Annotated in this window: 85 protein-coding genes, 2 tRNA genes and 1 pseudogene; 57 read left to right on the plus strand and 31 right to left on the minus strand. The window is 68.5% G+C overall.

Annotated elements, in window-relative coordinates:
* The 3 genes from ACFOYY_RS29910 to ACFOYY_RS29920 all read left to right on the plus strand — a co-directional run.
* Positions 1-263: WD40 repeat domain-containing protein (locus tag ACFOYY_RS29910; RefSeq protein ID WP_386194168.1), on the plus strand; the 263-nt coding region annotated here is incomplete at its 5' end.
* A gap of 209 nt (positions 264-472) precedes the next feature.
* Complete coding sequence (locus ACFOYY_RS29915; RefSeq protein WP_352014821.1) at positions 473-613, plus strand: hypothetical protein; 141 nt, start codon at positions 473-475, stop codon at positions 611-613.
* A gap of 107 nt (positions 614-720) precedes the next feature.
* On the plus strand, positions 721-1,371 hold the full coding sequence (locus ACFOYY_RS29920; RefSeq protein WP_386194171.1) for a hypothetical protein: 651 nt from the start codon (positions 721-723) through the stop codon (positions 1,369-1,371).
* A gap of 89 nt (positions 1,372-1,460) precedes the next feature.
* Here the strand turns inward: ACFOYY_RS29920 and ACFOYY_RS29925 are convergent, their stop codons facing one another.
* Positions 1,461-2,621: a PucR family transcriptional regulator gene (locus tag ACFOYY_RS29925; protein WP_386194174.1), complete on the minus strand. Its 1,161-nt coding sequence runs from the start codon at positions 2,619-2,621 to the stop codon at positions 1,461-1,463.
* 282 nt (positions 2,622-2,903) lie between these two features.
* Between ACFOYY_RS29925 and ACFOYY_RS29930 the strand changes: the two genes are divergently transcribed.
* From ACFOYY_RS29930 to ACFOYY_RS29955, 6 genes are read left to right on the plus strand one after another with little or no spacing between them, the layout of a single operon-like run.
* Complete coding sequence (locus tag ACFOYY_RS29930) at positions 2,904-3,692, plus strand: alpha/beta fold hydrolase (RefSeq protein WP_352014824.1); 789 nt, start codon at positions 2,904-2,906, stop codon at positions 3,690-3,692.
* Positions 3,693-3,717: 25 nt separating this feature from the next.
* Positions 3,718-4,578 carry a VOC family protein gene (locus tag ACFOYY_RS29935; RefSeq protein ID WP_386194177.1) on the plus strand — a complete coding sequence of 287 codons (861 nt, stop codon included), beginning with the start codon at positions 3,718-3,720 and terminating at the stop codon, positions 4,576-4,578.
* Between the two features lie 23 nt (positions 4,579-4,601).
* Positions 4,602-6,371 carry an FAD-dependent oxidoreductase gene (locus tag ACFOYY_RS29940; RefSeq protein ID WP_386194180.1) on the plus strand — a complete coding sequence of 590 codons (1,770 nt, stop codon included), beginning with the start codon at positions 4,602-4,604 and terminating at the stop codon, positions 6,369-6,371.
* A gap of 6 nt (positions 6,372-6,377) precedes the next feature.
* The gene (locus ACFOYY_RS29945) at positions 6,378-7,931 is read left to right on the plus strand and encodes an FAD-dependent monooxygenase (protein WP_386194182.1); all 1,554 of its coding nucleotides are present in this window, start codon (positions 6,378-6,380) and stop codon (positions 7,929-7,931) included.
* Positions 7,928-9,976 (plus strand): acetate--CoA ligase family protein, encoded by a 2,049-nt coding sequence (locus ACFOYY_RS29950; protein WP_386194185.1) that lies wholly within the window; start codon positions 7,928-7,930, stop codon positions 9,974-9,976. Before ACFOYY_RS29945 ends, ACFOYY_RS29950 begins: the two co-directional genes overlap by 4 nt.
* Positions 9,957-11,636 carry a (2,3-dihydroxybenzoyl)adenylate synthase gene (locus ACFOYY_RS29955; protein ID WP_352014829.1) on the plus strand — a complete coding sequence of 560 codons (1,680 nt, stop codon included), beginning with the start codon at positions 9,957-9,959 and terminating at the stop codon, positions 11,634-11,636. The genes ACFOYY_RS29950 and ACFOYY_RS29955 overlap by 20 nt, the downstream gene beginning before the upstream one ends.
* Positions 11,637-11,785: 149 nt before the next feature.
* Here ACFOYY_RS29955 and ACFOYY_RS29960 read toward each other — a convergent pair whose 3' ends face one another.
* A complete protein-coding gene (locus tag ACFOYY_RS29960; RefSeq protein WP_352014830.1) occupies positions 11,786-12,154 on the minus strand; it encodes a VOC family protein in 369 nt (122 codons plus the stop codon).
* A gap of 63 nt (positions 12,155-12,217) precedes the next feature.
* Between ACFOYY_RS29960 and ACFOYY_RS29965 the strand changes: the two genes are divergently transcribed.
* Entirely contained in the window at positions 12,218-12,700 is a 483-nt protein-coding gene (locus tag ACFOYY_RS29965; protein WP_386194190.1) for a MarR family winged helix-turn-helix transcriptional regulator, read from the plus strand.
* A 218-nt stretch (positions 12,701-12,918) separates the two neighbouring features.
* Here the strand turns inward: ACFOYY_RS29965 and ACFOYY_RS29970 are convergent, their stop codons facing one another.
* Positions 12,919-14,049, minus strand: coding sequence for a serine hydrolase domain-containing protein (locus ACFOYY_RS29970; protein ID WP_386194191.1), 1,131 nt, complete (start codon positions 14,047-14,049; stop codon positions 12,919-12,921).
* Positions 14,050-14,845: 796 nt separating this feature from the next.
* Between ACFOYY_RS29970 and ACFOYY_RS29975 the strand changes: the two genes are divergently transcribed.
* The gene (locus tag ACFOYY_RS29975) at positions 14,846-15,484 is read left to right on the plus strand and encodes a hypothetical protein (protein ID WP_386194194.1); all 639 of its coding nucleotides are present in this window, start codon (positions 14,846-14,848) and stop codon (positions 15,482-15,484) included.
* 598 nt (positions 15,485-16,082) lie between these two features.
* Here ACFOYY_RS29975 and ACFOYY_RS29980 read toward each other — a convergent pair.
* Positions 16,083-16,172 (minus strand) — tRNA-Ser (locus ACFOYY_RS29980).
* Positions 16,173-16,660: 488 nt separating this feature from the next.
* The gene (locus ACFOYY_RS29985) at positions 16,661-17,224 is read right to left on the minus strand and encodes a YceI family protein (RefSeq protein WP_352014836.1); all 564 of its coding nucleotides are present in this window, start codon (positions 17,222-17,224) and stop codon (positions 16,661-16,663) included.
* Between the two features lie 101 nt (positions 17,225-17,325).
* Between ACFOYY_RS29985 and ACFOYY_RS29990 the strand changes: the two genes are divergently transcribed.
* Positions 17,326-17,838 (plus strand): MarR family winged helix-turn-helix transcriptional regulator, encoded by a 513-nt coding sequence (locus ACFOYY_RS29990; protein ID WP_352014837.1) that lies wholly within the window; start codon positions 17,326-17,328, stop codon positions 17,836-17,838.
* On the opposite strand, the gene ACFOYY_RS29995 is transcribed toward ACFOYY_RS29990, so the two are convergent.
* The gene (locus ACFOYY_RS29995) at positions 17,798-18,307 is read right to left on the minus strand and encodes a SigE family RNA polymerase sigma factor (RefSeq protein ID WP_386194197.1); all 510 of its coding nucleotides are present in this window, start codon (positions 18,305-18,307) and stop codon (positions 17,798-17,800) included. The two genes, ACFOYY_RS29990 and ACFOYY_RS29995, sit on opposite strands and share 41 nt — an antisense overlap.
* Before the next feature lie 306 nt (positions 18,308-18,613).
* Between ACFOYY_RS29995 and ACFOYY_RS30000 the strand changes: the two genes are divergently transcribed.
* Positions 18,614-19,591, plus strand: a complete 978-nt coding sequence (locus ACFOYY_RS30000; protein WP_386194200.1) for a hypothetical protein — start codon at positions 18,614-18,616, stop codon at positions 19,589-19,591.
* 5 nt (positions 19,592-19,596) lie between these two features.
* Positions 19,597-20,442: a MauE/DoxX family redox-associated membrane protein gene (locus ACFOYY_RS30005; RefSeq protein WP_386194203.1), complete on the plus strand. Its 846-nt coding sequence runs from the start codon at positions 19,597-19,599 to the stop codon at positions 20,440-20,442.
* 124 nt (positions 20,443-20,566) lie between these two features.
* On the opposite strand, the gene ACFOYY_RS30010 is transcribed toward ACFOYY_RS30005, so the two are convergent.
* Positions 20,567-21,748, minus strand: coding sequence for an ATP-binding protein (locus ACFOYY_RS30010; RefSeq protein ID WP_352014841.1), 1,182 nt, complete (start codon positions 21,746-21,748; stop codon positions 20,567-20,569).
* Between the two features lie 380 nt (positions 21,749-22,128).
* On the opposite strand from ACFOYY_RS30010, the gene ACFOYY_RS30015 reads away from it, so the two are divergent.
* Genes ACFOYY_RS30015 through ACFOYY_RS30030 form a run of 4 tightly spaced genes read left to right on the plus strand, consistent with a single transcriptional unit; the run spans position 22,129 to position 25,562 of the window.
* The gene (locus ACFOYY_RS30015) at positions 22,129-22,899 is read left to right on the plus strand and encodes a M15 family metallopeptidase (RefSeq protein ID WP_352014924.1); all 771 of its coding nucleotides are present in this window, start codon (positions 22,129-22,131) and stop codon (positions 22,897-22,899) included.
* A gap of 53 nt (positions 22,900-22,952) precedes the next feature.
* On the plus strand, positions 22,953-23,816 hold the full coding sequence (locus ACFOYY_RS30020; protein WP_362784006.1) for an NUDIX hydrolase: 864 nt from the start codon (positions 22,953-22,955) through the stop codon (positions 23,814-23,816).
* Positions 23,817-23,847: 31 nt separating this feature from the next.
* On the plus strand, positions 23,848-24,855 hold the full coding sequence (locus tag ACFOYY_RS30025) for a permease (RefSeq protein ID WP_362911100.1): 1,008 nt from the start codon (positions 23,848-23,850) through the stop codon (positions 24,853-24,855).
* Positions 24,852-25,562, plus strand: coding sequence for a TIGR03943 family putative permease subunit (locus ACFOYY_RS30030; protein ID WP_386194208.1), 711 nt, complete (start codon positions 24,852-24,854; stop codon positions 25,560-25,562). Before ACFOYY_RS30025 ends, ACFOYY_RS30030 begins: the two co-directional genes overlap by 4 nt.
* 6 nt (positions 25,563-25,568) lie before the next feature.
* Here the strand turns inward: ACFOYY_RS30030 and ACFOYY_RS30035 are convergent, their stop codons facing one another.
* Together ACFOYY_RS30035 and ACFOYY_RS30040 are read right to left on the minus strand one after the other, a co-directional pair.
* Positions 25,569-26,336, minus strand: a complete 768-nt coding sequence (locus ACFOYY_RS30035; RefSeq protein ID WP_386194211.1) for a PrsW family glutamic-type intramembrane protease — start codon at positions 26,334-26,336, stop codon at positions 25,569-25,571.
* A gap of 91 nt (positions 26,337-26,427) precedes the next feature.
* Positions 26,428-26,994, minus strand: coding sequence for a cadmium resistance transporter (locus ACFOYY_RS30040; protein ID WP_386194214.1), 567 nt, complete (start codon positions 26,992-26,994; stop codon positions 26,428-26,430).
* A gap of 115 nt (positions 26,995-27,109) precedes the next feature.
* Between ACFOYY_RS30040 and ACFOYY_RS30045 the strand changes: the two genes are divergently transcribed.
* The 5 genes from ACFOYY_RS30045 (at position 27,110) to ACFOYY_RS30065 (ending at position 29,895) form a co-directional block, all read left to right on the plus strand.
* Positions 27,110-27,841: a hypothetical protein gene (locus ACFOYY_RS30045; RefSeq protein WP_386194217.1), complete on the plus strand. Its 732-nt coding sequence runs from the start codon at positions 27,110-27,112 to the stop codon at positions 27,839-27,841.
* A gap of 269 nt (positions 27,842-28,110) precedes the next feature.
* Entirely contained in the window at positions 28,111-28,392 is a 282-nt protein-coding gene (locus tag ACFOYY_RS30050; RefSeq protein ID WP_352014848.1) for a hypothetical protein, read from the plus strand.
* A 227-nt stretch (positions 28,393-28,619) separates the two neighbouring features.
* The gene (locus ACFOYY_RS30055; protein WP_352014849.1) at positions 28,620-28,973 is read left to right on the plus strand and encodes a hypothetical protein; all 354 of its coding nucleotides are present in this window, start codon (positions 28,620-28,622) and stop codon (positions 28,971-28,973) included.
* Positions 28,974-29,035: 62 nt separating this feature from the next.
* Positions 29,036-29,275 carry a cell division protein SepF gene (locus tag ACFOYY_RS30060; RefSeq protein WP_352014850.1) on the plus strand — a complete coding sequence of 80 codons (240 nt, stop codon included), beginning with the start codon at positions 29,036-29,038 and terminating at the stop codon, positions 29,273-29,275.
* Between the two features lie 53 nt (positions 29,276-29,328).
* Positions 29,329-29,895 carry a hypothetical protein gene (locus ACFOYY_RS30065; RefSeq protein WP_352014851.1) on the plus strand — a complete coding sequence of 189 codons (567 nt, stop codon included), beginning with the start codon at positions 29,329-29,331 and terminating at the stop codon, positions 29,893-29,895.
* A gap of 9 nt (positions 29,896-29,904) precedes the next feature.
* On the opposite strand, the gene ACFOYY_RS30070 is transcribed toward ACFOYY_RS30065, so the two are convergent.
* From ACFOYY_RS30070 to ACFOYY_RS30080, 3 genes are read right to left on the minus strand one after another with little or no spacing between them, the layout of a single operon-like run.
* Positions 29,905-30,297 (minus strand): (R)-mandelonitrile lyase, encoded by a 393-nt coding sequence (locus tag ACFOYY_RS30070; RefSeq protein ID WP_362911094.1) that lies wholly within the window; start codon positions 30,295-30,297, stop codon positions 29,905-29,907.
* Positions 30,298-30,345: 48 nt separating this feature from the next.
* A complete protein-coding gene (locus tag ACFOYY_RS30075) occupies positions 30,346-30,957 on the minus strand; it encodes an HAD family hydrolase (RefSeq protein WP_362783985.1) in 612 nt (203 codons plus the stop codon).
* Positions 30,958-31,000: 43 nt separating this feature from the next.
* On the minus strand, positions 31,001-31,759 hold the full coding sequence (locus ACFOYY_RS30080) for a DeoR/GlpR family DNA-binding transcription regulator (RefSeq protein ID WP_352014854.1): 759 nt from the start codon (positions 31,757-31,759) through the stop codon (positions 31,001-31,003).
* A gap of 842 nt (positions 31,760-32,601) precedes the next feature.
* Here ACFOYY_RS30080 and ACFOYY_RS30085 point away from each other — a divergent pair.
* Positions 32,602-33,843 carry a cytochrome P450 gene (locus ACFOYY_RS30085; RefSeq protein WP_386194225.1) on the plus strand — a complete coding sequence of 414 codons (1,242 nt, stop codon included), beginning with the start codon at positions 32,602-32,604 and terminating at the stop codon, positions 33,841-33,843.
* Between the two features lie 135 nt (positions 33,844-33,978).
* On the opposite strand, the gene ACFOYY_RS30090 is transcribed toward ACFOYY_RS30085, so the two are convergent.
* Complete coding sequence (locus ACFOYY_RS30090) at positions 33,979-34,521, minus strand: hypothetical protein (RefSeq protein WP_362911090.1); 543 nt, start codon at positions 34,519-34,521, stop codon at positions 33,979-33,981.
* 138 nt (positions 34,522-34,659) lie between these two features.
* On the opposite strand from ACFOYY_RS30090, the gene ACFOYY_RS30095 reads away from it, so the two are divergent.
* Genes ACFOYY_RS30095 through ACFOYY_RS30105 form a run of 3 tightly spaced genes read left to right on the plus strand, consistent with a single transcriptional unit; the run spans position 34,660 to position 37,315 of the window.
* Positions 34,660-35,334, plus strand: a complete 675-nt coding sequence (locus ACFOYY_RS30095; protein WP_352014858.1) for a response regulator transcription factor — start codon at positions 34,660-34,662, stop codon at positions 35,332-35,334.
* A complete protein-coding gene (locus ACFOYY_RS30100) occupies positions 35,331-36,710 on the plus strand; it encodes an ATP-binding protein (RefSeq protein ID WP_386194228.1) in 1,380 nt (459 codons plus the stop codon). The genes ACFOYY_RS30095 and ACFOYY_RS30100 overlap by 4 nt, the downstream gene beginning before the upstream one ends.
* The gene (locus ACFOYY_RS30105; protein WP_386194231.1) at positions 36,707-37,315 is read left to right on the plus strand and encodes a hypothetical protein; all 609 of its coding nucleotides are present in this window, start codon (positions 36,707-36,709) and stop codon (positions 37,313-37,315) included. The genes ACFOYY_RS30100 and ACFOYY_RS30105 overlap by 4 nt, the downstream gene beginning before the upstream one ends.
* A gap of 118 nt (positions 37,316-37,433) precedes the next feature.
* Here ACFOYY_RS30105 and ACFOYY_RS30110 read toward each other — a convergent pair whose 3' ends face one another.
* A complete protein-coding gene (locus ACFOYY_RS30110; protein WP_362783966.1) occupies positions 37,434-37,556 on the minus strand; it encodes a hypothetical protein in 123 nt (40 codons plus the stop codon).
* Positions 37,557-37,746: 190 nt separating this feature from the next.
* Between ACFOYY_RS30110 and ACFOYY_RS30115 the strand changes: the two genes are divergently transcribed.
* From ACFOYY_RS30115 to ACFOYY_RS30180, 14 genes are all read left to right on the plus strand, one after another.
* On the plus strand, positions 37,747-39,579 hold the full coding sequence (locus ACFOYY_RS30115; protein WP_362783964.1) for an AfsR/SARP family transcriptional regulator: 1,833 nt from the start codon (positions 37,747-37,749) through the stop codon (positions 39,577-39,579).
* A gap of 33 nt (positions 39,580-39,612) precedes the next feature.
* Positions 39,613-40,767, plus strand: a complete 1,155-nt coding sequence (locus ACFOYY_RS30120; RefSeq protein ID WP_386194235.1) for a sensor histidine kinase — start codon at positions 39,613-39,615, stop codon at positions 40,765-40,767.
* Positions 40,721-41,419, plus strand: a complete 699-nt coding sequence (locus ACFOYY_RS30125) for a response regulator (RefSeq protein WP_386194237.1) — start codon at positions 40,721-40,723, stop codon at positions 41,417-41,419. Before ACFOYY_RS30120 ends, ACFOYY_RS30125 begins: the two co-directional genes overlap by 47 nt.
* A gap of 106 nt (positions 41,420-41,525) precedes the next feature.
* Positions 41,526-42,965: an alpha/beta fold hydrolase gene (locus ACFOYY_RS30130; protein WP_386194240.1), complete on the plus strand. Its 1,440-nt coding sequence runs from the start codon at positions 41,526-41,528 to the stop codon at positions 42,963-42,965.
* 126 nt (positions 42,966-43,091) lie between these two features.
* On the plus strand, positions 43,092-43,217 hold the full coding sequence (locus tag ACFOYY_RS30135) for a lasso RiPP family leader peptide-containing protein (protein ID WP_352002374.1): 126 nt from the start codon (positions 43,092-43,094) through the stop codon (positions 43,215-43,217).
* Positions 43,218-43,296: 79 nt separating this feature from the next.
* On the plus strand, positions 43,297-45,096 hold the full coding sequence (locus ACFOYY_RS30140) for an asparagine synthase-related protein (protein ID WP_386194243.1): 1,800 nt from the start codon (positions 43,297-43,299) through the stop codon (positions 45,094-45,096).
* The gene (locus ACFOYY_RS30145) at positions 45,096-45,353 is read left to right on the plus strand and encodes a lasso peptide biosynthesis PqqD family chaperone (RefSeq protein WP_352014866.1); all 258 of its coding nucleotides are present in this window, start codon (positions 45,096-45,098) and stop codon (positions 45,351-45,353) included. Before ACFOYY_RS30140 ends, ACFOYY_RS30145 begins: the two co-directional genes overlap by 1 nt.
* Positions 45,350-45,772 carry a lasso peptide biosynthesis B2 protein gene (locus ACFOYY_RS30150; RefSeq protein ID WP_352014867.1) on the plus strand — a complete coding sequence of 141 codons (423 nt, stop codon included), beginning with the start codon at positions 45,350-45,352 and terminating at the stop codon, positions 45,770-45,772. Before ACFOYY_RS30145 ends, ACFOYY_RS30150 begins: the two co-directional genes overlap by 4 nt.
* Positions 45,769-46,533: an ABC transporter ATP-binding protein gene (locus ACFOYY_RS30155; RefSeq protein ID WP_352014868.1), complete on the plus strand. Its 765-nt coding sequence runs from the start codon at positions 45,769-45,771 to the stop codon at positions 46,531-46,533. The genes ACFOYY_RS30150 and ACFOYY_RS30155 overlap by 4 nt, the downstream gene beginning before the upstream one ends.
* Positions 46,533-49,097, plus strand: coding sequence for an ABC transporter permease (locus ACFOYY_RS30160; protein ID WP_386194248.1), 2,565 nt, complete (start codon positions 46,533-46,535; stop codon positions 49,095-49,097). The genes ACFOYY_RS30155 and ACFOYY_RS30160 overlap by 1 nt, the downstream gene beginning before the upstream one ends.
* Positions 49,097-50,851 carry an ABC transporter ATP-binding protein gene (locus ACFOYY_RS30165; RefSeq protein WP_352014870.1) on the plus strand — a complete coding sequence of 585 codons (1,755 nt, stop codon included), beginning with the start codon at positions 49,097-49,099 and terminating at the stop codon, positions 50,849-50,851. Before ACFOYY_RS30160 ends, ACFOYY_RS30165 begins: the two co-directional genes overlap by 1 nt.
* Positions 50,852-50,961: 110 nt before the next feature.
* On the plus strand, positions 50,962-53,634 hold the full coding sequence (gene lanM, locus ACFOYY_RS30170) for a type 2 lanthipeptide synthetase LanM (protein ID WP_386194251.1): 2,673 nt from the start codon (positions 50,962-50,964) through the stop codon (positions 53,632-53,634).
* Between the two features lie 13 nt (positions 53,635-53,647).
* The gene (locus tag ACFOYY_RS30175; RefSeq protein WP_386194254.1) at positions 53,648-54,439 is read left to right on the plus strand and encodes a class I SAM-dependent methyltransferase; all 792 of its coding nucleotides are present in this window, start codon (positions 53,648-53,650) and stop codon (positions 54,437-54,439) included.
* Positions 54,440-54,444: 5 nt separating this feature from the next.
* On the plus strand, positions 54,445-54,849 hold the full coding sequence (locus ACFOYY_RS30180; protein ID WP_362783946.1) for a nuclear transport factor 2 family protein: 405 nt from the start codon (positions 54,445-54,447) through the stop codon (positions 54,847-54,849).
* Here ACFOYY_RS30180 and ACFOYY_RS30185 read toward each other — a convergent pair.
* The gene (locus ACFOYY_RS30185; protein WP_386194258.1) at positions 54,797-57,673 is read right to left on the minus strand and encodes an AfsR/SARP family transcriptional regulator; all 2,877 of its coding nucleotides are present in this window, start codon (positions 57,671-57,673) and stop codon (positions 54,797-54,799) included. The genes ACFOYY_RS30180 and ACFOYY_RS30185 overlap by 53 nt on opposite strands.
* Before the next feature lie 1,057 nt (positions 57,674-58,730).
* On the opposite strand from ACFOYY_RS30185, the gene ACFOYY_RS30190 reads away from it, so the two are divergent.
* Positions 58,731-59,177, plus strand: coding sequence for a helix-turn-helix domain-containing protein (locus ACFOYY_RS30190; RefSeq protein WP_352014875.1), 447 nt, complete (start codon positions 58,731-58,733; stop codon positions 59,175-59,177).
* A gap of 201 nt (positions 59,178-59,378) precedes the next feature.
* Here ACFOYY_RS30190 and ACFOYY_RS30195 read toward each other — a convergent pair whose 3' ends face one another.
* Positions 59,379-59,825 carry a nitroreductase/quinone reductase family protein gene (locus ACFOYY_RS30195; RefSeq protein WP_352014876.1) on the minus strand — a complete coding sequence of 149 codons (447 nt, stop codon included), beginning with the start codon at positions 59,823-59,825 and terminating at the stop codon, positions 59,379-59,381.
* Between the two features lie 433 nt (positions 59,826-60,258).
* On the opposite strand from ACFOYY_RS30195, the pseudogene ACFOYY_RS30200 reads away from it, so the two are divergent.
* From ACFOYY_RS30200 to ACFOYY_RS30220, 5 genes and pseudogenes are all read left to right on the plus strand, one after another.
* A pseudogene (locus ACFOYY_RS30200) lies at positions 60,259-60,366 on the plus strand (transposase); the annotation flags it as partial.
* A 329-nt stretch (positions 60,367-60,695) separates the two neighbouring features.
* Positions 60,696-61,232 (plus strand): hypothetical protein, encoded by a 537-nt coding sequence (locus ACFOYY_RS30205; RefSeq protein ID WP_386194335.1) that lies wholly within the window; start codon positions 60,696-60,698, stop codon positions 61,230-61,232.
* A complete protein-coding gene (locus ACFOYY_RS30210) occupies positions 61,223-62,416 on the plus strand; it encodes an MAB_1171c family putative transporter (protein ID WP_386194263.1) in 1,194 nt (397 codons plus the stop codon). Before ACFOYY_RS30205 ends, ACFOYY_RS30210 begins: the two co-directional genes overlap by 10 nt.
* Positions 62,417-62,573: 157 nt before the next feature.
* The gene (locus tag ACFOYY_RS30215) at positions 62,574-63,530 is read left to right on the plus strand and encodes a zinc-binding dehydrogenase (RefSeq protein ID WP_386194266.1); all 957 of its coding nucleotides are present in this window, start codon (positions 62,574-62,576) and stop codon (positions 63,528-63,530) included.
* Between the two features lie 135 nt (positions 63,531-63,665).
* Positions 63,666-64,139: a cell division protein SepF gene (locus ACFOYY_RS30220; RefSeq protein WP_386194269.1), complete on the plus strand. Its 474-nt coding sequence runs from the start codon at positions 63,666-63,668 to the stop codon at positions 64,137-64,139.
* 15 nt (positions 64,140-64,154) lie between these two features.
* On the opposite strand, the gene ACFOYY_RS30225 is transcribed toward ACFOYY_RS30220, so the two are convergent.
* A complete protein-coding gene (locus ACFOYY_RS30225) occupies positions 64,155-64,787 on the minus strand; it encodes a hypothetical protein (protein WP_386194272.1) in 633 nt (210 codons plus the stop codon).
* A 199-nt stretch (positions 64,788-64,986) separates the two neighbouring features.
* On the opposite strand from ACFOYY_RS30225, the gene ACFOYY_RS30230 reads away from it, so the two are divergent.
* Positions 64,987-65,820: a neutral zinc metallopeptidase gene (locus ACFOYY_RS30230; RefSeq protein WP_352014881.1), complete on the plus strand. Its 834-nt coding sequence runs from the start codon at positions 64,987-64,989 to the stop codon at positions 65,818-65,820.
* 596 nt (positions 65,821-66,416) lie between these two features.
* Here ACFOYY_RS30230 and ACFOYY_RS30235 read toward each other — a convergent pair.
* Positions 66,417-66,635 (minus strand): hypothetical protein, encoded by a 219-nt coding sequence (locus ACFOYY_RS30235; protein WP_386194275.1) that lies wholly within the window; start codon positions 66,633-66,635, stop codon positions 66,417-66,419.
* Between the two features lie 283 nt (positions 66,636-66,918).
* On the minus strand, positions 66,919-67,095 hold the full coding sequence (locus ACFOYY_RS30240; protein WP_386194278.1) for a hypothetical protein: 177 nt from the start codon (positions 67,093-67,095) through the stop codon (positions 66,919-66,921).
* A 577-nt stretch (positions 67,096-67,672) separates the two neighbouring features.
* Here ACFOYY_RS30240 and ACFOYY_RS30245 point away from each other — a divergent pair.
* Both ACFOYY_RS30245 and ACFOYY_RS30250 read left to right on the plus strand, forming a co-directional pair.
* Positions 67,673-67,972 carry a hypothetical protein gene (locus ACFOYY_RS30245; protein WP_386194281.1) on the plus strand — a complete coding sequence of 100 codons (300 nt, stop codon included), beginning with the start codon at positions 67,673-67,675 and terminating at the stop codon, positions 67,970-67,972.
* 57 nt (positions 67,973-68,029) lie between these two features.
* Complete coding sequence (locus ACFOYY_RS30250; RefSeq protein WP_386194283.1) at positions 68,030-68,152, plus strand: hypothetical protein; 123 nt, start codon at positions 68,030-68,032, stop codon at positions 68,150-68,152.
* A 404-nt stretch (positions 68,153-68,556) separates the two neighbouring features.
* On the opposite strand, the gene ACFOYY_RS30255 is transcribed toward ACFOYY_RS30250, so the two are convergent.
* Both ACFOYY_RS30255 and ACFOYY_RS30260 read right to left on the minus strand, forming a co-directional pair.
* The gene (locus tag ACFOYY_RS30255) at positions 68,557-69,030 is read right to left on the minus strand and encodes a hypothetical protein (RefSeq protein WP_386194285.1); all 474 of its coding nucleotides are present in this window, start codon (positions 69,028-69,030) and stop codon (positions 68,557-68,559) included.
* A gap of 667 nt (positions 69,031-69,697) precedes the next feature.
* Positions 69,698-70,000 (minus strand): hypothetical protein, encoded by a 303-nt coding sequence (locus ACFOYY_RS30260; protein ID WP_362785027.1) that lies wholly within the window; start codon positions 69,998-70,000, stop codon positions 69,698-69,700.
* A 469-nt stretch (positions 70,001-70,469) separates the two neighbouring features.
* Between ACFOYY_RS30260 and ACFOYY_RS30265 the strand changes: the two genes are divergently transcribed.
* Positions 70,470-70,973: a GNAT family N-acetyltransferase gene (locus tag ACFOYY_RS30265; protein ID WP_386194289.1), complete on the plus strand. Its 504-nt coding sequence runs from the start codon at positions 70,470-70,472 to the stop codon at positions 70,971-70,973.
* A 192-nt stretch (positions 70,974-71,165) separates the two neighbouring features.
* On the opposite strand, the gene ACFOYY_RS30270 is transcribed toward ACFOYY_RS30265, so the two are convergent.
* Positions 71,166-71,254 (minus strand) — tRNA-Ser (locus tag ACFOYY_RS30270).
* A gap of 165 nt (positions 71,255-71,419) precedes the next feature.
* A complete protein-coding gene (locus ACFOYY_RS30275; protein ID WP_386194292.1) occupies positions 71,420-73,762 on the minus strand; it encodes a MinD/ParA family ATP-binding protein in 2,343 nt (780 codons plus the stop codon).
* 118 nt (positions 73,763-73,880) lie between these two features.
* Between ACFOYY_RS30275 and ACFOYY_RS30280 the strand changes: the two genes are divergently transcribed.
* Together ACFOYY_RS30280 and ACFOYY_RS30285 are read left to right on the plus strand one after the other, a co-directional pair.
* A complete protein-coding gene (locus ACFOYY_RS30280; RefSeq protein WP_352014894.1) occupies positions 73,881-74,837 on the plus strand; it encodes an NAD(P)H-quinone oxidoreductase in 957 nt (318 codons plus the stop codon).
* A gap of 5 nt (positions 74,838-74,842) precedes the next feature.
* Positions 74,843-75,358, plus strand: coding sequence for a bacterial proteasome activator family protein (locus tag ACFOYY_RS30285; protein WP_352014895.1), 516 nt, complete (start codon positions 74,843-74,845; stop codon positions 75,356-75,358).
* Here ACFOYY_RS30285 and ACFOYY_RS30290 read toward each other — a convergent pair.
* Entirely contained in the window at positions 75,349-76,155 is an 807-nt protein-coding gene (locus tag ACFOYY_RS30290; RefSeq protein ID WP_352014896.1) for an HAD family hydrolase, read from the minus strand. The genes ACFOYY_RS30285 and ACFOYY_RS30290 overlap by 10 nt on opposite strands.
* 237 nt (positions 76,156-76,392) lie before the next feature.
* Here ACFOYY_RS30290 and ACFOYY_RS30295 point away from each other — a divergent pair, with 237 nt between their 5' ends.
* Positions 76,393-76,596 carry a cold-shock protein gene (locus ACFOYY_RS30295; RefSeq protein WP_179821289.1) on the plus strand — a complete coding sequence of 68 codons (204 nt, stop codon included), beginning with the start codon at positions 76,393-76,395 and terminating at the stop codon, positions 76,594-76,596.
* Positions 76,597-76,815: 219 nt separating this feature from the next.
* Here the strand turns inward: ACFOYY_RS30295 and serS are convergent, their stop codons facing one another.
* From serS to ACFOYY_RS30310, 3 genes are all read right to left on the minus strand, one after another.
* Complete coding sequence (serS, locus tag ACFOYY_RS30300; RefSeq protein ID WP_352014897.1) at positions 76,816-78,078, minus strand: serine--tRNA ligase; 1,263 nt, start codon at positions 78,076-78,078, stop codon at positions 76,816-76,818.
* Positions 78,079-78,141: 63 nt separating this feature from the next.
* Positions 78,142-79,062, minus strand: coding sequence for a prephenate dehydratase (gene pheA / locus ACFOYY_RS30305; protein WP_352014898.1), 921 nt, complete (start codon positions 79,060-79,062; stop codon positions 78,142-78,144).
* 42 nt (positions 79,063-79,104) lie between these two features.
* Positions 79,105-80,397: a glycosyltransferase 87 family protein gene (locus tag ACFOYY_RS30310; RefSeq protein WP_386194296.1), complete on the minus strand. Its 1,293-nt coding sequence runs from the start codon at positions 80,395-80,397 to the stop codon at positions 79,105-79,107.
* Positions 80,398-80,486: 89 nt separating this feature from the next.
* On the opposite strand from ACFOYY_RS30310, the gene ACFOYY_RS30315 reads away from it, so the two are divergent.
* Positions 80,487-82,706, plus strand: a complete 2,220-nt coding sequence (locus ACFOYY_RS30315) for a hypothetical protein (RefSeq protein ID WP_386194299.1) — start codon at positions 80,487-80,489, stop codon at positions 82,704-82,706.
* Here the strand turns inward: ACFOYY_RS30315 and ACFOYY_RS30320 are convergent.
* The 3 genes from ACFOYY_RS30320 to ACFOYY_RS30330 are packed head-to-tail and all read right to left on the minus strand — an operon-like array spanning position 82,588 to position 85,122.
* A complete protein-coding gene (locus tag ACFOYY_RS30320) occupies positions 82,588-84,048 on the minus strand; it encodes a glycosyltransferase 87 family protein (RefSeq protein WP_386194302.1) in 1,461 nt (486 codons plus the stop codon). The genes ACFOYY_RS30315 and ACFOYY_RS30320 overlap by 119 nt on opposite strands.
* Positions 84,049-84,091: 43 nt before the next feature.
* On the minus strand, positions 84,092-84,772 hold the full coding sequence (locus ACFOYY_RS30325; RefSeq protein ID WP_352014902.1) for a glycosyltransferase family 2 protein: 681 nt from the start codon (positions 84,770-84,772) through the stop codon (positions 84,092-84,094).
* Entirely contained in the window at positions 84,769-85,122 is a 354-nt protein-coding gene (locus ACFOYY_RS30330) for an STAS domain-containing protein (protein WP_352014903.1), read from the minus strand. Before ACFOYY_RS30330 ends, ACFOYY_RS30325 begins: the two co-directional genes overlap by 4 nt.
* 226 nt (positions 85,123-85,348) lie before the next feature.
* Between ACFOYY_RS30330 and ACFOYY_RS30335 the strand changes: the two genes are divergently transcribed.
* A complete protein-coding gene (locus ACFOYY_RS30335; protein ID WP_386194306.1) occupies positions 85,349-85,870 on the plus strand; it encodes a hypothetical protein in 522 nt (173 codons plus the stop codon).
* On the opposite strand, the gene ACFOYY_RS30340 is transcribed toward ACFOYY_RS30335, so the two are convergent.
* Positions 85,849-86,541 carry a response regulator transcription factor gene (locus ACFOYY_RS30340; protein ID WP_386194309.1) on the minus strand — a complete coding sequence of 231 codons (693 nt, stop codon included), beginning with the start codon at positions 86,539-86,541 and terminating at the stop codon, positions 85,849-85,851. The genes ACFOYY_RS30335 and ACFOYY_RS30340 overlap by 22 nt on opposite strands.
* Positions 86,542-86,657: 116 nt before the next feature.
* Here ACFOYY_RS30340 and ACFOYY_RS30345 point away from each other — a divergent pair, with 116 nt between their 5' ends.
* On the plus strand, positions 86,658-86,825 hold the full coding sequence (locus tag ACFOYY_RS30345; protein ID WP_352014906.1) for a hypothetical protein: 168 nt from the start codon (positions 86,658-86,660) through the stop codon (positions 86,823-86,825).
* Positions 86,826-86,858 lie beyond the last annotated feature (33 nt).

The raw sequence follows: 86,858 nt of genomic DNA on the forward strand, positions 1-86,858 counted from the left end.
CCCTCACCGGCCACACCGGCGGAGTGAACGCCGTGGCGATCTCCTCAGACGGCTCCTGGCTGGCCAGCGCCTCCGACGACGGGAGCGTGCGGATCTGGGCCATCAGTGATGACCCGTCATGCATCGCCGTCGTACGTGGTGAAACAGCGATGTTCGGCCTGTGCTGGAGCGAGCCGAACATCGTGATCGCCGGTGGAGCACGGGGCATCTCCATATTCAAACTGTCCACCCCGAGCGGCCGAGGAGCCCTGTCCCGTTCCTAGCCCGAGAGAGACCTTTCGCGTACGGAGGCTCGGGGCTTCGAACCCGGATGGGCGGCAAACCCGAACGTGCTCGTTCAAACGTGGTTCCACCGGCCGGTGGTCCGGGTGGTACCGCTTCGGCACCGCGAAGACAGCGCCTGCCACGGAAACGACAGTGGACAGCGTGGGCCGGGGCAGGCAGGCTGATCGCCGACTATGAGGGAGAGACCATGAATCTCGGTGTTTCAGGCATGAGCTTGATCTTCATGCTGTTCGGCGCTTTCATTCAGTTCCTGGTCATCTATTTCGCCGTACGCCTGGCTCTGAAGCATGACCGTGAACGGTCCGGGCGTGATTGGCCGCACAGATAGTTCCCCCGAGAGCGGAACAGCCAACGCCAGGCACAGCACGTGAAACGGCTGGGGCCGCAGGCGGGACGGCCAGACCTACGGCCCCGCACGAGGAAGCCCTGAGAGATATGGATCATGACATCACCGACGTTCCTCAAGGGCTCACTCGTAGGGCCCGCGACTTTGTCAAAATTCATGGCTTCCGGGTGAGACCTTCGAAGGGCGATCGATTTCGGGACAGGTGGATCGCGTTAGGCATCCCGGCACACGAGATCGATCGGGCCGTGGAGTACGAGGCTCGTTGGGGTGGATTCGCGCTCCCGCCGGCTCCGCATTACGAGGGTGGTCCCCGGGTTCTGTCTTCGGATATTCCGGAAGGTTCACCGGCCGAAGGCTGGTGGTTCGACGCGGGCGGACAGCGGACGTCGGTTCCCTACGCCTTCATGATCGGTCCTGGTGATGAGTTCGGTATTCACAGCGAGCTCTGGACCCCTCTGCACGCGACCGTCGAGGGCTGGGTGGAGTCGGTCGCGCTGGCCTACCACGCGTCGATGTGGGCCGCGAAAATCACGAAGATCACAGGCGACGAGGTTGAAGCGATCCAGCTCGAAGGTTATGAGCCCGTACAGGAGGTGGCAGGGCTGGCGGACACCTGGTGGAGGGGACCGGACTCGCTTATGGCGATCTACAGAGGAGAGGCGGAGTGCCTTTCCGCTCCTGCGTGCCGGACCGCGTTCGTCTATACGGGCCTGGATCGCTGGGGTCTCCACGGTGGCTGACCCGCTGATCGAGAAATGCGGGCGTGAGGTGAAGCCGACCCTTCCATCCCTCTGATCTCACAGCCGGTCGCGACGCGGGCGCCGGAGACTCACCTGTGTGGCCACAGGCCGGCGAGGCGGGCGATGCGGAGGCCGGCGTGCAGTTCCAGGCGGGTCGCCCCGTCCGTGATGTCGCAGTCGATGATCTCGCGGATGCGGTCAAGCCGGTAGTAGAGCGTGCTGCGGTGGATGCGCAGACGCCGCGCCGTACCCTGGATCTCGCCGCCGCTGTCGAGGTAGCCCTCCAGGATCGTCGCGAGTTCGGCACCCTGGGGCGCGCCCAGCAGGCGGCGCACTCCGGCGGGGAGCTGGCTCGCTGTCAGCCGGTCGAGCGGCAGTTGCAGGAACAGACGGTCGATGCCGAGGTCCTCCCAGAAGACCCGCCTGCCGTAACGACGCCTGTCCAGCCGGGAGGCGCGGAGGGCGAGCCGGGCCTCGTGGTAGGAGTCGACCGCCTCCGGCAACGACGGTTTCACGCTGCCCACACCTGCCACGACCTCCTCCAGATCGTGGTCGGCGAGGGCGCGTTCAAGCCTGTCGTGGTTGACCGGACGCGGAAAGAGAACGATTCCCTCGGCTCCGAGAACGGCACCGACGATCTTCACGGTCGTCGATCTCATGGTGAATTCGAGGGTCGCCTCGACGGCAAGTCTCGTCACCGACCTTGAGGACGACTCAGGGGCCTGGAGAACGAGAACCGAGTAATTCTCGACGTCATCGATGAGGTTTTCCCGCACGAGGGTCTCCGCCGCCGCCGAACGGGCCTCCGGCGATTCTCCGAGCAATGCCGCAAGCAGGTTCTTCGAATTCTCCTTGTCGTGCCTCCGCTCGGAGATCCGCAGTGAGAGCAGCGCGCCCATTTCCGGCGCGGCGGATTCCAGTACTTCGAGATCGTCGACGCGCGGCGCCTCCCGATCCTCGACGTAGTAGACGTAGCCGAGCAGCTGCTGCTCATGACGCAGCGGCAGGACGACCAGTTCCCCGTCGGCCTGAGGCACCCGCACACCGTGCTTCACGTAGCGTAGCCGATGCCCTTCCACCAGCGAATTCGTCACCGGCGCCGTCGAGCCCGCGAGCAACCGGGCGAGCCGGGCCAGCCGGGCGTCGGTGTCGTGGACGCTGAACGCCGCGATCTTCAGGTCGTGGTCGAGCACCACCAGCGCCACGCCGAGACGGTCAGCCAGGTCCTGGACGGCGTCATCAAGGCTCACAGGGGTTGCTCCTCTCCTGCGACACAACGTCGGATCAACACCGACAACTAACGACACATCGTACGAAGCGCATCAACGTGGTGTCTGTCTACGGTGGTGCGACAACGCACAAGCTAGCAATACCAGGGGCGAAAGAGGCAAGTCCCGCCGTCGCCTGGCAGGCCCGATCCCGGCCGTTCACCGATCAACGCACCATCCTGAGCAATGCCCGTGCGTGACAGGAAGGAGCCCATTCCAGTGACCGAGCGCACCGTCGAAACCAATGGCTATTCCACTTTCTTCTTGGAAAGCGGGGAGGAGAGCCACGAGACCGTAATTCTTCTGCACGGCGGCGGCCCCGGCGCCAACGCGGGGTCGAACTGGAGCAGCTTCATCCCCGCGCTGAGCGACGACTATCACGTGGTCGCCCCCGACCTCGTCGGCTACGGCCGCACCGACCACCCCGAGGACATGCCGGGCAGCCTGACCGGATGGATGCGCATGCGGGTCGAGCAGGTGCTCGCCCTGATGGACGTCCTCGGTGTCGAGCGGGCGCACCTGGTCGGCAACTCGATGGGCGGCGCCCTCGCCATGCACCTGGTGATGACGGCACCGGACCGTTTCGCCCGGATCTCCCTGATGGGCAGCGCGGGCGGGCACTCGCAGCCGACGCCTGAGGTCATGCGGATGGTGTCCTTCTACAAGGACCCGACGATCAGCGCGCTGGAGAACCTCACCAGGTGGTTCGTCTACGACGAGGACGCCCTGGGCACGTCGATCTCGGAGATCACCGAGACGCGTTACAAGGAGGTCATGCGGCCCGAGGTGCGGCGTTCCTTCGAGCGCTTCTTCTCCTCCTCCCCCGCCGAGATGGCCGTACCGCCGTCCGCGCTGCGTCGGATGCCGCATCCGTTCCTCATCGTGCACGGCCGTGAGGACCGCTTCGTCACCCCCGACTCCAGCGTCTTCCTGCAGCAGCACCTGCCCAACGCGCAACTGCACGTCTTCCCGAAGTGCGGTCACTGGGTGCAGATCGAGCGCACCGCCCAGTACGCGGCGCTGCTGCGCGGCTTCCTCACCGACGCGTTCTGACCCCGTACGACTAGGAGAGCACAGCATGGACATCAAGCAGCTCGGCTACCTTGGCCTGTCCGCGCGTGAGCCGGACGCCTTCACCACCTACGCCACCGACATCCTCGGCATGCAACGGGTCGAGGGAGAGGACGGCGCCACCCACTTCCGCATCGACGACATGCACCACCGCATCACCGTCGAGGCCGGAGAGCAGGACGGCGGCGCCTACTACGGCTGGGAGGTCGCCGACGGCGACGCGTTGAGCGCCGCGCTCAACGAGCTGAGCGACCACGGCGTCGTGGCCCACGAGGCGACGCAGCGGGAGCTGGAGATCCGGCGCGTGGCCGACATGGCGCACTTCCTCGACCCCGCGGGCAACCGGGTCGAGCTGTTCCACGGCGCCTCGCTGGGCGAGGGGCGGTTCACCTCGGCACGGGACGTCGAACGGTTCGTCACGGGTGACCTCGGCCTGGGCCATGTCGTACTCGCCAGCCCGGACGTGGCGGCCCAGCAGCGGTTCTACACCGACGTCCTGGGCTTCAAGATCAGCGACACGATGCGGGTGCCGTTCCAGGCGACGTTCCTGCACACGAACCCGCGCCACCACAGCATCGCCTTCGTGGACGGCCCGTTCTTCGGCATCGACCACCCGTTCCTGCACCACTTCATGCTTGAGGTCCCCGACATGGACCAGGTGGGCCGGACCTACGACCTCGTGCTCGACCGCGACGTCCCGGTCACCATGACGCTCGGACGGCACAGCAACGACCAGATGTTCTCCTTCTACGCCGAGTCCCCCGTCGGTGTGCACACCGAGTTCGGCAGCGGCGGCGTCCTCATCGACGACGAGACCTGGCAGGTCACCGAGATCCCCGGCCCCGACCTCTGGGGCCACCGGCACTGACCGCACCTTTTTGGAGCCATGACATGGATACCCTCACCCCCGTCGTGGAGACGGACGTACTGATCGTCGGGTCCGGTCCGGCGGGAGCCACCGCCGCGGCGCTGCTCTCGACGTACGGCATCCCCAACGTGGTGCTCAACAAGTACCCCGGGGTCTCGAACACGCCCCGCGCGCACATCACCAACCAGCGCGGCGTCGAGGTGCTGCGTGACCTCGGGCTGGAAGGGGAGGTGGTCAAGAACGCGACTCCGCAGCACCTGATGGGCGAGCACGTGTACGCCACGAGCCTCGCCGGGCGGGAGCTCGGCCGTCTGCGCACGTGGTACACCCACCCCCACTTCAAGGCCGAGCACGACCTCGCCAGCCCGTGCTCCGTGTGCGACCTGCCGCAGCACGTGCTGGAGCCCATCCTGGTCAACGCCGCCGCCTCACGGGGGTCGTCCGTCCGCTTCAACACCGAGCTGCTGACGTTCACACAGGACGACGACGGCGTGACCGCCCTGGTCAGGGACAGGCTGACCGGCCAGGAGTACGGCATCCGCAGCAAGTACCTGATCGGCGCGGACGGCGGCAACTCGACGGTCGCCGCGCAGGCGGGCCTGCCCCTGGTCGGCAAGATGGGGCTCGGAGGCTCGATCAACGTGGTGTTCGAGGCGGACCTCACCCGCTTCGTCGAGCACCGTCCGGGCGACATGTACTGGTTCGTTCAGCCGGGCGTCGGCCACGACGGCAACGGCATCGGCGTGCTGCGCATGGTGCGCCCGTGGACCAAGTGGATCGGCGTGTGGGGCTACGACGTCAACGCCGGGCACCCCTCGCTCACCGAGGAGGACGGCGTCCGCATCGCGCACCAGCTGATCGGCGACGACCAGGTGCCGGTGAAGATCGAGTCGATCTCCACCTGGGCGGTCAACGACGTCTACGCGACCGACAACATGGCCGGCCGGGTCATCTGCGTCGGCGACGCCGTACACCGGCACTCGCCCATGAACGGCCTCGGTTCGAACACCTCCATCCAGGACAGCTACAACCTGTGCTGGAAGCTCGCGATGGTGTTGCGCGGCGAAGCCGCACCCACGCTGCTCGACAGTTACCGCGACGAGCGGCTGCCGGTCGCCAAGCAGATCGTCCAGCGCGCCAAGCGCAGCGACGGGCTGATGCCGCAGATCTTCATGGCGCTGCGTCTGCCGCCCGCCTCCGGCGCGCAGGAACTGCACGACGCCCTCGACGCCCTGCTGCAGCCGACGGCCGAGGGCGGCCGACTGCGGCAGGAGTTCGACACCGCGCTGCAGAACACGATCATGGGCTTCAACACGCACGGCGTCGAGACCAACCAGCACTACACGTCCGCCGCGATCGTGCCCGACGGCACCCCCGAACAGCCCGCGCCGCGTGACGAGGAGATCTACTACTTCGCCTCGACCCGTCCGGGACGCCACCTGCCGCACGTGTGGCTGACCAGGGACCAGCGGCGCGTCTCCACCTTCGACCTGTGCGGCCGGGGCCGGTTCACCCTGCTCACCGGCATCAACGGCGCCGCCTGGCGGGAGGCGGCCGAGCGCGTCGCCAAGCGTCTGGGCGTGCCCATCCGGGCCTGGTCGATCGGCCGCGGCTGCGACTACGAGGACGGCTACGGCGACTACCGCACCCTTTCCGAGGTCGCGGAGGACGGGGTTCTCCTGGTCCGCCCGGACCACATGGTCGCCTGGCGGTCCGCCTCCGCGGTGGACGATCCGGAGGCGGCGCTGGGCGCCGTGTTCGGCCAGATCCTCGGCCGCACGACCAAGGAGTAGAGGGCCATGCGCATCGCGGTGGTCGGCGGCGGCCCCGGCGGGTTGTTCTTCGCCGCACTGATCCGGCAGGCGGACCCGTCGTACGAGGTAACCGTTTTCGAGCGCAACCGCGCCGACGACACCTTCGGCTTCGGGGTGGTCTTCTCCGACCGGACCCTGGAGGCGATCCACGAGGCGGACCCCGTGCTGCGCGAGGCCCTGGCCGAGCACGGCAGGCACTGGGAGGACATCGAGGTCCGGCTGAAGGGCGAGCGGATCAGGTGCGGCGGCAACGGCATGGCCGCGGTCGTCCGGCGCACGCTGCTCCTGATCCTGCAGGAACGCGCCCGCTCCGTCCGGGCTGACCTCCGCTTCTCCACCGAGGTGACGTTGGACGACCTGGCGGGCTACGACCTGGTGGTCGCCGCCGACGGAGCCTCCTCGCGGATCCGCGAAGCGCTCGGTCCCGGCCTCGGCTCACAGGTGGAGACCGCCTCGGCCAAGTTCATCTGGTTCGGCACCGACCACCTCTTCGACGGGCTCACCTTCGTCCACGAACGCGGCCCTGACGGCGTCTTCGCGGTGCACGGATATCCCATCTCCGACACCATGTCGACGTTCATCGTGGAGACCGACGAGGCCTCCTGGCGGCGTGCCGGTCTCGACGCGTTCGACGTGAACCAACCTCCCGGGGCGAGCGACCTGCGCTCCAAGGAGTACCTGGAGAAACTGTTCGCCGAGCAGATCGAGGGCGGACGGCTGCTCACCAACAACTCCCGATGGGGCAACTTCCGCACGCGCCGTACCCGCCACTGGTACGCGCTGGCCCCACGGCCCGTCATCCTGCTCGGCGACGCCGTACACACCGCGCACTTCTCCGTGGGTTCCGGCACCAAGATGGCCATGGAGGACGCCGTCGCGCTCTCGCGGGCGCTGGTCGGGAACCCGGGCGACCTCGCGGCCGCCCTCGCGAGCTACGAACGGACGGCCAAGCCACCGGTTCTGCGCATCCAGGACTCGGCGCGGCCAAGTCTCGCCTGGTGGGAGAACTTCGGCGACTACCACGACGCCCTTGAGCCGTGGCAGTTCGCCTACCACTTCATGTCCCGCAGCATCTCCGACGCACGGCTGGCCAGGCGTGCGCCGCAGTTCACCGACTCGACCCACCGCCGGTGGCGGGACCTGCACGGCGCCGACCCGCTGGAGACGCGCTTCGAGGTGACCGGCTGGTCGGCGTCCGGCCGGCTGCTCGACGTCGTGGCCGGAGCGGACGGTGCCCCCACGGCCGTCCTGGGGGAGAGTGATCTGCCGCTCTCCACGGTTCCGCTGCCCGGCGCGTGGGGCGCCCTGCTGGAGGCGCCGGACGACGAGGCCGACCTGCCCCACCTGTCCGGCTTCACCACCGGCGCGGTGCTAGTCGCCGTACACGGTGGCACGGCTCTGACCCGCACCCGGCTGTGCGAGGAGGTACGGATGCGCACAGGACTTCCCGCGCTGCTGATCGAGCGGGATCACGACCGGGACCGGGCACTGACCACGGTGCTCTCCGGTCGCGCTGACCTGGTCGGAGTGCTCACGTGAACGATTCCGGCCCGCTGGGCCCGCTGTTCGCCCCCCGGGGCATCGCGGTCGTCGGCGCCTCCCGCGACCCGGGCAAACTCGGCGCCGCCATGGCTCGTTCGCTGTCCGGCTTCGACGGATTCCTGGCACGGGTGAACGCGCGCGACGACACCATGTACCCGTCCGTCGGCGCCGCCGCCGCAGCGGGACCCGTCGACCTCGCCCTGCTCTGCGTCCCCGCCGCGGCCTGCGCCGACGTGCTCGCGGAGGCGGCCGCCGCGGGCGTGCGAGCCGCCGTCGTGTGCGGCGGGGGGTTCGCCGAGGCGGGCGGCGCCGGAGTCGGGCACCAGCGACGGCTCGGCGCCATCGCCCGGGACTCGGGCCTCCGGCTCCTCGGCCCGAACACCAGCGGCTTCCTCGCTCCCCACGCGCGGGTGACCGCCAGCTTCGTCCCCGGCGTCCACCGGGTGGCACCTGGCGCCGTCGCCGTCGTCGCCGCCAGCGGCGGCGTCAACCACGCCCTGGCGTTCGCGCTGACCGAGGCGGGGCACGGCGTCAGCCTCGCCGTCGGCCTCGGGAACGGAGCCGACGTCACGGCTCCCGACGTCCTCGACCACCTCGCCGACGATCCCCGCACCGCCGCCGTCGCACTGCACGTGGAGTCGGTGGCGGACGGTCCCCGGCTGGTCGCGAGCGTGCGCCGCCTCACCGCGACCCGGCCGGTCGTCGCCCTGGTCGTCGGCCGTCACGACGTCGGGGCCTTCGCCGAGTCCCACACCGGGGCGCTCGCGACCTCGTGGCGCACGACGCGCGCGGCCCTGGCCCAGGCGGGTGCGGTCCTCGTCGACGACGAACGCGAACTCGTCGACGCCGTCGGCGCGCTCGCGGTGACCCGGGGCCGTCCCCACGCCGCCCCGGGGGTCGGCGTCGTCACCGCCCAGGCGGGTCCCGGCCTGCTGCTCCTCGACGACCTGCGAGGTCGCGGGGTCCGGGTGCCCGAGCTCACTCCCGGCACCCGCGAGACCCTGGCCGGGCTGCTGCCACCGCTGACCTTCCAGCGCAACCCGGTCGACACCGGCCGTCCCGGACCCGAGCTGGGAGCGGTGTTCGCCGCCGTCGGCGCCGATCCCGGCGTCGACGTCCTCGCGGGCTACGTCCTGCACGAACCGGACGCGGTCGACGTCGTCGCCGCGCTCACCAACGGCATGACCGCGGACGTCCCCGTCGTCCTCGGCCTGGCGGGCGTGGGCGAGGAGGTCGTCCGCGACCGCAGAGCCCTGCGCGAGTCGGGCGTCGCCGTGGTCGACGACGCCCGTGGCGTCGCCGCGGCCACCGCCGCGCTGCTGGCCGACGCCCGAGCGCGTATGGCCCGCCCCGCCGTCTCCACCCCGTGGGCGGCGCCGACCGGCCTGGCCGCCCGATACGACGAAAACGCGGGCAAGGACCTGCTCGAACAGCTGGGTGTGGCGACCATGCCACGCCACGCCTGCGCCGACCGGGCCGCGGCCCACGCCGCGTTCGACCTCGTCGGGGCTCCGGTGGCCGTGAAACTGCTGGACGCGGACGTCCTGCACAAGACCGAGATCGGAGGCGTGCACCTGGGCGTGTCCTCCCACGCCGACCTGGACGCCGCACTCGACGAACTGGACGCGGCGGGAGCGCGCCGCTACCTGGTCGAGGCCATGGCGCCCGCCGGGATCGACCTGATGGTCGGCGCCCGACGCGACGTCGTCTTCGGACCCGTGGTGCTCGTGGGGCTGGGCGGCACCGTGGCCGAAGCCCTGGCCGACGTCGCCATCAGGCTCGCCCCGGTCTCCCCCGGCGAGGCAGCCGGCATGCCGTCCGAACTGGCCGGGCGGGCCCTGCTCTCCGGGTGGCGCGGCGGCCCCGTCCTCGACTCCGACGCCCTCGGCACGATCGTCTCCAGGCTCGGCGACCTGCTCGTCGCCAATCCGCTCATGGAGGAGATCGAGGTCAATCCGCTACGGCTCACGCCACAAGGTCTCATCGCGCTTGACGCCGTCATCCTCACCAGGAAGGCCGACGATGCCTACACCGATCACTGAGCACACCGTGCCCTGGCCCGAGGCCGACGTCACCCGCTTCACCGAGGAGGGCCTCTGGGCCGGGGCCGCGATCGGCACCCTGCTGCGGGAGGTCGCCGACCGCGACCCGGACGCCACGGCGCTGACCGACGGCACCGGGCTCCGCCTCACCTACGGCGAGCTGGCCGACCGCGCCGACGCCGCCGCCGTACGCCTGCGTGGCCTCGGCATCGCCCGGGGCGAGCGGATCGTCATGCAGCTGGGCAACTCGTGGGAGTTCGTCGTCCTCCTCCTGGCGTGCCTGCGCGCGGGCGTCGTGCCCGTGATGGCGCTGCCCGCCCACCGCCGGGCCGAACTCACCTATCTGGCCGTCCATTCCGAGGCCGTGGCGATCGCCGTCCCCGACCGGACCAAGGACTTCGACAACCAACGGCTCGCCCACGACCTCGCGGCCGACGTACGCGCCGCCACCGGGGCCGGATGGCGGGTGCTGGTCGCCGGGGACGACATCGAACCCGGAAGTGTGGACCTGCGGAGCCTGTGCGGCCCGCCGACCGACCGGGCCGGCTTCGACATGCCCTCTCCCTCCTCCCGGGACGTGGCCCTCTTCCTCCTTTCCGGGGGCACGACCGGCATGCCCAAGCTCATCGCCCGCACCCACGACGACTACGCCTACAACGCCCGGGCCAGCGCCGAGGTCGCCGGGGTCACCTCGGAGTCGGTCTACCTGGTCAGCCTGCCCGCCGGGCACAACTTCCCGCTCGCCTGCCCGGGGATCCTGGGTGTACTGCTCGCCGGAGGGCGGGTGGTCATGCTGCCCTCGCCCGAGCCGGTACGGGCCTTCGCCACGATCGCGGCGGAAGGCGTCACGCACACCGCGGTGGTGCCCGCGGTCGCCGGCCGCTGGCTGGAGCGGGCGGCCGAGCACGGTGCCGGACAACTCGCCAGTCTGCGGGTCATCCAGGTGGGCGGCGCCCGCCTCGCGGACGAGCTGGCGTACAAGGTGAAGCCCGTGCTCGGGGCGACGCTGCAGCAGGTGTTCGGCATGGCGGAGGGGCTGCTCAACTTCACCCGCCTTGACGACCCCGCCGAGACGGTGTGCACCACGCAGGGCCGTCCCCTGTCGCCTTTTGACGAGATCAGGATCGTGGACGAGCAGGACCGGGACCTGCCGGACGGTCAGGCCGGGCTCCTGCTCACCCGCGGGCCGTACACGCCTCGCGGGTACTACCGGGCGGCGGAGCACAACGCCCGCTCCTTCACCGACGACGGCTGGTTCCGTACGGGTGACATCTGCCTGCGCACGCCCGAGGGTGACCTCGTGGTGGCCGGTCGCGACAAGGACATGATCAACCGTGGCGGGGAGAAGATCTCCGCCGAGGAGATCGAGAACCTCGTGTACCAGCTCCCCTCGGTGAGCCAGGTCGCCGCCGTGGCCATGCCTGACCCCCTGCTGGGGGAACGCGTGTGCCTGTACGTCGTGCCGCGGGCCGGGGAGACGGTCACTCTGGAGGAGATCCGCGGGCAGATGGAGAGCGCGGAGGTCGCCCGCTTCAAGTTTCCGGAACGGCTCGTCGTCGTCGAGGAACTCGCCTGGACCAAGGTCGGGAAGATCGACAAGAAGGCCCTGAGAGCCGACATCGCCGACCGCCTCAAGGCGGAGCTTCCGGGCGGCGTCTGAGCGTCCGGTCGTCTCCGGGGCTTCTCGGTAACCCCTGAGCGGCCGGCCATCTGCGGAGCTTCTCGGTAACCGTAACCCCTGAGCGGCCGGCCGTCTCCGGCGTGCGGAACCCGGTCCGTGACGACGCGGTCCGGGGCCGGTTCGGCTTGTCAGGCGCGGTCGTGGAGGGTGACGTGGTAACCGTCGGGGTCCGCGAAGGTGAACGTCCGGCCGAAGGGGCCGTCGATCGGCGCGGAGACGACGGTGTGACCGTCGGCGACGAGAGCGTCGTGGATGGCCTGGACGTCGGTGGCGTGGAGCCAGATCGCGGCGCCGATGCCGGGCCGGGCGACGGATGCGAGATCGGTGCCGGGAACGACGTCGCGGAGCGCGAACGCGATCGGCTTCGTCTCGAAGACGACGGCGTGCGGCGGCCCGGCCTGCGAGCGGACGAGGCCGAGGTACCGCTCATAGAACGCCCGTGAAGCGTCGAGGTCGCGCGCCTGGAGCGAGATGAAGTCGGGGCCGGTGACGGGCATGGTGGTGCTCCTTCTCTCCGTGTCAGATTCCTGACACGGAGCAATGTATGTCAGAATTCTGACATGAGTCAAAACGGCCCCGGCGTTGACCTGGACAAATCACTGGGCTACCTGCTGAAAGAGGCTTCGAGCGCCCTGCGCGTGGCCATGGAGGAGGTGCTGCGGCCACTCGGGATGAGCGTGACGCACTACTCCTGTCTCGAACTGCTGGCCCAACGGCCGGGCCTGTCGAACTCCGAGCTCGCGCGGGGCGCGTTCGTGACACGGCAGTCGATGAACGTGCTGCTCCAGGCCCTGGAACGGGACGGCTACGTGACCAGGCCCGCGGAGGCTCCCGTCGGGAAGGTCCTTCCCACACGGCTCACCCCTCGCGGCCGGCGGAGCCTGGAGAAGGCGACCGTGGCGGTCCGGGCCGTCGAGGTCAGAATGCTGGCCGGCCTGACCGAGACCGAGCAGTCAGCCGCGTTCCGGATCCTGCAGAGCATGATCCACTCCCTACGCGACAGCGACGGCGACGCAGGTTGCGCCGACGGACGTGGTGCATGAGTTTCCCCGGCCAGATGACATGGCGCCGCGAATGAGGACGGCCATCGCATGATCCTTCGGGATGGCGCGCCTCGATGTGAGCGAACGCCGGGAAGGGGCCGGGTTCCCCTTCACCACATGAACGGACGGGCGACACGGCACGGAGGCGTCGACGTCAGTCGCTCCTTCCCGGCCCCGGCCTCGTTGATCATTCTCGACCGAGGCCGGGCCGCGCCCCCTCAGGAGCAGAAGGCGGAGTCGATCATCTTGCTGAAAGCAGCCATGTCGGCCGGGGACTGCTTCTGGTTGACGGAGAGGGCCATCTTCGTGCGGCCGTCCAGGGTGGTGAAGGCGCTCGTGAGATAGCCCGGAATGCCTCCGTTGTGACCGATGATCTTCCGCCCGCACGAGGTGGACATGGAGATCAGGCCGAGGCCGTAGTCCCCCGGCTGGACCTTGATGGGAACGGTCTTCCTCATCTCGGTGAACTGGGCGGGCTTGAGGAGCTTGCCGGTGACCAGGCCGTTGAGGAAGGTCGTCAGGTCCGCCGTGGTCGTGATCATCGCTCCCCCGGCGCCGGCGATGCTCGGGTTGAGCCGGGTCACGTCCACGTACTCGCCGTCGCTCTTGTTGAGGTATCCGTGGGCGTGTGGCCCGGGGATGGTCGTGGAGTACGTCGGCGCCGAGGTGCCGCGCAGCCCCAGCGGCTTGATGACGCGCTCGGTGACCTCACTCTGCCAGCTGTGGCCGGTCACCGCCTTGATCAGCATCCCGACCACCACATAGCCGGTGTTGGAGTAGGAGAACTTCGTGCCGGGCTCGAAGTCCAGCGGCCTGGTCAGCGCGGTCCTCACGATGCCCTCGTCGGTGAACCGGTTGAAGCGCAGCTTCAGGTAGGCGTCACCCGATGTCGGGAACTCCTTCATGCTGGTGTAGTCGGGTATCCCGGCGGTGTGCTGGAGGACCATCCGTACGGTGATGTCGTTCTCACGCGGCAACAGGCCGGGCAGATACTTGCCGATGGGGTCGTCCAGTCCGATCCGGCCTTCGCCGACCAGCTGCAGCACGGTCACCGAGGCGAAGGCCTTGGTGACGCTGCCCATACGGAACGACCCGTTGGTCGGTACGGGACGCCCGCCGTCGACCGTGGCCGTTCCCGAGCGCAGGACGCTCTGCCGGTCTCCCTCGCTGAGCCTGGCCTGCACTCCGACCGCGGTACCGGTACGCACCATCGCGTCCATCGACCTCTGGAGCGAGGCCGTGGTGCTCGGGGCGGGCTTCTGCCCGGCGTGCGCCGGGACGGAGAAGAGAGCCAGACCCGTGGTGGCGAGGGCGAGAGCGGCGGCGGCTTTGGACGGGGTGGTGCGCATGAGGAGGTTCTCCCGGTAGGTTCTCGCGCCACGTCGGCGCTGGTCACAACGCTAGGAGGGCAGACCTCGGCGAACGATCCCGCCAGGGAGACAGTAAGGGGGGAGGCGGACCGGTCCGCGACGGTAGGGACGTCCCTACCGTCGCGGACCGGCGGAGCCAGCGCGCCCTGCGGACCGGCAGGAGTGGGGCGGCCTTCTCACCGCCGCGTTCGCTGACCAGACCGCCCACGCCTCGTACGAGATCGCTCAGCGCGCGGTGCCGTACACCCATGGCCATCACCGTGGCGGCATCTCTGTCGATCCCGGTGGGGCGAGGCCCTCGCTTTCTCCTGTCCTTGGGCCGGTCACTCCGGTTTCCGCCGATGGCTGAGTCATCGGCGCCGGCCGTACGGACTCCGAGGATCCAATCTTCACGGTCCCGGCCAGTCCGGTGCGCCAGGAGATGCTGCGACTGCCGCGCGATGAGGGACCCAGCCCGTCCAGCGACTCACCGGTCGGTCCGACATGGCCCGGCCCGGCTTCTCGGAGATCGCCCTCAGGCCATTCCAGACGGTCAACCCAGGTCAGAGGGCATGTGTGGTCCCCTGAACGGCTCTGAACACCCTGTACTGCGATCCGAAATACTGGTGACCATTGATTCCCTGACGCAGCGTGAAGATCAGCGGATGCGTGTCGAACGCCGACCGAGGATTGTGCTCCGGCCGGCGAAAAGGATGACGTCAGAGATCACCGGATATTCAACGGCGATGGGTGAAATCTCGCTTGCCGGGATCTGCGAGGCAGGAGACACTGCGGCATGCATCCCTACGAGCAGGACGATGAGTTCGACCAGGCCGTCGAGGAGTTGAGCGTCCGCTTCTACACGGCGTTGCGCGACGGTGGTCTCGATGCCGGGCCTCTCGTCGAGCTGGCCCGCCTGGTGGAGGAGTGGGACATGCCCACTTCCGTCACCCGGGAGCTCCTCGAACGCCCCGCCGCCGAGCTGACGGACGCCGGCCTGGCTCGGCTGGGCAAGGCCTTCCTCGACGACATCGGCTTCGCGCCGACCTTCGCCCTGGAACCGGACCTGCTGGTGCCGCTGGAGGAGGCGTTGAAGGTCGTGGAGCGCGACGTCCGCGCCGCGGGGATCACCGGGACGCTTCGGATGGTCGTCCCCGACCGGGACGCCATGGGGCTGGCACGGGTGGAGTTCCGGGGCATCTGCCATGGCAGCGGCCTCGGGCCCGGCGGGGACGCCCAACAGGTGCTCCAGTCTGTGGCCGACGCCACCCAGGACGTGGTCGTGGAGGCGACGTGGAAGATGTGGCCCGCCTGTCCGGTGCACGATCGGTGCCTGCTCGCCGAGTTGGAGAACGAGATCGCCGTGTGGCGCTGCACGAGCGGCGGAACGCACACCGCCGCACCGGTGGGCGAACTACCGCCCCAACGCCGTTGACGGCCCGCTGATCCGCTGGCTTTTCCCAACAAAGCATCCCCGTCGTTGCTTGCGGCCGTCGGCGTCGTGAGAGCAGACTGGTGGCTCAGCAGCCTGAGAGGGCTCGCGATCAACCACCCCTCGTGGCCCGGCCTTATTCTCATCACCCCTGAGGGTTCGTGACATGTCGACGGGGGCCAGCAGCACCAGGGTGGCGTCTGAGGTCCTTATCACCCTTGCGAGGGTTCGCAACTAGGCGAACGCAAGCATCTACGCCACCGGGTTGCGTCCTCATCGCCCCAGAAAGGGGCCGCAACCCGGCAAGCGAGGCACCGCCCAGGCAGACCCGCCGAGGCCTCATCACCCTGCGAGGGGTCGCAACCTGGTGCGACCATGATGCCGCTCGCCGCCGACGTTTCCATCAAGGTCATCCCCGATGATCCTCGGCCACGCGACCGCAGCCTTCACGAGCGATGTCCACCCCTCAGTGGCCGAGGAACGCAGGAACAGGCGACATGGGCGGCCGCCGCGTTCGTGCCATCAATGTGGCCGGAGGCCAGTGGTGATCTCTGAAATGACGAAGGGAGCCCGTGATCTCTCACGAACTCCCTTGTCACAGCGGAGGCTCGGGGATTTGAACCCCGGATGGGCGGTAAACCCAAACCGCATTAGCAGTGCGGCGCCATAGACCTGACTAGGCGAAGCCTCCTGGTTGCCGAGTGGCTCAGCATAGAGTACCGGCCATCAGGCGAGGCAGCAAAGCGGTTCCCGCAGACGCCGTGTCGGGGAGGCGTGTACCGGTTATCCACTCCTGTGGATAACTTTGTGCACACCTGTGGACGATCAGCGATTCTCGCAGGCAGACACGGCTGTGAGTCTGGGGATTCCCGCCAGACGAGACGTCCGGTACCACCTGACGGAATATCAACTTCCCGGGAAAGCCGGAGGGTACTGCCCCGACCACACAGGCGGGCGCCGGACCCCAAGCCCAGCCGTGCCCAAAGGCCACAGGAGTGATCTCACCGGAAAATCCACAGGCTCCCTCCCGAACACCGGAAAGGAGCCTGTGGACAACGAATCCCGAACGCCGGGAGGGAACCTGTGGACGACGACTATCGGGCGACGAAGGTCACGACGCCGGGCAGGCGGCGAGGACCACGACACCACGCGGGCCCATCGACCCTCCCATGACGATCGTCAGGCGGCGGGGTTGGCCTCGCCCTCGATCTCGATCTTGATCTTCTTGCCGACCAGGACGCCACCGGTCTCCAGGGTCTGGTTCCAGGTCAGGCCGAACTCCTCGCGGTCGATCTCGGTCGTGATGGAGAAGCCCCACACGGACTGGCCCCAGGGGTTGGTGCCCGCGCCGCCGTACTCGACGGTGAGCTCGACCGGCTTGGTGACGTCGCGGATGGTGAGGTCACCGAGGACGGTGAACTCGTCGCCGGAGTGGCCGACCACGCGCGTGCTGCGGAAGGTGATCTCGGGGAACTTCTCGGCGGCGAGGAAGTCGTCGCCACGCAGGTGGCCGTCGCGGTCGGCGACGCCGGTGCTGATGCTCTCGGCCTTGATCGTCAGCTCGGCGGAGGACTCAAGGGGGTTCTCGGCGACGGTGACGCTTCCGGCGAACTGGTCGAAGTGACCGCGGACCTTGCTCACCATCATGTGCTTGACCATGAAGCCGATCCGGGTGTGGGCGGCGTCGAGGTTGAAGGTACCCGCGGCGGGGAGCTGAAGGTTCTCCCAGGTCCGAGTGGTCATGACTACTCCTGAAGAGGTGCTTGCAGTGCGGATGTTTGCGTCAACAGATTTCTACATGAGGAATATTCCCCACGTCAACCATCATCGGTTAAAGTGGAACGGTGACCTCCTTTGACGACTCCCGGTTAACGGCCATGGGCCTGTTCGCCGAGGCCTTCGGCGGCCTGCTGGCGAAGACCCACACCTCCTTCGCCGAGGCGGGGCTCTCGGACATCGACTTCGAGACCCTCATCCGGTTGGCACGTTCCCCGGGCAGGCGCCTGCGCATGAGCGACCTGGCCGCGCAGACCAGCCTGTCCACCAGTGGGGTGACCCGGGTCGTGGACAGGCTGGAACGTGAGGGACTGGTCGCACGGCAGGCGTGCGCGACCGACCGCAGGGCCTCCTACGCCGTGATCACCCAGGCGGGCACGGACCGGCTCACCGCGGTGCTCCCCCGGCACCTGGCGGACATCGAGGAGTGGTTCACCGGCCTGCTCCCCCCCGAGCAGCTCGATGTCTTCCTCGACATGCTGCGGACGATCCGCGACGCCGTACGGCCGTGCGCGACGGCCGGGGCGGAGTCCGGGGAGTCTAGCGCTGGGGCTGCGGCTGTCGCTGCTCAGGAACCGTGAGATCGCCGCGTAGCCGCGCCATCGCCCTGGAGACCGTGCTCTTGACGGTGCCGACGCTGATGCCCAGCGCCCTGGCGATCTCCGGCTCGGTCATGTCCTCGTAGTAGCGCAGCACGACGGCGGTCCGCATCCTGGTCGGCAGCCGGTCGAGGGCCTGTTCGACCTGCTCGGGCAGATGGCCCGAGCCGCTGACGAGGACGGGCTCGGGGATCTCCTCGGCGGGATACTCCTCCAGCTTGCGCCGCCGCCACCAGGAGATGTTGATGTTGACCATCGCCCGGCGCACGTAGGCGTCGAGCGCCGCGTGGTCGTGGATGCGACCCCAGGCCAGATAGGTCTTGAACAGGGCGGCCTGGAGCAGGTCCTCGGCGTCACTGGGATGCCCGGTGAGCTGACGGGCCGCGCGCAGCAGTGTCGGACCGCGAGCAACGACGTACTCGCGGAACTCCTCATGGATTCCGCCGCTCACCGCGATCACCAGCCTGTGGTCAGGTGTGCCTCGTGGCCAGAATCGCAGCCAGAGCCCCTAAACCGGCTGAACCGGAACCTATATTTCGTCCCGTCAACAGCAAAGAACGCCTCCCCCAGGCAGAGGTGTCCCAAGTCGGAGTCAGGTACTGGTTTGCCCTAGAACGGGGAATGACGCGTTCCACCGGGAGGGGGAATTTTGCTACCCCGCCACCCCACCGACAGGATTATTGGCCGAAGCGAACGGCGAGACTCCCGTGAGCGTGTGACGCTGACCGGGAGACCTTCGCGAAACATGGGAGTGACGATGCCGTATCGCAGCGCCGACCGCCGCCGTGTGCTGGCCGCCGCCGTGCTTGGCAGATCCCTCGACTCCCCCGGCTCCTCCGACGAGCGGGAGCCGGACCCCGAGGCCGACTCGGAGGAGGGGGAGCCCCTGCGTTCGATCACCGGCGAGATCCTGGACGTGAGCCCGCACCTGATCGTCGTGGAGACCCCCGAGGGGGAGGAGGAGCGGCTCGTCATCGCGCCGTGGGCGACCGCATGGCGCGGTGAGAACGTCTCCCCCGCCGACCTGCCGGTCGGTGCCCACGTGATCGTCAGGGCCCTGCAGGGCGGCCGGGTCGTCGACCGGATCTGGGCCGACATCACCCGCATCACCGGCGTGATCCAGTCCGTCGGCAGCGGCCGCAGGGACCTCACGGTCGAGCTGTACTGCGGGCCCCACCGGGGGCGGCGCACGATCGTCATCCCCTACGGCGCCTCGGGACGCCTGCGGGTACGGCACCCGCAGTTCGAGCCCGGCTACCTGTTCGACGCCATCGGAATCCGCGAGGACGGTGTCGCCCACGCCCGTCTGCCCGCGACCTCCCAGCCGCCCTACCGGTGGACCTCCGTGCCGAAACCGCCTCCCGGGTACGGCGCGCAGTCCCGCATCTCGGGCACCTCGACCTGGTCCGACACCTTCGACTGGGGTGAGCGGGGCGTGGCCTATCCCATGCTGGAACACGCCGACAGCGACTGCCAGGACGCCGGCGTGTCCTGTACGGCGCTGCCGTACCTCGCGCTGGGTTCCGCGCTCAGCGTGCGCAACGTGTGCGCCGGGCGGACCTCGGTGCTTCCGATCGTGGCCTGCGGCTGCCTGGCGGGCCGGTTCTGCGACCGCTGCCTGGAATGCGGCACCTCTCCCCGTGGCCGGATCGTGGAACTGTCGCCGGTCTCCTTCGTGGAGCTCGGCGGGGAGCTGACCAAGGGGTGTTTCAACGCCCGGGTCGGATTGGGGTGACACAGATGCTGACGATGATCGCCGCCGCGCAGCTTCCGGTGCTGAGCGCGCTGCTCGTCGCGGGAGCGCTCGCCAAGGTGTGGACGGCCAGAGGCGAGGCGGAGCCGGGCGTGCTGAGCAGGCTCGGTCCCGCGGTGCTGGTGGCCGACCGCTGGCGCGCGCCCGCCATGCTCGGCTGCGCGGCCGGTGAGGTGGTCCTGGTCGCCGGGCTGGTGACGACGGGCCATCCGGTGTTCCGCTGGGGTACGGCCGCGTTCTTCGCCGTGTCGACCTACGTGCTGTGGGAGCTGCGGCGGCGCCGTCCGGACGTGGGGTGCGGCTGTTTCGGCGAGGTCAGCGCGGTGCCGGTCGGGCTGCGCTCGTTGGGGCGCACCATGGTGCTGACCGCCATGTCCCTCGGGCTGGTCTGGACGCCGCGGATTCCGGGCTGGGCGCTGTTGTCCGGTATGAACTGGACGCAGGCGGTCGCCGCCCTGGGCGGGCTGCTGGTCCTCGCCGTACTCTCGCCGGAGATCGAGGAGGCGGCGGCGCGGCTGCGGTATCGCGCGCCGTGTGAGCAGCGCCCGCTCGACCCCGCGCACGCCCTCGGCCGGCTGCGGGCGAGCGCGACCTGGCGCTCACACGTGAGGCTGCTGTCGAGCACCGAGCCCGTGGACAGCTGGCGTGAGCTGTGCTGGCGGTTCTTCGTCTACGAGGGGCGCGGTCACACGGGTGAGCCGGTCGAGGTGGTCTTCGCGGTCTATCTGAGCGGGCGGCACCCGGCGGTGCGGGTGGCGATGGTCGGCTTCGACGGTCAGCCGGTCGAGGAGATGTCTCTGCTGGAATCTATGCCCGTATCGGCTGGACGCTAGAGAGCTCTAGATCTTTCTAGCGGTTCCATACAGCTCTATACGGCTCTCTAGCTTCCCCACTAGAGAGCCGTATAGAGGGCTAGGGCCCCGTGTAGACCGTGACATCACTATATCGAACATGTGTTCAAACGGGCTGGGAACGCAGGAACTTTCCGAAGTGTGGCACCGTGAACGCGATGAACCCGCGCTCGGCGCTGTAGATCAGGCCCTTCTTGATCAGGCTGTCACGGGCCGGGGAGAGGCTTGAGGGCTTACGACCCAGCCCCTCGGCGACCTCCGCGGTGGCCACCGGCTCGTCCCCGATGGCGGCCATCGCGTGCATGTAGTCACGCTCGGCGGGTGTCGCCCGCTCGTATCGGCTGCCGAAGAAGCCGACCGCCAGCTCCTCCTCCGCCTCGGGCGCGGAGACCTTGATGTCGTCGGCGGTGATCGGGCTGCTCAGCGCCAGGTCCCAGGCCACCTTGCCGTAGGCCTGGACGAAGTAGGGGTAGCCGTCGGCCGCCTCGTAGAGGGCGTCGAGGGCCTCCTGGGTGAACTCGACCCCCTCGCTCTCGGCCGGGGCGATGAGCGCCAGGTCTGCCGCCTCTCGGTCGAGCCGGTCGATCCTGGCGTAGCGGAACAGCCGTTCGGAGTAGCTCTTGCTGGCCGACAGCACGCCGGGCAGGTGCGGCAGGCCCGCGCCGACCACGATCAGCGGGCCGCCGCTCTGGGACAGCTCGTGGCAGGCGGCGCAGAGCGCGGAGACGTCCGGCGCCTGCACGTCCTGCATCTCGTCGATGAACAGGGCGATGCCGACCCCCAGGTCGGTGGCGACCCCGGCGGCGTCGACGAACAGCTCGGTGAGGTCGATCTCCAGGTCGCCCGAGTCGGCGCGGCCCCGGCTCGCGGGCACGTCGATGCCCGGCGACCAGTGCGAGGTGCCCTTGGCCGCGCTCGGGTCGCGCATCGCGAAGGCCTTGAGCACGCCGAGGAACTCCTCGATGCGCTCCGGCGCGCGGTGCCGGGGGGCGAGCTCACGGATGGCCAGGTGCAGCGCGGCGGCGACCGGGCGCCGGATCGACTGGTCGGGCCTGGCCTCGATCTTTCCCGTGCCCCACAGCCGCTGCATGGCCATGGACTTGAAGGTGTTCAGCAGGACGGTCTTGCCGACGCCGCGCAGGCCGGTGATGACCATGCTGCGCTCGGGACGACCGCGGGCCACCCGCTCCAGGACGATCTCGAACTGCTGCAGCTCTCGGTCACGCCCGGCGAGCTCGGGAGGGCGCTGCCCCGCGCCGGGGGCGTACGGGTTGCGCACGGGGTCCACGGTCTCGGACTTTATGACGGGATATAGCGGCCGAGGTAGATTTCCGTAGAAAGGGCTACGGCGTGTCGCACGAGGCCGTGCGCAGGGGTGCGTCGCGGGGATACGGGGCGTCTCGGGCACCGCGAGCATCGCCATGACACACCCCCATCTGGGCAGACACCGCCCGAACCCGTGTTCGATCCGGTGCGACCGACTGTAGCGCCCCTTCGAACACCTGCGCGGGATTTTCGCCAAAAACCTCGGCCAAGGAACGTCAGGGCGCGGGCGACCGTACGGGGCGGTGGGGCGCGGCGGCTACCCTTTGTCACGTCAGGTGGCCGGACGACTACCACGGTCCGCCCGGCGTGCGGCGACGACAAGTGAGAGGCTCACGACTCGTGATGCGTAGTATCCAGGCGACGCTCGCGGTGGCCACCGCCTGTCTCACGACCGGTCTCGCGACGGCGTGCGGCACGACCACCGCCCAGCGGCCCGCCTCCGGTTCCCCCGTCTCCCAGACCTCCGCGGCCGACGAGACGGCCCAGAAGACGGTCCAGGAGACGGCACCCCCGGCTCCGGGCTCGACCCCGAGCCGTACGGCCCCGCCGAAGTTCTCGGCCACGGTCTCCAAGGTCACCCGTGAGCAGGTCAAACACTCCTGGCGGCCGGGCTGCCCCGTCCCCCTCGACGGCCTGCGGATGATCACGATGACCTACTGGGGCTTCGACGACAAACCCCACACCGGCAAGCTGGTCGTGAACAAGGACGCGACCGAGGCCATCACCAAGGTCTTCGGCCGTCTGTACGACTGGCGCTGGCCCATCTACAAGATGGAGCCCGTCGACGCCTACAAGGGCGACGACTTCGACTCCATCGACGCGAACAACACCTCGGCGTTCAACTGCCGCGCGGCGACCGGGTCGAGTCACTGGTCCCAGCACGCCTACGGCAGGGCCGTGGACATCAACCCCCGCGAGAACCCCTACGTCTCGGCCGACGGCTCGGTTGCGCACAAGAACGCCAGGAAGTTCGCCAAGCGCCCGGTGGACGCCCCCGGCGTGGTCAACCCCGGCGACCGGGTCGTCAAGGCCTTCGCCCGGGTCGGCTGGGGCTGGGGCGGCGACTGGTCGGGCATCAAGGACTACCAGCACTTCTCCGCGGGCGGAAACTGAGCGCCCGCCCCGCGATCAGAACCGGCCGGAAGAGGCGGTGCGATGATGGGGGCATGGCGGCCAAGGACGGGGACGGGTGGGTCGAGTGCGCGCTCGGCCATCGGCACTGGGGGGTGTACGGCGCGGCCGGACTGCTGGCCGTGCATCATGACGACGCCGGCACCCCGCGTGTGCTGATGCAGGAACGTGCCGGGTGGAGCCATCACGGCGGCACGTGGGGCCTGCCCGGCGGCGCGCTCGACAGTCACGAGAACCCCGTGGCGGGCGCGTTCAGGGAGGCGGGCGAGGAGGCCGGGCTGGACGGCGACGACCTGCGGATCCAGGGCGTCTACGTCGACGATCACGGCGGCTGGTCCTTCCACACGGTGATCGCCGCGACTCCCCGGCTGCTGGACGCCCTGCCGGCCAACGACGAGAGCGTCGACCTGCGCTGGCTCACCCCCGACGAGATCCCCGACAGGCCGCTGCATCCCGGTTTCGCGGGAAGCTGGCCGGTGATCGGGCGAGCGCTCGGTCCCGTGCTGGTCGTGCTCGACGCCGCGAACATCGTCGGCGCCCGTGCCGAACACGGCTGGTGGCGTGACCGCGCGGGGGCCACCGCCAAGTTGGTCTCCGAGGTCGGCGCCCTGGCGGCCAGCGGCGTGCGCGCGCTGCCCGCCAGGACACCCACGCTGACCAGGTGGTTCCCCAGGTTCGCCGTGGTGGTCGAGGGGGCGGCCCGTGACGTCCCCGGGGTTCCCGGGGTCACGATGATCTCCGCGCCCGGCAGCGGTGACGACGCCGTGGTGCGGGCCGTACGGCAGGCGCCGGGGTGGGAGCACGTCCTGGTCGTCACCGCGGACCGGGGGCTGCGTGAGCGGGTCGTCGCGCTGGGCGCGGACGTGACCGGTCCCAGGTGGCTGTTGTCCCAGCTGTGATGGACCGTAGGGATCTGACACGATATGGATCATGTTTGGGTCCCGGAGTGGCTGGGATGACGAGGGGGTTCTGCCGCCTGACTCGTGGGGGCGGGGCACGTCGCGACTGCCGTGGGGGTTCGCGTTCGTCGTCGTCCTGTTGGTCGTGGGCAGGCTCACCCTCACTCCCCACCTGACCTCGCCCGCCCTGCGGACCTGGGCGACGGTGTTCGTCGCCGTGTGCGTGCAGGCGCTGCCGTTCCTGGTCTTCGGGGTGGCGCTGTCCGCGGCGATCACCGCGTTCGTCCCGGCGTCCTTCTGGACCAGGGCGCTGCCGAGGCGTCCTGCCGCCGCGGTGCCGGTCGCGGGCCTGGCGGGCGCGGTGCTGCCGGGGTGCGAGTGCGCCTCGGTGCCGGTGGCGTCCGGCCTGATGGCGCGGGGGGTGACGCCCGCCGCCGCGCTGGCCTTCCTGCTCGCCTCCCCGGCGATCAACCCGGTGGTGCTGGTCTCCACGGCCGTCGCCTTCCCCGGGCAGCCGATGATGGTCCTGTGCCGGTTCGGCGCGTCGCTGGCCGTCGCGGTGCTGACCGGCTGGCTCTGGTTGCGGTACGGCCGTCACGAGTGGCTGCGCGTTCCCTCCCATCCACACGGTGCGGGCGGCAGGCTCGCGAGGTACGGCGAGGCGATGCGGCACGACCTGCTGCACGCGGGCGGATTCCTTGTCGTGGGAGCCCTGGCCGCGGCCACGCTCAACGTCGCCGTCCCCCGGGAGTGGCTGGACGCGGTCGGTGGGGTGCCGTGGCTGGCCGTACCGGTGATGGCCGTGCTCGCGGTGCTGCTGTCGATCTGCTCGGAGGCGGACGCGTTCGTCGCGGCCTCGATGACCGCGTTCCCCGCGACCGCGAAGCTGGCCTTCCTGGTGGTCGGGCCGATGGTCGACCTGAAGCTGATCGCCCTGCAGGCGGGCACGTTCGGCAGGGCGTTCGCGGTCAGGTTCGTCCCGGTGACGTTCGCGCTCGCCGTACTGGTGAGCGCCCTGTTCGGAGAGGTGCTGCTGTGAGCCGCGTGACCCAGAGCCTCGTCCTGGCGCTGCTCGGCGGCGTCGTGTTGTGGATCTCGGGGTTCTCCACGAGCTATCTGAACTACGTCAAACCGGGCTTCCGGCCGTTCCTGGTCGGGGCGGGGGTCGTGCTGGTGGTTCTGGGCGTCGCGGGGCTGTTCACCAAGCGCAAACATGACCATGATCAAGTTCATGATCACGGACATGGGCACGGGCACGGGGTCGCGTGGTTGCTGTGCCTGCCGGTCTTCGCGATCCTCCTGGTGGCGCCGCCCGCGCTCGGTTCCTTCGCCGCGGCCAGGTCGCAGGCGCCCGCGCTGCCCAAGCGGGATCCCGGCGCCTTCGCTCCGCTGGCCGGGGGCGGTCCCGTGGACATGCCGATCGGCGAGTTCATCGGCAGGGCGTGGGACGACGACAAGAAGTCCCTCACCGGCCGTGCCGTCCGGCTGACCGGCTTCGTCGTCCCGGCCAGGCGCGGGGGCGAGTGGTACGTCACCCGGATGCAGATCGCCTGCTGCGCGGCGGACGCCTTCGCGCTGAAGGTCCTGGTCAAGGGGATCAAGGCACCGCCGAGGGACACCTGGGTCGAGGTCACCGGGACGTGGGTCCCGCACACGTTCGGCAAGATGCCCAACGGGTTGATCTACCCCGAGTTGGCGGGGACCGGGCTGGCGAGGGTACCGGCGCCCGCGGAGCCGTACGAGTAGGGCCTCCTAGGCCGAGGACGGTGCCGTCTCCGACAGCGTGGCCTTCTCCAGGTCGCGGGTCGCCCGGTGGAACAGCCAGTAGCTCACCGCGGCGACCACCGGGAAGAAGAGCTTGACGCCGCCGGGCAGGTCGAGGATGAGCAGGCCGTCGTTGAGCGAGTGGAGTACGGCCGCCGCCGCGAAGGCCGCGGTGACCGCGCTGGTCAGCACGACCCGTCTCCTGGTCTGCCACACCCCGAAGGCGACCGCGCAGACCAGGCCGGTCCAGGCCAGGTGGCTGAACGGGGTGGTGAGCCCCCGCATGAACAACACCATCCCCGCCTCAACGGCGCTGTCGTGCCTGATGCTCTTCCAGGCGTACGACATCGACTCCATGATGGCGAAGCCGGTCGCGCAGGACAGGCCGAGCGCGACGCCCGCGGGCTTGGTCAGGTGTGCCCCGGTCAGCGCGACCGCGAGGAGGGGGACGAACTTGGCCGCCTCCTCGATCCAGCCGACGCGCAGGATCGTGGGGTTGTCCTTCTCCGAGATGAGCAGTGCGTCGAAGTAGCCGCCGAGCAGCAGGGCGACACCCCCGCCGAACAGGAACATCCCCACCAGCGTGGTGCCCGGCACGCTGTCGCCGATGCGGGTGCGGTCGTGGATGGCGAGGAGGAGAGCGGCCGGGCCCGCGGCGGCGCCGTAGAAGAAAGCCGCGGGCATCACGGCGCGGTTGCCGACCATTTCCATCATGAAGATCAGGGAGGCGGACAGCGCCATCATTGCGATCCACACTTTGAACCATCTATGGCGATAGAACCGTAAATGTCCTCGCATGTGGAACTATTCCCCATTCGAGGCCGTGCAAATTCGGACGAATGGTGCATTATTCGCTAAAGAGCGTGCCCGCCAGGATGGTCACGCCGATCACCATGAAGATCACGGGAACGAGCCACCGCCCCCACCGGTCGACCAGGTCGATGACCCTTCCGTGGGAGCCGAGCCAGGAGGCCGTGACACACCAGAGCGCCACGAGCACCGCGAAGACCGAGGCCGTGACGAGGCTCGCCGCGGTGCCGGCCGTACGGAACAGCGGGGTGTAGACCGAGATGTTGTCGGCGCCGTTGGCGATGGTCACCCCGGCGATCGAGGCCACCCCGGAGGCGACCGGCCGCTCGTCGTCCGCCTTCGCCAGGAGTCCCCGCACCCCCAGGCCGAACGGCACCAGCCCCAGCAGCCCGACCCACCGGTCCGGAACCACGGTCAGTCCGAGCGCCGCGACGGCGAACACGGCCACCAGCGCCGCGATGCCGGTGTACTGCCCCGCGACGATCTTCCACGGCCTGGGAGTGGCCTTCGCTCTCGCCGCCAGGAACAGTACGGTCAGGATGACGATGTCGTCCACGTTCGTCCCGGCGAAGACGACGGCCGCCGTACCGATCGTTTGCCACACGTGGGCATTATGTCGGCTGGGGTGGCTCCGGATTCGGGGGTTAAGATCGATTTAGTCGCGACTGTGCCGTACCGCCCGTTCCATACCGGTCCCATCGGCCCCCCGGAGGTTTCGCGTGGCCCACCCGCCGCCGCAGTACGGCAGGCCACAGCGGGGCGAGACGGGCCGGGGCGTCGCGGCCATCCTGACCATGGTCATCGGCGTGCTCATCGCGGCGACCATCGCGCTGGTGATGGTGCTCAACCCCGTCTCGACGCCGAAGGACACCTTCCCTACCCAGGAGGCCGAACGCTCCGAGTCGTCGGCGCGACAGGCCGCCCAGCTCGCGCTCGACACCTACTCAAGCGGGTCCTACGGCGACTTCTGGGACCTGTGGAGCACCCAGTCGCAGACGGTGATCAAACGGGAGGACTACGTCAGGCTGTTCCAGCTCTGCCCGCCCCTCGTCCAGGACGGCCAGTTCACCATCTCCAGCGTCGCGGTCGAGGGAGACCACGCCACGGTGCAGGCGACCGGACCCGGGGACCAGAGCGAGTTCGGCTTCGTCTTCGAGGGCGGCGAGTGGCGGTACACACCTCCCGCGCAGCAGGAGACCGACTACCGGACCAAGACCGTGGACCAGCTGGCCCAGGAACGACGGACCGCCGGCGGCTGCGGCAGGGCCTCGGACCCCTCCGCCGCCCCTTCTGCGACCCCTTCGTCCAGCCCCTCCTACGGCGCCCCGACTGATCCGTCCGCGACCCCTTCGTACGGCTCCCCTGCCGATCCGTCCGCCGTTCCCTCGTACGTCCCCTCGACGGCCCCGGACCCCAGCTCCGTGCCGACGTCGTTCCTCATGCAGGGCTGACCGTTCCGCATGGGATCCGTTCTCCTCTTCCCGGCTTTAGCTCTTAAACCCAGAAAAGCCCAGGAAAAGCACCGTAAAGGCTTTCACAGCCTGGGTGGAAAATGGGCAACCATCCCGATAAATCGCTGAAGACGGCCTAGCGCACCCCCATATCGCAAATCATCAGTCAACTCTGTGGCATCGCCGGTATGTCACGAATATCGTGAGATCGTATGCCTTGCCGCGCAGCCGATTCTCATGCCGACGACCAGTGACGGAGGCCGGGCCCGATGAATGTGCACACCGGGATCGCGACGCTGTTCGCCTTCGCGACCGGAGCGCTCGGGCTGTACGTGCTGGCGACCAACCGGCTCCCCCGCTGGATCCGCAGCCGCGACGAGGGCCAGGCCTCCGCGTACGGCTGGGCGAAGCTGCTGATGGCCGTGTTCATCATCATGATCGTCGTCCCGCAGGCGATCGGCCTGCCGTACGGGCTGGTGGTCGGGTCGATCCTGCTGGGCCTGGTGGCCGCGGCGGCGTCCTGGTGGCTGACGCTGCGGCGAATCCGCTGACCGGCCGCTTTCCTGCCGGGCATTCCCCGAAATAGCCGACTCCATGGCAGAGTTTCAATGCGTGGCACAAGTCTCGTTACCATAGAAATACGAAACGGACACACTTTCGTGTTTTCCGCCCGGCCTGTCCCGGGGAAAGCCGTCCACGGGCCGATCAGCCCGGCGAGAAAGGTCACAAAAAATCATCACGCATATGTCAGATGCGGCCGGTTCGATATATTGACGATGTGTCGCCCAGCGAACGTCCTCTGTCCGCCGATGAGCGGGCCGTGATCCTGGCCCTTCTCGCCCGGGACTTCCCCGGTGCGGAAGACCTCAGGAGACAGGTGCCCTCGGTGGTCGTGACCAGAAACTGCGGGTGCGGATGCGCGACGATCGACTTCCGCACCGAGGACGAGCCTCCCACCCTGGGCAAGGAGCTGGTCTCCTCCGCCTACGTGCGTGGGCGCGACGACGGCGTTCTCCTCTTCGTCAGGCACGGGCGCCTGTCCCACCTGGAGGTCTACTCCAGCGACGGCGACCCGGCCCCGCTGCCACGCGTCGAGGACCTGGTCATCGACCCGCCCGACACCTGGGAGTGAGGACTCCGTACCCCCGCAATGTGAAGGCTTGACCATGTCCTGACACGGGAAAAACCAACTCCGTGATCAAACTGTGCCCGAAGGACTACAAAGAGGCCCTCCACGTCGGCCACTACTTCCGCACCGGCAACCCCGTGGTGATGGACCTCACCGGGCTGCCGGACAGCGAGGCCAGGCAGTTCGTGGACTTCGCGGCGGGTCTGGTCTTCGGCAGGGGCGGCGCCCTGGACCGCCTGTCGCACAAGGTCTTCCTCCTGATGCCCCGGGGCATGACCAGGACCCCACCCCCCGAAGGCGCCTGACCCCACGCAAAACCAGCTGAACATCGCTCCGTGAACCACGACAATCCTTGATCATGGCCACACATCAGGCAGTTGAAGGTCTACGGCGCGCGCTGGAATCCGGCAAACCTGTGCGGATCATTCGCGACATCGACGGCGCCGACCGGCTCGACGCCTACGTGGTCGGGCTCGGACGCAAGTGGGTACTGCTCCACACCATCTCCGCCGGGTTCCACCTCGACGGCCACTCGGTCGTACGGCTCCGCGACGTCGAGCACGCGACACGTTCCAACTGGAAGGCCGCGCGGGTCGCCCACCGGGCCCTCCGGCTGCGTGAGGAGCGTCCCCGGACGCCGCCGGGCATCGACCTCGACACGACGACCGGTCTGATCGACACGCTGACCAGGGCGTTTCCCCTGGTGAGCGTATACACCGAGAAGATCGACCCGGACGTCTGTTATATCGGCCGCGCCCACGGGGTCACGAAGCAGAAGAACCTGCGGCTCCAGGAGATCAGCCCCCGGGCGGTCTGGGGGTACGACTGTTGCAAGTACCGGACCACGGACATCACCAGGTTCGACGTCGGGGACGGCTACATCGACGCCCTGCACGCGGTCGGCGGGAATCCACCGGACCTCTGAGCAGGTCGTTCACCCCCGGGAGCCGGTCCGGGGGCCGCTGTACTCGGTGTCGCTGACGTGTTCGCGCCAGGAGACGTCGTCGTCCTCCCACAGCGCGAGATGGGACATGAACCGGTCCGGAGCCGCGCCGTGCCAGTGTTCCTCACCCGGCGGGGTGTGGACGACGTCGCCGGGACGGGCCTCGATGATCCCGCCCTTGCGTGCCTGGATCAGCGCGACCCCCTCGACGATGAGCAGGGTCTGGCCCAGGCCGTGCGAGTGCCACGCCGTACGGGCTCCCGGGGCGAAGCGGACCATGTTGGCCCGCATGTGATCGCCCCGGTAGACCACGTCCGCCCAGGCGTCGCCGGTGAAACACGCGGCGGGCAGCTTCGTGGTCGGTGGTCGCCTCAGGATCTCCATCAGACACCCCCTTGCGCTCTCGGGGGTATGTTCCCCGGTCGCCGGGGTTCAGAGCAGGCCGTACCGCTCCAGCTCACCACGCAGGGCCGCGGCGTCGGTGAAGAGGATCGCGCCCATGCCGACGGCTTCGGCGCCCCTGACGTTCGCCGGGCTGTCGTCGACGAACAGCGCCCGCTCGGGAGAGAGGCCGAAACGATCGAGCGCGTACCGGTAGATCTCCGGATCCGGCTTGATCATCTTCAGCTCTCCTGAGACGACGATGTCCCTGAAGACCTTCAGGACCGGATAGCGGTCCACGGCCAGCGGGTACGTCTCGGCCGACCAGTTCGTGATCGCGTACATCGCCGTCCCCGCCCGCTGGACCTCGGCCAGGATCTCCGACGTGCCCGGGACGAGGCCGTCGAGCATCTCCGGCCACCTGCTCCAGTAGGCCTCGATCAGCTCCCGGTGGTCGGGATGGCGTTCCACGGCCTCCCTGACGCCTTCGGCGAAGGGACGGCCGCGATCCTGCTCGGCGTTCCACGGGCCGTGGCAGACCTCGGTGAGGAACCACTCCATCCGGTCCTGGTCCTCGATGAGCTTGCGGTAGAGATGCCGGGGGTTCCAGTCGACGACCACCCCGCCGAGATCGAACACGACCGCCTCGTAGCGCTGCCCCATCGTTCCCCCTGTCGTGGTCAAACGTCATGGTCAAACGTCGTGGTCAAACCAGGATCACCTCGACCCCGGCGGCTTCGATCTTCCCGATCTCTCCCGGCGGGGCGCCGTCGTCCGTGACGACCGCGTCCAGCTCGCCGATCGGGCAGACATGGCCGAGCCCGGTCATGCCGAACTTCGAGGCGTCGCACACCGCGATCTTCCGCTGCGCCGCGGCGATCGCGGCCTGCTTGACCGGCACCTCGGCCAGGTCGTGGGCCGTCAGCCCGTGCCCTGCGGAAAGCCCGCACACCCCGAGGATCACGGTGTCCACCCGCAGGGCGCGCAGCGACATCTCGGTCAGGTGCCCGGTGAACGACGACGTCCTGGGCAGGACCTGCCCGCCGGGCACCAGCAGTCTCACCTCGGCCGCGCCGCTCAGCGCGTTCACCGAGTGGAGGTCGAGGGGCATCGCGGTGATCCTCCGGCCGGCCAGCGCGCGGGCGACGCGCAGCACGGTCGTCCCGCTGTCCAGCACGACGGACTCCCCGTCGGCAACCAGCTCGTCGATCTTGGCGGCGATCCGCCGCTTGACGTCCACGGCCTCGCGCTCACGCACCGCGAACGGCGGCGCCTCCCCGCGCAGCATCAGGCTCACCGCGCCGCCGCGCACCCGACGCAACACTCCCTGCTCGGCGAGCTGGTCGAGGTCACGGCGGATGGTCATCTCCGAACAGCCGGTCCGCTCGGCCAGCTCGCCGACCGTGACCCGCTCCGCCGTACGCAACCAGGAGATGATCTCCAGCAGCCGATTCGAACCCTCCACATGTGCTAATAAACGTGAATGATGTGCGAAAGTCAACCTTCCGCTCGTTCAGACCGGCTCCTCGCCGACGGTGACCATGTCGAAGGAGTCGTGGACTGGCGCCGTGTACTCCCTCATCGCGGCCCATGTGATCGTCTGGGGACTACTGGATGGTCAGGCGGTGACCGTGGTCCACGGACCGGGGGCACAGGAAGATGGTCAGGGGTGGTGTGGTGTCGCATGGGCGGTTCCGCGAGCACATCGACGAGATCGTCGCTTCGACGCCAGACCAGTAGCGGGGCGGGTCCAACGATGTCTTCCATGTCGTGGTCATTGGGACACCACAGCACCTGGAGCAGGTCTTTGCCCGCCGGAAAAGGGATCTCGGGAATGTCACGCGCGTAGAACTGCGCGACCCCGACCATGGGCACCGGGCTCTCGGGAAGGTGATCGCGCCGATCCAGCCAACCAGGCTGTCCAAAGGGCGCGACCTGTATTTGGACGACCCGGTCACAGGCGGGCCACGGTTCGGCGACCGGCCAGATCAATGGCCCTCCGATGTGACTGTCGTGGATGGTCGGCTTTCCCGGGCGTGGATGAAGCCGGACGGCCGTCCTGGCGTAGGCGTTCATCCAGGGGAACCTTTCGACGAGATCGATCGGAGGGTCAGGGGTCGTGAAGGTCATGGCCGGGAAGCTTAGGCAACGGAACCGACAGACCGCCTCCCAGAAAAGAATGACCGGTTAATCCGGCAAATGAGGAAAAGTCGGTTTTCGGAGGAAGTTAAGCATTGACCGTAAACGGTGGTATGCGTACGTTCCGGGAGGGTCGTCGCTGTGGCGCCCGGAGCCGAGAGGGGCACCATGGCCGCCGATTCCATCCCGAACGACATCTCGAACGACATCGTCCCCGGGCCGCTGGGCACCCCGTCACCCGAGTACGCGCGACGCCACGAGGAGGGGCCGCTCGACCCGGCTGTCATGCCGAGCGGGGACATGGTGCCGGTCGCCGTCAGATACGAGGACGTCCGGACCCTGCTCGGTTCGGCGGCCTCAAGCCGTAACCTGCGCCTTCCCGGCCTGCCCCGGCTGGTGAGCGGCGTGGGCATCGACGACGACCCCGACGCGCTGATCAACCAGGACCCGCCGGAGCACACCCGCTACCGGCGGATCATGTACGGAGCGTTCACGCCCCGCCGTACCGAATCGTGGCGGCCGTGGGTCGCGGCGATCGCCGGTGAGCTGCTCGACGGGGTCGGCGAGGAGTTCGACCTGGTCGAGGCGTTCGCGGTGCGGTTGCCCGGCCGGGTCATCTGCCGGTTGCTGGGTGTCCCCTATGACGACTACGACCGGTTCGTGGCCTGGACGGACATGTTCCTCACCACCTCGACCGCCACCGAACAGGCCCGGTACCAGGGCTACACCGAGTTCATGGCCTACGCCCGGGAGCTGGTGGCCCGCCACCGCGCCGAACCCGGTGACGACCTCATCGACCTGCTCGTGCAGGCTCGTGACGAGGAGGACCGGCTGAGCGAGGGTGAGCTGGTCAACACCGTGTTCGCGCTGATCACGGCGGGGCACGAGACCACCGCCTCGATGGTGTCCAAGGGGGTCTTCCGTCTCATGCTCCATCGTGGGCAGTGGGACGAGCTGGTCGCCCGGCCGGAGCTCGCGGCGACCGCGGCCGAGGAGATCCTGCGTTACGACGGGCCGCCCGCCAGCGCGTTCATGCGCCGGCTGACCGAGGACGTCGAACTCTCCTGCGGCGTGCTGAAGGCGGGAAGCGTCGTGATGCCCGACCTCAACGCCGCCAACCACGACCCCCGCGCCTTTCCCGAACCGGGACGGTTCGACATCCACCGCTTCGAAACGCAGCCGCCGCATCCGCACCTGGCCTTCGGGTACGGCCCGCACCGCTGCCTGGCCGCCGCGCTGGCCAGGGTCGAACTCACCGAGGCCCTCAGGGCGCTGGCGACCCGGCGGCCGGGGTTGCGCCTGGCCGTACCGGCCGAACAGGTCGAGTGGAGTGAGGGGCTGACCCGTCGTCCCGTCGCGCTACCGGTGACCGCGGCCCGCCGTGACAACCGGACAGACCGGGTGGAGTGACCACCCGGTCTGTCGGCTCGCGACGCTGCCGGAGGCGCACGCGTCCTGTCCCCACCCCCGCGAGGACAGGACGCGTCCCCTGGTATCCCTGGCCACGGCGCCGTCACGGACTCCGTCTCACGACGGAGACACGCCCTACTTCTCCTCGTACGGCGCGGGCGGGGCCAGCGGGGCGCACTTCTTCTGGGCCTTCTCCCAGGCGTCCGACTTGGGCTTGACCTCCTGGAAGTCGGCGGGCTTCTGCTCATCCGTTTCGATGGGCTGCCAGACGCCGTTCTCCCGCAGGCACTTGGCCCACGTGGCGAACTTGGCGTCCTCCTCGGGGGTCGTCGGCCCGCCGCCGAGGATCACCCAGTCCCACTCCTTGCACGCCTTCATGGCGGCGGTGAGCTGGGCCTGGGTGCTGTCGGTCACGGCGCTGGTGTCGAGGTCCTGACCCTTGACCGGGTCCGGGATCTTGATCTTGTTCTCGCGCATGCATCCGGCGAACTTCACCGCGGCCTCGTGCCAGCTCAACGTGGCCGGAGCGGCGGAGGGAGCCGTGGCGGGCTCGGCGGAGGTGGCGGCCTTCGCGCCGGAGTTCGCCGTGCTGGCGAAGCTCTGTACCCCGCACGCCGTACTCAGCGCCAGTGTGGGAAGGACGGCCAGTACGGCGAGACGCCGTTTGGTGATCAACACGGTTCTCTCCAATGGGTCGGTTGACTGCCCATCACCTTGGCCCGTCCATATGAGCGACCCGTCCACACCATGTCATGAACGTGTAATAGCTTCCGAGACCGGACAAATCGCAAGTCATGGCCGTCGATACTGGAACGCATGGCACGCGTGTTGCTGGTCGAGGATGACCCGAGCGTCAGAAACGCCCTGACGATCGCCCTCAAGGGCAGGGACCACGAGGTCGAGTCGGCGGCGTCCGGGGAGGAAGGACTGGCGCTGCTGGCGCACTTCGCCGCCGACGTGGTGGTGCTCGACCTCATGCTGCCCGGTATCGATGGGTTCGAGGTCTGCCGCCGCATCCGCGCGACCACCTCGACCTCCATCATCATGCTCAGCGCGCGGGGCGACGACTTCGACGTGGTCGGCGGTCTTGAGGCAGGGGCGGACGACTACGTGATCAAACCGGTGAGACCCCAGGTGCTTGAGGCCCGGATCAGGGCGGTGCTGCGCCGTACGGAGAGTGTGCCCTCTCCGGTCGAGACCTACGACACGCTGCGCATCGACCGCGCCTCCCTGACCGTGAACAGGGACGGGCGGCGGATCGCGCTGCCGCCGATGGAGCTGCGCCTGCTGCTGCACCTGTCGGCCGTGCCCGGGCAGGTCTTCAGCAGGCAACAGCTGCTTGAGTCGGTGTGGGACCACGACTACCTGGGCGACTCACGGCTGGTCGACGCGTGCGTGCAACGGCTGCGTTCCAAGATCGAGGACGTGCCGGGCGAGCCGAGATACGTGCAGACCGTGCGCGGGTTCGGGTACCGCTTCGGGCCGGTATGACCTGGCTGCGAGGACTACGGGCCCGGCTGGTCATCACGTTCGTGCTGGTCGGCGGGCTGAGCGCGGTCGGGGCCGCCGGGCTGACCTACTACAAGGCGCAGAACAACCTGCTGGCCGGAGCGCAGAACCGGCTGCTGAAGGACTTCAGGTACCGGGTGCTGCTGCTCTCGCGTGACGTCGCACTGCCCGCGAACGACGAGGTCCTCGACCAGCTGGCCGAGGACCTGGAGGTCGGCAACCGCGACGTGTACGTGGTCAGGGACGGCGAGGTCCCCTCCGACAACCGCATCACCGGTGAACTGCGTGCGAGAGTCCTGCGGCGGGACGAACTGGTCTGGCAGCGGGTGGTGGACGATGGCGTGCCGTACCTCGTGGGCGGCAGCAGGGTCATGTTCGGCGCGGGCGGCGAACCATCGGGTATCACCGTCTATCTCGTCGAATCGCTCTCGCAGACCGCCACCGACGAGACGGCCGTACTGCGTGCCGCCCAGACCGCCACGCTGCCCGCCGTACTGCTGGCGGTGCTGGCCGGACTGCTGGCCGCGCGTGGCGTGCTGCGCCCGGTCGCCGACCTGGACCGCGCGGCCCGCCGGCTGGGTGAGGGGCGGCTTGAGACCCGCCTGCCGGTACGGGGCGGCGACGAACTGGCCCGGCTGGCCGGGCAGTTCAACGCGACCGCCGCCGCGCTGGAGCACTCCGTCGGCGAGCTGCGTGAGATGGAGGCCAGGTCACGGCGGTTCGTCGCCGACGTCTCCCACGAACTGCGCACCCCGCTGGCCGCCGCGACCGCCGTCACCGACGTCCTGGAGGCCGGAGCCGACCGGCTCGACCCCAACGCCGGAACCGCCGCCCGGCTGGTGAGCGCCGAGATCTTCCGGCTCACCAGGCTCGTCGACGACCTGATGGAGATCTCCCGCTTCGACGCGGGCGCCGCCGTCCTCAACCTCAACGACGTGGACGTCGGCGCCGCCGTGGCCGCCTGCCTGCGCTCACGCGGCTGGGGCTCCGAGGTCGTCGTGGACCTGCCGCCGGACATCGTCGTCCCCCTCGACCCACGCCGTGTGGACGTCATCATCGCCAACCTCGTCGGCAACGCGCTGCGGCACGGCGAACCGCCCGTCACCGTCCGGGTGCGCGCGACCGACGACATCGCGACGGTCGAGGTCTCCGACCATGGCCCCGGCCTTTCCGCCGACGTCCTTCCGTACGTCTTCGAACGCTTCTACAAGGCCGACGCCGCCCGTGCCCGCTCGGAGGGCAGCGGCCTCGGCCTGGCCATCGCCCGCGAGAACGCCCTCCTGCACGGCGGCGACCTGACCGTCGCCCCCGGCCCTGGCGCCGTCTTCACCCTCACCCTGCCGAGGAAACGCACATGAGAACCCCCCTTCTCACGATCTGCGCGGCACTTCTCATGGCCTGTACGGCCTGCGGCATCGGTCCCAGCGAAGTGATCGGCGCCGGAGAACCCGCCCGTGGTTTCATCCAGGGCACTCCCCTGTACTTCGTGCGGGACGGCGATCTCATCCTGGTCAGCCGTCCCGACGCTCCGTTCGGGGCCTCCGAGGCCGTCGAACTGCTGCTCGGAGGGCCGACCGATCGGGAGCGGGAGCTCTCCCTCGGCACCCGGCTGCCCGATGGCCTGGCCGTCAAGGTGAGCGACCACGGGTTCACGCTGGACACGAGCGGTTCGAAGATGAGGAAACGCCTGACACCGACGATCCAGCCACGGAGCAAGGGCGTTCCGGCGATACCGGACCGCCGGTTGTCGACCCTCGACCTCGACCTGGTGGAAAAGCCGGAGGACCGGGCCGGTCTGGAGCCGCAGTCGTTTCCGACGGTCGGCCGCCTCTCGCGGCTGGCCACGGGACAGCTCGTCTGCACGATCGCCACCGCCACGGCAACCAGGAACCACATGAAGGTGAACGACGTGCGGGTGACCGTACCGGGTGGAAAACAGACACGCTGCAAGGACTTCATGTGACTTCCGGCCCGCACCGGCCGGTCGTCGAACGGAAAGCGCTTCCGAAAACCCCGTCCACGGCGAATTCCGAAGCGCCTCTCGAACGCGCCGCCTCGGTCCTCCCGAGCACGGTGGGAGATCAGTCCCAGGGGGTGTCGACCAGGGAAACCGACGGAAGAGGGCCGGCGCAGGCGGCGGTCGCGGCATAAAGCAGGGTGGCGGCGGTGACGATGGTGGTGATGACCAATTTCCTGACCGGCATGGTTACGGCCTTTCGCCTCGGTTGAACTCGCTGACTGCGACAGCAGGAACGTAGAGAGAAAGTCCTTTGCGGCCCTATCCCGCGCCTTACTCGCCCGGACGAGTAACCCGCGATAGAACGGCGATAGAGCCATGACAGCCGCCTGCTCATCATGGAACCTGAAAGGGTTGCCACCGGCAGGAGGCGAGACATGGTGCGAGAGGCGGGCGGTCGGTCAGCGGAGCGGACACGCGCGAGGACGAGCCGGTCCACCGGCAGGGCGACGCGCTTCGGCTTCCTGGGAGCCGTGGCGTTGTGGAAGGAGGACGGGGAGGTCAGGCTCTCCACAAGACGGGCGAGGACGGTCATGGCCCGGCTGCTTCTCTCCCCGGGCCAGTTGGTGAGCATGGACGCCCTGGTGGACGGGCTCTACGGCGAGCGTCCTGTCAAGAGCGCGCGCAACCAGATCCACCGAGGGGTCGGGGAACTCCGGCAACAGGGCGTCCTCATCGTCGAGCAGGACGGTTCCTACCTGCTCAGCACCCCCACCGAGGTGATCGACGCGTGGCGGTTCAAGAGTCTGACCGAGTCCGCCAGGACCGCGGCGCACCCCCGGGACAAGGTCAGGCTCCTGCAGGAGGCGCTGAAGGTCTGGCGTGGCCCGGCTCTGGCCGGGTTGGACAGCCAGGTGTTCAGGGCAGCGGCTGAGGAGTGGGAGGAGCGGCGGCTGACGGCGATCCAGGAGCGCTTCGGAGCCGACCTGGCCCTCGGCAACCACAACGACCTGATCCCCGAGATCCGGCGCCTGACCAGCGAACACCCGATGCGTGAGCACTTCTCCTGGCAGCTCATGACGGCCTGTTACCGGGCCGGTAGGACCGGGGAGGCCATCGCCGCGTTCACCAGGCTCCGTGAGGAGCTCGCCGAACAGCTGGGCATCGACCCCTCTCCCGAGTTGCGGCACCTGTACGAGCAGATCCTCCGCCAGGAACCCGTACCGACAGAGGACGCGCCGGTTCCCCGGCAGCTCCCGCCCCGCCCTCTGAAGATCACCGGCCGGTCCTGGGAGTTGGAGCGGATCCGGACGGCGCTGGAACGGGGCAGCCGTACGGTGGCGATCACCGGAGCCAGTGGCTCGGGCAAGACGACGCTGGCCCTGGAGGCGGCCCACGGTTCGGCGGAGCTCTTTCCCGACGGGCAGCTCTACAACACCGAGCCGGACGACGTGCTGCCCGGCATGCTGCGCGCGCTGGGCGACACGAGGGTGCCGAAACGGCAGGACGAACAGAACGGCCGCCTGCGCACTCTCCTGGCCAGTCGGCGCATCCTCATCGTGGTGGAGAACGTGGCCGGCGCGGCGCAGGTCCGCTCGTTCCTTCCGGCCTGCCGGGAGTGCGCGCTCATCGTCACCAGCCGTTCGTCCCTCTCCTCGCTGCGTGAAGCCGTACAGATCACGCTGGGCGGTCTGTCCGTCGATGACGCGTGGGCGCTTCTCGCCGACGGTGTGGGGGCCCATCGCCTGGCGGCCGAGCCCGAGGCCACCCATCGGGTGATCGAACTGTGTGACGGCCTGCCTCTGGCCGTGGACATCATCGCCGCGAAACTGGCCGCCAGACCGCACTGGGACATCGCCACCCTGGCCGCCCGCCTGGAGGACCCCGGCAGAATCCTGTCCGAGCTGCGCCATGACGACCTCGACATCCGCGCCGCCCTCGACAGCGGTTACCTCTCGCTGTCCCCTGAGGCCAGGACGCTGCTCAGGAAGATCGGCTACTCCGGAAAACAGGATGTCTCGGTCCAGGACGCCTCGTGTTTGGAGAAGATCTCACCGGCCGAGGCGGAATGGCGGATCGAGGCCCTCGTCGATGCGCGGATGCTCACGGTCTCCGGAATGGAAAGCGGTGGGCGGTTCACGTATCACTGTCCTCCGATGGTGCTGGCGCACTCAAGGGAACGGGCCCTGACCGAAGATCAGATCACCGAACTCGACGCGGCCGTCAGCCGCGTTCTCACCGGGATGGAAGACTCGACAGGTCGCCATTGATCTCCAAACCACAGGGGGGCAGAGTGCAGAACTGTGCGGCGTAGGCGTTTCGGCGGATCCCGGACCGCGGACTGCCTGGTCATCCTGTTCGCCTGGATACTGTCCTCCTCCGGCGCGAGCGGGACCGCTCTCATCGTTCAGGCGCTCATCGGCGGGCTGGCCTCGGTCGCCCTGTTCCGGCGACGGACACAACCCGTCCCGGTCCTGGTCGTCAACCTCGTGTGCGCCCTGGCGACACAGCTCCTGGTGTCGCATCCGGTGCTGCCCGGGGCGCTGGCGGTGGCCCTGTACGCCGTCGGCAGGCACGCTCCGCCCCGCGTCTCCTGGACGGCGGCGGTGGTCGCCGGTCTGGTCTACGGCGGCACGCTCGTTGTCCTGCACGCCCTTGGCTCCCCGATCCTCAACCGGGACGCGGACGGACAGCTGTCCGTGGCCTTCCTCGTCGCCGCGCTGCTGCTGTGTCCGCTTTTCCTGCTGGTCGCCTTCGGGTGTCTGGTGCGGCTACGCCACGAGCTGAGAGAACGTGAACGGTCCGAACTGGAGGCGACGGCCGTACGGGCCGAGCGGGCGCGTATCGCGCGGGAGCTCCACGACGTGGTGGCCCACCACATCAGTACGGTGAACGTCCTGCTCGGCGCGGCACGGACGATCCTGCGCAAGGACCCCGACCGGGCGGAGACGGCGCTGGCCACGGCTGAGCGGAACGGCCGCGACGCCATAGCGGAGCTGCGGCACCTGTTACACGTGCTGCGCGCCGAGCAGACGCACAGACCCGAGAGTGAGGACCACGCGACGGGGGTCGCCCTTCTGCCCTCTCTCGTGGAGCGGGCACGGGGCGCCGGGCAGCGGGTCCGGCTTGAGGTGACCGGAGATTCGTTCCCGCTGGGGGCCACCGTGGACAACGCGGTCTACCGGATCGTCCAGGAGGCGCTGACCAACTCCCGCAAACACGCCGCCGGAGCCGCGGCCACCGTCACGGTGGCCTACCTTCCCGGGGCTGTCGAGGTGGAGGTGAGCGACGACGGCCCGGCCGTACAGCACACGTCGGAGACGAACGGCTTCGGCCTGCGTGGAATCACCGAGCGTGTCACCCTTTGTGGCGGGGAACTGCAGATCGGGTCCGTTCCAGAGGGAGGTTTCCGTGTCCGTGCACGCATCCCGGCCGATCAGGGTGCTGATCGTCGATGACCAGGCGCTGATCCGGGCGGGTTTCGGGATGATCCTTGAGGCCCAGGAGGACATCGTCGTGGTGGGCGAGGCCGAGGACGGCGACGCGGCGTGCCGGATGTGCGCGCGGTCGGCTCCGGACGTGGTGCTGATGGACGTCCACATGCCCAAGGGCGTCGACGGCATCACCGCCACCAGGCGCATCACCGCCGAGCATCCCGGCGTCCGGGTGGTCGTGATCAGCACCTTCGACCTCGACGAACATGTCATGGAGGCGCTGTACGCCGGGGCGTCCGGTTTCGTGTCCAAGGAGATCCCCCCCGAGGAGCTGGTGCGAGCGGTACGGATCGCTCACGAGGGCGAGTCCGTGGTGGCCCCCCGGCTGCTGACCAGGCTGATCGAGAGCTTCGTCCGCTCACCGCCGCCACGCCATCGTCCCAGGCTGACGGGCGTCACCGACCGCGAACAGGACGTGCTGGTGTTGATCGCCCGCGGCCACTCGAACGCCGAGATCTCCGCCGCTCTCAAGGTCACCAGATCGACCGTCAAGAACCACGTGACCAGCCTCTTCGCCAAAACCGGGGTACGCGACCGGGCCCAGGCAGTGATTCTGGCCTACGAGGCCGGACTCGTGAAGCCGGGGGACCAGGCCCCCAGAGCGGCCGGCTCGTAGGACTCGGGTCCCAGGGCGAGGACCCTCTTGGAGGGGGAGGAAACCCCGCAGGTCAGCGGCGATCCTGAAGAAGTCCGCAGAACACGGCTTCTTCATGGAGAGCACCATGAAACTGCTGGCCGCCGGTTTCCTCATGACCGCGACGACCCTGTACACGGTGACACCCGCCTCCGCGGCTCCCATGATCGACTGGAGGCCCTGCCCGAACGACGTGGCCGCGCAGTGCGCGAGTCTGCGGGTTCCCGTGGACTGGGCGCGTCCAGAGGGCCGGACGATCGCACTGCGGCTCATGAAGCTGCCGGCCCTCGCGCCGGACAGGCGCATCGGCACCCTGTTCGACATCCCCGGCGGGCCGGGGGAAAGCGGCACGGAGGCGCTGAAGCGCCCCTCTGAGCTGCACAAAGCGCTGCGTCAGCGGTTCGACGTCGTCGGCTACGACCCGCGTACCACCGTGGCCCTGTCGGCTCTTCCCGCCTCGTGCACCCGGACCTGGTCCACGCTCACCGACCCGCGCGACCATGCCGCCTACGCCGGACAGGTCAGGGCCCTGAGCAGAGGGGTCGCCGCCTGCAGGCGCGACGATCGCACCGGCCTGCTCACCCACCTCGACTCGATCTCCGCGGCCAGGGACATGGAGGCGGTCCGCCGAGCCCTCGGCGAGACCCGGCTCACCTTCACCGTCAGGTCGTACGGCGGGGTGCCGATGACGGCCTACGCCCGCCTGTTCCCCGAGCGCGTCCGCGCCGCCTACCTCGACGGGGTTCCCGACCACGTTGACGCGTGGACCGGCAGAGGCAGGGAGTGGCTCACCGGCACCGAGCAGGCCTTCGACCGTTTCGTCTCCTGGTGCGCCGCCACCACCGCGTGCGAACTGCACGGCAGGAACGTCAGGTCGCTTTGGCGCCGGCTGGTCCGCCGGGCCGACGCGTTCCCCGTCCCCGTGCTGAAGGGGGCCTTCGCCGGGCGCGAGCTCACCGGCTGGCACCTCAGGATCTCCGCTCCCGTCCTCCTGCTGCCCGGTGTCGCCGGAGACAGCTCCTGGCGTGCCTTCGCGGCGTCCGTACGGGGAGCCCTGCGGGGGGACGCCTCGGGGTTCGCGATGCCGAGCCTCGGAAACCTGCGGCACTGGACCAGGCCGGTGGTTCTCGCCCTGCAGTGCCCGGACGGCCTCTGGGGCAGGACCGGTTACCCGGCCCTCCGCGGAAACCGTGGGTTTCTCGAACGGCTCTCCCCCGACTTCGGTGCCCTGTCCTATCCCAACCTGGCGTGTACCGGCTGGACCGTCCCCCTTGCCAATCCGCCCCGGCCACTGCCCGCGAGGAGGCTTCCCCCCTTCCTCGGAGCGGGAACCCACCCGGGCGACTACACGCCGACCCGCCGCCTGCTCAGGCACATACCGGGCTCGGCGACCGTGCGCTACGACGGCCCGGGTCACGTCATCTACCTGGGCGGAATGCCGGGCGCCCACTGCGTGGTCGAGCACGCGGTGCGCTACCTGACCGACCTCACCCTGCCCTCGGGTGCCGTCTGCCGGGCGAAGAAGTGACGAGGAAGCGTGCGGGAAACGGGGCCTGCGAGAGTTTCACATGTCAGCAAGGACGGGGCGAAACAAAAAACGCCCCGGCCGTTAAAACTAAAAAACACGCGAAACGCGTTTTCGAAAGGAAGAAACATGAACGAGAAGACCTTCGTCTACGAGGTTCCGGCTCTGGTCGAGGTTGGCGACTTCTCCGAGCTCACCCAGCTCACCAACCGCGGCAAGTGGGCCGACAGCATCTGGGGCTACTACTTCGACTAATTCGAAGAGTAACTAGCCGCGACGGTGTCCGGCGGCGGCGCCGCCGGACACCGTCTCCAACACGGAAAAGGAGGCCGGGATGAAATTCATCATTTTTCCCGACAATCCGGAAGCGGACAGGATCAGGAGTATCCTTCCCACCGCGCTCGGCGAGAAAGTGTTGACGCATCGTTCCGGCCGACCGTGGCTTCTGGGCCAGTGGCCCGACTTCGACATCGTCCAGGCTGAGTCGGCACACGCCAGGGTCGCCCTTCTGGGAACGGTGGACATCACCGAGACCGCCCTGGCCGAACGGCTCCGCCGGGTCCGCTCCATACGTGACCTCGACGCCCTGGCGAGCTCGATCGCGGGGTCGTTCCACCTGATCGGCTCCGTGAACGGCACGGTAAGGGCACAGGGCAGCATCTCGACCGCCCGGCAGATCTTCTACGGCACCGTCATGGGCGTCACCGTCGCCGCGGATCGCCCGCAGAGTCTGGCCGAGCTCACGGGGGCCGGGATCGATGAGGAACGTCTGGCGCTGCACCTGCTCACCCCGTTCGGAGCGCCGTGGCCGTTGAACGAGGTAAGCATGTGGAAGGGCGTCCGCGCCCTGACACCGGGGTGCTACCTGGAGATCTCCGCCAACGGCGCCGATCGCCAGGTGCCCTGGTGGACGCCTCCCGAGCCCACGGTCCCGCTGGCCGAGGGAGCGGTGAAGGTCCGCGAGGCCCTGGACGCCGCGGTCACGGCCAGAAGCCGGGGAACCGGCGTCCTCAGCTCGGACTTCTCCGGCGGAGTGGACTCCACCAGCCTGTGTTTCCTCGCCGCCGGGAAGAGCAGCGAGTTGGTCACCGTCCACTACGAGGCCTCGGGCAGCCTGAACGACGACAAGCACTGGACCGACCTCTGCAGAACCGACCTGCCGCACGCCCGGCATCTGACCGTACCGCGCGGCACGGGCCCCGCCCTGTACTCCCCTTTGGCCGAGGCCCGGCTCGACCTTGAGGGGCCTGCTCCTCTGGCCCGCCCCCGCGCGCGCATCGAGCACGTGCTGCGGCTGGCCGCCGAAACCGGTGCCACCCGACACATGCAGGGAACGGGGGGCGACGAGCTGTTCTTCGCCACCACCACCTGCCTGCACTCTCTGTCACGCCAACAACCGCGACGATCCATGCAACACATCAGGGCCGCCGCGTCACGATATCGCTGGAACCTGGCCACCACGGTGCGCCAGATGTCCGCCATCAAGCCCTACGCCCGCTGGCTGGCCAGGAGCACCGACCAGCTCACCGACCAGCGGGTCTGGGGATACGAGACCGGGTGGGAACCGTCCCTCCGCATGCCACCCTGGGCGACCGAGGAGGCCGTGCTGACCGCGCGCAGGTTGATCCGCGAGGCGGCGGCCGCGGGCCCCGAACCGTTCTCCCCCCTGCCGGTCCAGCACGAGATGATCCGCGCCGTACAGGCGAACGGCTGGATCATCCGCGGAGTCTCCCGGATCGCGGAGCAGTTCGGCATCCTGCTGGAGGCTCCGTACACCGATGACCGTGTTCTTGAGGCTGCGCTCTCCATCCGCCTTGAGGACCGGATCTCGCCCACCCACATGAAACCCGTCCTCGCCACCGCGATGCGAGGGCTGGTCCCCCATGTCCTCGACCGCCAGACCAAGGCCGACGGAAGCACCGACTTCTACGAGGGGTTGCGCCGGCACCGGCACGAGCTCTGGGCCATGTGCGAGGACTCACACCTGGCCAGGATGGGTCTCATCGACCCTGAGGCGATCCGCCCGGTCCTCTTCGGAGAGCACGCGGACGCACGGCCGTTCATGCCGTTCGACTCCACGCTGGGTGTCGAACTCTGGCTTCGATCCACAGCCGACCGTGAAGGAGCACCGTGATGGCCTGGCGTCTGCCCGCGCATGTGACGTTCACCGAAACCGACACCGGGGCGGTCCTTCTGGACAACCGCCGCGGCAGATACTGGCAGACCAACGACACCGCGGCGATCGTGCTGAAGTGCCTCATGGCCGAGGGGGACCTCGAATCGGCGGTCGCGGTGCTGCGTGAACGGTACCCGGACGCGGCGGACCGGGCCGCCGACGACGTCCAGCAGATGATCGAGAAGCTGGCCGCGGCCAAGCTGGTGACCCGGTGAGTCCCAAGATGGTGGCGCTTCAGCAGGCCACCGCGCCCCCCTGGCGGCTACGCCCCGTCGTGCTGGCCGCCATCCTCCTGGCCTGGCCGCTGGCCCGTTGCGCCCCCTACCGGTTGCACGCCGTACTCCGCTCCCTGAGCAAAGGGGCCAGGGCGGCGACCGCGGAGGAGGCGGAGCGGGCCAGAAACGCGATCGTGGGCCTGAGCCTCAGGCACGGTGGCCCGCGCTGCCTCGAACGATCCATCGCGATCGCCCTCATGTGCCGGGCGGCGGGCAGCTGGCCGGACTGGTGCGCGGGTGTGAGCACCCACCCCTTCGAGGCCCACGCGTGGGTCGAGGCGGAGGGGGAGCCCATCGGTGAGAACCCCGACGAGATCATTCATTTCTTCATCACCATGAAAGTGTCGGTCCGCTCATGACTGTGCAGAAGACCTCCGTGGAACAGCGGCTCTCATCCGCCGTGGGTCTGGAGCAGGTGAGTCACGTCTACGGCGCGAACGAGACCACCGTCACCGCGCTGAAGAACGTGACGTGGTCCTTCACGCCGGGCTCCTTCACCGCGGTGATGGGGCCCTCGGGCTCCGGCAAGACGACCTTGCTGCAGTGCGTGGCGGGACTGCTCGAACCCACCGACGGCTCGGTTCTCCTCGGCGAGCACCGCCTCAACGGGATGTCGGAGAAGAAGCTGGCGACCATCCGCCGTGACCTGATCGGCTTCGTCTTCCAGGCCTTCAACCTGATCCCGGCGCTCACCGCCGCCGAGAACATCACGCTCCCCCTCCGGCTGGCGCACCGTGCCACGGACCAGGCCTGGATGAACGAACTCGCCAGTCGCGCCGGCATCGCCAACCGCCTGAGCCACCGGCCGCACGAGCTGTCCGGCGGGCAGCAGCAGCGGGTGGCCATCTGCCGGGCGTTGATCACCAAGCCACGCGTCCTCTGCGCCGACGAACCGACCGGTGCCCTGGACAAGGCCTCAAGCAAGGCGGTGCTGTCGGTGCTGCGCGACGCCGTCACCGAACTCGCCCAGACCGTGATCATGGTGACCCACGATCCGGTCGCCGCCGCCCACGCCGACCAGGTGCTCTTCCTCGTGGACGGAAGGATCGTCGACGTCATGACGGCGCCCACCCCCGAGCGGGTGGCCGCCACCATGACGCGTCTGGCAGGTGAGGACTGATGCTGTCCATCGCATGGAGCACGCTGCGGCGTCAGCCGGGCGTGCTGCTCGGGGCGTTCCTGATGATCGCCATCGGGTCCGGCCTGATCAACGCGTTCGCCGTCATCCAGTACTCGGCGACGCACGCGGAGGCACCGGTCGAACGGTACTCGGCCGTCCCCGTCGTGGCGGGAGGGGGCACGGGGCTGTTCACCCAGGAAGCGGTCAAGCGGGTCCGGGGGCTTTCCTCCGTCCGCGAGGTCGTGCCGGAGCTGACGTTCACCGCGATCGTGCTGGACAGGCACGGGCAGCCGGTGCTTCCGCTCACGAGAATCGCGCAGTTCGGTCACGCCGCGGCGAGCGCGAAACTCACCCCCTTCGCTCTCCGTGAGGGCCGGTGGCCCGCCGGCCCCGACGAGGTGGTGCTGGACCGGGAGCTGGCCGAGGCGGCCGAGGTGTCTCTCGGACAGCCGGTGCCGGTGCTCGTGGCCGGCGCGAGCCGTACCTACCGGCTGGCCGGGACGGCGGAGCCCGGATCCTCAACAGGGCCGCTGCCCTACCAGCGCACGCTCTTCTTCGCCGACGAGCGCGCCGCCGAGCTGGCCGGACGCGGCGCCGGACGGGTGGACGCGCTGGGGATCTCCGTCAACTCCGGGTTCAGCCCCGCGACGGTCGCGGCGGAGGTCGAATCCCTGCTGAGCCAGACGGTCCGGGGTGACGCCCCGGGACCGGCGGGACTGCCGACCCTGCGCGTGGCCGCGGGAGCCGACCGCGGCGTACTGGAGGGAAGCCTGCCCGACGACCGGGCGACCGGACAGACCATGAGCATGCTGACCGCGATCGTCGCCCTCATGGCCATCACCGTGATCAGCGGCGCGCTGATCACGTCGATCCGCCGCCGTTCCCGGCAGCTCGCCCTGCTCAGGGCGGTCGGCGCCACCCCGGGACAGGTCAGGTCCCTCTGCCACGCGGAGGCACTGATCCTCACGCTGGTCGGCGGAGTCGTCGGAGGTGTCCTGGGGCTGGGGATGGCCGAACTGCTCGTCGTCGCCCTGCGTTCCAGGGAGATCTTCAACCCGGCGTTCCGGGTGAGCTACAGCGCGCAGCCGATGGTCCTGGCCCTCGTCGCCACCATCCTGGCCGGCCAGGTGGCCGCCTGGCTGACGGCACGCACCGCGTTGAGAATCAGGCCCGCGGAGGCTCTTGCCGACTCCGTCGCGGTGACCGAGCAGACCGGGAAGAGCACTCTCAAGATCGTGGTGGGTGTCCTGGCGCTGGCCGGCGCGGGCACCGTCCAGGTCCTTGGCATGACCGGTCTGATGCCGCCCGCCCTGCGTGGCGTCTACGGCGTGCTGGCGAGCGGGCTGGTCATGGTCGGCATCGGGTTCATCGGTTCCTGGGTGGTCTACGGACTGGCCCGGGCCAGCCGTGCCCCCATCACCGCGCTCTCCTCGGTCAGCGGCTATCTGGCCGCCGCGAACGTACGGTTCCAGCACCGCCGGTACGCGGGGGTCGTGGCACCGCTCGCTGTGGGAGTGGCGATCGCGGGATGGGCCCTGAGCAGCCTCCCGCTCTACACGCTCAGCACGACGGAGGAGGCGGCGGAGCGGATCAGCGCGGACTACATCCTCAGGACGCCGCTGATCCGCGACGCCTACATCGGGCTCAGTGAGAAGACCCGGCAGGAGGTGGCGGGCATCGCCGGTGTCACGGCCACCGTCGGCCTGTGGGACGCCTGGGCTCAGGCCACGCCCGTACGCACGGGATCGGCCGGGGGGATCCAGGACACCGCCGCCACCTACGCGACCGTGACCACCGGCAAGGTCGACGGGCTGCTCGACCTCCAGATCCAGCAGGGCAGACTCTCCGACGAGGGAGTCGCCGTGGGCCACTCCTACGCGCAGCAGCGTGGCATCTCGCTCGGAGACCGGGTGGAGGTACGCATCACGGGCGCGTCGTCCCCGGTCGTCCTGCCGGTCACGGCCGTCTTCGGCCTGGACAAGGGCGGCCAGGAGGGTCTGCTGCTGCCCGGCCGTGCCCTCTCGGGCCATGTGGCCACGCCCGCCTACAACCGGATCCTGGTCCAGGCCGAACCCGCCGCGCAGTCGCGACTCCACGACGTCGCCGGAGGGAGCGGACTGGTCAAGGTCGAGTCGACAGGGGAGTTCCGTCAGCGGTACGTGGCGGAGCGCGCGGCCGGCACCTCCAGCATCGGCATCCTCGCCGTGGTTCTGGTGGGCGGCTTCCTCCTGTTGGCCGCGGTCAGCGCGCTGGTGCTGAGCGCGGTGGACCGCGCCGGGGAGTTCAACTCCTTCCGCCAGATCAGCGCGGCCCCGCGGCAGATCATCGTGATGGTCGTCTACGAGATGGTGCTGACGGTCGTCCCCGCCTGGTTGCTGGGGGTGATGGCGACCGCGTGGATGGCCTTCCTCATGGCGGGCGGAGACGTCGCGGCGGCCGTACGGGCGATGCCCGTGGGCACCCTCGCCACCTTCGGGCTGGTCGGGCTGGTCACCGCCGTCGCCGGATGCCTGGTGGCCTCGCGTACGGCGATGAGAAGCCTCAACCGATTCGAGATGGGCTGATGAACGCCACGACGGGAGACATCCGGACACGCCTGCCCGCCTGGCGGCTCCTGGCGAGCCACAGCCTTCCACACCGCGGACCGCTCCTGGCGGGCGGTGCCCTGAACCTCGTGGGAACCGCGGCCGGACTCGCCCAGCCACTGGTCGCCAAGCAGGTCATCGATGCGATCGGCGTGGGAGGGACGTCGTGGAGCCCGGTGCTGGCACTCGTCGGGCTCGTCGTCCTCAGCGCGCTCTGCGCCGCGTGGGGCACCTACCTGCTGGAACGGGTGGCGGCGTCCGTCGTGTGCCGCGCCCGTGGCAACCTCATCACGAGGATCATGCGTTTACGGGTCGACGCGCTGGACCGCCCCGGCGACCTGATCTCACGGGTGACCTCCGACACGACGCTTCTGAGCGGCGCCGCCTCGCAAGCCCTGGTGGAGCCGCTCAGCGGCGCCCTCATGCTCGTCGGCGGCATCACGCTGATGGCCCTGCTCGACCTTCCGCTGCTCGCCGTCACCGCGGGCATCCTGATCCTCATTCTGGGAGTGGTCGGCCTGGCCATGCCCAGGATCTCGCGCGCCCAGCAGGGTGTGCAGCAGTCGGTCGGAGAGATCACGACGGCTCTGGAACGGGCGCTTGGCGCCTTCCGCACCGTGAAGGCGAGCGGTATGGAGAGCGCCGAGATATCCCGGCTGGGAACCGCCGTCGACCAGGCGTGGCGGCATACCGTCGGCGCGGCGAAGTGGGCCGCGCTCGCCCGGGTCTCCTCGGGGCTCGCCATCCAGGTGGCCTTCCTCACCGTGCTCGGAGCCGGGGCCGCCCGGGTCGCGTCCGGTGATCTCTCCGTGTCCTCGCTGGTGGCGTTTCTGCTGTACCTGTTCAACCTGGGCCAGCCGATCGCGACCCTCGTGCAGGGCGCCACGGAGATGCAGGTGGGCCTGGCCGCCGTACGTCGCATGCGCGAAGTGGAGGACCTGCCGGTCGAGGCGGAGGGGCGGCCCACGGCCACGGTGGACAAGCCCGTCTACCGGCAGGCCACGGCCGCCTTCCAGAAGGTCTCCTTCGGCTACGGCGAGGAGCCCGTCCTGCGCGAGGTCAGCTTCACCGTCGCCGGCGGCGAGGTCACGGCGGTCGTGGGCGCGTCCGGCGCCGGGAAGACCACCCTCTTCTCCCTGCTGGAGCGCTTCTACGAGCCGTCGTCGGGGATCGTCACGCTCGACGGCAAGGACGTGCGGCAGTGGCCGCTGGCCGAACTGCGTCAGCAGATCGGTTACGTCGAGCAGGACGCCCCCGTTCTGGCCGGCACGCTCAGGGAAAACCTGTGTTACGCCACGCAGGAGGTCTCCGAACAGGAGCTGGAACACGCGCTGGCCAGGACGAGGCTCACCGAGTTCGTCGCGAACCTGCCCGACGGTCTCGAAACGCGGATCGGCCACCGGGGCACGACGCTCTCCGGTGGCCAGCGTCAGCGGATAGCCATCGCACGTGCCCTGCTGCGTCGTCCGCGGATCCTGCTGATGGACGAGGCGACCTCCCAGCTCGACGCGGCCAACGAGCTCGCGCTGCGGGAGACGATGACCGCCGTGGCGAAGACGACCACGGTCGTCATGATCGCCCATCGGCTCTCCACCGTGGTGGGGGCCGACCGCATCGTGGTGTTGGAGGGCGGGCGGGTGCGTGCCAGCGGAACCCACGAGGAACTGCTGGCGGCGGACGGCTTCTATCGGGAACTCGTCGGCAGCCAGCTCCTTTCCGGCCGGCGCGCCTGAGGAATGCCGTGATCGACGAGATACGCTCACGCCCCGCCGGCCCTGTCCGGGTGAAGGTCCCGGTGAGGCTCTACGGAACCCGTTACGACCAGGTCCCTTTCGGTGGGCTGGTGGAAAGGTTCGCCGACCGTCACCGAAGCCTCCTGAGAGCGAAGGCCGCGGCCTTCGAGGACGTCCTCACCGAGGACGCCTGGGACTCCCTGACGGCGAACCTGATCGACGGCCTGGTCTCCGTCAGCCACCAGACTCTGATCTTCGAGCTCAACGAGTCACGGACCGGCGGGCTGCTCACCGGAGAGACGCCCGAGGACAGATATCGCCATTACAACGACCACCTGCTGGGTGACCCGTCCTACCTCGCCACTCTTTCCGGCAGGTACCCCGGGCTCGGCCGGGCTCTGCTGAGCCATGCGGAGAACTGGCTGACGAACTCCCTGGAGCTGCTCTCCCGGCTCACCACCGATCTTCCTCTGCTTCGGCGGCATGGATGGATATCGGAGGGCACGACGACGGTCGACGCGCTCCGCTGCGGCCTCGGGGATCCGCACAACGGCGGCCGATCCGTCACAGAGGTGGCCTTCCACGGCGGAGTCCGGGTCATCTACAAGCCCCGGCCACTCGACGCCGAGGAGCTGTACGGCCAGGCCGTCACGTTGCTCAACGACCTGAACGGTCTCGGCGACCACGGCGACAGGGCCGAACTACGGGCGATGCGGGTCATCAACCGGGGCCGGTACGGCTGGTGCGAGTTCATCGGTCACAGTCCCGCCTCCGGTCGCGAGGCAATCAGCAGGTTCTACCGCCGGATCGGCTCCTGCGCCGCGCTGCTGACCTGTCTGGCCGCCACCGACATCCACATGGAGAACCTCAGGGCGGCGGGCGAGTTCCCCGTTCCGATCGATCTCGAAACCGTTCTCCAGCCCTTGCCCTCCTCCTCGGCCGCCGCGGACTCCGCCGCGGACAGGGCCTTCGCGTCGCTCTCCCGAAGCGTCCTGGCCACCGCGATGGTCCCCGGACGGCAGCTCCCCCTGGAAACCAGTGCGATAGGCGGTGGGCTGGGCGGTCCGAGGTCGCTGAGAAGGCTCGCCCTGGTCGCGCCGTTCACCGACGTGATGCGGACAGGGCTGATACCCGCGACCCTGGAGAAGACCGGGAACCTTCCCTTCCTGAACCACGGGCGGGTTCAGCCCGCGGCCCACGTCCCCGATGTCGTCCGGGGATTCCTGGACGCCTACGACGCCATCGCGGCGAACAAGCCCGCCTTCCTCGCGCTGGTCCGCCGGTTCCGCGACGCCGAGATCCGCTATCTGCCCCGGCCGACCCAGGTCTACGGCGTGCTGTTGGGCGAGCTCCATCATCCTCGTCGTTTTCGAGAGCCCCTGGAGACGGGGGAGCTCTGGCCCGAACCGGCCGAGGCGGAGCGGGACCGGTTGCTGGCCGAGGCGGAGCGAGGCCAGTTGCTGGCCGGGGACGTTCCCCGCTTCTTCACCAGCGCCTCGTCGACCTCGCTCCGTTTCGGGGAGGACGGCGAGATCGACGGCTTCTTCCACGAGACGGGCTGTGAGGCGGTCGAGCGCAGGCTGCGGATGTTCGGCGCCGAGGACCGTGCCGCCCAGCTGGACATCCTGACCTCCGCTCTCAGCACCCTGCCGCACTCCTCGCCCCCCTCCGTCCTCGCCTCCTCCCGCCCGGCTTCCGGGCGGAGGAGCCTGCGGGACAGCACCCGTGAGGCCGTCGACGCGCTGGCCGACGAGGCGATCCTCGGAAGAACGGACTGTACCTGGATCGGTCTGGCCGGAGACAGCGCGAGCGACGAGCCACGCACCTATGGGGCACTTCCCACAAGGCTGTACGACGGGCTGTCCGGTATGGCCCTCATGTTTGGCTACGCGGCGAAGGTGTACGGGGACGATCGTTATCTTGGGCTGGCGTCACGGAGCATGCGTCCGGTTCTCGCCGAACTGCGGAACGAACGGCTGGTCGGCGCGTACACGGGAATGGCGGGTACGTTCTACGTCCTGGCGCACCTGGCGGTGCTGACCGCCGACGAGACCCACCTCGACGTCATCGACCACTGGACCCCGCTCTTCATCAGGAACATCGGTGAGCGGTGGGAACCCGGCCTGGTCTCAGGGCTGGCCGGGGCGGCCGTGGTGGCCTGCGACCTCTACGAACGACATGGCCTCTCCGGGCTGAAGCCGGCGATCGCCCTCTGCGTCGAGCGGCTGACGGGCTCTCCGTGGGATGACGTGGACGACGGCTTCGCCAACGGGAGGGCCGGAATCGGCTGGGCGCTGCTCAGGTCCGGCCGGGCCCTGAAGGATGCCGGAGCAGAGGAGGCGGGACTCCAAGCCCTGGCCTCCGGCCGGGGCATGACGGCCGCTGAGCCTCACTGGTGCAGTGGCGCCGCGGGAACGGGAGTCTCCCGGCTGCTCGCCCACCGCCTGCGGCCCTCCCCGGCGTTCGTCGAAGAGGTGGCCGGAGCCCTGCCCGTGGTCACGAGGAAAAACCCGCCCGCCGACCACGGTCTCTGCCACGGGGGGCTTGGTGGTCTGGAGTTCCTCCAGCTCACAGCCGAACGCCTCCCCCGGCTGGGGCGAGAGCCGTACCGGCGGATGAGGCGGGATCTCGTGGCGAGCGGCGCCGTCGTCGCACACGCGCACGGCGGCCGTTTTCCCGGGCTGCTCACCGGAAGGGCCGGAGCCTGCCTGTCCCTGTTGCGGCTGGTGGCCCCGGAAGAGGTGCCTTCTGTGCTCTCCCTAGAAGGGGCAAAAAAGACATGAGGGATTTTTCATTATGAATACTGATAATCGCGTACGGCGTCGCGAGCTCTTCAACAAGGACGCGGACGGCTACCGTTCATCGCGGCCCGGCTACCCCACCCGCGCCTACCGGCTTCTTGAGGAGGCCGGCGCACTGCGCCCCGGCGCCAAGGTCCTGGAGATCGGCGCGGGCAGCGGGCAGGCCACCCGGGAACTGCTGGACCGGGGCGCCGATGTCTGCGCCGTGGAACTGGGGGCCGACTTCGCGGCCCGGCTCCGTGCCGAGTTCCACGACCGGCCGCTCACCGTGATCGAAGGTGACTTCGACACGCTCCCCGACCTCAGCGGGGACTTCGACCTTGTGGTGTGCGCCTCAAGCCTGCACTGGCTGGACAGGTCCACCGCTCTGCGGAGGATCGCGTGCCTGCTTCGCCCCGGCGGCTGGATCGCGGCGTGGTGGACCGTCTACGGAAACCCGGCAAGGCCCACTCCTTTCCGCAGCGCGCTCAACGCCGTTCTTCGCCACCACCGCCCTGCGGGAGTCCTGGATGTTGTCGGACCGTTCGACCGTGATGTCTGGATCGAAGCGTTGGGCGCCGCCTCCTTCGAGGGCATCCGGACGGAGGTGATCCAGTGGCCGATGACGATGTCGGCCCAGGAGCTCTCCCGGCTGTACGCCACCTTCGCCGCAGTCCGGGAACTCTCCGAACCGGTCAGGGACGCCCTTCTGCGGGACATCGAGGCCACCGCGGAGGCGCTCGGCGGCCGGGTGACGGAACACTGCGTCACCGTTGCCTACCTGGCCCGGCGAAACCTGCTGGGCTGACCCTCGTGCCGCACGACGAACAGCCCCCTGGAAGCGTCCGTAGCGCCCACCTGGCGACCATGGCCGCCGACCACGCCCAGCTGAGCTACGAGTATCTCAATTCCGGTGACATCGACGCCTACACCTCTCTCTTCGAGAAGGACGCCGTGTTGCACCGCCCGGAGCTGACCATCTACGGAAGAGAGGAACTGGAACGCTACCACCAGCGGCACGCCGGTCTCCGCCGTTACTCGGTGAGCAGGATCATGGTCTCGGCCTGCGGGGAGCACGTCGTCGTCATCGGCAGCACGACGGAGACGACCGCCGGCGAGCAGACGGGTTTCGCCGACGTGTTCACCGTTTCGAGCTGCGGCCTGTTCATCTCTCAGCGAGCCTTCCACTTCGCTCTCGGACGACGAGGTCCGCGATGATCCTCCCGGCCTCCCTTGTCCACTGCGTCGCCTCCCGTTCCTGGAACAGCGCCTGAGCCTTCTCCGCCAGCTCCCGCGCCTGGACGACGTCTCCCTGGACGGCCAGGACCCGAGCCAGGTCGAGCCGTATCTGAGCCGCGCCGAGATCGTCCATGACGCTTTCCCGGATCTCAGCCGCGTGACGCAGGGCCCGCTCGCTCAGATCGAACTTCCGGCGATGACCGTAGACGACGCCGAGACTGTGCAGGGCGTAGCTCTCGCCGATGATGTCACTGTTCTCCCGCACCATTCGCAGAACGGCGCTCCCCACCTCTTCGGCCTGCTTGTAGTTCGCGCTCAGAAGATGCGCCTTGCCGAGCTTGTGCATCACCTGGGCCTCCACCCGGAGGCTGCCCGTCTGTCTGGCGATGTTCAGCGCATGGCCCAGCTGCGCCTCCGCCTCCGCGTACCGTCGCCCGTCGAGTTCGATCTGGGCGAGCTTGGCCAGGACGTGGGCCTCCCCGACCAGGTCGCCGACCTGTTGGAAACCGGTGAGCGCCTGCCTGTACAGGTGTTCTGCCCTGTCCGGTGAGCCCTGGCGGTATTCGAGCATCGCGAGGTTCCGCAACGCCAGCGCCATTCCGTGCGTCTCCCCGAGCTCCTGGAACCGGGTGAAGGCCAGCTCCAGCAGGGGCCGTGCCAGGGCCGGCCTCTGCTGGTTGAGGTGCATCGAGCCGAGTGAACACATGAGCGCCGCCATGCCTCGCTCGTTACCGGCCAGCCGAGCGGCGCTGAGGGCGCTCTCGTGAGTGTCCTGCCAGTCCTCGAAGTAGCTGCGTGTCTCGAAGAGGGTGACCAAGGTGACCGTCAGGTCCCAGCACACCTCGACCAGACCGTGTTCTCCGGCCAGGACCACCGCCGCGCAGAGATTGGCCCGTTCCTGCTCCAGCCAGTCGAGGGGACGCGTCAGGAGGCGGTCGAGCTGGTCCTCGGGCAACCTCCAGCGCGGCGCGTCCCCGTGCAGCAGGGTGTAGTCACCGCCGTACAGCCGCCGATGCGCCTCCTCCGCGAGGTGCAGCCAGCAGCCCAGCACGCGTTCGAGAGCGGCCGTCTTGCCTGTGTCGTCCTCGTGCTCGTCCAACCTCTCCCGTGAGAAGGCGCGGATGAGGCCGTGGAACTTGTAGCGCGGGTAACCACCGCCGTCGATGCCCGCCACGTCCAGCAGCCGGGCGTCGACGAGCTCCTCAAGGCGGTCCATGGCCCGATACGTCTCGCCGTCGAGTACGGCCGCGGCGAACCAGTAGGGAATCGTCTCGCCTTCCGCCAGGCCGAGCAGGTCCAGCAGCCGACGGGCCGTCTCACCCATCCCGTCGTAGGTGAGCGACAGGCTCTTCCTGACGACCATCTCACCGTGGGCCAGTTCGTCGAGGCGATACCGTTCGTCGGTCAGCCTTCGCACCATCGAGGCCAGCGACCAGTGGGGGCGGGCGGCCAGCCGGGCCGCCACGATCCGCAGGGCGAGCGGCAACCCTCCGGTCATGTGGGTCAGGGCGGAGGCGGCGTTCGGCTCGGCCGCCACCCGGTCGGCTCCGATGACCTTGGCGATGAGCGCCAGGGAGCTGGCCTCCTCCATGACGTCCACCTCAAGCTGCAGCGCGCCGGGCAGGCCGGTCAGGCGGGCCCGGCTGGTGATGATGACGGCGCAGCCGCCGCTGCCGGGAAGCAGCGGCATCACCTGGGTCTCGCTGACCACGTCCTCAAGGACCACCAGCATCCGCTTGTCGGCCAGCAGACTGCGGTACATGGCGATCCGCTCCTCCACACTCCCGGGTACGGCGGGGCCGTGGATCCCCAGCGAGCGCAGGAAGGTGCCAAGCACGTCCGCCACGGGCGCGTTCTGCTGCTGACTGCCTCGCATGTCCCGGTAGAGCTGGCCCTCGGGGAAGACCTTCGCGAGACGGTGCGCGACGTGTACGGCCAGGCAGCTCTTTCCGGCACCGGCCTTGCCGGTGATCACCACGACCGGCGTCGCGGTGTTGCCACTGACGCGTAGGAACTCCTCGGCCGCGTCCACCAGGTCGTCGTGGCCGGTGAAGTCCTGGATGTCGGCGGGCAGTTGGTGCGGGGGAATCCGCAGGGAGGGCGCCGGCTGATCCGGTGTGAGCGTGACGGCCTCCCTTCCCGCATCGGCGAGCAGCAGCGAGTCGTCGCCCTGGAGGATGGCCGCCTCCAGCCGCTGCAGCTTCTCCCCCGGTTCCAGGCCGAGTTCGCCCACCAGCAGGGCTCGCCCCATGCGGTAGACCTCCAGCGCGTCGGCCTGCCGTCCCGACCTGTGCAGGGCGAGCATGAGCTGACCGCGCAGCCGTTCACGCAGCGGGGTGTGCTCCACCAGATCGGTCAGCTCACCGACCAGTTCACGATGCCTGCCCAGGCTCAGCTCGATGTCTATGCAGCACTCCAGCGCGGCCTGCCGGGCCTCGTCCAGCCGCAGCGCCTTGCCCTCCAGCAGGCGGCTGACGGCACCGCCGAGAGCGGGGCCGCGCCACAGGGAGAGCGCCTGCCGTAATGTGGCCGCCGCCTCGGCGGCATCCACCTGCGCCAGGTGGTCGGCCTCCCTCACCATCGTTTCGAAACGGTAGGAGTCCAGGTCTTCCAGCGATATCTGCAGACAGTATCCGGGCGAACGCCGAATGATTTCCCCCTTGGCCGGGATGAGGGCCAGCAGCCGCCTCAGTGCCGAAATGCAGATCTGTACCTGGCCGCGCGCGCTCGGCGGGGGGTCCTCACCCCAGACGGCGTCGATGAGGTGCTCGGTACTGACGATGTGATTGGCCTGCAGCAGCAAAGCACCGAGGATGATCGGTTGCCTGCCGGGTGAAATGGAAATAGGTACTTCACCGTCGTGCAGATCGATAGGGCCGAGGATACGGAATGGAGCCGTCGCGCCTGTTGCCATAGCTCACCTTTGCATTGCAGCAAACAACCCAAATGGATTAGGAAACTTTGCGCATCCCCAGAACCTCATAGGCTCTCCAGCCGATTACATCAATGTATATCGAGATATAGCGAAGGTCGAGAGAATTCCCCCGGTCACACCGTTTCCCTCACATCCCGGCCACCCGGACAGGGAGTCAGGCACGAGAACCCCCGACCACCTCGTCCGCACATCAGATCCACCGGAAGGCGCACGGAACCGGTACGACGTTCACCGCATCATCGGCAGTGACCGGGCCGACCGTCGGCCGGTCATGCGACCGACACCGTCCCGAGAGATTTCTCCCGCGTTCCCCTGCCCGCGGAACCGATCAATGTCGTCACCGGTTGTTCCCCACCGCCCCCTCCGAGGAAATACGCATCTCCAGCATCGCCTCACAGAGCCGGCAACCGTTCCGGGAGAACCGGAGCCACCCCCAAGATCCACCTTCAAGTCCGTCCGAAGAAAAACGCGGCAACGGTGAGGCGGCCGCCCTGGATCACACACGTCCGCACCCCCTAAAAAACGCCCCTGCGGAGAAACGCCCCATCCGACATGTAGACGACCGGGCACGCAGCGTACATGTGCGGGAACAGTCGCGTTTGATCGATGAAGCGGTCACGGCATCCCACCGAACAATCCCCTCGCCCCGATCTCGTTCGGCCGGACGACGGATCCCCCGATCACAGCCGCCAGGGGGCAGCACGCCGGCCTGAATCAGCAAGCTTCCGGGATGCAGGAACGAACAGCCACGCACCCCAACACGTCAGTTATGCCAATAAATTTCCATATCTGGCACGTTATGAACGTATCGAAAGTTTGCACGGCGGTACATTCGGTGTCAAGCTTGCGTGAGGCATCCGAGGGGGACATCACTTTCCAGTGCTACGAGAAGCCTCACTCTCAAGTACTACGACCGGAGGGAGCCATGTCTGCGAGGGCCTATCGCCAGCCACTGGCGGAGCTAGTTGACCACCTGTTTCTGACCGTCCTTCAGCAAGACGGGACCTCTTACAGCTACGAACAGGTGGCCAGGGAGATCACAGAGCGAGGCACCCCGATCTCACACACGACACTCTGGCGGATACGGACCGGCAAGACCGACGACCTGTCGGTCTCCCATCTGGCCGGTATCGCCGATTTCTTCGGCGTCGACTTGGCGTACTTCTTCGACGAAGCCTATGCCGCCAAAGTCGACGCCGAGTTGGAGCTGCGAATCGCGATGCAGAACGTAGGTATACGCAAGGTCGCGATGCGAGCCGTGGGGCTGTCGTCGATGGGGGTGGAGAGTCTCACCAAGATCGTCAATGTGATCCGTGAGATGGAAGGCCTGCCGCCGTTCGACTCCGAGGCCGAACCCGATGCCCAACCGTAGTCAGCGACACATCCCGTTGTCACAGCAGAAGGCCGTCGCGCCTTCCGCATGGTCGTTGACGGTTGCACCAGGGTTCCGACGGTAAACCGCCGGGAGCGACACCACCACCCACAGCCATCACGCGATCTTCGGATGCCCCCGGGAACTCCGAACGGTCACGTGGTGGCCGTCCACCCGTGGCCCCGGCCGGCGAAGCGCGGTTCAGACCTCCACCGCGGGATCGAACGCCGTCTCCCCCGTTCCTTCGGCGGGTTCGAGGCGGAAGACAGCGGTGCGCACGGTATGAGGAACGATCGTCTCCAGACTGTCGCCCGCGCCGAACGGAAACGCCTCGGTCGCGAAGGGAAGGTCCAGAACGGACAGATACGTTCTGATGACCCGGGCCGCCTCCTCGCCTTCGACAAGAAGAGTTCGCGACGGCCCCCTCTCCTCACCGTGAACGTGACACTCACCAGAGGCGAGGAGATTTTTCACCCACTGTCGTTGCCTGTTCGGCGCGACCAGGTAATGTTCACCGGAAAGCTGGACAACGGCGATAGGCGTCCGGCGGGGCTGCCCGGTGTGACGACCTCGCGTCTGGATGACACGCAACGCGTATGCCGCTTCACGATAAGGCTGAAGGGGCATGTGCAAGATCTTCTCGATCATCGTGGCATTGATGTCACGCGGGTCCGTACTCGGACTGTTCATAATTCCCCGTTTACCTGTGGTCAGCAGCGATTCCCGGACCGGATCTTGGAGGAGTCTAGTGGCTTCCTCCCACACTGTGTAGTTCTGCGTCAATGAGGAAGGCGCCGAGATCCGCATCCAGCGGGATGACCTGGCCCCTGGATCGGCACGGACAAGACCCATGCGAAAAGCAGCGGCCCGCGCCTGCGTGGCTTCGTGAACTCCCGGCCGCCGGAACATTGCAACGGGACGGGACCGGTGGTTCGCCTTGTCGCCACCGCTTGCGGGAAACCAGGAATCCTCACCCTATGACGACGACGCCTGCCATGGCGTTGAACGGGGCAGCGGACGGGTCGGTCACAGGACTCACCTGACCATCGGGATTCGCCGCCGGCGTCAGATGCGCGGCAAAAATTCTCAGGAGCAGTTGAACAAGGAAATCCACCGCCGGACCGATGTCATGGGAGTATTCCCCAACGGGGAGATGATCGTGTGGCTGGTCGGTGCCGTTCCAGCCGAGGCGTGGGAGAGGCCGGGCATTGCTCTCGATCCGAGTTTCGGAAAGGAACAAATCTGCCTTTCGGACGGTGCCACTCACGCCACGGGTGCCCGCGACAATCACCATGGCCGGGAAAGGCCCGGCTTCGTCACCAGGACGCCGCCGGTGGACACGGGCAGGAGACCACCGGTACGCGGACCAGGTTCGGACGGGAGAATCCGCCCCGGCCCCGAACCTCCCGCCCTGGTCAGGGGCGTCGGGAAAACATCTCCGCACTCTCGTGGAAGCCGTCGGAGAACCAACATCAGAACCTACGAGAACGGCACCTCTTATTGGTCACGGGAAACAGGGTGGACACGGGGAGCGATATGCGGGAAAGCACAGTGCGACGAAGGTGCCGCGAACTGCTCCGACAGCTCGACATCCGCCCTCCGCTTGACGTCGCCGACCTGTGCAGAAGATTCGGCGAATGGCGCAACCGACCGGTCAGGCTCGTGCCCCACCCTTTCGAGGTACCGGGCCCCTCGGGATTGTGGGTACAGACCGAATCAGCCGACTACATCTTCTACCAGGAGAGGACCTCCGCACCCCACCAGGACCATATTATTCTGCACGAACTGGGCCACATCTTCGCCGACCACCCAAGCGACGAGCTGAACATCGCCGGCCAGGAACCGCAGACGTCGAGCTCGTTTCCCCCCGCCACGCGAATACTACGGCGGACGTGCTACGACACGGACCACGAAAGGGAAGCCGAACTCATCGCCACCATCATCCTTGAATGGGCCAGCGTCCTCAAAGCCACGCACTCTCTCCTTCTGGACGAGAACGCCCCTCAGGGAGAACAACTGAACACGTCGTTGGTCAACCACCAGGGATGGCTGTGAGCATCTCCTTCGTACTCTCCGTCATCACCCTCGTCGTCTTCGCGATCCTGACCATCAAGGTCATCCAGGTACGCCGCGCCCCGGAGGACCTTCCGCTGCGCGCCGTCACAGCCGGGGTGGGCTGCCTCTTCCTGTCCGTCTTCGTGAACCTCCCGGGCGTCAGGACGGCTCTCGACGGCGTACGGCTCGGGGCTCCGAAGCTGTTCGTCAACCTCATCACACTTCTCGGCACATATTTTGTGCTCGCATTTTTCTTCTATTCGATATACGGGCAGAACGCCATTCGCCGTATGCGCCGTGAACGCGTTCTTCTGCTACTGACGTGCGGCGTACTCGTGACCACCTGGTTCATCGCCTCGCCCACGGTGCGTGAGGCCCCCGCGGATCTCCGGAACGGTTACGACCTCCAGGCCAGAATCTTTCTCATCACCGCTCTGGCCTACATGACGTACACCCTCACGAGGTCGCTGGAGCTGGTGAGGAAGTACACTCGTGCGGCGGCCGGCCGCCACGTGCGCCTCGGGATGAGAATCTTCCACGCCTCGCTCCACCTTCTTATCGCCGGAGCGTTCCTCAAAATCGCCGTCCTGCTGCTTCAGGGCTTGGGAACGACGGTTGACTCGCCTCTGCTGCAGATCCCGAACACCGGTTATCTACTGCTGGTCGGAATCGGAATCGCCGGCTTCGCACTGGGGCTCGGCTACCCTCTGGCCGCAGGAATGATCCTGGAGATACCCGTCCGGGCCCGGCACAGAGGCCTGTACCGACAGCTGGAACCCTTGTGGCTCGTTCTCCACGAGGAGTTCCCCGATCTCTCCCTGACCGCGAGCAAGACGTCACGGTGGCGCGAGGTGCTGCGATGGCAGAGCGTTCACCGCAGCTACTACCGCCGTGTCATCGAAATCCGCGACGGTCTCGTCCTTCTCGCCCCCTACTACGATCACGAGGTCGCGCGGCAGGCGCAGACGGCCGGAGCCGGGAAGGGGCTCTCCGGGTCGGAGCTGGAAAGCTTCGTGCAGGCCAACCTCATCGTGCACGCCCTGAAGGCCAAGGCGTCCGGAAGCCAGTCGAGGCACGCCGACCTGATCTCGCTGAATGGCGGTCACAACCTGGATTCGGACTCGGAGTGGCTGGCCGGACTGTCCGGGTGGGTCCAGCGGCTGACAAGGGAATCCACGTCCTGACCGGCCCCGTTCACCGGGTCCCCACCATGACCGGCCCTGAAATCGCGCGGCGTCCGTCCGACCGCCCACCAGGGTTGACCTCAACTCAAGTCGAGGTTGGAGACTGCTCCGCACCGAGCCGAGTGCGGGGAGAGTGGTCGACATGCGGGTTGTACGGGTGACACGTTTCGGAGGTCCCGAGGCATTGGTCCCGGGTGAGGCGCCGGACCCGGTCGCCGGCCCCGGCCAGGTGGTGGTCGAGGTGTCCGTCGTGGGCGTGACCTTCGTCGAGACCCAGATCCGGCGCGGTGTCGACAGGTGGCACAACAGGCCCGCACTGCCGTACGTGCCGGGAGGTACGGTCGCCGGACGGGTGAGCTCGGTCGGAGAGGGCGTGGATCCGAGCTGGTCCGGGCGGCGTGTCATCTCCGACCTCGGGATGACCGGGGGCTTCGCCGAACGCGCGGTGGCCGACGTGGGGAACCTGATCCCGGTGCCCGAGGAGTTGGGGTTGCCCGAGGCCACCGCCCTGCACACCGACGGCAGCACCGCGTTCGGACTGGTCGAGGGGGCCGGGATCCTCCCCGGGGAGTGGGTGCTCGTCGAGGCGGCGGGCGGCGGTGTCGGCACCCTGCTGACCCAGCTGGCCCGGGCGGCCGGTGCCAGAGTCGTCGGGGCGGCGCGCGGCGCACGGAAACTGGACCTGGTTCGCGAGCTGGGCGCGGACGCCGTGGTCGACTACTCCGTCCCCGGCTGGGCGGAACAGGTGCGCGAGGTGACCGGTGGTGCGGGTCCCGACCTGGTGTTCGACGGGGTCGGCGGGGAGATCGGCCGGACCGCGTTCGAGCTGACGGCGGACGGTGGCCGTTTCTCCATCCACGGCGCCGCCAGCGGCGAGGTCACGGCCATCGACCCCGCCCAGGCGCGACAGCGCCAGATCAAGGTGATCGGCGTCGAGCAGCTCTTCGGCTTCGGCCCGAAGATGCGAGGCTGGGCCCAGCAGGTGATGTCGGCCGCGGTCACGGGCCGGATCAGACCCGTCATCGGCCAGACCTTCCCCCTGGAGCACGCCGCAGACGCACACGCCGCGATCGAGTCCCGCGACGCCCTGGGCAAAACCCTGCTCCTGACCTGACGGCGCGCCTGCGCCGTCACGGCGTCGTTTCAGCCCGTGGCCCCACTTCTGTGAGATGGCACAGGAGGCGAATCCGTCTCCCACCCGTAGACCGTGCGCCCTTGATGTCCCCGCCGGTTCAGGGAGACTGTCCTCGTGATCCTTGAGACAGTTCGTCCCCTCACCTACGACGACGTCCGCCACGTGGGCCGGTACTTCCGTGAGGGCATTCCCGTCGTGATGGACCTCACCGCGGTCGCCGACGATGAGGCGGAACAGTTCGTGGACTTCGCCGCGGGCCTCATCTACGGACGCCGCGGCGACATGGAACGCCTCAGCCCCAAGATCTTCCTGCTGGTCCCCTCGGTCCTGGCCACACCCGGCACCGTGACGAGCGTCGTCAAGAAGGTGCGTCCACGCGACTACGGCGAGGCACTGTACGTGGGGCACTACTTTCGCAAGGGCATTCCGGTCGTGATGGACCTCACCGCGGTGACGGATGACCAGGCGAAACAGTTCGTGGACTTCGCCGCGGGCCTCATCTACGGACGCCGCGGCGACATGGAACGCCTCAGCCCCAAGGTCTTCCTGCTGACCCCTGCCGGGACGGCGGTCACGGCTCCCCGCTGAGGCGGTGCCGCCGGATCACAACCAGTCCAGCGGCGTCTTCCACAGGCCGTACGCGGCGGGAAACAACCCGATCACGACGAACGGACCGAGCAACAGGGCCACCGAGGCCGACCAGTACGGCTTCGCGGGCAATCTCGAAAGTGCCCGGACCGCGAGATTGAGCGCCGCCCACAGGGCGATGAAAATCCCCACACCGCCGAGCAGGATCAGGTGCGGCAGGATTCCGTCATTGTCGGTGGGGTCCCGTTCGGTCAGGCCCAGGGCGGCCAACGGGTAGTTGGCCAGGAAGTACCAGACGAGCCCCAGCGGAAGAGGCGCCAGGTAGCCGAACAGGGCGTTGACAACGAACGGGACCAGCCACACGATCCGCTTCGGAGGTGCGCTGGTGTCGGCCATGGCCTCTTCTATAGCAGCGCGCCGTACCGGACGCACATCGTGGAACCACCGGGCGCCCTCGATCGGTCGGCGCTCGGACCACACCGCCGGACGGTACGGCTTCGCGCCTTCCGGTGGTAGCGGTTCCAACACCACCGATCGACCACCGATAAAACGCACCTGGAGACCCGGCTTCGCCAAGCAGGCCGTACCGAGCCGCTGGACTTCACACACCATCCGCTGTTCCGCCCCTTCGGCGGCCACCTTGGCCAACCGAGGAATTTCAGCAAGAAACGTCGAGGGGCACCCTCATTGTGCGCCATGGGTTTTCGTCACCTCGAAGTCGGTGGATGGACCCTGACCATCAGGATCTGGCGTGACGCACCATGAGGGCATGTTCGGGTCGTACGAAGCACATGCGGCTGATTCGCCACCGCCCTACCACCGGCGAGCCGGCATGGATTAATGCCTTTTGGAGGGCATCACCACTTCTATACAGTTTGGCACTGTGCATATCCCCCGTATCCTCCTGCTGGCCGGGGCTCTGGCCGGCTTACTGCTTACCGGTACCGCCCATGCTGGTACCGGCGCCGCCAGCGTGCCTGTCCCCACCGGCACCGAAGCGCTGACCCGCAACCCGCTGTACCGCAGCGGCAAGCTGACGGTGCCCTGTGGTACCCAACCGGAGGACTCCGGCAGCTTCACCGCCACCAAAAAGCACCTGACCGCGATGCTGAACTGCCTGAACGCCTCATGGTCCGCGCAGCTGAAGAAGGTCGGCTTACCGTTCAGGAATCCAAAAATCCGGTTCATAGCAAAACCCACTCGCGCGTGCGGGTCAGCTTGGGGCGAGAACGTCACCGGCCGCTACTGCGACGACAAGCGACAGTTGGTGGTCCTGATCGGTGAATACGCCATCGAGGATCCGGCCGACCCGGTGGCGCTGCACCTCATCGCACATGAATATGCCCATCACGTTCAGAATCTCACCGGCATGTCGGCCTCTTATTGGAACATGCCGGCCCGCACCAAAGCTCAAGCGCTGGCGCAGAGCCGTCGTTTCGAACTGCAGGCCGACTGTCTGGGAGCGGCGTTCATGCGCAGTATCTGGGCCTCGCAGGAGTACCAGGACGAGGACTGGCAGGAGGTTGTGGACCTTTACCGGGAAAGCGGCGACGAGGCGTTCGACAAGGAGCGCAGCCACGGCAACGGGAAGAATCGGGTCGCCTGGCTGCGGAAGGGGTTCGCCGCCGCCTCCCCGGCCGCGTGCAACACCTGGACCGCGCCGGCAGCCCGCGTTTCCTGATCACCGCCGAAGTGGAAGGCCCGGTTCCGGGACACGGAACCGGGTCTCCTGACCACCGGCGGAGGAACCGGAGATCACAGCGAGTCGAGCGTGAGGCCTGTCGCGGCGACGACCCCGTTGGGCGGCGTCGGGACGGTACACCGTGGGCTTGAGCCGACTTCTGATCAGATGGACGAGCCGGCCGATGTCCCCGACGGTGACCGGTATGGTGCGCCCAACTGCCGGCAAGGTCGTCACCAGGGGAAACCCGACTCGGGAGAGCCGACGACGTCACGCCCGTATTTCCTGGTCGGGAGAAGACAGATCGTTGGGCGTACCGCCAACCGTCGGCTCTCTCCCCTGGATAGGGGTGTCGGGATGCACGGACCGGTTTCGGCGCAGGCGAACCGTGGACATGTCGCTGAAGACGACGCCGACCTTCGCTCTCGCGCCCGAGTAGTTCGTCTCTCCGCCAGCAGCCCTGCGTATGACCTGCGGCACGCGGCCGTGTCGCTCCGGCTCAACGGGCCGAACGGGCGGAGCATGGGATGGACGTGCTGCTCAAGCATGCATGCCCTGGTGCGCCGGCGAAACGGCAAACGCAGCGATCAGGAGCTCTACTTCAGCCACTCGAACACGAAATTATGCTCCGCGCGTTCATTCCCGGACCGAAACCCTCGTCCGCGTTTGAAAAACCGACGGCACAGGGCGAAAAGAACGAGGATAAGCGCGGCGGTGAAACCAACGCTGAAGACGACGAGGACAACGCCCGCGAGCAGGCCGAATATCGCCTCGTAGGAGATACCGAAGAGGATGACCAGCTCGTTGGAGGACACAGCAGCTCCTCGCCATGTGAGATATGCCGAAGATACAGCATCAGGGAGCAATCCGCCTGAGCCTATTCGGCGACATGGCTCGCATGCGGCGAGTCGAATGGACACGTCAGGACGTACTGCGAGGCGTGGAAGGTGGCCCGGCTCCGGCTCCGCCCCCCGAAGTAACAGGTGGCGCCACCGGTACCTGGAGTCCGCGATCCGCACGCTGTTGAACGGGTAGCGCACCCCGCCGCCATATGAGCAGCGGGGCGTTCACCGCCCGGAAGAGCCCCAGACCTCAGGCTCAGAATTCCCATGACCTGTTCGAGGCCCGAGTGATCTCCTGTTCATGTTCATCGGCGTCGTCGTAGCCGACGTGAGCGTCGTCCCACCACTGATTGAGCAGCTTGTTGTTCGCCTCCACATGGGAGACGGGGAACTCGGCGTGGGCACCGCAAGTACGGCAATCAATCTTGACCATTTCTCCATTGCACAGCAATCAAGACAAAGATTACAAACAATATACCAACTACCTTACCTGTGATTCAGATCACATTTTTGCGTGCGAAATCCGCACCTCACCGAGGGGAAAGGACGGCCGCGCCGCGCATCACCGATTCGCCGCCGAAGCCGAACGAGGCACCCTGACCGAGCTCGCCGCGGACTGCCCGAAATCGTCCATCCCAGCCAGACCGACGACACCAACCACCGGCGTCGGCACCAGCGCCCCCGCCCTGACTTCCGTTCCAACGGTCGTCGCAACACCCCGGATGAAGGGGTGCGATGGACTTCGAGATCCACGAGAACCGGCGTGAGGGGGCGGCCTGCTGTCCGCTCACCGGTCGGGCGGGGGTGGGCGGACAGCACATTCACGCCGGATTTCCCGACGCCCAGAACCGCCGTTCCACATTGCCTCTGGTGAGGCGAGTCTTCCCAACGTCCATGGCGCCGGTGAGACACCTCTTGACGCCGATCTCCGGACAAGTATCTTCTGTTTAGGAAACTTTCCTAAACGAGGTTTGTGCGATCGACTTTCGAGAATACCGGAGGAAGTGCACGTGAAATCCAGGAAACGAGCGGCAGCCTTCTCCACCACCGCCCTTCTCTCCCTCGGCCTGCTGCTGACCACCGCCGCACCGGCCCACGCCGTTCCCGACAGCTGCACCGTGAACACATGGGGCGGCTACGGTGCCAGCACCTGCACCACCGGTACCGGAGAACAGCGCATCAACATCGCCTACATCGACCGTCAGAACCAGCGACAGGTGGTGGTGGGCAACTGGGTGCCGGTGGGCGGCACATCCTCCGCCTACTTCAATGGGTCCCTCCACCTCTGGTGGTTGGACAAGCGCGGCTAAGCAACGAGTTGAGACGGCGCCAGAAGATCGAGCGCAACCGAGGCCGACGAGTTCCTCGTGGATGCCGTCGCGAACTTCCCAGCGAACAATGCGCCGTCCTGTGTCGTTCGCTGGAAAGTCGGCGGCCGGGAGAATTCCAAGACCCTGCACACCAAGGCGCTCGCCGAGAGCTTTCTGTGAACCTGCGGAAGGAGACCAAGCGGGGCCAGGCATTCAACATGGAGGCCGGGCCCCCGCTTTCTCTCCTGACTACCAAAACATGGTTTGACTTCGCCCTCTCCTACAGTGGACCTGGGCGGCCTTCGAACTGGCTCCTGAAATCGCCGCGACGTACAGTGTCAGCCCGTTCACTCTGACGCGTGAGAGCCAGGTGCGGGGAACGGGAGTGCTCGCCTTGACACCGGACCCGTCGGCGGGGCCATGGCACGAGTGACCCCGCGCCAACGGGACAGCAGCCCACAGCCTTGTGGCCACGGGCTGTGATCATGTCTCCCCTTTGGATGAGACGAAAAGTCAGGACCTTTGACCACAAGGGCAGAGCCATACCGCCGACCGGCTTTGGTTCTGACCTTGCTTCCCCCGGATCAGCCGACTGCCTCGCTCCAGCCCTTGTTGAGTCGGGCCAGCAGTTCCGCGGCGGGACGATGTCCACCGTCTCCTGACCGATCGTCGGCGACACGACGGAGTATGTCCGTGGCGTCACGGACGTGGCTCATGATCCCTTCAACCAGGCCGACCGATCCGGACAGCGGATTCTCATAGGTCTCGAACCCCGGCTCGGGGAGGCATCCCCACCAGTCCAGTAACGCGTTCAGCGCTTCCTGCCGGGGTGCCCCCGGCCGTTCGTCGATCGCCCACAGAAGCACGCCCGTCGCGGGAACGGCGGCCGGATAGAGGGTTCCGGCGTGGTCGTTCGTGACCGCGTACCGAAGATCGGCCAACGCACGGGCGGCCTGTTGAGCGGACGAGGACCGGCCCAGCGCCTCCACGGCGGCTCGCGCGCTCTCGGGGTGGTACCAGCGCGGCCCTGGTATCCGGCTCCAGTCCACCTGCTCCACCGCTGTCCTCCTACTGCTCCCGGCACGGAATTCTCGCGCGTGACCTGGAGAAACGTGACCGACATCATTCCATGTGTATTCGACGGCCACCGGCCGAGGACCGCTCTCGATGTCGTACGGCTGCGCAGCCCGGAAACGACCAACGGTGCCCCACCAAGCCAAAAGACCTGGCCAGGCGTCGTTCTCCAGCGCAGAAAAGAGCGTGGGATTCGAACCCGCTCTGATCTCGCCGCCCCGATCGGTTCACCTGGATCAACGATTGAAACTGTCCGTGTGCGGGCGGAGCGAGGTGGTGTACGGCCTCCCGAAAGGGCTCCCGTTTTACTTCTCGGTCGCCCCGGCGACCGTTCGTTCGATCATTTCAGGAGAAGGCCACGAATTCCTGCCGCCGGACTCCTCAGCCTCGACGGTTTCACAGACCCCGCGCCTGCGACGCTCTGCCCGGCCCGAATAAGCCTGAAGCCATGGGAATAGCCATCAGATGGCACCTCACGCAGGAAAGTCCTCCGACTTTTCTGCCCCACGAACTTGGCGCACCGGTGCCAGATCTGGCCCTTCTTCTCCTCTCCGTGCTGGACGCGCCGCTTTCCGATGAGTGGTGGTCGAACGCGACGCCCGCCCCTCCTGAAGGGGAAAAGCGGGCGTCGTCATGTCGCCCGGTGTCGCGTCAGTCGTACAAGGTGACGCCTCGGTACTGCACGGTGCCCGGGAAGTTGACCGACGATATCTCACCCACCCCCACCCGAGGGCCGTCCATAGAATATGGGCCCCATACCGGGTTCACGTGCAGGCCGCTCGCGTGAACCGCCTGCGTGCCTGTGCCGCCCGTGCACTTGCTGTAGACCATGTACCCCACCTGCCAGGTGGTGCAGCCCGTCGGGGCGGCGTGGGCGGGGGACGCGGAGCCCACCAGCAGTGACGCGGTGAGCAGGGCGGTGGCGGACACAGCCGCGGCTCGGCTTTTTCTCATGTGCGCTTCCTCCGATTCCGAAGGTAAATGGCGCTTCCATTAAGAAACTTTCCTAAAAGGAAGATACGCCCTGGGTGACGCGAGTCAAGAACATCCCGCTCCCCATCTGCGTCCGATCACCATCCCACTGCCGCAGCGCCAAGGGTCAACGAAGGTGATCGAAGACGACTCGGTCGGTGATGTTGAGCGGGACCGTCATTCGCCAATGGCACCGACCACACGACCTTGTCGTTAACCACGTGTTGATGCCGCCTCTTCGGCCTTCCAGCCGGGACATACGAGAAGAGCGCCTCTTCCCTCATATCGTGGAGGTCTGACCCAAGGGGCATGGGGGAGACCAGCGGCGGCTTCGATCCAGAGTTTCGTGCCGGTGCGGTAGGCACCCCGAGAAATCGATCGTCAAGGATCTGGGGATGAACTCAGGCACACCGGCCAACTGGATGCGACAGCCGTGGGACACCATGGTCCTGTGGAATCGATCACCTTGCGGCGCTTCACCGACGGCGATTCCGTGGAAGAACTGACCAGGCTTCTGCATCGCGCGTACGCCGACCACGCGGCGGCCGGACTCGTCTTCTTCGCCTCCTACCAGACCCCCGAGGACACGCGGCGCCGTCTGCGCAAGGGCGAGTGCTGGATCGCCCTGGAGCAAGGAACGATCGTCGGCAGTGTCACGGTGACGGGGACGTACGACACCCCGCCGGGATACCCGGCTCCCACCGCCGCGGGCTCGTTCTGGCAACTCGCGGTTGACCCGTCCAGGCGAGGCACAGGTCTGGGAAGTCGTCTCCTGACCCTGGCCGAAGCCCGCATCGCCGATCTGGGCTCGTCGAGGGTGGTGATCGACACCTCCTCCCAGGCCGCCGATCTCCTCGCCTGGTACGGGCGGCACGGCTACGCCTCGATCGGGACGTGGAAGTGGGACGTCACCAACTACGACAGCGTCGTCCTGGCCAAGAGCCTTCTTCCCTGAATTCGGCCCGCGGCCGCCCTCCAGCGGGAAACGAGCCTTCCGGCGGCAATGACATGGGAAAACGCGACCAACATCATTCCGCGACCACCGGCCGAAGGCCGCTCACGACGGCGTACGGCTGCGCGCCCCGAAACGACCAACGGCGCCCCACCAAGCCACAAGACCTGGTCAGGCGCCGTTTCTCAAGCAAAGCGGAGAGCGTGGGATTCGAACCCACGAGGACTGTCACCAGCCCTAGCGGTTTTCAAGACCGCCGCCATCGTCCACTAGGCGAGCTCTCCTGGGTGACGCGCGTCAGAACGCGTCAGATTGCACTTTAGTCTCTCACTGGTCCGGGCGTGCCCACGACCGGCGCCCCGACTGGAACCGCCCGCCGAAAGACCACGGTGAAACCACAGCGAGAAGTCCAGGCCCGGCTGAGGAAGCCGGGTCTGGGCAAAACCGCGTCAGGCCTGTTGAGGAATGGCGAAGCCGTCTCCCACCGAGGCCGCCAGGCGGAGGTAGGCGTCGCGGGTTGCGGGTTGGAGCCTGTCCAGTTCGATCTCGGCCCCCTCCTCCAGGTGGGGGTCGTAGGGGACACGGATCACCGCCCGGCAACGGGCCGCGAAGTGAGCCTCAAGGCGGTCGAGGTCCACGGTCGACTTCGACCTGGGACGGACGCTGCACAGCACGACCGTGGCCGACCGGACCAGTTCCTCGTAGTGGTGGGCCTCAAGCCAGTCGAGGGTCGCCGAGGCGGCGCGGGCGCCGTCCACCGACGGGGAGCTCACCAGGACGAGCTGGTCGGCCAGGCCGAGGACACCGGACATGGCCGAGTGGAGCAGGCCCGTACCGCAGTCGGTGATGCAGATCGAGTAGAAGTTCTCCAGGACCTGCGCCACCGCCTGGTAGTCGGAGGCGCTGAACGCCTCGGACACCGACGGGTCACGGTCGGAGGCGAGGATCTCCAGCCGGGACGGCGCCTGCGAGGTGAAGGCCCTGACGTCCACGTAGCGCTTGATCTGCTTCCGTTCGTTGAGCAGGTCACGGACGGTGGCGGCGGTCTCAAGCTTCACCTTGTCCGACAGGGTCCCACGGTCGGGGTTGGCGTCGACCGCGATGACCCTGTCGCCGCGTGACTGGGCGAGGGTGGCGCCGAGGCCGACCGTGGTCGTGGTCTTGCCGACACCGCCCTTCAGGCTCAGTACGGCGACGCGGTGATGGCCGGTGGCCACGGGGGTACGGGCACGGGTGGCGAGTTCGCGACGACGACGGACCTCGGGCGACTCCCCGGGTTTGATCAGCCCGGCCGAGGCCGTGTAGATCAGCCTGCGCCAGCCGCCGGAGGGCGCGTTACGGCGTCCTCTGAGCAGCGAATCAGGGTCGAGGCTGTCGGCCGACGGCCTCGATCCGGACGTCTGCCTGGACGGCACGCTGAAAGCCGGCGGCGGCGCCGAGTGACGGCGTTTCGCCTGGTACGGCTCCCGCACCGGTTCAGCAGCGTCCTTTCCAGGCGCGCCGAGATCACGTTCAGGGACGGCCGAAACCCCCCGAGGCGTCACCGTTTCCCTGGCCGACGTCTCCCGGGACGGGACCTCCTGCACGACCGGAGGCTCCGGATCCGCGGGCTGAGGAGCCGCGGGCCGGGAAGGAGCCGCAGGCTGAGAGGAAGCCGCGGATTGGGGGAAGGGCAGGTCCTTGAGAGTCGGCTCCCCCTGGGCGAACAGCGCCTCCCGGGAGAACGACACGTCCCGGAACAACGCCCCCTCCCGAGCCGGTGGCTCCTCAAGGAAGGAGGAGGACCCCTGGGGAGGCGTCTCGGCGGAGGCGGCGTCAGAGCTGAACGCCCTGCCCCAGTCACGGGCGAAGGCACTGCTCTGGTGGGACTGCCCCAGCGCGCCTCCCCCGGCCGCCTGCCGCAACGCGTCGCTCACCGTGGCCTGAGGCGACCTGTCGTCCTCGGGCGCCTCGTCGGCGGAGTCGGGTACGGCCCGCTCCTCGCTCGCGTGTGGCGGCTCCGCGACAGGGAACGGCTCGCGGTTGACGCCCTCCGAGGAGGAGAGGTCCCCTGAGAGGGGGCCTGAGAGAGGGAAGGCGTCCTGCCTGCCGGCCGAGGGCGTGAAGGGCTGGAGCCCCCCGGGTTCCGAGTCGTCCAGCGGACCGTGACCGACCGGCGGGAAGCCCTGCTCGAACGCGTCCTCCGACGGCTCGGAGGACCCGAAGGAGACCTGGTCGGGTGAGGAACCTTCGAGTTCTTCTGGGCCGGCCTGCGGGTCATCGGCTTCCGCCGGCGGCAGGTGATCACCCTGATCGGCGGAGAGGTCGGCGGAGAGGTCGGCGGCGACCGGCTCGTGATCCGCGGGGGCCGCGAGGAAACCCGGGCCGTCGGAGGGCGCCTCCTGGACGGCCTCTGGGCCGTCGGACGTGTCCTGGCGGGGCAGCGGTTTCAGGGGCGCGAGGAAGGCCTCGTCGTCACGGTTCGGGGACGGCGAGGGCGGGGGCACGCTGAAGGCGCCCGCCTCCATCCACTCGGCCGCGTCCGCGTCCTCGACGGGGGCGGGCGCAGCGGTCGCGGAGAGGCTGTTCACCAGGTGGTTCGAGGGGTCGGCGACCATACGGAACAGCGACGAGGACGCCGTGTCCGGCTCGGCGGGAACCGCGCTCCAGGGGTCTTTGGGGTAGGGCGAGATGACGGTGTCGTCCACCACGCCGCTCTTCACCGTGACGGGGGGCGCCTCCTCCTGTTCCTTGATAGCGTCGAGCCAGGCAAGCTGTTCCTCGAGAGATTCCTCACGATCGTGCCTTGCCACCGTGTTCCCCCTCGGGATGGGTGTAAAGAGGGCAGCAAACACATAGCAGGTTAACGCCCTGTGTTCTTGTCAATGCGGGCAACCACCAAGTTGATCCCCAGCGGATAGCGTTGGAACTATGCACGCCATCGTGATCGACAAACCTGGTGGGCCCGAGGAGCTTGTGTGGCGGGAGGTCCCCGATCCCCGGCTCGGTCCGGACGACGTCCTGGTCGACGTGGCCGCCTCCGCGGTCAACCGGGCCGACATCCTCCAGCGAAAAGGACAGTACTCCCCGCCTCCCGGAGCCTCGCCGTACCCCGGGCTGGAGTGTTCCGGGGTGGTCGCCGAGGTCGGGTCCAACGTCGAGGGGTTCAGGCCCGGTGACCGGGTGTGCGCCCTGCTGAGCGGAGGCGGTTACGCCGAGCGGGTGGCGGTGCCGTGGCAACAGGTGATGCGGGTGCCCGAGGGGGTCGACCTGGTCGAGGCCGCGGCGCTTCCCGAGGTCGCGTGCACGGTGTGGTCGAACGTGTTCATGACCGCGCGGCTGCGCAGGGGCGAGACGCTTCTCGTCCACGGCGGCGCCAGCGGGATCGGCACGCTGGCCGTACAGCTCGCCAAGGCGTTCGGGTCGCGGGTCGTGGTCACCGCGGGGTCGGCGGAGAAGATCGCCCGCTGCCTCGAACTCGGCGCCGACGAGGGGATCGACTACCACGAGGGCGACTTCTCGGAGAAGGTCCAGGCGGACGTCATCCTCGACATCGTCGGCGGACCGTATCTCGCCAAGAACGTCAGGGCACTGAAGACCGGCGGCAGGCTGGTTGTGATAGGGATGCAGGGGGGCTCCAGAGGGGAGCTTGACCTGGGGGCGCTTCTCACCAAGCGAGCCGCGGTGCACGGCACCACGCTACGCGCACGGCCCGTCGACGAGAAGGGCATCATCGTGCGTGGCGTCGTGGAAAACGTCTGGCCCCTGGTTGACGCGGGGGTCGTCCGTCCGGTCGTCCACTCCCGCGTGCCGATGAGCGAGGCCGCCGAGGCTCACCGGCTCCTCGAATCTGGAGAACACGTCGGGAAAATCCTGCTAGTAGGTTGAGAGCTATGAACGCTGAGGAGAGCACTCCCCATGTAGTGGTCGTGGGCCCGCAGGGGCTCCAGACCGAGGAGGAAGGCGAAGGTCGCTCTGTCGCCGATCTGGTCGAGCAGCCCGCGAAGGTGATGCGCATCGGCAGCATGATCCGGCAGCTCCTCGAAGAGGTCAGGGCGGCTCCGCTCGACGAGGCCAGCCGTAAGCGGCTCAAGGAGATCCACCAGAGCTCCATCAAGGAGCTTGAGGACGGTCTGGCGCCCGAACTGGTCGACGAGCTCGAACGGCTGTCGCTTCCCTTCACCGACGACGGCAACGGCACCCCGCCGAGCGAGGCCGAGCTGCGGGTGGCGCACGCGCAGCTGGTCGGCTGGCTCGAAGGCCTGTTCCACGGCATCCAGACCACGCTCTTCGCCCAGCAGATGGCGGCCCGCGCCCAGCTGGAGAACATGCGCAGGGCACTGCCCGGCGGGGTCTCCATGGGGCAGCAGGACAACCACCAGCAGAGCAGCTCCGGCCCCTACCTGTAGGTCCCCCCGTAGAGGTTCTCAAGGATTTCGGCCACTCCGTCGTCGTCGTTGGCCGCGGTCACGTGATCGACCGCGGCCAGCACCTCCGTGTGGGCGTTCGCCACGGCGTACGACCTGCCCGCCCAGCGCAGCATCGGCAGGTCGTTCGGCATGTCCCCGAAGGCGACGACCTCGGCGGCGGTGATGGCGCGTCCCTCGGCGAGGGCGGCCAGGGCGGAGGCCTTCGTCACACCGTGGGCGCTCATCTCGATCATGGCGCGGCCACTGGAATGGGTCGGGGTGACCAGGTGGCCGACCAGTTCGCAGACGGTCTCCTGGAGGGCGTCCGGGTTCATGTCCTGGTGCAGTGCCAGGAGTTTCGCGCAGGGCGTGGTGGTGAGCGTGTCGGTCTCCGCGCCGTTCAGTCCCGCCACCCGGTCCAGGCTGTCGAGAAGGAAGCCGGATTCACGTGCGAACCCGCCTTCGTATTCCACCGAGAACGTGAGCCCGGGAACCTTCTCCCTCAGGCGGCTCACCACCTCTTGAAGGACATCCGGGTCGATAAGGTGAGATTTCACAATCTGTTCGGCGTGGAGGTCGTAGACGAGCGCGCCGTTGGCGCATATGGCCAGCCCGCGATGCCGTACGGCGGCGGCGATCGGGCGCATCCACCTGGGTGGACGCCCCGTCACGAGGACCAGTGTGGCCCCGGCCCTCTCGACGAGGGCGAAGGCCGCTGCGGTGCGGGCTGAGACGGTGCCGTCGGAGCGCAGAGCGGTGCCGTCTAGGTCTGTTGCGACGAGCCTGGGACTTCCCATAACAGGCTCCAGTCTGCACCGTCCTCCGAAGGGCGCCGCCCCCGGGATGCGCCCGCGAGGAATCTTCCTCGTGGCGGGAACACGGGCGCGCCGGATAGTGTTAGATGTGATGGCGTTGTATTAGCTGAATCCCGTTGTGAAAGCCAGTTTGACTGAACCACCCCGGGGCCCGCTGTACGACACAGGGGGTTCATGAGGTGTGAATCCCAAAGTTTCAAATCCTGAGGGAGAGCTTTAATGGCTCAGGGAACCGTCAAGTGGTTCAACGCTGAAAAGGGCTTCGGCTTCATCGCACCGGACGGCGGTGCACCGGACGTGTTCGTGCACTTCTCCGAGATCCAGGGCAGCGGCTACCGCAGCCTTGAGGACGGCCAGCGAGTCGAGTTCGAGATCACGCAGGGCCAGAAGGGTCCGCAGGCCTCGCAGGTCCGCGCCGTCTGACCATAGACCTCTGTAAGGAGGTAAGGCGGAGTTCGCTTAACGCGAACTCCGCCTTTCTCCTTTTCCGGACCTTCCGCCTTTCCCATCACCGTCCGTCAAGGCGCCGTGGGAAGCCCTGAAGGCCCTCCAGAGGCCACGGAAGACCCTGCCTAGGGATCAATGAAGGCCCCCCGCCACAAAGACAGCGAGAGGCCTTCCTGACGACTCCGGTCCGGGTGACTACTTGACCGGTTCGAGGACGTCGAGTCCGACGAAGGGGCGCAGCGCCTTGGGAACCTCGACCGACCCGTCGGCCCGCTGGTGGTTCTCCAGGATGGCGACGATCCACCGGGTGGTGGCCAGGGTGCCGTTCAGCGTGGCCACGTGCTGGGGCTTGCCGTCCTTGTCACGGAACCGTACGGCCAGGCGACGGGCCTGGAACTCGGTGCAGTTGGAGGTCGAGGTGAGCTCGCGGTAGCGGCCCTGGCTCGGCACCCACGCCTCGCAGTCGAACTTGCGCGCCGCGCTCGCCCCGAGGTCGCCCGCCGCGGTGTCGATGATGCGGTAGGGCACCTCGATCTTGGCGAGCATCTCCTTCTCCCAGGCCAGCAGGCGCTGGTGCTCCGCCGCGGCCTCCTCGGGACGGCAGTAGGAGAACATCTCGACCTTGTCGAACTGGTGGACGCGGATGATGCCCCTGGTGTCCTTGCCGTAGGAGCCCGCCTCCCTGCGGAAGCAGGACGACCACCCGGCGTAGCGGTAGGGCAGCTCGGCGCCGTCGAGGATCTCGTCGGCGTGGTAGGCCGCCATCGGCACCTCGCTGGTGCCGACCAGGAACAGGTCCTCCTCCGGCAGGTGGTAGACCTCGCTCGCGTGGGCGCCGAGGAAGCCGGTGCCCTGCATCGACTCGGGCTTGACCAGCACCGGCGGGATCATCGGGACGAATCCCGCCTCGATCGCCTGCTGCATGGCCATGTTGAGCAGGCCGAGCTGCAGGCGGGCGCCGACGCCCTTCAGGAAGAAGAACCTCGACCCCGAGACCTTCGCTCCGCGCTCCATGTCGATCGCGCCGAGCAGTTCGCCCAGTTCGAGGTGGTCACGCGGCTCGAAGTCGAAGACCGGCTTGTCGCCGACCTCCTCAAGCACCACGTAGTCGTCCTCGCCGCCGTGGGGAGCGCCCTCCTCGACGATGTTGGGCACCGTCTGGAGCAGCTGGTCGAGCTCGGCCGCGAGTTTCTCCGCCTCGCTCTCCGCTGACTTGACCTGCGTGGCGAGCTCCTTGGCCCGGTCGAGCAGCGCGGCCTTCTCCTCGCCGGAGGCGCGGGAGACCGACTTGCCGATGCTCTTCTGCTCGGCGCGCAGCGACTCGAAGCGACTCAGCGCGCCGCGCCTGCGCTCGTCCAGGTCGAGCAGCGTCTGGACGACGGTGTCGTCCTCACCGCGGGCACGCTGCGACGCCCGTAGCCGGTCGGGTTCCTCACGAAGGGTACGCAGGTCAATCACAGCACAAGGCTACCGACGTCATGCCACGGCCTGTGCGCCTATTAAGCCCGTCTTAGGGCTGTCTTAGACCTGTCCCGCCCTGACGCGGGCCAGCCAGTCGGCGGCCTCGGTGAAGTCGGAGTCGGAGGTGCCCCTCTTGACCTGGGGCGTCAGGCCGTCCGCGCGGGGGTAGCTGCCCAGGAAGCGCACGTCGGAGCTGACCCGGTGCAGCCCGGAGACCGCCTCGCCGACCCTGGCGTCGGTCACGTGGCCTTCGAGGTCGAAGTGGAAGAAGTAACGGCCGATGCCGTCACCGGTCGGCCGTGACTCGATGCGGCTCAGGTTGACCCCCCGCACGGAGAACTCGGTGAGCATCTCCAGCAGCGCGCCGGGGTGGTCGTCGGAGAGGAAGGCCACCAGGGAGGTGCGGTCCGCGCCGGTCGGCGCGGGCAGCACCCCGGGGCGTGTCACCTGGATGAACCTGGTCACCGTGTCGGACCGGTCACCCACGTTGGCGACCAGCTCGACCAGGCCGTAGTTGTCGCCCGCGATACGCGCCGCGATGGCCGCGTCGTACGGCGAGCCGGGCAGCGCGACCTCCTGGGCGGCGGCGGCCGTCGAGGGGGCGGCGACCACCACGGCCTCGGGCAGCTCACGGGCGGTGAAGCCACGGCACTGGGTGATCGCCGCCGGGTGGGTGAAGATCCGCTTGATGTCACGCATGCGGGTGCCCGGCCGTACCAGGAGGGAGAACTCGACGGGCAGCAGCAGCTCGGCGACGATGAGCAGCGGCTCGCCCCAGGCCAGTTCGTCCAGGGTGGTGGCGATGCCGCCTTCGATGGAGTTCTCCAGGGGGACGACGGCACCGTCGGCCTCACCCTGGCGGGCCGCGTCGAGCGCGGCGCTGACGTTGGCGCAGGGCAGTCGCTCGGCGTCCGGAGCCAGGGTCCGCAGGGCCTCTTCGGTGAAGGTGCCCTCCGGTCCCAGGTAGGCGAGTCTGGGCATGACCACAGGTTATCCGCCGCCCACCGGGAAACGTGCCTGGAATCAGGCTTTCAGGCGGGCCGCATCGCCCGGGAGGGCCGCCCTGCGGCGGGGCAGCCACACCCCGAGCAGCCAGACCAGGACGAGCGCGCCGAGGCCGAAACCGTTCTGCACGATCTTGCCGACCACGGGGCTGAGGACCGGGATCTCCGCCGCCTTGATCGTCACCCCCCACCAGGGAACGGGCAGCACGTAGTACAGCCAGACCCCGGCGGCGACGCGGACGCGCACCGGGTCGCGGCCGTCACCCGCCAGCGCGCCGAGGACCACGACGACCCAGGCCAGGTGGTGGATCCAGGCGACCGGCGAAAGCAGTACGGCCATCAGGCCGACCAGGGCGACCGCCGTCGTCGGGTGCCCGTCGAGCAGGGCCCTGCGGGCGTGGCGGAAGCCGTACCAGGCGATCACCGCGACCAGCGCGAGCCAGAGCAGGGAGGTGAGCTGGTCGGGCAGGTAGAGCCGGATGAGCATGCCGCGCACGGACTGGTTGGTGGTCGCGGCGTTCGCGCCGAGCCGTTCCGGGTCGAGCAGCGCGCCGAACCAGAAGTCGGCGGCGTCGGACGGGATGACCAGGAACGGCAGCACCGTCAGCAGCGTGGCGGTGAAGGTGGCCATGAGGAAGGCGTCACGCTGCTCCTTCCTGGCACCGGGGCCGAAGCCGGTCAGCAGGAGATAGATCAGGAAGACGCCCGGGGTGAGCTTGACCGCGGTCGCCAGGCCGATCAGCAGGCCGCGCGGCCACGGCGGCCTGGGGGCGACACAGTCGGCCAGGCAGAGCGCGACGAGCAGGATGTCCACTTGGCCGAAGCGGAACTGGTCCCTGATCGGCATCAGGTAGGCGCAGGCGACCGTCAGCAGCGCCAGGAGCAGCGGCAGCCGCCACCCGCCCTGCCGTTCGAAAGCCGGCCGTTCCAGGGCCGGGCGTTCCAGGGCCGGGCGGAAGGCGTAGCGGACAGTGACGGCGAGCGTCAGGAGGATCAGCCCGGTCCACACCCACTGCGCCACCGGCCAGGACATCATCGCCAGCGGCGTGGCCAGCATCGCCGCGATCGGCGGATAGGTGAACGGCAGCAGCTGCGGCGCGGGCGTCATGAAGTCGTAGACCGGACGTCCCTCAAGCAGCTCCCGGCCGCCGGTACGGTAGACGTCCAGGTCGACCAGGCGCTGGTCGTCGACGTTGCCCAGCCAGGGAAGCACCAGCGGGGCGAGCGCGACCAGCACGACCAGCAGCGCGGGCAGCCGTGCGAGCAGCCGTGCCCACGGCGCCCGCCCTGTCACGGTCGAGCCATTCCTCACGAGCCATTCCTCACGACCAGGCAGGCTACCGTGGGCGTGGCGGACCGTGGACAGGGTCGCCGACGGGGTGTGGACAACGAGGGAGACGTATGGGTTCCGGTGCTGGGCACGTCCGCGCCGCGCTGGCCGTCCTGTTGACGTTGCCGATACTCGCCGGGTTCCTGTTCACCGGTACGGCCGCCGCCCACGCCGAGGCGGGGCCCGCCAGGGTCGTGGTGGTCGGGGTGCCCGGCCTCCAGTGGGGCGATCTCGACCGGACGCGGACGCCGAACCTGTGGCGTCTCGTCGAGCGGGGCGCCTCGGCCTCGATGTCGACCAGGGCTGTTCCGCCGCCCTCGCGGAGCCTCACCTGCCCGGTCGCGGGCTGGCTGACGATCTCGGCGGGGCAGCGGGCGGGTGCCCCGGGAGGCTCCTGCGCTCCGCCCGCCCAGCCGGTGGCCGACCAGGACGGCGGGGCGAGTGTGCCCGGCTGGCAGGAGCTGGTGACGTTCAACGCCACCGAGACCTCCTACCGGCCGGTCCTGGGGCTGCTGGGGCAGCGGGTTGTCGACGCCGGAGGAAAGGTCGCGGCGGCCGGGCCGGGAGCCGCCCTGGCCGCCGCCAACAAATCCGGAAAAATCGGTAAATATGCGCCAGACGTCGCGGGGCTTGGTGACCTGACGCCGTACCGGCTGGTCGTGGTGGAGATCCCCGACCTCACCACGGCGTGGCTCGCCCGCCCGGTGGACGCCGACGGAGTTCCCTCCGCGCTGTCCGACCAGGCCAGGCGGGAGGCCGTCGCGGCCGCCGACCGAGGGGTGGGCGCGCTGCTGACCGGACTTCCCCAGGGCGGCACGGTCCTGCTCGGCGGCCTGTCGGACGCCGCGGTCTCGGCGCACCTGCACGTCGCGATCGCCGACGGCCCCTCGCCGGGCGGCGGGCCGTACGGTCCCGGCTATCTGGGGGCCTCCTCGACCAGGCAGGAGGGGCTGGTCACCAACACCGACCTGACCGCGACCGCGCTCACCCTGCTCGGCCTCGGCGTGCCCGACGGCGCCGTCGGGCGTCCCTGGACGAACGCGACGCAGGGCGCTCGGACCACGGGAGAAGCCGCCGGAGAGGTCGTGCGGAGCCTGGCGGAGGCCGACCTGGCCAGCCAGGTGCTACGCCGGGTGCAGGGGCCGTTCTTCGCGGTCTTCGTCAGCGCCCAACTGCTGTTCTACCTGCTGGCCGCCTTCGCCGTACGGCGGGGCTGGGGCGGTTCGCGGGCGCTGGCCGCCACCGGGGTCGTCGCGACGGTCGGCGGGTCCATCCCGGTCGCGACCTTCCTGGCGCAGCTCGTGCCCTGGTGGACGTTCTCCGCCCCGATGGCGTCGGTCATCGTGACCATCCTCGGCATCGCGGGCGCCCTGGCCGGGGTCGCCCTGACCGGGCCGTGGCGCAGGAGCGTCCTGGGGCCGCTGACCGTGGTCGCCTCGGTCACCTCGCTGACCCTGCTCGGCGACGTGATGACCGGATCGTCCCTGCAGGTGAACGCGGTCACCGGCTACGAACCGGTCACCGGCGGGCGGTTCTACGGCTTCGGCAACATCGCCTTCGCGGTCTACTCGGCCGGAACGATCCTGGCCATGGCGGGCATCGCCCACTGGTTGATCTCCCGGGGACGACGCCTGCCGGCGTTCGCCTTCTGCCTGCTCTACGGCGCGCTGGCGGTGTTCGCCGACGGCTGGCCCGCGTGGGGCGCCGACTTCGGCGGGGTGCCCGCCTTCCTCATCGGGGTGGCCGTCTTCCTGATCCTGCTGGTCGGAAGCCGGGTCTCACCGCTCAAGCTCGTCCTGGTTGGCCTGGCCGGCGCCCTGCTGATCGGGGCCATCGCGGTCGTCGACTGGCTCAAGCCCGCCGAACGCCGTACCCACCTGGGCACCTTCGTGCAGCAGGTGCTGGACGGCGAGGCCTGGACGGTCGTCAGCCGCAAGTTCGGGGCCATGATCGGGGTGACGGTCGGCAACTGGTCGCTGTCCCTGCTGTCGCTGGTCGCGCTGGCGTTCCTGTTCCTGGTGCTCGACCGCCCCTCCCGGTGGGGCGCCTCGGCGCTGGCCCGCGCCTACGCGGCGGCGCCGCCGCTGCGCGCCGGGTTGATCGGCGCGCTGGCGTGCGCGCTGGTCGGGTTCCTGATGAACGACTCGGGCATCGCGATCCCGGCGATGGCCCTCACGGTCGCGGTGCCGTTGACGCTGACCGCCTGCGTGCGCGCGCTGCGGACCGCGCCGCCCACCACGCCAGCGCGACCGTCAGAGCCAGCAGGGACCACGGCACCACCTGCTGCCTGACGACGGTCCGCAGCCAGAGCATGTCCTCCGGGCGCAACGCCTCCCTCGCGGGCAGATATCCCAGCGACAGGATGACGACCCTGGCCACCAGGAAGCCCTCAAGGGCGGGCCAGGCGACCATGGCCAGCAGGGCGAAGGCCAGCCCGTCGTACCACGGCAGCGCGTAGGTCGCGGCGAACAGCCAGGCGACCACGATCGCGACGGCGACCCCGGGCGCCGAGTGGTCCGGCGCGGCCCGCAGGAGCAGCCAGGCCAGCAGGACGAGCAGCGCCAGCGAGCCCGCCTGGGTCCAGGCCGAGTAGGCACCGGGCCCGAACGCCTCCTGGAGCCCCGTCTTGACCAGCTGCCACGGCGTGGCCAGGGAGACCTTCCTGCTGGCCGCGCCGACCTGGTCGAGCACGTGCGGCCCCGCCACCGCGTAGATCGCCAGCACGGTCGCCGTCGCGGTGCCCGCGACGACGGCGAGCCTGCCGGGACGGCGGCGCAACTCCCAGGCGGGGCCGAGGGCGACGAGCCCGGCGTTCAGCTTCACCCCGATCCCCACCCCGAGCAGCAGCCCGGAGCCCGCCCCCTTGGCCATCAGGGCGGCGACCATGCAGGCCACGGCCAGGGTGTCCACGTGCGTCCCGGCGCCCAGGTGGTAGATCATCAGCGGGTTCGCCGCCCACAGCAACGCCGCCCTGGCCCGCAGGACCGGGTCGTCCCGGGTGAAACGGTCGAGCAGCGACGCCGTACCCGCGAAGGCCATGGCGTTGACCAGCGCCATCACGAAGACGGTCAGCCGGACCGACTCTCCCCCCACCAGGCTCGCCAACGCCTGTACGGCCGTCGCCACCGGCCCGTAGACGCTGGTCACGCCCGTCCACTCCTCGACCGCGCCGAGCACCGGATCGGCGGGCAGAGCAGAGGGAGCCGTCTCGTAAGGGTTGTGGCCGAGTGTGGCCAACCGGCCGTAGGCGGCGTAGTTGAGATGGTCGGCCGACCCGGAGGGCGGCAGGAAGGCCAGCAACGCGACGACGGCGCAGCCAAGCCCGGCCAGCAGGCGCGGATCAGGCCGCCACCTGGCCCGCAGGGCACCCGCGAGACCGACGCCCCCGAGCAGGATCGCCGCCGCCGCCAGACCGATCACCAGGTGGGCCTCAGGCCGCACCCCAAGCGAGTACGGCGGCTGCCAGGCGGGCCCGGCCAGTTCGGGGACCATGACGGAGGGACCGAGCAGCCCGATCAGGACCGTCAGCCCGGCCGAGAGTCCGAGCGCGACGAACGCGGCGACGTCGAGCGCCCGCGGCGTGCCCCGCGCGGCAACCCGTGTGTCGCCGGCCACGGTCACGTCCTGGGTCACCCGCAAATTCCAGCACACCCGGGGTGGTGCCCAGGCCGGGAGGCTATCCCCGGACCAGAAGCGCCCAGGCGACGTCGCGGAACTGCTTCGCCCGGTGGAGCTGCGCCTTCCAGTCGGTGCCGGTGGCCCGGTGCGACATCTCGACCTCGACCTCCCGCACCCGGAAGCCCTTGCGGACCAGGTCGATCGTCAGCGCCGTCTCGACGCCGAACCCCCCGGCCAGTGGGCGGGCGGCCTCGAAGGCGGCCCTGGTCAGGCAGCGCTGCCCGTTGAGCGGCTGGGTCGGCGTCCAACCGGTCGCGCGCTCGATGCCCCGCCGCGCCAGGTTCACCACGAACCCGTGGCCGCCGAGCTTCACCCGGGTGACGAAGACGGCGATGGTCATGTCCGCCTCGCCCGCCGTGACCGGTTTGATCAGCGGTTCGGCCTCGCGGGCCGTCTCCCCCAGGTCCGCGTCGAGGAAGAGCAGGTGGCGGGGGGACTCACCGTCGAGCAGTCGTACGGCCTCCGCTCCGCTCTCCATGGCGGCGGCCTTGCCGCGGTTTCGGCTGTGCCGGATGACCCGGGCTCCTGCGGCCTTCGCCACCCGGCCTGTCTGGTCGGCCGAGCCGTCGTCCACGACCATGACGAGGTCGACACCGGCCAGTTCCAGTGCCGCGGTCACGGTCGCGCCGATCCGGTCGGCCTCGTCCTTGGCCGGGATGATCACCGCTGTCCCGGTCATGCTTGTCGCTTCGCCGAAAGCAGCTTCTCGGGCATCGCCTCGTACACGGTGAAGACCGAGTCGAGGCCGGTGACCTGGAGGATCTTACGGACGGCCGGACGCGGCGCGGCCAGTTCCAGGGTGCCGCCGCGTTCGCGCAGCCGTTTGAGCGCCGACAGCAGCACGTTCATCCCGGTGGAGTCGCAGAACTCCACACCCGACATGTCGATGACCACGTGGGTGGCCGGGCTCTCCTGGAGCAGCCGAGTGAACTCGGCCTGCAGGCCAGGCGCGGTATACAGGTCGATTTCGCCGATTATGGCCATGACGGTGTGCCCGTCATGTGATCGAGTTGAGACTTTTAGCTCCACAGCGGGCACACTAGCGGCGCGAAGGCCACCGGTCACGTTTCCGCCACGCGTCCCGAGTCGTCGGCCCTTTGTCCCCCGTTTAGGCCTCACGAAAACTCTGGGTGCGCAAAACTTGACGCACAGCTACACCGGCTTGGCCGGAAAGAAGGAGAGACCCGAGAGCCTCCAGACCGTCCCGCGCTACGTCAGTGGCGGCCGTTGAGTAGAAACGGGCCCGAAAGCATCGATGAACACCGACCTTTCTGAAGATCCGCAACGGCAACGTCTCCGCGAGCACCTGGAGGCCATGGTCACCCGCACCGAGAAGGCGACCTCGTGGCACGACGCCGCCCACTCTCTGCGTGTCCTGGTGAACCGTGAGGGATACGTCCCGATCAGAACCCGTCTGGCGAGCGCGGACCTCGACTTCCTCGAAGGCGCGCGCGAGGAGCTGCTCGGCCTCGCGACGCTGGGCATCAGGCTGCTCGACCTGCACCAGCCACGCGACGCGGGCGGCATCACCAGCGACGCCGCCAATCCGATCCTGCGTTGCCGCAGCTGTATGTGGCGGTGGCCGTGTCCCACGTTCCGCGCCATCGCCGAGTCCTTCGACAGCCCGAGGACGCCGGTCTCCTACCAGCGTGTCGAGCCCGACCGTCGAGGCCTGCTGCCGATCGAGCTCGACCCGGACGACGCGCCCCGGGAGGCGTCCATCCCTACGCCGCGGACTGACCGCACCGAGGATCACTACGGGGCGGACGGCTCGTAGCGGTAGCCGACCCCCCAGACCGTGACGATGCGCCGCGGCGCGGTCGGGTCCTCCTCCACCTTCTCCCTGAGTCTGCGCACGTGCACGGTCACCGTCGAGGAGTCGCCGAAGGACCACCCCCAGACCTGGTCGAGCAGGGCCGAACGGCTGAAGGCCTGGCGGGGGTGACGCATCAGATGGGTCAGAAGGTCGAACTCGCGGGCGGTCAGTGTGATCTCCCGGCCGCCGCGCCGTACCTCGCGGGTGCCGACGTCCGCCGTCAGGTCGCCGTCCCCGAGCACGCCGGTGCCCGAGGGGGCGGTGGCGCCACGGGCCCGGCCCAGCACGGAGCGCACCCGCAGGGCCAGTTCCCTCGGGCTGAAGGGCTTGGTGACGTAGTCGTCGGCGCCGATCTCAAGGCCGACGACCCGGTCGATCTCCTCACCGAGCGCGGTCAGCATGATCACGGGGACGGGCCGGCGTTCCCTGAGCCTCCTGCACACCTGGAGGCCGTCCGTCCCGGATGGCGCCAGGTCGAGAACGAGCAGGTCGGGCGGGTCGGCCAGGGCGAGTCTCAGCGCCTCGGCGCCGTCGTCGACGCACTCGACCCGGTGGCCGTCGCGTTCCAGGTAGCGGGCCACGACCTCGGCGATCGCCGGGTCGTCCTCGACCACCAGAATCCGCGCGCTCATGGTTACACCGTAGGCCCGTTCCTCATGATCGACACCCTCCGTCACCGTCCTGTAAGAACGAGATCGTTATGGTTTCCCACGCCCGCCAGGCCGTCGTGGAACATACGGTTGCTGGCATGGTTCGTACCGTCCTGGGCGTCGTGGGCGCCCTTCTCGCGATCTACGTGGTCCTCGGGATCGTCATTCCCGCCGTGTTCGGACTGCTCAAGTTCGTCTTCGTACTCGGCGTCGTGGCCCTCATCGTGGTCGCCGCGGTCACGATCGTGAGCAAGATGTCCAAGTGACCCTCCTGCTCGCCTGGCTTCTCGACGGTGGCG

Origin of the sequence: Streptosporangium jomthongense (genome assembly GCF_042650425.1) — a bacterium.
GTDB lineage: Bacteria > Actinomycetota > Actinomycetes > Streptosporangiales > Streptosporangiaceae > Streptosporangium.

What these genes read in the sequence shown, in the direction of transcription:
- ACFOYY_RS29915 (WP_352014821.1), top strand. Translation starts at nt 473, where the DNA reads ATGAATCTCGGTGTTTCAGGCATGAGCTTGATCTTCATGCTGTTCGGC.
- ACFOYY_RS29920 (WP_386194171.1), top strand. Translation starts at nt 721, where the DNA reads ATGGATCATGACATCACCGACGTTCCTCAAGGGCTCACTCGTAGGGCC.
- ACFOYY_RS29935 (WP_386194177.1), top strand. Translation starts at nt 3,718, where the DNA reads ATGGACATCAAGCAGCTCGGCTACCTTGGCCTGTCCGCGCGTGAGCCG.
- ACFOYY_RS29940 (WP_386194180.1), top strand. Translation starts at nt 4,602, where the DNA reads ATGGATACCCTCACCCCCGTCGTGGAGACGGACGTACTGATCGTCGGG.
- ACFOYY_RS29945 (WP_386194182.1), top strand. Translation starts at nt 6,378, where the DNA reads ATGCGCATCGCGGTGGTCGGCGGCGGCCCCGGCGGGTTGTTCTTCGCC.
- ACFOYY_RS29955 (WP_352014829.1), top strand. Translation starts at nt 9,957, where the DNA reads ATGCCTACACCGATCACTGAGCACACCGTGCCCTGGCCCGAGGCCGAC.
- ACFOYY_RS29960 (WP_352014830.1), bottom strand. Translation starts at nt 12,154, where the DNA reads ATGCCCGTCACCGGCCCCGACTTCATCTCGCTCCAGGCGCGCGACCTC.
- ACFOYY_RS29965 (WP_386194190.1), top strand. Translation starts at nt 12,218, where the DNA reads ATGAGTCAAAACGGCCCCGGCGTTGACCTGGACAAATCACTGGGCTAC.
- ACFOYY_RS29970 (WP_386194191.1), bottom strand. Translation starts at nt 14,049, where the DNA reads ATGCGCACCACCCCGTCCAAAGCCGCCGCCGCTCTCGCCCTCGCCACC.
- ACFOYY_RS29975 (WP_386194194.1), top strand. Translation starts at nt 14,846, where the DNA reads ATGCATCCCTACGAGCAGGACGATGAGTTCGACCAGGCCGTCGAGGAG.
- ACFOYY_RS29985 (WP_352014836.1), bottom strand. Translation starts at nt 17,224, where the DNA reads ATGACCACTCGGACCTGGGAGAACCTTCAGCTCCCCGCCGCGGGTACC.
- ACFOYY_RS30000 (WP_386194200.1), top strand. Translation starts at nt 18,614, where the DNA reads ATGCCGTATCGCAGCGCCGACCGCCGCCGTGTGCTGGCCGCCGCCGTG.
- ACFOYY_RS30005 (WP_386194203.1), top strand. Translation starts at nt 19,597, where the DNA reads ATGCTGACGATGATCGCCGCCGCGCAGCTTCCGGTGCTGAGCGCGCTG.
- ACFOYY_RS30015 (WP_352014924.1), top strand. Translation starts at nt 22,129, where the DNA reads ATGCGTAGTATCCAGGCGACGCTCGCGGTGGCCACCGCCTGTCTCACG.
- ACFOYY_RS30020 (WP_362784006.1), top strand. Translation starts at nt 22,953, where the DNA reads ATGGCGGCCAAGGACGGGGACGGGTGGGTCGAGTGCGCGCTCGGCCAT.
- ACFOYY_RS30025 (WP_362911100.1), top strand. Translation starts at nt 23,848, where the DNA reads ATGTTTGGGTCCCGGAGTGGCTGGGATGACGAGGGGGTTCTGCCGCCT.
- ACFOYY_RS30050 (WP_352014848.1), top strand. Translation starts at nt 28,111, where the DNA reads ATGAATGTGCACACCGGGATCGCGACGCTGTTCGCCTTCGCGACCGGA.
- ACFOYY_RS30065 (WP_352014851.1), top strand. Translation starts at nt 29,329, where the DNA reads ATGGCCACACATCAGGCAGTTGAAGGTCTACGGCGCGCGCTGGAATCC.
- ACFOYY_RS30070 (WP_362911094.1), bottom strand. Translation starts at nt 30,297, where the DNA reads ATGGAGATCCTGAGGCGACCACCGACCACGAAGCTGCCCGCCGCGTGT.
- ACFOYY_RS30075 (WP_362783985.1), bottom strand. Translation starts at nt 30,957, where the DNA reads ATGGGGCAGCGCTACGAGGCGGTCGTGTTCGATCTCGGCGGGGTGGTC.
- ACFOYY_RS30085 (WP_386194225.1), top strand. Translation starts at nt 32,602, where the DNA reads ATGGCCGCCGATTCCATCCCGAACGACATCTCGAACGACATCGTCCCC.
- ACFOYY_RS30095 (WP_352014858.1), top strand. Translation starts at nt 34,660, where the DNA reads ATGGCACGCGTGTTGCTGGTCGAGGATGACCCGAGCGTCAGAAACGCC.
- ACFOYY_RS30100 (WP_386194228.1), top strand. Translation starts at nt 35,331, where the DNA reads ATGACCTGGCTGCGAGGACTACGGGCCCGGCTGGTCATCACGTTCGTG.
- ACFOYY_RS30105 (WP_386194231.1), top strand. Translation starts at nt 36,707, where the DNA reads ATGAGAACCCCCCTTCTCACGATCTGCGCGGCACTTCTCATGGCCTGT.
- ACFOYY_RS30110 (WP_362783966.1), bottom strand. Translation starts at nt 37,556, where the DNA reads ATGCCGGTCAGGAAATTGGTCATCACCACCATCGTCACCGCCGCCACC.
- ACFOYY_RS30115 (WP_362783964.1), top strand. Translation starts at nt 37,747, where the DNA reads ATGGTGCGAGAGGCGGGCGGTCGGTCAGCGGAGCGGACACGCGCGAGG.
- ACFOYY_RS30130 (WP_386194240.1), top strand. Translation starts at nt 41,526, where the DNA reads ATGAAACTGCTGGCCGCCGGTTTCCTCATGACCGCGACGACCCTGTAC.
- ACFOYY_RS30135 (WP_352002374.1), top strand. Translation starts at nt 43,092, where the DNA reads ATGAACGAGAAGACCTTCGTCTACGAGGTTCCGGCTCTGGTCGAGGTT.
- ACFOYY_RS30140 (WP_386194243.1), top strand. Translation starts at nt 43,297, where the DNA reads ATGAAATTCATCATTTTTCCCGACAATCCGGAAGCGGACAGGATCAGG.
- ACFOYY_RS30145 (WP_352014866.1), top strand. Translation starts at nt 45,096, where the DNA reads ATGGCCTGGCGTCTGCCCGCGCATGTGACGTTCACCGAAACCGACACC.
- ACFOYY_RS30155 (WP_352014868.1), top strand. Translation starts at nt 45,769, where the DNA reads ATGACTGTGCAGAAGACCTCCGTGGAACAGCGGCTCTCATCCGCCGTG.
- ACFOYY_RS30160 (WP_386194248.1), top strand. Translation starts at nt 46,533, where the DNA reads ATGCTGTCCATCGCATGGAGCACGCTGCGGCGTCAGCCGGGCGTGCTG.
- ACFOYY_RS30165 (WP_352014870.1), top strand. Translation starts at nt 49,097, where the DNA reads ATGAACGCCACGACGGGAGACATCCGGACACGCCTGCCCGCCTGGCGG.
- ACFOYY_RS30175 (WP_386194254.1), top strand. Translation starts at nt 53,648, where the DNA reads ATGAATACTGATAATCGCGTACGGCGTCGCGAGCTCTTCAACAAGGAC.
- ACFOYY_RS30190 (WP_352014875.1), top strand. Translation starts at nt 58,731, where the DNA reads ATGTCTGCGAGGGCCTATCGCCAGCCACTGGCGGAGCTAGTTGACCAC.
- ACFOYY_RS30195 (WP_352014876.1), bottom strand. Translation starts at nt 59,825, where the DNA reads ATGATCGAGAAGATCTTGCACATGCCCCTTCAGCCTTATCGTGAAGCG.
- ACFOYY_RS30210 (WP_386194263.1), top strand. Translation starts at nt 61,223, where the DNA reads ATGGCTGTGAGCATCTCCTTCGTACTCTCCGTCATCACCCTCGTCGTC.
- ACFOYY_RS30240 (WP_386194278.1), bottom strand. Translation starts at nt 67,095, where the DNA reads ATGGTCAAGATTGATTGCCGTACTTGCGGTGCCCACGCCGAGTTCCCC.
- ACFOYY_RS30260 (WP_362785027.1), bottom strand. Translation starts at nt 70,000, where the DNA reads ATGAGAAAAAGCCGAGCCGCGGCTGTGTCCGCCACCGCCCTGCTCACC.
- ACFOYY_RS30280 (WP_352014894.1), top strand. Translation starts at nt 73,881, where the DNA reads ATGCACGCCATCGTGATCGACAAACCTGGTGGGCCCGAGGAGCTTGTG.
- ACFOYY_RS30285 (WP_352014895.1), top strand. Translation starts at nt 74,843, where the DNA reads ATGAACGCTGAGGAGAGCACTCCCCATGTAGTGGTCGTGGGCCCGCAG.
- ACFOYY_RS30290 (WP_352014896.1), bottom strand. Translation starts at nt 76,155, where the DNA reads ATGGGAAGTCCCAGGCTCGTCGCAACAGACCTAGACGGCACCGCTCTG.
- ACFOYY_RS30295 (WP_179821289.1), top strand. Translation starts at nt 76,393, where the DNA reads ATGGCTCAGGGAACCGTCAAGTGGTTCAACGCTGAAAAGGGCTTCGGC.
- pheA (WP_352014898.1), bottom strand. Translation starts at nt 79,062, where the DNA reads ATGCCCAGACTCGCCTACCTGGGACCGGAGGGCACCTTCACCGAAGAG.
- ACFOYY_RS30315 (WP_386194299.1), top strand. Translation starts at nt 80,487, where the DNA reads ATGGGTTCCGGTGCTGGGCACGTCCGCGCCGCGCTGGCCGTCCTGTTG.
- ACFOYY_RS30325 (WP_352014902.1), bottom strand. Translation starts at nt 84,772, where the DNA reads ATGACCGGGACAGCGGTGATCATCCCGGCCAAGGACGAGGCCGACCGG.
- ACFOYY_RS30335 (WP_386194306.1), top strand. Translation starts at nt 85,349, where the DNA reads ATGAACACCGACCTTTCTGAAGATCCGCAACGGCAACGTCTCCGCGAG.
- ACFOYY_RS30340 (WP_386194309.1), bottom strand. Translation starts at nt 86,541, where the DNA reads ATGAGCGCGCGGATTCTGGTGGTCGAGGACGACCCGGCGATCGCCGAG.
- ACFOYY_RS30345 (WP_352014906.1), top strand. Translation starts at nt 86,658, where the DNA reads ATGGTTCGTACCGTCCTGGGCGTCGTGGGCGCCCTTCTCGCGATCTAC.